This is a genomic window from Bacteroides stercorirosoris (genome assembly GCF_900142015.1).
GTDB lineage: Bacteria > Bacteroidota > Bacteroidia > Bacteroidales > Bacteroidaceae > Bacteroides > Bacteroides stercorirosoris.
On record NZ_FQZN01000012.1, the window covers coordinates 1 to 115,343 of the forward strand.

118 protein-coding genes and 1 tRNA gene (1 of these 119 running past the window's edge) are annotated in these 115,343 nt (G+C 42.2%); 77 read left to right on the top strand and 42 right to left on the bottom strand.

From position 1 onward, the window contains the following. Window positions 1-117: 117 nt before the first annotated feature. On the bottom strand, window positions 118-480 hold the full coding sequence (locus BUC01_RS10245; RefSeq protein WP_073313661.1) for an ISAon1 family transposase N-terminal region protein: 363 nt from the start codon (window positions 478-480) through the stop codon (window positions 118-120). 154 nt (window positions 481-634) lie between these two features. Between BUC01_RS10245 and BUC01_RS10250 the strand changes: the two genes are divergently transcribed. Next, window positions 635-1,843, top strand: a complete 1,209-nt coding sequence (locus BUC01_RS10250) for an MFS transporter (RefSeq protein WP_025831378.1) — start codon at window positions 635-637, stop codon at window positions 1,841-1,843. Here BUC01_RS10250 and BUC01_RS10255 read toward each other — a convergent pair. Then, window positions 1,791-3,542, bottom strand: a complete 1,752-nt coding sequence (locus BUC01_RS10255) for a phosphoethanolamine transferase family protein (protein WP_025831377.1) — start codon at window positions 3,540-3,542, stop codon at window positions 1,791-1,793. The two genes, BUC01_RS10250 and BUC01_RS10255, sit on opposite strands and share 53 nt — an antisense overlap. Further along, window positions 3,529-4,719 (bottom strand): BamA/TamA family outer membrane protein, encoded by a 1,191-nt coding sequence (locus BUC01_RS10260; RefSeq protein ID WP_025831376.1) that lies wholly within the window; start codon window positions 4,717-4,719, stop codon window positions 3,529-3,531. Before BUC01_RS10260 ends, BUC01_RS10255 begins: the two co-directional genes overlap by 14 nt. A gap of 221 nt (window positions 4,720-4,940) precedes the next feature. On the opposite strand from BUC01_RS10260, the gene BUC01_RS10265 reads away from it, so the two are divergent. From BUC01_RS10265 to BUC01_RS10275, 3 genes are all read left to right on the top strand, one after another. Continuing rightward, complete coding sequence (locus BUC01_RS10265) at window positions 4,941-6,233, top strand: NAD(P)/FAD-dependent oxidoreductase (RefSeq protein ID WP_073313664.1); 1,293 nt, start codon at window positions 4,941-4,943, stop codon at window positions 6,231-6,233. Between the two features lie 48 nt (window positions 6,234-6,281). Then, entirely contained in the window at window positions 6,282-6,716 is a 435-nt protein-coding gene (locus BUC01_RS10270; protein ID WP_025831375.1) for a DoxX family protein, read from the top strand. Between the two features lie 133 nt (window positions 6,717-6,849). Further along, the gene (locus tag BUC01_RS10275; protein ID WP_025831374.1) at window positions 6,850-7,404 is read left to right on the top strand and encodes a DUF3332 domain-containing protein; all 555 of its coding nucleotides are present in this window, start codon (window positions 6,850-6,852) and stop codon (window positions 7,402-7,404) included. A gap of 57 nt (window positions 7,405-7,461) precedes the next feature. Here BUC01_RS10275 and tamL read toward each other — a convergent pair whose 3' ends face one another. Next, window positions 7,462-9,762, bottom strand: a complete 2,301-nt coding sequence (gene tamL, locus BUC01_RS10280; RefSeq protein ID WP_025831373.1) for a translocation and assembly module lipoprotein TamL — start codon at window positions 9,760-9,762, stop codon at window positions 7,462-7,464. 145 nt (window positions 9,763-9,907) lie between these two features. Here tamL and BUC01_RS10285 point away from each other — a divergent pair, with 145 nt between their 5' ends. Next, on the top strand, window positions 9,908-10,669 hold the full coding sequence (locus tag BUC01_RS10285) for a TrmH family RNA methyltransferase (protein ID WP_073313667.1): 762 nt from the start codon (window positions 9,908-9,910) through the stop codon (window positions 10,667-10,669). Here the strand turns inward: BUC01_RS10285 and BUC01_RS10290 are convergent. The 6 genes from BUC01_RS10290 to BUC01_RS10315 all read right to left on the bottom strand — a co-directional run bounded on the left by BUC01_RS10290 (window position 10,620) and on the right by BUC01_RS10315 (window position 17,323). Beyond that, window positions 10,620-10,964: a hypothetical protein gene (locus BUC01_RS10290; RefSeq protein WP_034524233.1), complete on the bottom strand. Its 345-nt coding sequence runs from the start codon at window positions 10,962-10,964 to the stop codon at window positions 10,620-10,622. The two genes, BUC01_RS10285 and BUC01_RS10290, sit on opposite strands and share 50 nt — an antisense overlap. Before the next feature lie 2 nt (window positions 10,965-10,966). Further along, a complete protein-coding gene (locus tag BUC01_RS10295) occupies window positions 10,967-11,953 on the bottom strand; it encodes a DUF4296 domain-containing protein (protein ID WP_025831371.1) in 987 nt (328 codons plus the stop codon). After that, window positions 11,950-12,579 carry a lipoprotein signal peptidase gene (locus tag BUC01_RS10300; protein ID WP_025831370.1) on the bottom strand — a complete coding sequence of 210 codons (630 nt, stop codon included), beginning with the start codon at window positions 12,577-12,579 and terminating at the stop codon, window positions 11,950-11,952. Before BUC01_RS10300 ends, BUC01_RS10295 begins: the two co-directional genes overlap by 4 nt. 2 nt (window positions 12,580-12,581) lie before the next feature. Then, window positions 12,582-12,962, bottom strand: coding sequence for a TraR/DksA family transcriptional regulator (locus tag BUC01_RS10305; protein ID WP_025831369.1), 381 nt, complete (start codon window positions 12,960-12,962; stop codon window positions 12,582-12,584). A 131-nt stretch (window positions 12,963-13,093) separates the two neighbouring features. Then, window positions 13,094-16,519 (bottom strand): isoleucine--tRNA ligase, encoded by a 3,426-nt coding sequence (ileS, locus tag BUC01_RS10310; RefSeq protein ID WP_073313728.1) that lies wholly within the window; start codon window positions 16,517-16,519, stop codon window positions 13,094-13,096. Window positions 16,520-16,768: 249 nt separating this feature from the next. Further along, window positions 16,769-17,323, bottom strand: a complete 555-nt coding sequence (locus tag BUC01_RS10315) for a GNAT family N-acetyltransferase (RefSeq protein WP_025831368.1) — start codon at window positions 17,321-17,323, stop codon at window positions 16,769-16,771. Window positions 17,324-17,632: 309 nt separating this feature from the next. Here BUC01_RS10315 and BUC01_RS10320 point away from each other — a divergent pair, with 309 nt between their 5' ends. Further along, window positions 17,633-18,190: an NAD(P)H-dependent oxidoreductase gene (locus BUC01_RS10320; RefSeq protein ID WP_073313670.1), complete on the top strand. Its 558-nt coding sequence runs from the start codon at window positions 17,633-17,635 to the stop codon at window positions 18,188-18,190. A gap of 345 nt (window positions 18,191-18,535) precedes the next feature. On the opposite strand, the gene BUC01_RS10325 is transcribed toward BUC01_RS10320, so the two are convergent. Beyond that, window positions 18,536-20,068: a carbon-nitrogen hydrolase family protein gene (locus BUC01_RS10325; protein ID WP_025831367.1), complete on the bottom strand. Its 1,533-nt coding sequence runs from the start codon at window positions 20,066-20,068 to the stop codon at window positions 18,536-18,538. 218 nt (window positions 20,069-20,286) lie between these two features. Here BUC01_RS10325 and BUC01_RS10330 point away from each other — a divergent pair, with 218 nt between their 5' ends. Further along, a complete protein-coding gene (locus BUC01_RS10330; protein ID WP_073313673.1) occupies window positions 20,287-23,559 on the top strand; it encodes a TonB-dependent receptor in 3,273 nt (1,090 codons plus the stop codon). Between the two features lie 87 nt (window positions 23,560-23,646). Here BUC01_RS10330 and xylE read toward each other — a convergent pair whose 3' ends face one another. The 4 genes from xylE to BUC01_RS10350 form a co-directional block, all read right to left on the bottom strand. After that, window positions 23,647-25,098 carry a D-xylose transporter XylE gene (gene xylE, locus BUC01_RS10335; protein WP_073313675.1) on the bottom strand — a complete coding sequence of 484 codons (1,452 nt, stop codon included), beginning with the start codon at window positions 25,096-25,098 and terminating at the stop codon, window positions 23,647-23,649. A gap of 112 nt (window positions 25,099-25,210) precedes the next feature. Then, a complete protein-coding gene (gene xylA, locus BUC01_RS10340) occupies window positions 25,211-26,527 on the bottom strand; it encodes a xylose isomerase (RefSeq protein ID WP_073313678.1) in 1,317 nt (438 codons plus the stop codon). A 42-nt stretch (window positions 26,528-26,569) separates the two neighbouring features. Next, window positions 26,570-28,060 carry a xylulokinase gene (locus BUC01_RS10345; protein WP_025831366.1) on the bottom strand — a complete coding sequence of 497 codons (1,491 nt, stop codon included), beginning with the start codon at window positions 28,058-28,060 and terminating at the stop codon, window positions 26,570-26,572. Window positions 28,061-28,166: 106 nt separating this feature from the next. Continuing rightward, window positions 28,167-28,898, bottom strand: a complete 732-nt coding sequence (locus tag BUC01_RS10350) for an NUDIX hydrolase (RefSeq protein WP_025831365.1) — start codon at window positions 28,896-28,898, stop codon at window positions 28,167-28,169. 431 nt (window positions 28,899-29,329) lie between these two features. Here BUC01_RS10350 and fabD point away from each other — a divergent pair, with 431 nt between their 5' ends. Together fabD and BUC01_RS10360 are read left to right on the top strand one after the other, a co-directional pair. Next, window positions 29,330-30,217: an ACP S-malonyltransferase gene (gene fabD, locus BUC01_RS10355; protein WP_025831364.1), complete on the top strand. Its 888-nt coding sequence runs from the start codon at window positions 29,330-29,332 to the stop codon at window positions 30,215-30,217. A gap of 123 nt (window positions 30,218-30,340) precedes the next feature. Further along, window positions 30,341-30,868 (top strand): hypothetical protein, encoded by a 528-nt coding sequence (locus tag BUC01_RS10360; protein ID WP_025831363.1) that lies wholly within the window; start codon window positions 30,341-30,343, stop codon window positions 30,866-30,868. A gap of 10 nt (window positions 30,869-30,878) precedes the next feature. On the opposite strand, the gene BUC01_RS10365 is transcribed toward BUC01_RS10360, so the two are convergent. Beyond that, complete coding sequence (locus BUC01_RS10365) at window positions 30,879-31,409, bottom strand: GNAT family N-acetyltransferase (protein ID WP_025831362.1); 531 nt, start codon at window positions 31,407-31,409, stop codon at window positions 30,879-30,881. Window positions 31,410-31,440: 31 nt separating this feature from the next. Then, a complete protein-coding gene (locus BUC01_RS10370) occupies window positions 31,441-31,836 on the bottom strand; it encodes a WG repeat-containing protein (protein ID WP_025831361.1) in 396 nt (131 codons plus the stop codon). A gap of 239 nt (window positions 31,837-32,075) precedes the next feature. On the opposite strand from BUC01_RS10370, the gene BUC01_RS10375 reads away from it, so the two are divergent. Continuing rightward, window positions 32,076-32,300, top strand: a complete 225-nt coding sequence (locus BUC01_RS10375) for a DUF4248 domain-containing protein (RefSeq protein ID WP_009127456.1) — start codon at window positions 32,076-32,078, stop codon at window positions 32,298-32,300. Between the two features lie 205 nt (window positions 32,301-32,505). Here BUC01_RS10375 and BUC01_RS10380 read toward each other — a convergent pair whose 3' ends face one another. Then, window positions 32,506-33,162 carry a DUF4476 domain-containing protein gene (locus BUC01_RS10380; RefSeq protein ID WP_025831360.1) on the bottom strand — a complete coding sequence of 219 codons (657 nt, stop codon included), beginning with the start codon at window positions 33,160-33,162 and terminating at the stop codon, window positions 32,506-32,508. A 169-nt stretch (window positions 33,163-33,331) separates the two neighbouring features. Between BUC01_RS10380 and BUC01_RS10385 the strand changes: the two genes are divergently transcribed. Both BUC01_RS10385 and BUC01_RS10390 read left to right on the top strand, forming a co-directional pair. Further along, on the top strand, window positions 33,332-33,595 hold the full coding sequence (locus tag BUC01_RS10385) for a hypothetical protein (RefSeq protein ID WP_025831359.1): 264 nt from the start codon (window positions 33,332-33,334) through the stop codon (window positions 33,593-33,595). A 35-nt stretch (window positions 33,596-33,630) separates the two neighbouring features. Next, window positions 33,631-34,392, top strand: coding sequence for a class I SAM-dependent methyltransferase (locus BUC01_RS10390; protein WP_025831358.1), 762 nt, complete (start codon window positions 33,631-33,633; stop codon window positions 34,390-34,392). A gap of 12 nt (window positions 34,393-34,404) precedes the next feature. On the opposite strand, the gene BUC01_RS10395 is transcribed toward BUC01_RS10390, so the two are convergent. Next, window positions 34,405-35,295 (bottom strand): MBL fold metallo-hydrolase, encoded by an 891-nt coding sequence (locus tag BUC01_RS10395; protein ID WP_025831357.1) that lies wholly within the window; start codon window positions 35,293-35,295, stop codon window positions 34,405-34,407. A 14-nt stretch (window positions 35,296-35,309) separates the two neighbouring features. Beyond that, window positions 35,310-36,416 carry a 6-bladed beta-propeller gene (locus BUC01_RS10400; protein WP_025831356.1) on the bottom strand — a complete coding sequence of 369 codons (1,107 nt, stop codon included), beginning with the start codon at window positions 36,414-36,416 and terminating at the stop codon, window positions 35,310-35,312. 294 nt (window positions 36,417-36,710) lie between these two features. Here BUC01_RS10400 and BUC01_RS10405 point away from each other — a divergent pair, with 294 nt between their 5' ends. The 8 genes from BUC01_RS10405 to BUC01_RS10440 all read left to right on the top strand — a co-directional run bounded on the left by BUC01_RS10405 (window position 36,711) and on the right by BUC01_RS10440 (window position 44,762). Then, entirely contained in the window at window positions 36,711-37,205 is a 495-nt protein-coding gene (locus BUC01_RS10405; protein WP_025831355.1) for an HU family DNA-binding protein, read from the top strand. Between the two features lie 125 nt (window positions 37,206-37,330). Next, window positions 37,331-38,452, top strand: a complete 1,122-nt coding sequence (locus BUC01_RS10410; protein ID WP_025831354.1) for a DUF362 domain-containing protein — start codon at window positions 37,331-37,333, stop codon at window positions 38,450-38,452. 153 nt (window positions 38,453-38,605) lie between these two features. After that, on the top strand, window positions 38,606-39,115 hold the full coding sequence (locus BUC01_RS10415; protein WP_025831353.1) for a hypothetical protein: 510 nt from the start codon (window positions 38,606-38,608) through the stop codon (window positions 39,113-39,115). 27 nt (window positions 39,116-39,142) lie between these two features. After that, the gene (locus BUC01_RS10420; RefSeq protein WP_025831352.1) at window positions 39,143-39,538 is read left to right on the top strand and encodes a phosphoribosyltransferase; all 396 of its coding nucleotides are present in this window, start codon (window positions 39,143-39,145) and stop codon (window positions 39,536-39,538) included. Window positions 39,539-39,578: 40 nt separating this feature from the next. Continuing rightward, window positions 39,579-40,514, top strand: a complete 936-nt coding sequence (locus BUC01_RS10425) for a DUF362 domain-containing protein (protein WP_073313681.1) — start codon at window positions 39,579-39,581, stop codon at window positions 40,512-40,514. 27 nt (window positions 40,515-40,541) lie between these two features. Then, window positions 40,542-42,062 (top strand): 4Fe-4S binding protein, encoded by a 1,521-nt coding sequence (locus tag BUC01_RS10430; RefSeq protein ID WP_025831351.1) that lies wholly within the window; start codon window positions 40,542-40,544, stop codon window positions 42,060-42,062. A gap of 161 nt (window positions 42,063-42,223) precedes the next feature. Then, entirely contained in the window at window positions 42,224-43,051 is an 828-nt protein-coding gene (locus BUC01_RS10435; protein ID WP_025831350.1) for a patatin-like phospholipase family protein, read from the top strand. A gap of 13 nt (window positions 43,052-43,064) precedes the next feature. Then, complete coding sequence (locus tag BUC01_RS10440) at window positions 43,065-44,762, top strand: alpha-amylase family protein (RefSeq protein ID WP_073313684.1); 1,698 nt, start codon at window positions 43,065-43,067, stop codon at window positions 44,760-44,762. 86 nt (window positions 44,763-44,848) lie between these two features. Here BUC01_RS10440 and BUC01_RS10445 read toward each other — a convergent pair whose 3' ends face one another. Next, window positions 44,849-45,076, bottom strand: a complete 228-nt coding sequence (locus tag BUC01_RS10445) for a DUF6965 family protein (RefSeq protein ID WP_073313689.1) — start codon at window positions 45,074-45,076, stop codon at window positions 44,849-44,851. Between the two features lie 299 nt (window positions 45,077-45,375). On the opposite strand from BUC01_RS10445, the gene BUC01_RS10450 reads away from it, so the two are divergent. The 3 genes from BUC01_RS10450 to BUC01_RS10460 are packed head-to-tail and all read left to right on the top strand — an operon-like array spanning window position 45,376 to window position 48,562. Beyond that, window positions 45,376-46,041: a DUF2461 domain-containing protein gene (locus BUC01_RS10450; RefSeq protein ID WP_025831349.1), complete on the top strand. Its 666-nt coding sequence runs from the start codon at window positions 45,376-45,378 to the stop codon at window positions 46,039-46,041. Between the two features lie 38 nt (window positions 46,042-46,079). Beyond that, a complete protein-coding gene (locus tag BUC01_RS10455; protein WP_025831348.1) occupies window positions 46,080-46,526 on the top strand; it encodes a NanQ anomerase/TabA/YiaL family protein in 447 nt (148 codons plus the stop codon). A gap of 26 nt (window positions 46,527-46,552) precedes the next feature. Beyond that, entirely contained in the window at window positions 46,553-48,562 is a 2,010-nt protein-coding gene (locus tag BUC01_RS10460; RefSeq protein WP_025831347.1) for an alpha amylase C-terminal domain-containing protein, read from the top strand. A gap of 78 nt (window positions 48,563-48,640) precedes the next feature. Here BUC01_RS10460 and BUC01_RS10465 read toward each other — a convergent pair whose 3' ends face one another. Further along, window positions 48,641-49,396, bottom strand: a complete 756-nt coding sequence (locus tag BUC01_RS10465; protein ID WP_025831346.1) for a hypothetical protein — start codon at window positions 49,394-49,396, stop codon at window positions 48,641-48,643. A 582-nt stretch (window positions 49,397-49,978) separates the two neighbouring features. On the opposite strand from BUC01_RS10465, the gene BUC01_RS26080 reads away from it, so the two are divergent. Further along, entirely contained in the window at window positions 49,979-50,110 is a 132-nt protein-coding gene (locus BUC01_RS26080) for a hypothetical protein (protein WP_262483994.1), read from the top strand. Between the two features lie 54 nt (window positions 50,111-50,164). Here BUC01_RS26080 and BUC01_RS25125 read toward each other — a convergent pair whose 3' ends face one another. The 5 genes from BUC01_RS25125 to BUC01_RS10490 form a co-directional block, all read right to left on the bottom strand. Next, complete coding sequence (locus BUC01_RS25125) at window positions 50,165-50,323, bottom strand: hypothetical protein (RefSeq protein ID WP_175560877.1); 159 nt, start codon at window positions 50,321-50,323, stop codon at window positions 50,165-50,167. Beyond that, on the bottom strand, window positions 50,301-50,816 hold the full coding sequence (locus tag BUC01_RS10475; protein ID WP_025831343.1) for a hypothetical protein: 516 nt from the start codon (window positions 50,814-50,816) through the stop codon (window positions 50,301-50,303). Before BUC01_RS10475 ends, BUC01_RS25125 begins: the two co-directional genes overlap by 23 nt. Window positions 50,817-50,851: 35 nt before the next feature. Further along, the gene (locus BUC01_RS10480) at window positions 50,852-51,424 is read right to left on the bottom strand and encodes a hypothetical protein (protein WP_025831342.1); all 573 of its coding nucleotides are present in this window, start codon (window positions 51,422-51,424) and stop codon (window positions 50,852-50,854) included. Window positions 51,425-51,630: 206 nt separating this feature from the next. After that, window positions 51,631-52,278, bottom strand: a complete 648-nt coding sequence (locus BUC01_RS10485) for a hypothetical protein (protein WP_034524208.1) — start codon at window positions 52,276-52,278, stop codon at window positions 51,631-51,633. After that, window positions 52,256-52,699, bottom strand: a complete 444-nt coding sequence (locus BUC01_RS10490) for a helix-turn-helix domain-containing protein (RefSeq protein ID WP_025831340.1) — start codon at window positions 52,697-52,699, stop codon at window positions 52,256-52,258. Before BUC01_RS10490 ends, BUC01_RS10485 begins: the two co-directional genes overlap by 23 nt. 176 nt (window positions 52,700-52,875) lie before the next feature. Between BUC01_RS10490 and BUC01_RS10495 the strand changes: the two genes are divergently transcribed. The 3 genes from BUC01_RS10495 (at window position 52,876) to BUC01_RS25130 (ending at window position 54,192) form a co-directional block, all read left to right on the top strand. Beyond that, window positions 52,876-53,121 (top strand): hypothetical protein, encoded by a 246-nt coding sequence (locus BUC01_RS10495; protein WP_025831339.1) that lies wholly within the window; start codon window positions 52,876-52,878, stop codon window positions 53,119-53,121. Between the two features lie 3 nt (window positions 53,122-53,124). Continuing rightward, window positions 53,125-53,490 (top strand): hypothetical protein, encoded by a 366-nt coding sequence (locus tag BUC01_RS10500; protein ID WP_025831338.1) that lies wholly within the window; start codon window positions 53,125-53,127, stop codon window positions 53,488-53,490. Between the two features lie 477 nt (window positions 53,491-53,967). Further along, window positions 53,968-54,192, top strand: a complete 225-nt coding sequence (locus BUC01_RS25130; protein ID WP_139261850.1) for a hypothetical protein — start codon at window positions 53,968-53,970, stop codon at window positions 54,190-54,192. Here the strand turns inward: BUC01_RS25130 and BUC01_RS10505 are convergent. Further along, complete coding sequence (locus BUC01_RS10505; protein WP_025831337.1) at window positions 54,161-54,478, bottom strand: hypothetical protein; 318 nt, start codon at window positions 54,476-54,478, stop codon at window positions 54,161-54,163. The genes BUC01_RS25130 and BUC01_RS10505 overlap by 32 nt on opposite strands. A gap of 119 nt (window positions 54,479-54,597) precedes the next feature. Between BUC01_RS10505 and BUC01_RS10510 the strand changes: the two genes are divergently transcribed. The 37 genes from BUC01_RS10510 to BUC01_RS10695 all read left to right on the top strand — a co-directional run bounded on the left by BUC01_RS10510 (window position 54,598) and on the right by BUC01_RS10695 (window position 87,326). After that, window positions 54,598-54,810: a hypothetical protein gene (locus tag BUC01_RS10510; protein ID WP_025831336.1), complete on the top strand. Its 213-nt coding sequence runs from the start codon at window positions 54,598-54,600 to the stop codon at window positions 54,808-54,810. A 61-nt stretch (window positions 54,811-54,871) separates the two neighbouring features. Beyond that, window positions 54,872-55,024 carry a hypothetical protein gene (locus tag BUC01_RS10515; RefSeq protein WP_159106499.1) on the top strand — a complete coding sequence of 51 codons (153 nt, stop codon included), beginning with the start codon at window positions 54,872-54,874 and terminating at the stop codon, window positions 55,022-55,024. Window positions 55,025-55,026: 2 nt separating this feature from the next. After that, window positions 55,027-55,392: a helix-turn-helix transcriptional regulator gene (locus tag BUC01_RS10520; protein ID WP_025831334.1), complete on the top strand. Its 366-nt coding sequence runs from the start codon at window positions 55,027-55,029 to the stop codon at window positions 55,390-55,392. 1 nt (window position 55,393) lies between these two features. Continuing rightward, on the top strand, window positions 55,394-55,609 hold the full coding sequence (locus BUC01_RS10525; protein WP_139261851.1) for a hypothetical protein: 216 nt from the start codon (window positions 55,394-55,396) through the stop codon (window positions 55,607-55,609). Between the two features lie 154 nt (window positions 55,610-55,763). Then, window positions 55,764-56,108: a hypothetical protein gene (locus BUC01_RS10530; protein WP_139261852.1), complete on the top strand. Its 345-nt coding sequence runs from the start codon at window positions 55,764-55,766 to the stop codon at window positions 56,106-56,108. Between the two features lie 146 nt (window positions 56,109-56,254). Further along, the gene (locus BUC01_RS10535) at window positions 56,255-56,815 is read left to right on the top strand and encodes an ERF family protein (protein ID WP_025831331.1); all 561 of its coding nucleotides are present in this window, start codon (window positions 56,255-56,257) and stop codon (window positions 56,813-56,815) included. After that, the gene (locus BUC01_RS10540) at window positions 56,812-57,729 is read left to right on the top strand and encodes a PD-(D/E)XK nuclease family protein (RefSeq protein ID WP_073313692.1); all 918 of its coding nucleotides are present in this window, start codon (window positions 56,812-56,814) and stop codon (window positions 57,727-57,729) included. Before BUC01_RS10535 ends, BUC01_RS10540 begins: the two co-directional genes overlap by 4 nt. After that, on the top strand, window positions 57,729-58,151 hold the full coding sequence (locus BUC01_RS10545; RefSeq protein WP_025831330.1) for a NinB/YbcN family protein: 423 nt from the start codon (window positions 57,729-57,731) through the stop codon (window positions 58,149-58,151). Before BUC01_RS10540 ends, BUC01_RS10545 begins: the two co-directional genes overlap by 1 nt. Before the next feature lie 48 nt (window positions 58,152-58,199). Beyond that, window positions 58,200-58,823 (top strand): hypothetical protein, encoded by a 624-nt coding sequence (locus BUC01_RS10550; RefSeq protein ID WP_025831329.1) that lies wholly within the window; start codon window positions 58,200-58,202, stop codon window positions 58,821-58,823. A 1-nt stretch (window position 58,824) separates the two neighbouring features. Beyond that, window positions 58,825-60,534, top strand: a complete 1,710-nt coding sequence (locus tag BUC01_RS10555) for a DEAD/DEAH box helicase (RefSeq protein WP_025831328.1) — start codon at window positions 58,825-58,827, stop codon at window positions 60,532-60,534. A 164-nt stretch (window positions 60,535-60,698) separates the two neighbouring features. Further along, entirely contained in the window at window positions 60,699-61,139 is a 441-nt protein-coding gene (locus BUC01_RS10560) for a PcfK-like family protein (protein ID WP_025831327.1), read from the top strand. Continuing rightward, window positions 61,139-62,473 carry a PcfJ domain-containing protein gene (locus BUC01_RS10565; protein WP_025831326.1) on the top strand — a complete coding sequence of 445 codons (1,335 nt, stop codon included), beginning with the start codon at window positions 61,139-61,141 and terminating at the stop codon, window positions 62,471-62,473. Before BUC01_RS10560 ends, BUC01_RS10565 begins: the two co-directional genes overlap by 1 nt. After that, on the top strand, window positions 62,470-62,706 hold the full coding sequence (locus BUC01_RS10570) for a hypothetical protein (RefSeq protein WP_025831325.1): 237 nt from the start codon (window positions 62,470-62,472) through the stop codon (window positions 62,704-62,706). The genes BUC01_RS10565 and BUC01_RS10570 overlap by 4 nt, the downstream gene beginning before the upstream one ends. 50 nt (window positions 62,707-62,756) lie before the next feature. Continuing rightward, the gene (locus BUC01_RS10575; RefSeq protein ID WP_025831324.1) at window positions 62,757-62,984 is read left to right on the top strand and encodes a hypothetical protein; all 228 of its coding nucleotides are present in this window, start codon (window positions 62,757-62,759) and stop codon (window positions 62,982-62,984) included. Between the two features lie 2 nt (window positions 62,985-62,986). Further along, window positions 62,987-63,286: a hypothetical protein gene (locus BUC01_RS10580; protein ID WP_025831323.1), complete on the top strand. Its 300-nt coding sequence runs from the start codon at window positions 62,987-62,989 to the stop codon at window positions 63,284-63,286. A gap of 475 nt (window positions 63,287-63,761) precedes the next feature. Then, window positions 63,762-64,112: a VRR-NUC domain-containing protein gene (locus BUC01_RS10590; protein ID WP_025831321.1), complete on the top strand. Its 351-nt coding sequence runs from the start codon at window positions 63,762-63,764 to the stop codon at window positions 64,110-64,112. Window positions 64,113-64,405: 293 nt separating this feature from the next. After that, window positions 64,406-64,915 carry a hypothetical protein gene (locus BUC01_RS10595; RefSeq protein WP_217653891.1) on the top strand — a complete coding sequence of 170 codons (510 nt, stop codon included), beginning with the start codon at window positions 64,406-64,408 and terminating at the stop codon, window positions 64,913-64,915. After that, window positions 64,797-65,477 (top strand): DUF6633 family protein, encoded by a 681-nt coding sequence (locus BUC01_RS10600; RefSeq protein WP_217653892.1) that lies wholly within the window; start codon window positions 64,797-64,799, stop codon window positions 65,475-65,477. The genes BUC01_RS10595 and BUC01_RS10600 overlap by 119 nt, the downstream gene beginning before the upstream one ends. Before the next feature lie 105 nt (window positions 65,478-65,582). Next, window positions 65,583-65,990: a DUF488 family protein, N3 subclade gene (locus BUC01_RS25675; RefSeq protein WP_034524223.1), complete on the top strand. Its 408-nt coding sequence runs from the start codon at window positions 65,583-65,585 to the stop codon at window positions 65,988-65,990. Between the two features lie 6 nt (window positions 65,991-65,996). Next, window positions 65,997-66,731: a ParB/RepB/Spo0J family partition protein gene (locus BUC01_RS10610; RefSeq protein ID WP_159106498.1), complete on the top strand. Its 735-nt coding sequence runs from the start codon at window positions 65,997-65,999 to the stop codon at window positions 66,729-66,731. Further along, entirely contained in the window at window positions 66,688-67,476 is a 789-nt protein-coding gene (locus BUC01_RS10615; RefSeq protein ID WP_073313699.1) for a GREB1-related protein, read from the top strand. Before BUC01_RS10610 ends, BUC01_RS10615 begins: the two co-directional genes overlap by 44 nt. 59 nt (window positions 67,477-67,535) lie before the next feature. Beyond that, complete coding sequence (locus tag BUC01_RS10620; protein WP_139261854.1) at window positions 67,536-67,967, top strand: hypothetical protein; 432 nt, start codon at window positions 67,536-67,538, stop codon at window positions 67,965-67,967. Further along, window positions 67,951-69,147 carry a PBSX family phage terminase large subunit gene (locus tag BUC01_RS10625; RefSeq protein ID WP_083595459.1) on the top strand — a complete coding sequence of 399 codons (1,197 nt, stop codon included), beginning with the start codon at window positions 67,951-67,953 and terminating at the stop codon, window positions 69,145-69,147. Before BUC01_RS10620 ends, BUC01_RS10625 begins: the two co-directional genes overlap by 17 nt. 44 nt (window positions 69,148-69,191) lie before the next feature. Beyond that, complete coding sequence (locus BUC01_RS10630) at window positions 69,192-69,761, top strand: hypothetical protein (protein WP_025831313.1); 570 nt, start codon at window positions 69,192-69,194, stop codon at window positions 69,759-69,761. Beyond that, window positions 69,736-70,170 carry a hypothetical protein gene (locus tag BUC01_RS10635; protein WP_139261855.1) on the top strand — a complete coding sequence of 145 codons (435 nt, stop codon included), beginning with the start codon at window positions 69,736-69,738 and terminating at the stop codon, window positions 70,168-70,170. The genes BUC01_RS10630 and BUC01_RS10635 overlap by 26 nt, the downstream gene beginning before the upstream one ends. 47 nt (window positions 70,171-70,217) lie before the next feature. Next, window positions 70,218-70,700: a hypothetical protein gene (locus tag BUC01_RS10640; protein ID WP_139261856.1), complete on the top strand. Its 483-nt coding sequence runs from the start codon at window positions 70,218-70,220 to the stop codon at window positions 70,698-70,700. Beyond that, the gene (locus tag BUC01_RS10645) at window positions 70,681-71,775 is read left to right on the top strand and encodes a hypothetical protein (RefSeq protein ID WP_025831310.1); all 1,095 of its coding nucleotides are present in this window, start codon (window positions 70,681-70,683) and stop codon (window positions 71,773-71,775) included. The genes BUC01_RS10640 and BUC01_RS10645 overlap by 20 nt, the downstream gene beginning before the upstream one ends. Beyond that, complete coding sequence (locus tag BUC01_RS10650) at window positions 71,772-73,565, top strand: hypothetical protein (RefSeq protein WP_025831309.1); 1,794 nt, start codon at window positions 71,772-71,774, stop codon at window positions 73,563-73,565. Before BUC01_RS10645 ends, BUC01_RS10650 begins: the two co-directional genes overlap by 4 nt. Before the next feature lie 3 nt (window positions 73,566-73,568). Then, on the top strand, window positions 73,569-76,388 hold the full coding sequence (locus BUC01_RS10655) for a coiled-coil domain-containing protein (RefSeq protein WP_073313703.1): 2,820 nt from the start codon (window positions 73,569-73,571) through the stop codon (window positions 76,386-76,388). Then, complete coding sequence (locus tag BUC01_RS10660) at window positions 76,385-76,618, top strand: hypothetical protein (RefSeq protein WP_025831306.1); 234 nt, start codon at window positions 76,385-76,387, stop codon at window positions 76,616-76,618. Before BUC01_RS10655 ends, BUC01_RS10660 begins: the two co-directional genes overlap by 4 nt. Window positions 76,619-76,759: 141 nt before the next feature. After that, the gene (locus BUC01_RS10665) at window positions 76,760-77,956 is read left to right on the top strand and encodes an ATP-dependent Clp protease proteolytic subunit (protein ID WP_025831305.1); all 1,197 of its coding nucleotides are present in this window, start codon (window positions 76,760-76,762) and stop codon (window positions 77,954-77,956) included. Between the two features lie 8 nt (window positions 77,957-77,964). Then, entirely contained in the window at window positions 77,965-79,026 is a 1,062-nt protein-coding gene (locus BUC01_RS10670; RefSeq protein WP_025831304.1) for a hypothetical protein, read from the top strand. Between the two features lie 7 nt (window positions 79,027-79,033). Beyond that, window positions 79,034-79,627: a hypothetical protein gene (locus BUC01_RS10675; protein ID WP_025831303.1), complete on the top strand. Its 594-nt coding sequence runs from the start codon at window positions 79,034-79,036 to the stop codon at window positions 79,625-79,627. Beyond that, window positions 79,624-80,214: a hypothetical protein gene (locus tag BUC01_RS10680; RefSeq protein WP_025831302.1), complete on the top strand. Its 591-nt coding sequence runs from the start codon at window positions 79,624-79,626 to the stop codon at window positions 80,212-80,214. The genes BUC01_RS10675 and BUC01_RS10680 overlap by 4 nt, the downstream gene beginning before the upstream one ends. 3 nt (window positions 80,215-80,217) lie before the next feature. Further along, window positions 80,218-81,387, top strand: coding sequence for a hypothetical protein (locus tag BUC01_RS10685; RefSeq protein ID WP_025831301.1), 1,170 nt, complete (start codon window positions 80,218-80,220; stop codon window positions 81,385-81,387). Further along, entirely contained in the window at window positions 81,365-81,868 is a 504-nt protein-coding gene (locus BUC01_RS10690) for a DUF6712 family protein (protein ID WP_073313704.1), read from the top strand. The genes BUC01_RS10685 and BUC01_RS10690 overlap by 23 nt, the downstream gene beginning before the upstream one ends. A 1-nt stretch (window position 81,869) precedes the next feature. Beyond that, window positions 81,870-87,326, top strand: coding sequence for a leucine-rich repeat domain-containing protein (locus tag BUC01_RS10695; protein WP_073313705.1), 5,457 nt, complete (start codon window positions 81,870-81,872; stop codon window positions 87,324-87,326). A 56-nt stretch (window positions 87,327-87,382) separates the two neighbouring features. Here the strand turns inward: BUC01_RS10695 and BUC01_RS10700 are convergent, their stop codons facing one another. Further along, window positions 87,383-88,132, bottom strand: a complete 750-nt coding sequence (locus BUC01_RS10700) for a leucine-rich repeat domain-containing protein (RefSeq protein ID WP_073313706.1) — start codon at window positions 88,130-88,132, stop codon at window positions 87,383-87,385. Between the two features lie 361 nt (window positions 88,133-88,493). Here BUC01_RS10700 and BUC01_RS10710 point away from each other — a divergent pair, with 361 nt between their 5' ends. From BUC01_RS10710 to BUC01_RS10730, 5 genes are all read left to right on the top strand, one after another. After that, window positions 88,494-90,389 (top strand): hypothetical protein, encoded by a 1,896-nt coding sequence (locus tag BUC01_RS10710; protein ID WP_025832671.1) that lies wholly within the window; start codon window positions 88,494-88,496, stop codon window positions 90,387-90,389. 119 nt (window positions 90,390-90,508) lie between these two features. Beyond that, window positions 90,509-90,961, top strand: a complete 453-nt coding sequence (locus tag BUC01_RS10715; protein WP_025832670.1) for a phage holin family protein — start codon at window positions 90,509-90,511, stop codon at window positions 90,959-90,961. Beyond that, window positions 90,958-91,398 carry a hypothetical protein gene (locus BUC01_RS10720; RefSeq protein WP_025832668.1) on the top strand — a complete coding sequence of 147 codons (441 nt, stop codon included), beginning with the start codon at window positions 90,958-90,960 and terminating at the stop codon, window positions 91,396-91,398. Before BUC01_RS10715 ends, BUC01_RS10720 begins: the two co-directional genes overlap by 4 nt. A 4-nt stretch (window positions 91,399-91,402) precedes the next feature. Continuing rightward, entirely contained in the window at window positions 91,403-91,855 is a 453-nt protein-coding gene (locus tag BUC01_RS10725; RefSeq protein ID WP_025832667.1) for a DUF6808 domain-containing protein, read from the top strand. Window positions 91,856-92,229: 374 nt separating this feature from the next. Beyond that, window positions 92,230-92,460, top strand: a complete 231-nt coding sequence (locus BUC01_RS10730; protein ID WP_025832665.1) for a DUF6965 family protein — start codon at window positions 92,230-92,232, stop codon at window positions 92,458-92,460. A gap of 197 nt (window positions 92,461-92,657) precedes the next feature. Here BUC01_RS10730 and BUC01_RS10735 read toward each other — a convergent pair whose 3' ends face one another. From BUC01_RS10735 to BUC01_RS10765, 7 genes are all read right to left on the bottom strand, one after another. Beyond that, window positions 92,658-93,062 (bottom strand): DUF5053 domain-containing protein, encoded by a 405-nt coding sequence (locus BUC01_RS10735; protein WP_025832664.1) that lies wholly within the window; start codon window positions 93,060-93,062, stop codon window positions 92,658-92,660. A gap of 42 nt (window positions 93,063-93,104) precedes the next feature. Continuing rightward, window positions 93,105-93,287, bottom strand: a complete 183-nt coding sequence (locus BUC01_RS10740; RefSeq protein WP_025832662.1) for a hypothetical protein — start codon at window positions 93,285-93,287, stop codon at window positions 93,105-93,107. A gap of 104 nt (window positions 93,288-93,391) precedes the next feature. Then, window positions 93,392-94,630, bottom strand: a complete 1,239-nt coding sequence (locus BUC01_RS10745; RefSeq protein ID WP_025832660.1) for a phage integrase SAM-like domain-containing protein — start codon at window positions 94,628-94,630, stop codon at window positions 93,392-93,394. Between the two features lie 142 nt (window positions 94,631-94,772). Further along, window positions 94,773-94,846: transfer RNA gene (locus tag BUC01_RS10750), tRNA-Arg, on the bottom strand. A 100-nt stretch (window positions 94,847-94,946) separates the two neighbouring features. After that, complete coding sequence (locus BUC01_RS10755; RefSeq protein ID WP_025832658.1) at window positions 94,947-96,401, bottom strand: AbgT family transporter; 1,455 nt, start codon at window positions 96,399-96,401, stop codon at window positions 94,947-94,949. Next, on the bottom strand, window positions 96,394-97,122 hold the full coding sequence (locus BUC01_RS10760) for a DUF5932 domain-containing protein (RefSeq protein WP_025832656.1): 729 nt from the start codon (window positions 97,120-97,122) through the stop codon (window positions 96,394-96,396). Before BUC01_RS10760 ends, BUC01_RS10755 begins: the two co-directional genes overlap by 8 nt. Before the next feature lie 12 nt (window positions 97,123-97,134). Next, window positions 97,135-101,487 carry an ATP-binding protein gene (locus BUC01_RS10765; RefSeq protein WP_081795812.1) on the bottom strand — a complete coding sequence of 1,451 codons (4,353 nt, stop codon included), beginning with the start codon at window positions 101,485-101,487 and terminating at the stop codon, window positions 97,135-97,137. Between the two features lie 172 nt (window positions 101,488-101,659). Between BUC01_RS10765 and BUC01_RS10770 the strand changes: the two genes are divergently transcribed. Then, the gene (locus BUC01_RS10770; protein ID WP_073313708.1) at window positions 101,660-102,598 is read left to right on the top strand and encodes a ribose-phosphate pyrophosphokinase; all 939 of its coding nucleotides are present in this window, start codon (window positions 101,660-101,662) and stop codon (window positions 102,596-102,598) included. 99 nt (window positions 102,599-102,697) lie between these two features. On the opposite strand, the gene BUC01_RS10775 is transcribed toward BUC01_RS10770, so the two are convergent. From BUC01_RS10775 to BUC01_RS10795, 5 genes are all read right to left on the bottom strand, one after another. Continuing rightward, window positions 102,698-103,864 carry an MORN repeat-containing protein gene (locus tag BUC01_RS10775; RefSeq protein WP_025832651.1) on the bottom strand — a complete coding sequence of 389 codons (1,167 nt, stop codon included), beginning with the start codon at window positions 103,862-103,864 and terminating at the stop codon, window positions 102,698-102,700. 187 nt (window positions 103,865-104,051) lie between these two features. Beyond that, complete coding sequence (locus BUC01_RS10780; protein WP_073313709.1) at window positions 104,052-105,341, bottom strand: M16 family metallopeptidase; 1,290 nt, start codon at window positions 105,339-105,341, stop codon at window positions 104,052-104,054. Further along, window positions 105,335-106,084 (bottom strand): 3-deoxy-manno-octulosonate cytidylyltransferase, encoded by a 750-nt coding sequence (gene kdsB, locus BUC01_RS10785; protein WP_025832649.1) that lies wholly within the window; start codon window positions 106,082-106,084, stop codon window positions 105,335-105,337. Before kdsB ends, BUC01_RS10780 begins: the two co-directional genes overlap by 7 nt. A 54-nt stretch (window positions 106,085-106,138) precedes the next feature. Next, window positions 106,139-106,510 (bottom strand): 2-amino-4-hydroxy-6-hydroxymethyldihydropteridine diphosphokinase, encoded by a 372-nt coding sequence (locus BUC01_RS10790; protein ID WP_073313710.1) that lies wholly within the window; start codon window positions 106,508-106,510, stop codon window positions 106,139-106,141. 36 nt (window positions 106,511-106,546) lie between these two features. Further along, complete coding sequence (locus tag BUC01_RS10795; protein ID WP_073313711.1) at window positions 106,547-108,868, bottom strand: transglycosylase domain-containing protein; 2,322 nt, start codon at window positions 108,866-108,868, stop codon at window positions 106,547-106,549. Window positions 108,869-109,474: 606 nt separating this feature from the next. Here BUC01_RS10795 and pyrB point away from each other — a divergent pair. The 7 genes from pyrB (at window position 109,475) to BUC01_RS10830 (ending at window position 115,123) form a co-directional block, all read left to right on the top strand. Then, the gene (gene pyrB, locus BUC01_RS10800) at window positions 109,475-110,404 is read left to right on the top strand and encodes an aspartate carbamoyltransferase (protein WP_025832647.1); all 930 of its coding nucleotides are present in this window, start codon (window positions 109,475-109,477) and stop codon (window positions 110,402-110,404) included. 36 nt (window positions 110,405-110,440) lie between these two features. Further along, window positions 110,441-110,902 (top strand): aspartate carbamoyltransferase regulatory subunit, encoded by a 462-nt coding sequence (gene pyrI, locus BUC01_RS10805; protein WP_025832645.1) that lies wholly within the window; start codon window positions 110,441-110,443, stop codon window positions 110,900-110,902. Next, window positions 110,899-111,465 (top strand): flavin reductase family protein, encoded by a 567-nt coding sequence (locus BUC01_RS10810; RefSeq protein ID WP_025832643.1) that lies wholly within the window; start codon window positions 110,899-110,901, stop codon window positions 111,463-111,465. Before pyrI ends, BUC01_RS10810 begins: the two co-directional genes overlap by 4 nt. Window positions 111,466-111,494: 29 nt before the next feature. After that, window positions 111,495-112,247, top strand: coding sequence for a porin family protein (locus BUC01_RS10815; RefSeq protein ID WP_025832642.1), 753 nt, complete (start codon window positions 111,495-111,497; stop codon window positions 112,245-112,247). 109 nt (window positions 112,248-112,356) lie between these two features. Beyond that, entirely contained in the window at window positions 112,357-113,634 is a 1,278-nt protein-coding gene (gene glyA / locus BUC01_RS10820; RefSeq protein ID WP_025832640.1) for a serine hydroxymethyltransferase, read from the top strand. A 258-nt stretch (window positions 113,635-113,892) separates the two neighbouring features. Then, window positions 113,893-114,081: a hypothetical protein gene (locus tag BUC01_RS10825; RefSeq protein WP_025832638.1), complete on the top strand. Its 189-nt coding sequence runs from the start codon at window positions 113,893-113,895 to the stop codon at window positions 114,079-114,081. A gap of 13 nt (window positions 114,082-114,094) precedes the next feature. Then, window positions 114,095-115,123, top strand: a complete 1,029-nt coding sequence (locus tag BUC01_RS10830; protein WP_025832636.1) for a hypothetical protein — start codon at window positions 114,095-114,097, stop codon at window positions 115,121-115,123. A 126-nt stretch (window positions 115,124-115,249) separates the two neighbouring features. On the opposite strand, the gene BUC01_RS10835 is transcribed toward BUC01_RS10830, so the two are convergent. After that, on the bottom strand, window positions 115,250-115,343 hold the final stretch of the coding sequence (locus BUC01_RS10835; RefSeq protein ID WP_073313712.1) for a formate--tetrahydrofolate ligase. The gene runs 1,577 nt beyond the window's last position; only the last 94 of its 1,671 coding nucleotides appear in the window; its start codon lies beyond the right edge, outside the window — the gene reads right to left on this strand; it ends in the stop codon at window positions 115,250-115,252.

The following is a 115,343-nucleotide window of genomic DNA, read 5'->3' on the forward strand; positions in this document are numbered from 1 at the left end:
TGATCTAACTGGTCCCACTGTCTGTATGCGCTGATAAACTCCTTGTACTGTGAAGTTAACTGTTTACCCTTTACCCCATAAGCATCTGCAATGGAGCTTATGCTGGCCGCGGTAGTTTCAATCTTCTTCTTTTAAAAAAGCAACGAACTCAGGAGTGAGTTTCGTCCCTTCGGTCGTAAGATCATCGTAGGTATAGGAAAACGTTTCCCCGGTAGCTTTGTCATACCAGCGACGACGTCTTACGTGGAGATAAACAGGTTTGCCACGCAGAGGAAAGTCCTGAATCACTTTCTCATCAGTAAAACCATGTGAGATCACAGTTCCACTCTTGTAATCTGAACGTTCCATGTAGTGTTTTTCATCAAGCCAAACTTCGATTTTGACAGAGTCGTCATGCCAACCGGAGATCTCGAAATACTCCATTAAAACTTCGGGAAAGATGACTCGTAGTAACTTATGTAGGTTGCGATTGGAAGGCATTGGGCAGATAATTTTAATTTGAACGCAAAGATAGTTCACTTGCGCGTATTAACATAACATATCCACAGGGTTTTCGGACTGACCCAAATCTTCTGTGTAAGATGCAACAACAGGAGGCATTTATCTGTTTTTATTATATAGTTTCACTCTCATCATGAACAATTGGAAGAAAAAGTTTATCATCATATGGAGCGGGCAACTATTTTCTATATTAAGTAGCTCCATTGCCCAGTTCTCTATCGTCTTATGGATTAGTCTCAAAACGGGTTCAGCGGAAGTTTTGTCCTTTGCCATGATTGCCGCACTATTGCCACAAGCCCTTCTGGGGGCATTTGCAGGAGTATACGTTGACCGTTGGAACCGGAAATGGACAATGATTGGTGCGGATAGTTTCGTTGCGCTATGTTCCGGCATTATTGCTTTGTTGTTTTATCTGGATATAGTGGAATTGTGGCACATATATTTGCTGTTGGCGCTCCGCTCCATCGGGGGAGCATTCCATTCACCTGCGATGAAATCGTCGGTTCCGCTGCTGGCACCGGAAAAGGAATTGACGCGTATTGCGGGCATTAATCAGGCCATTCAGTCCATTTGTAATATTGGCGGTCCGGCGCTGGGAGCGGTTCTGTTGCTGGCGTTTGACATGAGTGTTGTCATGTTGCTGGATGTGGCGGGAGCAATCATAGCTTGTACTGCCCTTCTGTTTGTTTATATTCCGAATCCGAAGAAAGAAAATATTTCAGCTAAAAGTGTTGTGAACGATATGCGTGACGGATTCCGGGTTATCATGCAGAACAGAGGAGTCAGTTGGGTGATGGTTACGGAGATACTGATTACTTTCTTTGTGATGCCGGTGGTTGCCCTGATGCCATTGATGACATTGCACACTTTCTCGGGAACAGCTTATCAGATTAGTCTGATAGAAACGCTTTTCGGTGCAGGCATGTTGGGTGGCGGAGCATTACTGGGGATTTGGAATCCCAAAATCAGGAAGATACTGATGATCGCATTCTCTTATGCCATACTGGGGCTGGCACTGGCTTTGTGCGGGATGCTTCCGAGTACGGGGTATGTGTTCTTTGCCATACTGACGGTGATGCAAGGACTGATTGTCCCGTTTCTTTCCGGGCCGTTTACTTCTTTATTGCAGACGCAGTTCAAGCCGATTTATCTGGGACGTGTGTTTTCATTGTTCGATAGCATAAGTTTGTTCCCTTCTATTTTCGGGTTATTCGTAACGAGTTTCGTTGCGGATGCTTTGGGAATAGGGAATATATTTATCTATTGCGGGGTTGCTATTGCACTGACGGCTATTCTGATGATGTGTATTCCTTCTGTGAGGAATCTGGAGAAGGATACTTGAAGTCTATTTCTTTCTTCCGCAACATTTCGAAGTCCTCTTCTCTCATTCCGATGTCATCCAAAGGACGCGGCTCGTTGTGGTCGTTCAAGTAAACTCTGGGTTTCTCTGTGTAAAGAGGGCTTGCAACAGACAGACTGTCATTCCGGTATGGAGTTTCTATTCCGGCCAGTTCCATCATAGTCTGGAAAAAGGAAACACTGGAAGATATATTTTTCTGCCGGTTCATCGAGGCTGCTTCCTGTATTTCGGGATATGCAGCCTGATAGCTGCCGGACGTCCATAGCAGGAATGGAACGTGCAACTGATAATAAGAGGGAACCGGCGACGCATGAAGGAACAGGTGCCGGTTGTCATCGAAGATATCTTCTCCGTGGTCGGACGTATAAAGCATGGCAGCATCCACTTTTTGCTCTTTCAGCAAATGGATGACACGTGCCAGAAAATCATCCGTATAACGAATGGAGTTATTGTATGCATTTACCAGATTATCCTTGTATTTCACTTCTGCATCCACCGGAAAATCCGGTAAGAAAAAGGCGTGATTTTCAGGATACCGTTCCCGGTAATTGAAGTGTGAGCCATACGTGTGTAATACGATAAACTGTTTCCGGTTCTCTTTTGCAAGTTCCTTCTCTACCAGCTTCAGAAGTTCGTCATCAGATGGATTGTATTTGAAACCTTGGGAGTCTTCTTTGATGAAATCATAAGTATCAGCTTCCATTCCGAAGAAATCAATAAAAGAATGATTATAGCGCTGGTTTGAGAAAAAAGCAGTCTGAAAACCTGCTTCCTTAAAAGCGGTAATGATGCTTTTCTGATAATAAATTGAGTCGAAGTTACAGGCAGAAACCTGAGAAAGCAACATGGGGACACTCTTGTGCGTAGTGTTTGATTCCGTCAGGACATGACAAAAAGAGGTGATGCCATCCATATTGGAAAGCTGGGGATTGGTCTCCCGGTCGTAACCGTAAAGACTCCAGTTCATGGCACGGGAGGTTTCACCAACCACCATGATGTAAATTTCCCGTTTGTCTTCAGGATGAGTAGCCCGTGCCTTGAAAGTGAAATTTTCTGAGGTTTGATGATAGGTTCGCGTCTGCGCATTGCGTTGGAATGCAAGGAAGACGTTGTAACAGACATTGGCCGGATACAAATCTGATTTCAATTCATAACGTGCATCCAGCCCATAAGCGGCGCCCAATGATATGAAGCCGATGACTAAAGCTGCCAATGCTCTTTTTCGTTCACGGCGGATGAATACCGGAGAGAGTTTCCGCTTCTTTATGATAGAAATTGCCGCCAGAATCAAGGCAGGGATATAGAGGATAATAACGCTTACCAATGCTGGAATAAGATTGTCCAGCAATTCCATCGCTTCGCTTGAATTGGTAGTGACCAGATTCAGGAACATATCCACGGCAATTATGGATTGTCCGAAGAGATATAGAAGTACTATCTGGAAAGCACCGAAAAAGATAAAGAGGAAAAGTATCCAGAACATCTTTCCGCAATTTTTCGATAAGGTCATCAACAGATAATAGAAAGCGAACGGCAACAGTACATTACATACTTTTGCCACCACCGGCATCGGCTCTGTAAAACAGAGGATGATATTGGGTACTATCAAGATAATCAAGAACAAATAGAATAAGTGTTCCTGATTGTCCAACCATTGTTTTATGTTTCTAAAAAGCTTCATTGATATTAAATATAAATCCGGTCTGGCCTTTTCCAAACCCTAAGTCTAATCTTACATTCACTCTCTTCTTGAATTCCCATCTATAACCAAAACCATAGTTAGGAAGAATATGTTTTGTTTCAAACTCGGAAAATTTAGGAAATACAGTACCCGCTCCCACCCATACGGCCACACCATTCCGTTTCCATACGTGCTGGCGAAGCTCCAATTGGGCATCCATGGAGCATTTGTCGCGGTAACGTCCTTCATAATAACCGCGCATTGCATAGGAACTGCCTAATGTTGCCATCAATCCCCAAGGAGGATTACCGTAGTTCAGCAATGCATGAAATTGTCCTGCCAGTACTCCCCCTTTCCATACGGGATGATAATAACTGGTAGTCAGTTCTGTGCTGCTAAAGGCATATTTGTTTCCCAGAAATGCGGGGCTGAAACGCTGGTCGATCCTCAGATAATAGCCGCTATAGGCATTGGTGAGGAAGTCTCGTGAATCATAGAGCAGCGAAAAACCGAGGCTTATATTCGTAGTCCGTGCTTTCATGCCTTCCCACAATTCGGGTTTCTCAAAGTCATGGCCATAAATATAGTCGAAGACTGCCATCGGGCCGATATAGAAGTTTTTGGCTATCCGCGTCATGAAGTCTACCTTGACTTGTGCCTGAAAACGGTCGTATTCACTCTCGTTGTCATCATTGGAACCGTTATCGTATCCTTTTCCCCAATACAAACTGGGAAATGAGTAAAAATATAAGTTGTAATTCAGGCGATACTTATCTTGCGGGAAAAGATGGTTTCCGCGTATGCCTAATAGATAGAATCCCACTGTAGAGACATCTCCATATAAGGATACGTTAGACGGCGGAAGGATAGAGTCGTTATGGTCTGTCCGATATAGTCCGGCGGCTACCAGACCGATACCAAACTTGGTATCACTGGAATAATGAGGCCCGCCAATGACGCTGAAATCAAACTTCTTGTTCTTTTTCTCTTTATTGGCATCGTTGAAATAATCCAGGAATTTTTTGAAAAAACTTCTTTTTTGTGGCAGTGAATCAGTCAGGGAGACAGAAGATGCGACCGGAACGTCTGTTCCTGTGGAGCCCGTTTGCGCCCATATATCGGCCCTTGTCATCAACAACAGTACCGGTAATACCCATTTCATTAGTTTAGTGTCCATAATCTTACCTCTGGAAAACTCCTTCGGCAAATTTAGTTTTATTTTTAATTCTATTAAAACAATATTGAAGAGTATTTTGTTCAAACTTATTCCTTTTTAACACTAATAAGAAAATGTGATGAAGGAAAAGGAAAAAATGACTATAAATGATATAGTCGGGAAAAATCCGAACTTTCTTCTTTCTGTAATGTTATTCTTTCATAACGAATAACTGACTCATTATGAAAACAAAAATGGATATTCCCGATAAAGAAGGACGGAAACGGCTTGTTATTGTCGGTGGTGGCTTCGGTGGATTGAAGTTAGCACGAAAATTGAAAAGCAATAAGTTCCAGATAGTACTGCTGGACAAAAACAATCACCATATTTTCCAACCTTTACTCTACCAAGTGGCAACGGCCGGTATTGAGCCCAGTGCCATCTCATTCCCCTTCCGCAAGATCTTTAAAAGAAGAAAACATTTCCATATACGCATTTGTGAGGCACAACGGGTCATTCCCGAAGATAATATTCTGGAGACTTCTATCGGGAGTCTTTCTTATGATTATCTGGTGGTTTCTACCGGATGCCGTACCAATTATTTCGGTAACGACGGACTTTCCCAACGTACAATGGCACTGAAAAACACAGCGGAAGCCTTGTTTAATCGTAACCAGATATTGGAAAGTTTTGAGAAAGCCCAGAATACAAGTAACCGGGAAACAAGGAAACGCCTGATGACATTTGTCATTGTAGGTGGCGGTGCTACCGGTATCGAACTTTCCGGTGCATTGGCGGAAATGAAGAAGTTTGTTCTTCCGCAAGATTATCCCGATCTTGACATGAATCTTATGCGTATCATCCTGGTGGATGGCGCTCCCCGCCTTCTTTCTGCTTTTTCTGAAAAATCATCGGAAGAAGTTGCAGATTATCTGCTGAAACGGGACGTAGAAATCAGAACAAGTGTACAGGTTACAAACTATGAAAATGGTGTAATGACACTCAATGATGGTAATACGCTAGAAACAATGAATGTCTTTTGGGTTGCAGGCGTAAGAGCCAACAGTATAGAAGGATTGGCAAAAGAGGCTTATGGCCCCGGCAATCGTCTGCAAGTGGATGTTTATAACCGCGTTCAAGGTTATTCTAATATCTTTGCCATCGGTGACACGGCGCTTATGATTACTCCGGAATACCCGAAAGGTCATCCGCAGGTGGTGCAACCTGCCATTCAACAGGCGCATAACCTGATTGCTAACCTGGACAGAAGAGAACGCGGACTTGAAATGCAACCGTTCGCTTATCACAATAAAGGTTCTATGGCTACCATTGGCCGCAATCATGCTGTTGTGGAATTGAAGAAGTTGCGCTTTGGCGGTTTTCTGGCATGGGCAGCTTGGCTATTTATCCACTTGATGAGTATAGTCGGAGTTAAAAACCGATTATTTATTTTCGTGGATTGGATGTGGAGTTACTTCACATACGATCCTTCCTTGCGTGTAATTATAAAACCTTTGCGCAGAGATAAACCATAATCCCTTATACATTGTTATATAAAATATAACTATTAAAAACGAACGACTATGTTTTATAGATTTTTATTTCCGTCGAAACCGGATGGTGCAGCTGCATCTACTATATTATTGATTGTGAGAATTGTATTTGGTGTCTTATTGATGAACCATGGTATTGAAAAATGGGCAAACTATCAGGAACTATCCGCCGTATTTCCTGATCCGTTGGGTATAGGCAGTCCTCTTTCATTAGGTCTGGCAATATTTGGTGAAATGGCTTGCTCGATGGCGTTTATCATCGGTTTTCTTTATCGCCTGGCAATGTTGCCGATGATTTTTACAATGGGAGTGGCCTTTTTCGTGGTTCACGGAAGCGACCCGTTTGCTGTCAAAGAATTGGCTTTTGTATATTTGGTAGTGTTTGTGCTGATGTACATTGCTGGCCCCGGAAAGTTCGCTGTAGACCATTGGTTGAGCAAGACTTTTGCTCCTAAAAAGGCTTAAAATTGCTTGTCCTGTTTTACTGGAAAATTGTTTTTATCCCAAAAACTGGCGAATTTTCACAAAAACAACTTATATTTGCCAAACAGAAAAAAGAGTTAAACTCAAAACTCAGTATAACAAAAGAAAGTAATTTATGAAAAAGAGTAATTTGAAACTGGCCGCAACAGTGATGATTTGTGGCGCTTTTCTTTTCAGTTCTTGTATCGGTTCTTTCGGACTGCACAGCAAGTTGGTTAATTGGAACCAAAGCATTGGTACAAAGTTTGTAAATGAACTTGTTTATCTGGCTTGCAACATTATTCCCGTATACCCTGTCTGCTATTTGGCAGATGCATTAGTAATCAACTCCATTGAGTTTTGGAGTGGTTCCAATCCGATGGCTAACGTGGGAGACGTGAAGAAAGTGAAAGGTGAAAATGGAAACTATCTCGTAAAAACATTGGAGAATGGTTACTCTATCACTAAGGAAGGTGAAACTACTGCTATGGAGTTGGTTTACGACAAGGAACTGAATACCTGGAATGTTGTAGCAGAAGGTGTGAGCACAGAATTGCTGCAAATGAATGGTGACGGTACTGCACAGATGTATCTGCCGAATGGTGAAGCAATGAATGTAACATTGGATGCACAAGGCGTAGCTGCTGCTCGTCAGGCAACAATGGTTGACACTTATTACGCTGCAAGATAGTTGGAGAAGTTGAGAGTTGTCATGCGGCATATATTGCGCAGCACAACTCTCAACTCCTTAAAAAGGATATCCCACTGCAAAGTGAAAAGCGAAATCACGTCCGAAATCGGGATGTGTAATTGGAAAACGTTTTTTCCCTTTTTCGGGATTAACCGCTTTCATACCTCCATCAAAACGAAGTACAAAGAAATCCAGGTCGAGACGTAATCCCAATCCATAAGCCACTGCTATCTGCTTATAAAATGTATCAAATCTGAACTTACCGCCCGGTTGGTCTTCATATTCACGAAGCGTCCAGATATTTCCCGCATCTACAAATAGTGCACCTCTGAATTTCCAGAACAGACGTGTACGATATTCAATACTGGCATCCAGCTTGATATCTCCCGATTGATTAAGAAAGTTACCGTCACCTGCGAAAGAGCCGGGCCCCAGACTGCGTACCGACCAGCCGCGCACGCTGTTTGCACCACCTGAAAAGTAACGTTTTTCAAAAGGAATCACCCGCGCATTTCCGTAAGGAATGGCAATACCGCCTCCGATGCGGAATGCTATGGAGTTACGGTTGTCAATGACAATATTCTTGGCAAAGTCCAAATCACCTTTTATATATTGCGCATACGGAATATTCAATATGGTATATTCATCTTTATCATTCTTTTTTAGATTGCTCATCTTGGAAATGGCATATAACAGATTACCTGCCGACTCGAAGTTGAAGCGTATGCTGTAAGAATTTCCAATAACCGCATTGTTCATCAATGCCTGTCCGGCACTGTTATATGTATAGCTGTAACCAGTACGGACAATCAGGCGGTCTTCATAATTGTACTTCAGAATATAGTTTTGTTCTTTATCTAAAAATTGTTCTCTAAATTCCGGTTCTATCCAAGGCATATACAAGTAGTTGATATCCAACAGATCGATGCGGTGCTGGGAGCGTTGTCGTTGTAATCCCCATTTATAGCTCCATGAAGCTGAAGCGACAATACGGGTAAATTCCGGACGCATCTGATAATTGTACTGTACACCGAACTCGGTAGTTGCCCGTATTTTCCGCTTGAAGTCATTGGATAAGAACGGGAACATGAAGCGGGGAAAATTAATACTGCTCTCCACTCCGAGTTCCGTATAATTATTATGCCCGTAACCCAACCCTGAAACAGCTTCATAAGCTCCGCGAAGCTTGACCAGGAATGTCTCGGATCCTCTGAACACATTACGGTTCTGGAAAGAAACAGAGGCTGCAGCTCCTAAGTCTCCGGCAGAATTGGTGCCTTCCAGTTCGAAAGAAACAGCCTGATGCTTATTCTTCGTCAGCATTACGTAAGTATTCAGCTTTGTACTATCCCCTACCTGTGTTTCAAAGAAGCGGATATTCGTATATTTCAGCACTGGCAGACGTCCGAAATTAGAGTAAGTGCGCTGTACTTCCGATTCATTGTAAAGTTCTCCCGGAGTTATGCGCAGATTGTCACTCAGCACTTTGGGACGCAAATATAGTCTGTCTTTATAATAGATAGGGATTCCTTTGTAGTGTATCGAGTCATTGACTTCGACACTGCTCAAAGCAGATGTTTGCAAAACGTTGTAGTCCGTAATGAAATTCACCTTATTAATGGAGTACTGAGGATGATTCCGAAGCTCATCGTCGGAATGCTGCCTATAGCGTGCAAGGTGCAGAGTGAGGTCTACTTGATGGGTACCACGCACCGTATCCGCTGTATAAGAGATATAATCCTTGTTGAATTTATAATATCCATTCCGGAGCAGATTGTTGGTGATACGCTGGCGCTCGCTATCCAGAATATTGACATTAAAGTACATACCTTCGGAGAGGTAAGTAGACGAAGAGTCTTTCTGCATATATTCCCATACTTTTTCGTCCGGAACATCATATTTCAGGCTGCGAATGATATACGGTTCACCGGTAGTCACCTTGTACGCCAGTTTCAGCTTTTTCTTTTTTATTTTCGGAATGTACTCCACGGTGGCACTCATATATCCCATATTCTGAACCGCTTTCATCATTTCTTCACGCGAACGTTCAGTCTTTTCCTTACTGTAAAGCACCGGTGCATCTCCCAGCCTGCGCAACGCACGGTTTACCCAACGAGTAGAATCCCGCCCTGACCAGTTGTAAACATACAACTGGGTCTTGATTAAACTAAACCATTTGGAATTAGGATTTTGCCGCACATATATGGACAAACTGGACGGCTTGACATTTTTACTATCGGTATGTATGCGCACTTCATCCAGCAAGTATGAGCCATCAGGCACATATTTGGTAGTCGAGCAGGAAGCCAATGTGAGTATGACAGCAGTAAGTATTACGTAATGGAAACCTTTCTTCATACCAGATTTTGTAAATTGCGCATAATTGACTACAAATATAAATCTATTTTTTCTTTTCCGAAATAAAAAACCGGATGAAGTGTGTTCCGTTTTTTGATTATATAGAAATAATCACGTACTTTTGCCAAACGATAACATTTAAATTATGGCATTAAGCAAGAACCGCATCAAATATATTCATTCGCTGGAATTGAAGAAGAACCGTAAAACGGAGAAAGTTTTTTTGGCCGAAGGGCCTAAACTGGTAGGTGATTTATTGGGACATTTTCCTTGCCGTTTTCTGGCGGCTACACCGGAATGGTTATCGCAATATTCCCAGCTTCCGGTGGAGGAGATTTCGGAAGTTTCCGCTGAAGACCTTTCCCGTGCCAGCTTGCTGAAAACACCGCAACAGGTGCTTGCCATATTCGAACAGCCGGAATATGAAACGGATGCTTCTGTTATCAATCACTCTCTTTGTCTGGCTTTGGACGATGTGCAGGATCCCGGAAATCTCGGCACTATCATCCGTCTGGCCGACTGGTTCGGCATAGAGCATATTTTTTGTTCTCCCAATACCGTAGATGTGTACAATCCTAAGACCATTCAAGCCACTATGGGCGGTATTGCCCGTGTGAAACTGCACTATACTCCCCTGCCCGACTTAATCCGCAGCTTGACTGACATTCCGGTTTATGGCACCTTTCTCGATGGAAAGAATATGTATGCGCAGCAATTATCCTCCAATGGACTGATAGTGATGGGGAATGAGGGTAATGGAATAGGAAAAGAAGTGGAACAACTTATTAATCGCAAACTCTATATCCCCAATTATCCGGCAGAACGGGAGACTTCCGAATCTCTGAATGTTGCAATTGCTACAGCAGTTGTCTGCGCCGAGTTCCGTCGGCAGGCTGCATCGTTGTAAAATCGAAAGGATAAAATAAATAGGGTATCAGCCCCGAAAGGAGCTTTTCTTTGCAGAAACTTTCCGGAACTTCCGTCAATATATCCTTCTGTTTCTGAAAGATGCCATGAGATTCTGCGGAAGAACTATCTCTTTCATCAAGCAAAGCAATCACTCCGGGAAACCACTCTACTCCTTCTATCTCTTCTGTCAGAGGAAAGGCAGATACAGCACTTCCTTGCTTCACTTCTACCACATATTGTTTGAGATAGCCATATCCGGGAATGAATATGAAATGTGATGCGTATCGTTTCATTCTCAAAGTTTATCTTTGCGGAATTGAAGGGTCTCAGGTTTTTCTACTTTTTTCAATGTAGGTTCCGAAACCGGACGAGGGCGTCCGACATCACGCCTACGTAAATTTCCGTCTAATTTTTCTTCTTTCTGCTCTATAGGCTTGACTTCCTCTTTCTTGAGTTCGGCACCGTCTTCTTTCTTTTCTATTTGGACAGAATCATTCTTGGCGAAAGATAAAGTATCCGTAGCATGATAGCGCATCAATGAAATGCGGTCGGTCAGCAGTGTATGAGTGACTTGCGTGGACGGGTAATAAATCGAACCACGTATTTCTTTGATTTCTCCCAAAGTATCAGCGTGGAGGGATATCGTCTCCATACCTGATTTATAGACTTTCTGAATATCACTGATGATACTGTCGTTCTTATAGACAACCTGCATAGCCATGACAGGAGCATACATGGAATCCACTGTGCCATTATGGAAACGGAAACGTACGTTCCACCGCAGGGTGTCGCGATCTTTGAAATTAGTATCTGAAGGTAATACGAAAGTAATCTTATTATCCATCGGCATACCTGTCAACTGATAGATGCATTGCCATGCCCATACATCAATACTGTCACCCGGAAGGCTTTCCTTCGGCTTGTTGTCACGTATGGAGATTAAATGGTCGATGCTGCTTCGCTCGGCTTTCAGCCTTGTGTTTACTTTCTCATAAATTTTGGTGAGAACATCCGGATTACGCGTAAACCAAACCATGGAGGAATCAAAAACAGCTTGTGTGATGCCATGTTTTTTGAACACCGATTCAATGTACAATACCCTTTTATAACTATCGGTATAAGGGACTTCCTCTCCCATAGCTTTCGCTATATGATAGTCATAAAGTACATTTTCCATTTTAGCATCTGAAATAACCACCTTAGGTCTTTTCACCTGGCAGGCGGTAAAACAGAATGCTAACAGGAATATATTAAGCCATTGAATTCGATGCAAACCTCTCATGATTTCTTTATTGCATGATAAGAATCATTCAAATATTTGCTGTAAAACAGCAACAGAGCAATGATACCGCAACTGATAGCAGCATCGGCAAGATTGAATATCGGGCTGAAGAATATGAAATGTTCCCCGCCTACAAACGGCATCCATTGAGGCCAGTTTGTGTCGATAATAGGGAAATAAAACATATCCACCACTTTTCCGTAGAATAACGGAGCATATCCCCCACCTTCGGGCATGAATGAAGCTATCTGCGAATGCGTACTTTCGTTGAACAACACACCGTAGAATACACTATCGATGATATTCCCCAACGCTCCCGTAAGAATGAGAGACACACATATGATATACCCCATCTTCAAGCCTTGTTTTATGATCCTTACCAGATACCAACCTATCGCTGCTACCGCAACGATACGGAACAAGGTGAGAAAAAGTTTGCCGAATATTTCCATACCGAACGCCATACCGTTATTCTCGGTAAAATAGATATAGAACCAATCTGTAACGCGAATACTTTCATGCCAGTACATATGCGTTTTGATGTATATCTTGATTATCTGGTCGATAATCAGTACCGAGAATATAACGAGCAGTGCAATACGGCCCTTCGTAAGATATTTGTTCATCCTTACTTTTTACCGTTATTTTTGGCTTCAATGCTCAGCGTAGCATGAGGCACAGCACGCAAACGTTCGGCAGGTATCAACTTGCCGGTTTCACGACAGATGCCATACGTTTTGTTCTCAATGCGTACCAATGCGGCTTGCAACCCCTGGATAAACTTCAACTGACGTTGAGCCAGGCGCGTAGTTTCTTCTTTGGACAAGGTATTGGCACCTTCTTCCAAAACTTTGTACGTAGGAGACGTATCATCGGTATCGTTACCGTCGGCTCCAGTCAAACTGGCTTTCAACAATTCATAATCGCGTTGTGCCAATTCCAACTTCTCGTTAATAATGGAGCGGAATTCTTCCAATTCAGCATCCGAGTATCTAGTCTTTTCTGCCATAATAAAACGTGTTTTTTAGTAGTTAGTAGTAAGTAGTTGGTAGTAAGCAGAAAATGCTCCTATTTATAGTGCTTTCATTAGCAGTACATTTCTACTTACTACCAACTACTTACTACTAACTACTTTAAAAATTATTCTTTTACAACACTTACATACAGGGAGAAATCGTCAAAGTTAAGTTCTGTGCCGTTTTCCACCTCGTCTGTCAGCATCAGTGAGGTTCCTAAAACCTGGTTACAAATATACTCTTTATATTCGTTTACCGCATCATCTGTTTGCGGATTTTTTGATAATGTAATCTTTATTTTGTCCGTTATCTCCAAACCGCTTGATTTGCGGATATTTTGAATACGGTTCACCAGTTCACGTGCGATACCTTCGCGGCGTAATTCTTCGGTTACGGTAACATCCAGGGCAACAGTCAGTTTACCTTCGTTGGCCACCAGCCACCCCGGTATGTCTTCACTGAAGATTTCTACATCTGCAGCTTCTACCATCACGTCAGCACCATCCAGTTGCAAAGTATAAGAACCATTCTTTTCCAGTTCTGCGATAGCTTCCTGTGACAGTTCTGCGACAGCGGCAGCTACGGCTTTCATCTGTTTGCCGAACTTCGGCCCCATTTTCTTGAAATCACACTTAACTTTCTTCACCAGCACACCGGCAGCACCATCCACGAACTTAATATCCTTCACATTCACTTCGCTCATGATAAGCGCTTTTACTGCTTCAATGTGGGCACGTTGCTCTTCATCCATTACGGGTATCATGATACATTGCAGCGGTTGGCGCACTTTTATGTTCACCTTGCGGCGCAAAGCCAATACCATGGAAGTTACATCTTGTGCCATCTGCATACGGGCTTCCAATTCCTTGTCTATCATTTCCTCATTGTATTCGGGGAACTTGGCCAAGTGTACGGATACCGTATTGTCACGTCCTGTTGCAGTTACCAAATCTATGTAAAGCTTGTCAGCATAGAAAGGAGCGATAGGTGACATCAGTTTAGCAACGGTTTCCAGGCAAGTATACAGTGTCTGGTAAGCAGACAATTTATCCTGTGTAAATTCACCACCCCAGAAACGTTTACGGTTCAAGCGAACGTACCAGTTAGAAAGGTTGTCGTTTACGAAGTCGGATATCAAGCGACCGGCTTTGGTCGGCTCATATTCACTGTAACAAGTATCCACTTCCTTTACCAGCGTATTTAGTACGGAGAGTATCCAACGGTCGATTTCAGGACGTTGAGCCATCGGTACGTCAGCTTCCTTGTACTCAAATCCATCTACATTAGCGTATAGTGAGAAGAATGAGTATGTGTTATACAAGGTTCCGAAGAATTTGCGACGAACTTCCTCGATACCATCTACGTCGAACTTCAGGTTATCCCACGGAGAGGAATTGGTTATCATGTACCAACGCAAAGGGTCGGAGCCATATTTCTCGATGGCTGAGAACGGATCGACACCGTTACCTAAACGTTTGGACATCTTGTTGCCATTCTTGTCAAGTACCAGTCCGTTAGAGATGACAGCCTTGTAAGAGATGGTATCGAACACCATTGAAGCTATCGCGTGAAGCGTAAAGAACCAACCGCGTGTCTGGTCCACACCTTCCGCAATAAAGTCAGCCGGGAACACTTGGCGGCTATCCAGCAACTCTTTGTTCTCGAACGGGTAGTGGATTTGAGCATACGGCATAGCACCGGAATCAAACCATACGTCTATCAGGTCTGCCTCACGTTTCATAGGCTTACCGTCTTTAGATACGAGGATTACATCATCCACGTACGGGCGATGCAAGTCTATCTTATCATAGTTCTCTCCTGTATACTTACCGGGTACGAAACCTTTGTCCTTGTAAGGATTGGACTCCATCAATCCGGCAGCTACGGATTTCTCTATTTCGTTATAAAGTTCTTCAACTGAACCGATACAGATTTCTTCACTGTTGTCTTCCGTACGCCAGATGGGCAACGGAGTACCCCAGTAGCGTGAACGGCTCAGATTCCAGTCATTCAGGTTTTCCAGCCATTTGCCGAAACGTCCCGTACCGGTACTTTCCGGTTTCCAGTTGATGGTCTTGTTCAGTTCTATCATGCGGTCCTTGCAAGCGGTGGAACGGATGAACCAACTATCCAACGGATAATATAATACAGGTTTGTCCGTACGCCAGCAATGCGGATAGTTGTGCACATGCTTCTCTATCTTGAATGCCTGATTATTGGCTTTCATCATCATGCAGAGACTTACGTCAAGACTTTCATCCTGATCGGTCAGATTGGGGTCATAATCGTTTTTCACGAAACGGCCTGCATATTCTTTATATAAGTCTACGTTCACACGTTCTTTCACGAAATTCTCGTCCAGTTCATCCAGCAAGTAGAATTTACCTGTCAGGTCGACCATCGGGCGAAGTTCACCCTTCTTATTGATGAGCTGCAACGGCGGAACACCGGCGGCTTTTGCCACTTGGGCATCGTCTGCACCAAATGTAGGAGCGATATGTACGATACCTGTACCGTCTTCCGTAGTTACATAGTCACCCGGTATGACACGGAATGCACCTTCACCCGGGTTTACCCAGGGGATCAGTTGTTCATATTCCATGCCCACAAGCTCCGGACCTTTATATTCTGCTATTACTTTGAATGGAACCAGTTTATCACCCGGTTTGTAATCTTCCAGAGCGATGCCTTCCGCCTTTTTATTGAAGTGCGTATAAAGCAATGCTTTGGCAAGAACAACGGTGATTTTCTCTCCGGTATATCCGTTGTAGCTTTGTACGGCTACGTAGTCTATCTTTGGACCCACACACAAGGCAGTATTTGAAGGTAATGTCCACGGTGTAGTGGTCCATGCCAGGAAGTAAGGAGTCCCCCACTCCGCCATTTCCGGCTTCGGGTTCTTCATCTTGAACTGTGCCACGCAAGTCACATCCTTCACATCACGGTAACATCCGGGCTGGTTCAACTCGTGTGAGCTCAGTCCTGTACCGGCAGCGGGAGAATATGGTTGTATAGTATATCCTTTATAAAGATAGCCTTTCGTATACAGTTGCTTCAACAGCCACCACAATGTTTCAATGTAACGGTTATCGTAGGTGATGTAAGGGTCGGTCATATCCACCCAATAGCCCATCTTGTGAGTAAGCTCTTCCCATTCTTTGGTGAACTTCATCACGTCTTTTCGGCAGGCAGCGTTATAATCGGCTACAGAAATTGTCTTGCCAATATCTTCCTTGGTGATACCAAGCGCTTTTTCTACTCCTAACTCCACAGGGAGTCCGTGTGTATCCCAACCGGCTTTACGTTTCACCAGAAAACCTTTCATGGTTTTGTAGCGGCAGAAAATATCTTTGATGGAGCGAGCCATTACGTGGTGAATGCCCGGCATACCGTTGGCAGAGGGCGGTCCTTCATAAAATACGAAAGAAGGACAGCCTTCACGTTCTGTCATACTCTTGGCGAAAACCTGGTTCTCGTCCCATTTCTTCAACACTTCCGCGTTTACCTTTGAGAGGTCGAACTGCGAATATTCGGCAAACTTCTTACCCATCTTTATTTGCAATTTAACGATGTTACAATTTAACGATTCGAAGGTACTTTTCGATATGAAATAGTAACCCTCTTTATTTTAAGGGTGCAAAGTTACAAAAAAGTTAGAGAAAAGATATTATTGAATAGAAAAAAACAAAAAAACGCGCTGATTGAAGGCTTTAGGGAACCGTTGTTATCATTATAATGAAAATCTCAAATGATATGTATCAAACTGGATTTTCATTATAATGTTATTCCTTTTCATTTATCATTCTCTCCAATACTCCGGTCTACGCAAGGCGTCAGCACATTTTATCTTTCCTTTTCCTATGCTGAAACCACTTTCGCCAATTGGCTGAACCATCCAGTATTCACCCAGTTCGTCAGGAATATGATAAGGAGCCGGATAACCCAGACGTGTAGCATGTGGTAAAAATCCATATCGGGGATAATAATCCTTGTGCCCTAATACAAAGACAAGATTCGTTCCTTTTTCCTGCAACAACCTGATGCCTGCTTTTATCAATGCACCTCCTATGCCCCGGCATTGAAATTCGGGTTTTACAGCTAATGGAGCCAGAATGTACATTACCGGTTGCCTGGATTGCCCGTCAAAATATGCTCGGGTGAAAAGTATATGCCCGGCAGGCTGGCCGTTGTGCAGGGCAAGCAAGGATATCAGTGGTTTTCCACTCTCATCATCCAGTAAATTAGCTACTAATTCAGGTTCCTTTTTATTGCAGAATGCTTGTTCATGGATTTCCGTAATAGCATAAAAGTCTTCTATTTGGGTTTTTCTGATTTGAATATTATTTAAGCTCATGGTTTTAAATGTTTTATGATATAGACGGCACATAAGAATATACTTAGTTCCTATCTGCTATTTATAATATTATATTGGACATAGAAAAAAACTCGGACAGGAATGTGCCCAAGTAAAAAACGAATGGATAATCTGTAAGCAAGACTACAGATTATTTACCTCACGGAAATCTTCTTAGATTTAAACATAAAACATTTCTTATTGTTGCAAATATAAGCAATTGTTTTTGAATAAACAGACATTTATATATCAAATATTTCATTACTTTTGCCTGACACATTGATTATTCACCAAAACCTCAAAAATAATATGGATAAAGATTTAAAGAAAGTTGTAGTTCTTTTGGCGCATCCCAATATGGAAAATTCACAAGCCAACAAGACCTTGTTTGATGTTATAAAGGATATGGAAGAAGTGGCTGTATTCAATTTATACGAAATGCCAAGTGAAGACCTCCTTAACATGGATGCATGGAGCCGGATTATCTCTCATGCAACGGTACTGATCTATCAGTTCCCATTCTATTGGATGTCAGCCCCGTCTTTGCTGAAACAGTGGCAGGATAGAATTTTTACCTATTTGGCAAAAACTCCGGCGGTAGCTGGTAAACCTTTGTTAGTGGCCACTACTACGGGTTCCGAATTTGATGCATACCGGAGCGGGGGAAGAAATCGCTTCACGGTAGATGAATTATTGCGTCCCTATCAGGCAGGTGCTGTACATGCGGGAATGGTGTGGCAAACTCCTTTTGTGGTGTATGGTATGGGAACACCGGAAGCAGAAAAGAATATAGCCCAGGCAGCAGATTTATACAAGAAACGAGTATCAGCATTTATTAGTAAAGAGGCATCAGAGGACAACTGGTGATTATCAACGCGACAGCCTACGCCGGATAAATCCCGGCACAGACTGTCTGCGCTTGAACATATTCCATCTTATTTATAGGCATATAAGCTATTCCGCTGCAGCAACGAATTAAAGACTGCTGGTGATTCTTGTTAGTTTGCTAATAATCAATGGATAGCATTTACCGACAGCTTACTGCAAGATGTAAAAGCATTTACCGCCGTATGTAACGGTCTTTACCCTTTATTGTAACGCTCTTTACCTCGGTATGTAACGACCTTTACCTCGGTGTGTAAATGGAGTTACTATGTGGGGTAAACACAGTTATCATTTGGAGTAAACAGACTTTCCATACTATAGGATGATTTATTTTTTCATCTTCACCTCATACAAATCACTTCTCCTGTCTTTCAGATTGCGCACACTGCCATATGTATGCAATTCGTTCAATAAATCCAGGTCTACGTCAGAAACAAGAATCATTTCTGTATTTGGCGTAGCTTCCGCTCTCTTGCCGTCCGTAGGGAAAGCAAAGTCGCAAGGTGTAAATACTCCGGACTGGGCATATTGGATATCCATATTGTGCACACGCGGAAGGTTACCCACACTGCCGGCAATGACCACGAAACATTCATTCTCAATGGCACGCGCATGGGCACATACCTTCACCCGCGAATAAGCATTCTGTGTATCCGTCAGGAAAGGAACAAACAATATCTGCATTCCCTGGTCCGCCATGATCCGGGATAATTCGGGGAATTCCACATCATAACAGATCAGTACACCGATTTTGGCACAGTCCGTATCGAATGTCTGCAAAGCTTTTCCACCGCTCAATCCCCAACTTTTTATTTCATCAGGTGTCACGTGCAGCTTTTCGTACATCTCGTAGCTACCGTCGCGGCGGCACAGGAAACCGACATTATACAGTAATCCGTCTTCCTTGATAAGAGGCATACTACCCGTAATGATATTGATATTATAACTGATAGCCAGCTTAATAAACCGTTCCTTGATTTCTTCCGTATATGCCGCCAATCCCCGGATGGCCTGCGATTCACCTTCATTGTTGAATTTCGCCATCAACGGAGCATTGAAGTATTCGGGAAAAAGCACGAAATCACTCTTATAGTCCGACACAGCATCTACAAAGAATTCTACCTGCTCGAACAAGTCATCCAGAGTTTTATAGCTACGCATCTGCCATTGCACCAGACCGACGCGCACCGTCGTCTTAGGCGTCACATAATCCTGCGTCGGCTCCTGATAATAGATATTATCCCACTGCAACAGGCAAGCATAATGCTTGGACTCCTCATCATTGGGCAGATAATTACGCATCACCTTACGTACATGAAAGTCATTGGAGAGTTGGAAAGTCAGTACTGGGTCGAAGATTTCTTTTTGCTTCACCTTATCTATATACTCTTTCGGACGTATCTGGTCAGCATACTTGTGATAGTTGGGAATGCGCCCACCGAACATGATGGCTTTCAGATTCAGAGTTTCGCAAAGCTCTTTCCGATACTCGTACATACGGCGTGCCAGGCGCAGACCACGGTATTGGGGATGAATAAACACCTCAATGCCATACAGGATATTGCCTTTGGGGTTATGTGTATTGAAGCTTTCTTTCCCGGTCACCTGTGCATAGGTATGGTCATTCTTCACATCATCGTAATTCACAATGATGGAGAGTGCGCAGCCGACAATCTTCTCGTCCACTACTGTCACAATCTGTCCTTCGGGGAAAATCTTAATCAGTTTTTCAATTTGTTTGTGTGTCCAAAACACATCGCTGCCATCCGTATATACACGGGTGAATGATTGTGCCAATTGCTCATAGTCTTCTATCTGTAAATTACGCAATTGGACCTTGTTTATTTTCAATGAATCCATAGTGTTTCTCTGTTATTCCAGAATGTTAAATCCACTGCAAAGTTACAGTTAAAAATCACATATTGTCTTCGGAAGCATATATTTTTATGGTACAACCATTTTGTTGCAAAAATGCAGTAAGATTTTAACGCTTCCTTTAAAGATTTCTTTTTGCTTTTTATACTTTTGTGGCGTTTTCACCAAAGAACCCTTTTCTTATTTACTAAAAATTAAAAATCATGGCTAAAAAGATGTTATTTCTGTTAGTGCTTTTGCTTTCTTTTGAGGGAATGGTAAAAGCACAGGTAACTACTGCCGGAATGAGTGGTAAGGTCATGGCAGACGAAGAATCTGTCATTGGCGCTACAGTAGTAGCAGTACACGAACCCTCCGGAACCAGCTACGGTACTGTTACCAATGTAGACGGACGTTTTAGCTTCCAAGGTATGCGCACCGGTGGTCCGTACAAGGTGACAGTTTCTTATGTAGGTTACCAGACAGCAATATATACTGGCATCCAACTGCAACTGGGTGAAACTTATTCCTTGAATGTAACCTTGCACGAAGCTTCCGAGCTGCTGGGTGAAGTCACCGTGACAGCCAGCAAGTCAAAGTTCAGTGCCGAAAAGACCGGTGCTACCACCAACATCTCCACTGAACAACTGACTACGCTGCCAAGCATCAATCGTAGTCTGAGTGATTTCACACGTATTTCCCCCTATGCTTCCGGCAATACTTTCGGTGGTCGTGACGGGCGTTCCAACACCTTCACCGTGGATGGCGCTAACCTGAACAATAACTTCGGGCTTTCTTCTGAACTTCCGGGAGGAGGCAATCCTATTTCATTGGATGCCATTGATGAAGTGCAGGTGGTCATTGCTCCTTTTGATGTGCGTCAGGCTAACTTTATCGGTGCAGGAATCAATGCGATTACCAAATCGGGAACCAACACATATAAAGGAAGCGCTTATATGTACTTCAACAATGAAGTGATGCGTGGTAATAAAATCGGTGATACGGATTTCGGTGCACGTGCCGAAGAATCCAAGACCGTATATGGCGCCACTTTCGGCGGACCGATTATCAAAGATAAACTGTTCTTCTTTGCTAATGTAGAGTATGAAAAGAGTCCGCAACAGGTTGTAAAATGGCGTGCCGCCCAAGAAGGCGAAACTCCTAACAACTCCACTATCTCCCGTACCACAGCAGCGGATATGGCGGAATTCTCCCAAATACTGAAAGATAAATATGGTTATGACACCGGTTCTTTCACCAGCTTTCCTGCCGATATAACCAATCTGAAACTACTGGGGCGCATCGACTGGAACATAAACAAGGGAAACAAACTGAGCGTACGCTATAACTTCACCAACAACAAGACCTGGAATGCTCCCAATGGAAGTTCCGGTAACTTCGGATACCGTCTGGCATACAATCGTGTTTCTCAATATTCTATGTCATACGCAAATTCCTGCTATTCTCAGCAGAATATTGTAAACTCTGTTACCGCCGAATTAAACAGCCGTTTCACCTCCGCCATATCCAATCAGCTGTTGTTCACCTATAGCGATATGGCAGATGAACGCGGTACAAATTCCAGCTTATTCCCTTTCATCGACATCATGTACGGATATGACAAGGAGGGCGATCAGATTCTGGAACCATATATGACGGCCGGCTATGAATTGTTTACCTATAATAATAAGGTGAAGAATACAGTGATGACCGTTGTCGACAACTTCACCTACTACTTGGGTGCCCATAAACTAACAGCTGGAATCAGTTACGAGCGCCAAAAGGCGAGCAACTCCTATATGCGTAACGGAACAGGATATTACCGCTACTCCAGCTTCGAAGATTTCAAAAATGGAGCAGCCCCCGAATCTTTTGCTTTGGCTTATGGTTACAATGGAAATACAAAACCTTCTGCCGATGTGAATTTCGGCCAGTTGGGTGTCTATCTGCAAGATGAATGGAACATTCGCGATAACTTCAAGCTGACAGCGGGTATACGTATGGACAACTTGAGTTTCCTGAACGACCTGATGCGCAACCAGGCTATCTACGATTTGGATTTCAACGGTATGCATATTGATACAGGTGCATGGCCCGACAATAAACTGCAATTCTCACCGCGTCTGGGCTTCACCTGGGATGTATTCAATAATAAATCCTTGAAAGTACGCGGTGGCTCGGGATTCTTCACAGGGCGTATTCCTTTGGTATTCTTTACTAATATGCCTACCAATTCCGGTATGATTCAGAACTTGGTAAGCATTACCACCCGATATAAGGATGGCAAAGTTACAAGCCGTGATCCACGTTTAGATTTGCTAAAAGGAGGTATGATAACAGACGTAAACCAAATGATTTCCACATTAGGACTTCCAACCACCATCACCCCTGAAGAAGGTGTGTTGCCAAGTGGTATCGTAGGTATCGATCCGGATTTCAAGATGCCGCAAGTGTGGAAGACTTCCCTGGCTCTGGATTATCAGATACCTGTCTCCTTCCCTCTTAGCATTACATTAGAAGGTATGTTTTCCAAAGACATCAATGCCGTGCGCCAATACAACTACAATATAAAAAGCCCGGAAGATACATGGCAGCGTTTCAACGGTCCGGATGATCGCTATATCTACCCTGAAACGTATCTGGAACACACCAATATCAACAGTGCAAACGTATTGACCAATACCTCCAAAGGATGGGGCTGGACAGGCAATATCACCGTATTTGCCGAACCCGCAAAGAATCTGAATATCATGGCTGCCTACACGCATACCGAATCCAAGGAAATCAGTGGAATGCCCGGTTCCGATGCCAACTCTGCGTGGACAAATATGCCATCCATCAACGGCCCGAACAATTCTGGACTGATGCGCTCACGTTATGTTACTCCCGACCGCGTAATCGCTTCCATCAACTGGCGTGTACACGTGAACAAGAGAAACACTTCTAACTTCAGCCTCTTTTATAGCGGGTATTCTGCCGGAGGTTACAGCTTCATGTACACCAATGATATGAACGGTGACGGAGTGACGAACGACCTGATGTATATCCCCAAGACTAAAGATGAGATTAGATTCACAAGCCCTGAAGACGCGGATGCTTTCTGGAAATTCGTAAATCAGGATCCCTATCTCAAGAAACATAAAGGCGAATATGCCGAAGCCTATGCAGCACGCGCTCCGTGGGTACATCGCTTTGATTTCCGTTGGAGCCGCGACTTTTCTGTGAAAATAGGCAGAACACAGAACACGCTGCAACTCAGCCTGGACATTCTGAATGTGGGCAATCTGCTGAACAGCAAGTGGGGAGTGAACAAAAATATGTCCGTAGCCAATGGAGGACGAATTCTTACTTATGCGGGCAGGGATGAAAACAACACTCCTGTCTTCTCCATGTATAAGAACAGTGACAAAGAATATCCTACTGAGAGTTTCACCCGTAATCTGAATTACAGTGAATGCTGGAAGCTCCAGATAGGTTTGCGTTACATATTCAATTAGCACAAGCCTGTCACAAAAAAGAAAAGGTGCAACCGACTTATCCGGCTGCACCTTTTTTCATCTATAAGATATTAAAGGAGGGAGAACTTATTTATTTTTCTTCCAGAGTTTACTCATGTCTTCTAGAGTCTTACCCTTTGTTTCGGGCACCCAACGCCAAACAAAGATTGCAGCAGCGACACAGATAATGCCATATAAGCTATATGCGAACATCGGGCTGAAATCGTACAGAGCCGGGAATGTAGACGATACGATATAATTGAAAATCCACTGGAAAGCCACAGCGATAGCCACAGCCTTGCCGCGAATCGTATTCGGGAAGATTTCTGAAATCAACACCCAGCAAATCGGTCCCCATGACATCATGAAGAAAGCGGCATACACGATTACGGAGAACACCGGAAGGACACCTTTGATGCCCATGCTGTCGCACATTGCCACGGCAAATGCACCTATTGCCATACCGACAGAGCCTATAATCAGCAGCGGTTTCCGGCCAAAGCGGTCTACAGTGAAGATAGCCACAAGGGTAAATACGATATTTACAATACCCATGATAACGGTCTGCATCATACCACCGCCTTCAGCACCTGCGTTCTCAAAAATACGCGGAGCATAATACAGTACGGCATTGATACCGATAGCCTGTTGGAACACAGAAAGCAAAATACCGATAACAATAACTGCCACACCGTATGAGAATAACTTTTCTGTCTTTTCTTTTGAAGTAGCTTTGATTTCCTCCAAAATCTCTTTCGCTTTGCTTGCACCATTTACTTTCTCCAGGATAGAGTATGCCTTTTCGTCTTGGTGTACCAGCACCAGATAACGCGGAGTCTTCGGTACGAAGAATAGCAGGAACCCGAACAATGCAGCGGGGAAAGCCTCTGAACCGAACATATAACGCCAGCCTGTTTGTACACTCCACATATCCGAAGCGGAATTGACGGACAGAATACCGTCTACGCTCTTGTCGATAATAGGATTTGTATGATCGCCCATAATCAGGTAGTTAACGAAATAAACTACCAACATACCGAAGATAATGGCGAACTGGTTGCAAGATACCAGTGTGCCACGAATATTAGAAGGGGCGATTTCTGCAATATACATCGGACATACCGCAGATGCAAGACCTACACCGATACCGCCCAATACACGATACAGATTGAATGCGATGAGCAAGTTCATATTCGGCTCACCGTAGTTGAAGAATAAAACTTCAGGATAGTAAGAACCCAATGCCGACAAGAAGAACAGCACAGACGCCAGTCTCAGAGAATTGCGTCGTCCCAGGCGGGAAGCAAAGAAACCGGAAAGGGCACCACCAATCACGCAGCCGATAAGTGCGCTGGAAGAAGTGATACCGTGCATCACCTTGTCATACTGAAAATCCGTAGCCATCAGGAAGAAAGCTTCAAGGCCCTTTTCTGCGCCGGAGATTACCGCTGTATCGTACCCGAACAACAGACCGCCCAGAATGGCAACGGTTGTAATAGAATAAAGGTAGAGTTTACTACCATTGTTTGCATCATTCATGATAAAAAAGATTAGGTTGATAAATGAGTGAAAAAGGATAAGTGGTAAAGTGATAAGCAGTAAGGTGATATCACTCTATCACCTTATCGCTCTATCACCCTACCACCTTATATTAACAATACATATTCACGATTGCTTCATACAATTCTTGCTTACCGCTGGTTTGCTTCGGTTCGCCGTTAGCTTTCGCATAAGCCACAACGTCTTCCAGAGTCAGCTTGCCATCTTCAAATTCCTTACCCTTGCCACCGTCGAATGATGCATAACGGTCAGCCAACATCTTCTTGTAAGGAGATTCTTCCAGCAACTTAGCAGCGCTTTCCAAAGCACGTGCCATAGCATCCATACCTGCGATATGAGCGATGAAGATATCTTCCAGGTCAGTAGAGTTACGACGAGTCTTAGCATCGAAATTCGTACCGCCATTGCCCAAACCACCGTTACGGATAATCTGCATCATAGCCTGAGTCAGTTCATAATTGTCGATAGGGAATTGGTCAGTATCCCAACCGTTCTGGTAGTCACCGCGGTTAGCGTCGATAGAACCCAGCATACCGTTGTCAACAGCTACTGCCAGTTCGTGTTCGAAAGTGTGGCCGGCCAGAGTAGCGTGGTTAACTTCGATGTTCACCTTGAAGTCCTTGTCCAGACCGTGAGCTTTCAGGAAGCCGATAACAGTTTCAGTATCTACATCATATTGATGTTTGGTCGGTTCCATCGGTTTCGGTTCAATCAGGAAAGTGCCTTTGAAGCCACGTGCACGTGCATAGTCACGAGCAATGGTCAGCATCTTGGCAAGATGTTCTTTTTCACGTTTCTGGTCAGTGTTCAGCAATGACATGTAACCTTCACGACCGCCCCAGAACACATAGTTTGAACCACCCAGTTCGATAGTAGCGTCGATAGCATTCTTGATTTGAACAGCAGCGCGTGCCACAACGTCGAAATCAGGGTTGGTAGCAGCACCGTTCATATAACGTGCATGACCGAATACGTTAGCAGTACCCCACAACAGTTTGATACCTGTTTCAGCCTGTCTCTGTTTTGCGTAAGCTACGATAGCTTTCAGGTTAGCTTCATATTCTTCGATGCTTGAACCTTCGGAAATAAGGTCTACATCGTGGAAGCAATAGTATTCGATACCCATCTTCTGCATGAATTCGAAACCTGCATCCAACTTATTTTTTGCAGCCTGCACGGCATCAGCATCACCATTCCAGGGGAATTGTTTGGTTCCGCCACCGAACTGGTCGCCACCTTCTGCGCAAAGAGTGTGCCACCAAGCCATCGCAAACTTCAACCAATCTTTCATCTTCTTACCCATGATTACCTTTTCAGCATCGTAGTAACGATATGCCATCGGGTTCATACTTTCTTTACCTTCGAACTTAATCTTTCCTATTCCGGGAAAATACTCTTTTGTTGCCATAATTTTAATTCAATTTTTAAAGGGTTAATTATTATCAGTTTATTATTTAGCCATTGATTTTTCCAAGCGATGTTTCCAGCGTGCATAAGCGTCCGCATACTCCTGACGTTTAGCCTGGTTAGGCTCGATAACATCCAGCTTTTCCAACGTTGCAAATGCCTCGTTATTATCCTTATAGATGCCTGCGCCGATACCTGCACCTTTGGCTGCACCTACCGAGCCGTCCGTATCGTACAGCTCGATCACCGCACCCGTCACACCTGCCAGCGTATCGCGGAAGATGGAGCTAAGGAACATATTCGCATGTCCTGCATGGATTTTCTGCACAGGGATGCCCATACCTTCCATGATGTCTATACCATATTTGAAGGAGAACACAATACCCTCCTGAGCCGCACGCACAATGTGCTGTTTGCCATGCAAATTGAAGTTCAGACCACGGATGGAGCAGTTGATTTCCTTGTTTTCAAGCATGCGTTCCGCACCGTTGCCGAAAGGCAGAATACTGATGCCCGCGCTGCCGATAGGAGCTTGTGATGCCAGCACATTCATTTCATTGTAAGAGATGCCTTCGGGAGCAATCGTACGTTTCACCCAAGAGTTGAGAATACCCGTACCATTGATGCAGAGCAGAACGCCCAGACGAGTCTGCTCGTCCGTATGGTTCACATGGGCGAATGTATTCACACGTGATTTCGGATCGTAGTTTACTTCACCGTTCACACCATATACCACGCCCGAAGTGCCTGCCGTAGAGGCAATCTCACCCGGATTGAATACGTTCAGTGAAAGTGCGTTGTTCGGCTGGTCGCCTGCACGGTAAGTAATCGGTGTACCCTCCTTCAATCCCAGTTCCTTTGCGGCGGCGGCATTCACACGGCCTTGTTCGGAGAACGTAGGTTTGATGTCTGCAATCAGGGATTTATCGAAACCGTAGTAATCCATCAGGAAGTCAGCCACGCGGTTGTTCTTGAAATCCCAGAACATGCCTTCCGAAAGGCCGGAAACGGTAGTACAGATTTCGCCGCTCAGCTTCATGGCGATGTAATCACCCGGAAGCATAATCTTATAAATTCTTTCGTAGATTGCCGGTTCGTTCTCCTTTATCCATGCCAGTTTAGAGGCGGTAAAGTTGCCCGGGGAGTTCAATAGATGCGAAAGGCAGTTCTCCTCTCCCAGCGTTTCAAATGCCTTTTGTCCATAAGGAACAGCGCGCGAGTCACACCAGATGATGGAAGGACGCAGCACATTCTGATCCTTATCCACACACACCAATCCATGCATCTGATAAGAGATACCGATTGCCTTGATTTCACCTGCGTTTGCCCCCGACTCTGTCATAACCGCTTGTGTGGCGAGTTTCAGATTCTCCCACCAGCTTTCGGGATTTTGTTCCGCCCAACCCGGTTTCACGGCAATGATGGCCGCCTCTGTCTTCGGGAAAAAAGCAGAAGATACACATTTGCCGGTTTCGGCGTTTACCAGGCTCGCTTTTACGGACGAGCTACCAATGTCATAGCCTAATAAATACATTATTTCAAAATTAAAGAATTAAGGAATGAAAGAGTGAAAAAACAGACAAAATGGAAAAACATAATTCTTTTTTGCTCACCTTTCATTATTCATTATTAATTGTTAATTACCTTCTTACCTTATTATATATCTTCTTGTCGAAGCGATAATAACGTGCCGCGCGGTGGGCAACTCCCTGTTGTTTCTCTTCCATAGGAACCACATATTCCATCATGGCAATCTTTTTGTGGAAGTTTCGCACGTCAATCGGTTTGCTGTATATCAATTCATATAAAGTACGCAGTTGCGATGCGGTAAACTTGCGGGGCAGCAAATCGAACAGAGCCGACGGGTTGATCTCAACATACTGGCGGATATAAACCAATGCTTCTTTTATAATCAGATTATGGTCGAAAGCCAAAGCCTTGATGTCTTGCAGCGCCACCCAGTATGCCTCGAAATCGTCCAGATTGCGGCTCAATGCACGGTCTATCTTCACCAGTGACAGGTAGGCTATGGTAACGATACGCTCAACTTTTGATTGCATGGCACGTTCCAGCCAATGAATGTCCTTCGGGTCTTTAGTCCGGTTCTTGGAGCCGAATGCCTTGAACTGCATCAGATTGACGTTTTTCAATCCTGTCAGTTCGTTCAGCACACGTTTGGCAGCTTCATCCAAGTCCTCATCCATATAAATAAGACTTCCGGGAAGCTTCATATCGTGGAAGATTTCACCTTTTTCCTCACCTACACGCTTTATCAAAAGAACCTTTAATTGTTCTCCGTCAAAACCAATCACCACACAGTCTACTGAGATGTGATTGTTGGCTAATGGGGTTTTCTGTTCAATGTCTTGCATAATATCCATGTTTAAGCGCTGCAAATATAAACAGGTTTTTTGAATATGCAAGCGGAAGAAATATAAAATTTATCATGTTATAAAGCACTATTTTTCAATAGAATACATATCGTACATTTTACAATATCAAAACATGGACTTATCGTTGAAAAGACAATATGTATTGTTGATAGAGAACGAAGGCCTCTAATTGTAGGAAGTACAATAAGAGTAAAGTACTTTATTCTTAAGGATTTTAGCATCTGGGGAAGAAGAAAGATCAGTCGGCTCTTATTGTATTTTATTCGAGGGGACAAAATAGGGATTTGAATTTGAAGAAGCATACCATCTTCGGGGAGTATTGCACAAAAATCATACATTTGTGCGGTGGTTATCGGAAAAAGCTATACCTTTGCACCACTTTTTTAATTAACACCTAAAATAAGAACAAAATGAAAGCATTTGTATTTCCGGGTCAGGGTGCCCAATTCGTAGGAATGGGTAAAGACCTGTATGAAAATTCCGCTTTAGCAAAAGAATTGTTTGAAAAAGCTAATGATATCCTGGGATATCGCATTACGGATATTATGTTCAGCGGCACGGACGAAGATCTGCGCCAGACAAAGGTGACTCAGCCTGCTGTATTCCTTCATTCTGTTATCTCCGCCCTTTGTATGGGCGATGACTTCAAGCCCGAAATGACCGCCGGTCACTCACTGGGTGAATTTTCTGCGCTGGTAGCTGCCGGTGCATTGAGTTTCGAGGACGGTTTGAAGCTGGTTTACGCACGCGCCATGGCTATGCAGAAAGCATGTGAAGCGCAACCTTCTACTATGGCTGCCATCATAGCCTTGTCTGACGAGAAAGTAGAAGAGATCTGTGCACAGGTAACAGCTGAAGGCGAAGTTTGCGTTGCAGCCAACTATAACTGCCCGGGACAAATCGTGATTTCAGGTTCTATCGAAGGCATCAACAAGGCTTGCGAACTGATGAAAGCTGCCGGAGCAAAGCGCGCTCTGCCCTTGAAGGTGGGCGGTGCATTCCATTCTCCGCTGATGAACCCTGCAAAGGTTGAACTGGAAGCTGCTATCAACGCTACTGAAATTCATGCTCCGAAGTGTCCGGTTTACCAGAATGTAGATGCCCTGCCCCACACCGATCCGGCAGAAATCAAGAAAAATCTTGTTGCCCAACTGACAGCTTCCGTACGCTGGACACAGACAGTGAAGAATATGGTTGCCGATGGCGCTACCGATTTCACAGAATGTGGCCCGGGTGCAGTTCTGCAAGGTCTTATCAAGAAGATTGCGCCGGAAGTGTCTGCTCACGGCATAGCATAATCCTTTGAAAATTATATTTATCAGGGCTGTCCTCCAATTTTGGAAGGCAGCCCTTCTTTTTTACGGCTTCGGTTGTGGCAACAGACCGGGAGAATCCTTATATTTGCACAAATATGCGTGATTATGGAAAAGATAGATGAGTTCAGAAACACTCTTGCAATGCCTCTTAGCAAGTTATCAATAGATAAGCTGGTACGGGAAATATGTCTGCATCCTGAATACCTGAAAGATATGTATCAACTGATTTCCGATGATAAAATCGTTGTTTCGTGGCGGGCTATATGGGCATGCGAGAAAGTGAGTGAGCAACACCCCGGTTGGTTTGTCCCATTGCAGGACGACATTATCCAGCGGTTATTGACTTGCCGGCACGATGGTTCTAAACGCCTGTTTCTATCCATACTGTATAATGTACCCGTGTCCACTCCCATTTCCATAGATTTACTGAACTACTGTCTGGACCACATGCTGGCTCCACAGGAAAGTATAGGCGTACAAGCATTAGCCATCAGAATGGCTTATCGGCTTTGTAAGTGCGAACCGGAACTTTTGAAGGAGCTACAGCTCATATTAGAGAATGCAGATACGGAATATTACTCCACAGGAGTTAAGACTACCATCCGGAATATTTTGAAGAAGATAAATAAATAAGTCTTCGTTTCTACATTCCCCCTATCGCTTTCCTGTAATCCCCATCACTTTTCTTCTTAAAACCATTGCTCAGCAACACCTTTATTGAAACAGTATTCTCTTCGGAAGGGTCTGCCGAAATTTCGTGTCCTCCCAGTCCAATGATTTTCTCTTCTAACTTCCGGATTATTATTTTACCGATACCTCTATTCAGATACTCTTCTTCGCCAATCAAATAGCCAATTTCGTAAGTGTGATTCTTTTCGGGTACATCGCCATACAAACTCTCAAAGTCGTGTCCCTCCTCCTCAAAATCTTTCAAGAAGAAACAATCGGCATAAAGGCAATACCCTATTTTCCTGTCCTTGTAGTAAACAATGAAGTGTTTCATGAAATCGTACTTATCATTTCTATTGTTTACTTCATCCAGCCAGGCATCTCTTTGCCCTTCTCCGTCCGGACACAGCCATTTATAGATATAATCCTTGTTCAACCATTCATTAAACAACGGTATGTCTTCGTCAAGCAAGGGCTTTAATATAATCTCGTCTTTATGAATCATTGGCGCATTTAAGTTATTTCATTTCTTATATTTATTTAACCCGGTCCCCTTCCATATCTATAAAAAAAGTTTCACCGTTTAGCTTTACCTTTGCTTTGCCATCTTTATTAAAATAGCGGGCATCGTCATATATAAATGGAATCACTTCTTTGCCTGTTTGATCTATAAAACCGCATTTACCCTCTATGCATACTGCCGCCAACCCTGTTTTGGTAAACGACCATGCAGGGTTGTATATACATGGAATCACTTCCTTCCCCGTTTTGTCCACATAGCCCCACCAACCATTCAGCCGGACTAATGCCAACCCTACGGAAAAGGCGTGAACATAGTCATATATAAACGGTACAATCTTTTCGCCTGTTGCTGCATCCAGAAAGCCCCATTTGCCATTCTCTTCCGTTGGCACTAATTTTTGTATTTTCATCTTCTGAGTATCCTCCCTACAATAGTTCGTTAAACATTGAGTTATCAGTATGCTGAGTAAGTCAGCGGTCAAAGATAAGAAATGTCGTGAGAAGTTTATGCCTGTAACAGAAAAGATTAGCACCATGAATTGAAAAACAGTTGAAAATAAGGGGTGAAACACTTGACTTCGCCTTTCTGATGTAGTATATTTGTAGAAGTTTAAGAAAAAACTTTAATATAAAACTAAAACCTTAGCAAATGGCAAAACTTATCCTTTCTTTTTCGGAACTTGCCGGAATGTATTTCCCGGGTTGTTCTACTCCGAAGAACGCAGTGCGCTCTTTACAACGAAGCATCAAACGGTGCACTAATTTGACAATTGCTTTATCAGAAACAGGCTATTTGCCGTATAATCACCGATGGCTTACCCCTAAGCAATTCGGGCTGATTTTGGAAAATCTGGGCGACCCGTATCCAGAATAACGACGGGTGTAAAAGATGAAAAGGCGGTACTTCCTTACGAGGATTTACCGCCTTTTTTGTTGATATATATTTAGTTTAGGTCTTGTGACTGATTTCTGCGCTGTTAATAAACGTCGGGAACATTCTTAAAAAACGTTCCTGTTATTCTTTAAAAACGCTGTTTACGGTTATTAATGGGGTACTCGTAATTGTATCGATTTATCATTTACTTCTTTATCCCCAAAATATGTCTTGCTTTCTCTTCACTGGAGATGAAATCGAGTGCATTGATTATCTCGTCATAGTTCTCCCGGTCGGCAATGTTTGGAGCCAGGATTTTCAACACTTTCAGCTTGTCATCATCAAACGTATATATTGACATCATCCGCACGCATTGCTTGCAACTCAGCTTTCTATTGCCAATGCCATTTTCCAATAATTCCAGTTGGTCGTCCTTGAAAGGCTTGCTTTTCACCTTATTATAAAGTGACTGGAAGTCTCTTTCATTCATCCCCCCCCAAACGGTGGCGTGCGGACGGGGAGGAATGTTTCCACCTACTTCTACGGAGGGATAAACTGCCACAGGAGGAGGAGGAACATCTGTCCGGAAAGAGTCCATACTTATCACACGCCCGTCAATGAAGCTGACTATAATCGTAGTCCATCCGGCATTGTCAGCGATGTTCTTTATGAACTCCCATTCCTCCACGTCATGGTCGAAACGGCGATAGTCCGGCTTTCCAAGTATAGACGACACTTCTTTCTGGCTCATTCCCTTCTCAACGCTCATCATGACGTCCTTGTTGATTCCTAAAATACTGGCGCAGCCACTTATGCCAATTATAAGTGCCAGCAGTGCTAATGTCTGTTTTATTGCTTTCATACTCTATATTGTTTTTAGTTTTTAGTGTTGGCACAAATATAGGCGGGGAAAAGCATATAATATTATCTTTTTCCCTATTCTTTTTGGAAATTTCCCTATATGAAATTGTTTTCCCCTACAAATTACCTAACTTTGCATTCATAAAAATAACTATTTAACTATAACTAGTATGATACTAAACAAACACAAATCTATCTGTATCTCTGTCAGTTTGCTATTGGCATTATTTTGCTCTTGCAGTAAAGAAAAACTCCCTGAGCCTACCACAGGAAGATTTGAAAATGCCCCATTCAAATGGGATTTTATCCACCTCGCAACAACTGACGATGCCATGTTTATCGGAGATAGAAATATATGTCAAGTGGATATATTCTGCAAAGACGGAACGGACAAAAGTGAACAGGATAGCGGAAACGCTTGTCGGACTTTCTAATAGTAGAAAATATGCAGATAGAGAATAAAAATAAAATGAGTACAAATTACAATGTTGGTGATTTGATTTATGACGCAAATATTTATGATGGATTGAACACCTTCCTCTCTGATTTACCATTTTACAAAAAGTGGTTGCCGAAAGACAAGGACGCCAAGATACTTGAACTATGCTGTGGTACAGGCAGACTAACACTTCCCATTGCAAAAGATGGATACAATATTTGTGGAGTAGATTACACTTCATCAATGCTTGAACAAGCAAAGGCAAAAGCCTTCGAAGCGGGTTTAGAGATTAACTTCATTGAGGCAGATATCAGAACATTGAACCTACAAGAGAAATTCGATTTTATTTTTATTCCATTTAATTCAATCCATCATTTATATAAAAATGAAGATTTATTTAAAGCATTACAGGCTATCAAAGGTCATCTCAAAGAAAAAGGAATATTGCTGTTGGATTGTTTCAACCCTAATATTCAATACATTGTTGAAAACGAAAAAGAGCAGAAAGTAATAGCCGAATATGTCACCAGTGACGGAAGGAAAGTATTGATAAAACAAACAATGCGTTATGAAAACGCAACCCAAATTAATCGTATAAAATGGCATTATTTTATAAATGGTAAGTTTCATTCAGTTCAAGATTTGGATATGAGATTGTTTTTCCCTCAAGAACTGGATTCATATCTGGAATGGGCAGGATTTAATATTATGTACAAGTTTGGAGGTTTTAAAGAAGAAACCTTTAGTGATAGCTCTGAAAAACAAATATATGTTTTGGCATTAAATAAATGATGTTTCTCATCTTCAATGTTTATTCACAAGACTTTTCCAAAGCAGTTTATTTTCCTGTATAGTGAATGTTATTTTCTCATTATCCTTGAGCCAGGAAAGATAAGAACGTATGGTGCTGCCGACTAATACATACTGCTCTATAGTCATAGTCAGATTATACCTGTCAAATATTTGTTGTAGAATATCTTCAATAGTAACTTGCTTTTCACAAATATCCAACAGTGTCTCTACTATTTCATATATTTTGTTACGGTTGCTCTGTACTAATTCTTTTATATTTTCGGTAACTTCTGCATGAGCAGGTACAAATATTTTTCCTTGCATACTTTCTACTCTGTCCAATGTATCTAAATATTGCGCAACATCATAAACAAATGAAACTTGATATTTCTCTAATGTACTTTTACTGGAGATGCAATCTGCTAAAAAGATTGTGTCGTCAGGAGTCCGCAGCCCGATCATATCAAAAAAATGTCCTGGTAACGGGAAAACTTCCAACTCTTTTGGAAAATCATCATGAGAGATGTCCTTTACCTGACTTGCTTTTGCAAGCAGAAACTTTCCTCTAAGTTCTCTGCATGGATATCCGCCATATAAGAAAGATGATTCTAAAATAGGGTGATTAGTAAAAGCAACTTCAATTCCTTTTGCAAATATCGGACAACCTGTCTGCTCTTGTATATAGTGATTTCCGCCTATATGGTCGGCATTGGAATGCGTATTGATAATAGCTTTTATCCGCCAGTTATTTTGATTGGCTATTTTAAGCACTTTTTTACCAGCTTCCTTATCATTGCCACTATCAATCAGATATATATCAGTATCATTCTGTTTATAGATACCTATTTTCGCCGGGCTTTCAATATAATAACTCTGAGACCCGAGTTGTTTTAGTTCATACATTATTTATCAGGCATTTAATTAATATGAAAATTTTCAAAATCTACACGCAGCAGCAACGGATTGGAATCGTCTTCCTCATCCCTCAGCCCATGTTTAGCTAACTCATTAGTAGAAATCAATGCATAGCCTTTATCGTTTTTAATTAAAGAGAACTGCGCATTTACAGTCGTTTCTTCATTTAAAGGCATAAAGTAGCCGCTTTTAGAATGAGCCAGCAGCTTTCCGCTTTTTATATCCCAAACGGTGTAATGCCGGCCGCGCTCCAAAAAGAAATTGTAGAACATTAAGTTACCCACATTTAATGCAGCATCCATCTGGATGTACTTTTGCCCTTCCGAAACAAGACGATCTAAAGCACTGATAATTTCATTCGGCATCTTCAATTTCCCCTTATGAATGACCAAAGCAGGAGAAAGTTTTTCCTCTTTATTAGTGTAAAGCGTATCGTCTACCATAGTATATATATGATTATTAGCTTCTCTGAATCGGGGTGCAATATAAAGGTCTCCATTCACAAAAGCAGCCTCACGGTCAGGAAGAAAAGATTGCTTTACCTTCCAGTCCTTGTCCAGTAAAGCAATTAAATGCTGTTTCCAATATTCCCTCTCGTAAATCCCCCAATAACCATCAGTGGTATGCGCAAGGTTGGTAAAACTACCTTTGGGATACTCCTTGACAAAAGTTCCGTCCGGCTTATAGGATTTAATCTTTTTGAGCGTTGCGATATAAACGAGTTCATTTTCTTCATCAAAATAACTGAAATATATATCATTATATTCTTCGGGGCCATCTCCTTGTCTGTCTATCTTCGAAAGGAATGTCCCGCTATGCGCATCAAAGAAATAGATTTTCTTATCACCTCCCACAACGATGTATTTAGGAGTGACATCGCAAATAGAGGCAAAACCACCCAACAAGCAGTCGTCTTTCGTTTCCAGTTGGACAATCTTAGGATTTTTGAGCAGTGTTTTGTACGCTTCCGAAGTGTAATCATTCTCAAAATACCCAGTACTCTCATCTATATTTATGATAGGAAGTTTGGCATCAGCTGTTTTTTCTCCCGAACAAGCAGTAAGAAGTAAAATAGAACAAGCGAAAGAATAGAAATAAGAGTGTTTCATAATGCTTTCTTTTTTATGTGTTTATAAATTAGGATACTAAGATATTGAATAATAATAGAATGTGCAAAACATTAAAGTAAAAACAGAGGGTAAAAGCATAATAATCTTCTACGTAAGCCTTATACCTTTTTCAATGCCTTGAAATTTAGCTTCTTATTACTTTTCTCAGAAAAACACCTCTAAAGGTACCAAAAGGGGACAATACATCAAACGCTTCATTGTACCTTTGCAAAGTCATTAAAACAAATGACAACAGTAAACCTTATTTTTTTAACCATTTAAACTTTAACAATTATGGCTTTAGAGTATGTAGTGACAAAAAGAGTGTTTGGCTTTGACGATTCAAAAACCGAGAAGTATGTAGCTAAGTCCGTTCGTTCGGGAGAGATGAGTTTCAGTAAGACGTGTGCAAAGGTCAGTCGCCTTTGCGGAGTGCATCGCAAGATTGTGGACTTAGTAGTCAGTGGCTTAGTAGATATAATGGCCGAGGACATTGACGACGGAAAAAGCGTTCAGTTGGGTGAGTTTGGTATCTTCCGTCCCACCATTAAGGCAAAGAGTGAAGACTCGGCTGATAAGGTTACGGCAAGTAACATCATCCGCAAACGTATCGTATTTACTCCGGGGAAGATTTTCCAACGCACACTGGGCGAAATGAGTGTGACACGTTCAGTTCCGGTAGACACAGACTATACGGACGGCAGTAGCTCCGGTAATGGTGGAAACAGCGGCAACCAGGGCGGTGGTAGCCAAGGCGGTGGAGGCGTAGATGAGAATCCGTTAGGATAATCTCTGTCCGGAATGAGAAAGTTAAAGTAGCGGAATTTTTTCCGCTACTTTTTTTGTTTTATACCTATTTATATGGATAATATCTGTTATTTTTGCACGTAACTATAACAACAAACAGGTATTATATGGAAACATCAAAAGTATACTACACAGATCTGCGTACCTCTCCTACTTCTAATCTTCTCGATAAGATGGAACGCCTGGTGAAGCGAGCCGGTATTGAAAAACTGCCTTTAAAGGATAGTTTTGTCGCTATCAAAATTCATTTCGGAGAACCCGGAAATCTTGCTTATCTTCGTCCGAACTATGCGGCACGCATGGCAAACCTATTGCGTACGAACGGCGCAAGACCTTTCCTCACAGATTGCAACACGCTTTATTCAGGTCGTCGTGCCAATGCCGTAGACCATCTGCAAAGCGCAATGGAAAATGGTTATAATCCTATATCCGCTCAATGCCAGGTTATCATAGGCGACGGGCTGAAAGGTACGGATTGCCGGGAAATTCCTTTGAATGGCGAATATTGTGCCGCTCCCAAAATCGGTACAGCTATTGCCGATGCCGATATCATTATCAGCATGAACCACTTCAAAGGGCATGAGCAGGCCGGTTTTGGCGGCGCTTTAAAAAATCTGGGCATGGGCTGTGCCAGTGTAGCCGGAAAACTGGAACTGCATTCGGCTTCCCAGCCTAAGATTGACACGGAAAGTTGTATCGGCTGCAATATCTGCGTTAAGCACTGTGCACACAATGCCGTACATCTGAATGCCGGACGTAAAGCTGAAATCGACTATGCAAAGTGTGTGGGTTGCGGACAATGTGTTGCCCTGTGCCAATACGACGGTGCCGTGATGGGTGATGAAGATACATCCGAAAGGTTGAATTACAAGATTGCCGAATATTCTCTGGCAGTAGTGAAAGATAAACCGAACTTTCATATCAGCTTCATCATGAACGTTTCTCCGGAATGTGACTGCTGGAACCATAATGACGCTGCCATTATCCCCGACCTCGGCATTTTGGCTTCCACTGATCCCGTAGCTCTGGATAAAGCGTGCGCGGATATGGTAATCCAGGCTCCTATCCTGCATACGGAAAACCGTCTCTCTTCTGAGCATGAACATGATGACTTGTGCGGTCATGACAAGTTCCACCTGATGCATCCGAATACGGATTGGCTGGCGGGCTTGCGCCATGCGGAAAAGATCGGTCTGGGCACTATGCAATATGAATTGGTGAAGATTTAAACCTTTTCCGCTCAAAAGAGTCTTACTATAAACGTACCGATACAAAACTTATAAGGATTGATACAAATCTTTAAATGTGACGAGCATTCATCCCCTACTTTTGTATCTTGAAGAAACAAAATTAATAATCAATTAAATCTAATCAATTGAATAATGGAAACATCTGCTAAACTCTACTCTTTGTCGTTCAGTAACGTAAAGACCTATTTGTTTGCATTCTTATTTGTCGCAGGAAATATCGCATTGCCGCAACTTTGCCATCTGGCACCTATGGGTGGACCAACATTGCTGTCTATCTACTTCTTTACATTGATTGCCGCTTATAAATTCGGCTTCCGTGTGGGATTGCTTACGGCCTTGCTTTCTCCGGTGGTTAATCATTTACTGTTTGGTATGCCTGCCGTAGCCGCATTGCCTGTGCTATTGGTTAAATCTGGTTTACTTGCAGGAGCTGCCGCACTTGCTGCACGATATACAAAGAAGGTGTCATTAATCGCATTGCTTGGCGTAATTCTTACTTACCAAGCGCTGGGCACAGCTTTTGAATGGGCTTTGTGCGGTAACTTCTTCGTGGCTGTACAGGATTTCCGTATAGGTGTTCCGGGTATGCTGATTCAGTGGTTCGGTGGTTACGCTTTGCTGAAAGCCATCTCTAAACTTTAATAACAGACAGCTAATCTCCCATAGAATATGGCAAAAACAATGGAAGAAGTGCTGGAACGTTTCCGCACTATTGAGTTCCACGATGATTTTGATATGATCGTGGCAATTGCTAATGGCGGTATCGTTCCGGCTGGCATCATCAATCAACGTTTACAAAAGGAAGTGCATCTGCTGCGCATCAACTTGCGGGATGAATATCAACATCCCAAGTACGATGCACCTCAGTTGCTGGCTCCGGTTGATTTTGATTTCAAAGATAAAAGCATTTTATTGGTAGATGACCGGATTAAGACCGGCTCTACCATTCGTTTAGCGTGCGAATTACTCAAAGAAGCACGCCTGATAAAAACATTCGCAGTCAACGGAACGGCAGATTATGCCCTGTTTGATGAGACATGTTTCAAATTCCCCTGGATAGTGTAGGAAATTAATAATTAATAATTGAAAATTAAACAAAGGGCCTATGGACAGAAGGGATTTCTTAAAGACTCTGGCGGTGACGGGTGCAGTGATGACCGTGCAACGCTCGGAAGCAATGGATATACTGGCGCAGAAGCTGACAAATGCAGGCGGCGGTAAAGTGGATTTGGTAGCAGTGATGGGTGGAGAACCCGAAGCGATGTTCCAGCGTGCCATTGCGGAAATGGGTGGCATGAAGCAGTTTATCAAACCGGGACAGAAAGTAGTGGTCAAGCCCAATATCGGCTGGGACAAAGTGCCCGAACTGGCAGGTAACACCAATCCGAAACTTGTTGCCGAGATTGTGAAGCAATGCCTTGCCGCAGGCGCGAAAGAAGTGACGGTTTTCGACCATACTTGCGACGACTGGCAGAAGTGCTATAAAAACAGTGGTATAGAAGCTGCTGCCAAAGCTGCCGGTGCAAAGGTAATGCCCGCCCATCTGGAAAGTTACTACAAACCGGTTTCCTTACCGAAAGGTAAGCGTATGAAAAGTGCCAAAGTGCATGAAGCAATCTTAAATAGTGATGTTTGGATTAACGTTCCCATTCTGAAAAATCATGGAGGTGCCAATCTGACCATTTCAATGAAAAATCATATGGGGATTGTCTGGGACCGTGGTTTCTTCCATTCCAATGATTTGCAACAGTGCATTGCAGATATCTGCACAATGGATAAGAAAGCAGTGCTGAATGTAGTAGACGCCTACCGTGTCTTGAAGACAAATGGTCCGCGCGGACGTTCCGCCTCCGATGTAGTCCTGACAAAGGGATTGTTCATCTCGCAGGATATCGTAGCTGTGGATACAGCCGCCACCAAGTTCTTCAACCAGGTTCGTGAAATGCCGCTTGAAAGCGTTGCCCACCTTGCTAACGGACAAGCGCTGAAAATTGGAACGATGGATTTGGACAAATTGAATGTAAAGCGAATCAGACTTTAGTTCGAGAGTATAAAAGTACACACATTTATGTTGAGAAAAGCACGTATTCTACTGTCCGTCGTCTTCTTCGGACTGATAACTTTTTATTTTCTGGATTTTGCGGAAATATTGCCGAATAGTTTCCACAGACTGGCTCATGTGCAGTTTGTACCGGCATTGGTATCATTGAGTTTTATAACGCTGGTGGTATTGATACTGATAACACTGTTCTTAGGCCGCATTTACTGTTCCACCGTTTGTCCGATGGGTGTTTTTCAGGATATAGTGACCTGGATTTCCAAGAAGACAGCGAAGAAAAAGAAACGTTTCCGTTACTCTCCCGCCAGGAAAATATTACGCTGGGGGGTATTGGGTGTGACAACCGTGGCTTTTCTCCTTAATTTCACTGTGATTTTGGGTCTCCTGGACCCGTACAGTGCTTTCGGACGTATGGTGACCAATGTATTCAAGCCTGTGTATATGTTAGGAAACAATCTGTTGGAGAGTGTATTCTCCAGGTTCAACAACTATACATTTTATCAGGTGGACGCCTCTTTGTTGAGTATCTCTTCATTTATTATAGGTTTGGTAACATTCCTGCTGATTGGTTTCCTGGCATGGAGATACGGCCGTACATGGTGCAATACAATGTGTCCGGTGGGTACGTTGCTCGGATTCGTCAGTCGCTTTTCATTATTCAAAGTCCGCATTGATACGGAAAAATGCAATCATTGCGGACTCTGTGCCACCAAATGCAAAGCATCGTGCATCAATAGCAAGGAGCAAGCCATTGATTACAGTCGTTGCGTAGATTGTTTTGATTGCCTGGGTGAATGCCGACAAAACGCACTTCGCTATACCATGCCTTTCGGAAGTAAAAAACAGACTGTTGCTGATGCTTCCAAACGCCGTTTTCTGGTTGCAGGTTTGACAACTGCCGCTACCGCCCCTAAAGTAATGGCGCAGGCACAGAATGTAGTGGCCGTTGCCGCCGGAATGAAAAGCGACAAACGGGAAACACCGATAACGCCACCGGGTTCTATCAGCCAGGACCACTTTCAGGCACATTGCACCTCCTGCCATTTATGTGTCAGCAAATGTCCCTCTCATGTGTTGAAACCTGCTTTTATGGAATATGGCATCGGAGGAATGATGCAGCCGACCGTCTATTTTGAAAAAGGATTCTGTAACTTTGACTGTACTGTGTGCAGTGATGTTTGTCCGAACGGAGCTATCCTGCCTCTGACGAAGGAACAGAAACATCTGACACAGATAGGCAAGGTTGTGTTTATCGAAGAAAACTGTATTGTTTATCGGGACGGCACCAGTTGCGGGGCTTGTTCCGAGCATTGCCCCACGCAGGCTCTTTCGATGATACCATATAAGGACGGATTGACGATCCCCCATGTAAATACGGATATTTGCGTAGGTTGTGGTGGCTGTGAATATATCTGTCCTGCACGCCCCTTCCGCGCTGTGTACATTGAAGGAAACGTTGTGCAACAAGAAGCTAAACCCTTCACCGACAATCATCAGGAAGAAATTCAGGTAGATGATTTCGGTTTCTGATTGAATATTTCCCGATCCCCACTAACGCCTGTCTTCCGCAAAATAAATTGGAGGCAGGCGTTACTTTTTCTCTATCTCGGCACATTTTTCTCCCTTTTTCCTTTCAACCTACAATAAAATCACTAATTTCGTGCCGAACAAATATATGGTAGATTTTTGACATGGAGGTAACAACAAATAATTGGTTTACGAAGAAATATCCTGTCGGTTATGCTTTGAGTGGCGGTTTCATCAAGGGTTTTGCACATCTGGGAGTGATGCAGGCATTGCTGGAACATGACATCAAACCCAATATCCTTTCGGGTGTAAGTGCTGGTGCCTTAGCCGGCGTGTTCTATGCCGACGGCAATGAGCCACACAAAGTTCTGGACTTTTTCGCCGGACATAAGTTTCAGGATTTGACTAAATTGGTCATTCCCAAAGTGGGATTATTCGAGTTAGGTGAATTCATCGACTTCCTGAAAACCAACCTGAAAGCCAAGACGATGGAAGAATTGCAGATTCCTCTCATCATTACCGCTACCGACCTCGACCACGGACGCTCGGTTCATTTCCATAAAGGGGAAATCGCGGAACGTGTGGCGGCCTCTTGTTGTATGCCTATACTCTTTTCTCCGGTAAAGATAGAGGGTACGCACTATGTAGACGGAGGATTGTTCATGAATCTACCGGTTTCCACCATCCGGCGCGTGTGCGATAAAGTGGTGGCAGTCAATGTCAGTCCGCTGATGGCGAATAAATACAAGATGAATATCGTAAGTATCGCCATGCGTTCTTACCATTTCATGTTTCGTGCAAATACTTTTCCGGAGCGTGAAAAAGCGGACTTATTGATAGAACCGTATAACCTGGACGGGTACAGCAACACTGAACTGGAGAAGGCAGAAGAGATATTTATGCAAGGATATAATGCAGCCAACACCCTTCTGGATCAATTGAAAGTGGACAAAGGTTCCGTTTGGAAAGAAGAAGCAATTATCAAACCGTAAAATAAAAAAGAAAATGGGGAAAGAAGAAAAAATAATTATTTATCAAGTGTTTACGCGCCTGTTCGGCAACAATCATAATCACTGCATCAATAACGGTAGCATAACAGAAAATGGATGTGGCAAGATGGCGGACTTTACCGCCAAAGCACTGGCTGAAATAAAAAAACTCGGAACAACCCATATCTGGTATACCGGTATCATCGAACATGCCACACAAACGGATTACCGACGCTATAACATATGTCCCGATCATCCGGCCATTGTGAAAGGTAAAGCGGGTTCCCCGTATGCCATCAAGGACTATTATGATGTAGATCCTGACCTTGCCAATGATGTGTCGGAACGTATGAAAGAATTTGAGAATCTGGTGCAACGCACGCATCGCAGTGGCTTAAAGGTAATTATCGATTTTGTACCCAACCACGTAGCCCGCCAGTATCATTCGGACGCACAACCGGATGGAACATCACAGTTAGGAGCAAACGATGATCCTGCTTATGCATTCAGTCCATACAATAATTTCTATTACATACCTCAATCTGAATTACACGGTCAGTTTGACATGAAGGGGGCTGCTGCCGAACCATATAAAGAATGTCCTGCAAAAGCTACGGGAAATAACCGCTTTGACGCATACCCCAACATAAACGACTGGTACGAAACCGTAAAACTGAATTATGGTGTGGATTATCAGAATGGTGGAACCCGTCATTTCAGCCCTATTCCCGATACATGGACAAAGATGCTGGACATCCTCCTTTTTTGGGCGGATAAGAATATTGATGGCTTCCGCTGCGATATGGCGGAAATGGTTCCGGTAGAGTTCTGGGAATGGGTGGTACCACAGGTTAAGGAGCAACATCCCAATCTGTTATTCATTGCCGAAGTCTATAATCCGGCAGAATATCATAACTATCTGTTCCGTGGCAAGTTCGATTATCTGTATGACAAAGTAGGGCTTTATGATACCCTCCGCAATGTGATTTGCGGATATGATTCCGCCACAGCCATCACCCGCTCATGGCAAAAACTGAATGGAATCGAGAAACGGATGTTGAACTTCCTGGAAAACCACGATGAACAACGCATTGCTTCTGATTTCTTTGTCGGAAATCCACGTAAAGCAATTCCGGGACTGATTGTCTCCGCCTGTATGAACACCAATCCTATGATGATTTATTTCGGGCAGGAATTCGGAGAACTGGGCATGGATAGCGAAGGCTTCAGCGGCAGGGACGGACGAACTACTATTTTTGACTATTGGAGTGTCGATAGCATCCGTCGCTGGCGAAATGGCGGAAAGTTTGATGGCAAGATGTTGACAGAAGATCAAAAACATATATATGGCGTCTACCAGCGCATCCTGACTCTTTGCAATGAAGAAAAAGCAATAACTGAAGGTGAATTCTTCGATTTGATGTATGCTAACGTAAATGGCTGGCGCTTCAATGAACATAAACAATATACATTCTTGCGCAAAGCGGGTAATGAATTATTGTTCATAATCGTGAATTTCGATCATATTTCAGTGGATGTGGCAATAAATGTCCCCTCGCATGCCTTTGATTTCTTGCAAATACCACAAATGGATGTTTATCCGGCAGTCGATTTGCTGACGGATAAAACAGAAAATATCAGCCTGTTGCCTTATAAAGCTACGGAAGTATCGCTGGAAGGTTGTAGTGGTAAGATTTTAAAGATTAAATTATAAGCCAAATCAGAATAAAGCGAAGAGTCTCTTTTCTTTCACACAATAAAGATAACAGATTCTTCGCTTCATATTAAATGATATCTGTCTTATTCCCCTTCTTCCGCTTTACTCTTTAACCTATATAGACGTTGAATGGCGGGATTATAAAATTCATCCGGATAATGTGCTCTGATATCACTCAGATTTGCCTGCACATATTGCTTCGTATCCATTATTTTTTCAGCTTCACTCAGTTGTACCTCCTTAGGTAACTGTGCGTTCTCAGCCCACTTCATCAAGGCATTCACGCTCTCTTCATCATATTTATATTCCATATGTTCGTATAATTTTTCTACAAAGATACAAACAAATGATAAAATACCTCCTACCCCCTCGAACTTTTTCTGTGGGGCTGTGTTATATAATTGTGTTTTTCATAGTATTAGATATAAGATTAATTAAAGGAGACGTACCCGCTTGTGATAAGTAAGTACATCAAAAACAGAAGCGTCTGTTTGATTGATAAATGTGTAAGGAGCATCGGTTTACCAGAGCCGATGCTTTTTTTGTCCCTCTTTGTAGTATGTTAGAAAAATTATGCGTAAATTTGTCAGATAATAAGGAAAATACGAATATGAACATCCCTGTTATTTTTCACTTCCTGAAAGAAGTGTCCGCTAACAACAACCGTGAATGGTTCAACGCTCATAAGGACTTATATGAAGAAGCCCGCTATGAATTTGAGAACTTATTATCGGTTATCATTAACCGTATCGCGCTCTTCGACGAAAGCATCCGCGGAGTACAGGCCAAAGATTGCACTTACCGCATCTATCGTGATACGCGCTTTTCGCAAGACAAGACCCCGTATAAAACTCATTTGGGTGGATATATCAACGCCCACGGTAAGAAATCGGACCACTGCGGTTACTACGTTCACATCGAACCGGGTAATTGTCTGTTGGCGGGCGGCAGCTATTGCCTGCCTCCAAAGACGTTGAAAGCTCTGCGGCAGGCCATCTATGATAATATAGATGAATATCGCAGCATTGTTGAAGCTCCCGCTTTCAAACAGTATTTCCCAGTAATCGGCGAAACATTTCTGAAGACTGTCCCCAAAGGCTTCCCGAAGGATTTCGAGTATGCGCAATACCTAAAATGCAAGGATTATACTTGTTATTGCGGCCAACCGGACGACTTCTTCCTGCAACCTGATTTTCTGGATCGGACAGCAGATATTTTCAAGCAAATGAAACCTTTTGCCGATTTTCTGAATTATACAATAGATGAATTCGAATAAAATCTGATAATAAATAACTAACTTAAAACATTAAAGCTATGGTAGTAGATAGATTAGAAAATTTAGAAAAATATGCATCGTTGAACCCTTTATTTGCCCAGGCTATTGAGTTTTTGCAGTCACATGATTTAAACGCAATGGAAGTTGGCAAAACCGAATTAAAAGGTAAAGACTTGGTTGTAAACGTAGCTCAGACTACCCCTAAAGCTAAAGAACAGGCCAAACTGGAAACGCACAATGAATTTATCGACATCCAGATACCACTTTCCGGACCGGAAGTAATGGGCTATACAGCAGGAAAAGATTGTGTACCGGCTGATGCTCCTTACAATGCAGAAAAAGATATCACTTTCTTTGAAGGACTGGCTGAAACCTACATCACCGTGAAACCCGGTATGTTTGCCATCTTCTTTCCCCAAGACGGTCATGCTCCCGGCATCTCTCCCGACGGAGTGAAGAAAGTCATCGTGAAAGTGAAAGCATAATAACTCCAATCAAAAACTCATCCTTTATGGAAACATTGAACTTGATTAAGAACGACCCATGGCTGGAACCTTACGAAGATGCCATCAACGGCCGTCATCAGCATGCATTAGACAAAGAAGCTGAACTGACGAACAAAGGGAAACAGACCTTGTCTGATTTTGCCTCGGGATATTTATATTTCGGACTACACCGCACAGCAGATGGCTGGATTTTTCGTGAGTGGGCGCCCAATGCCACACAGATATTCATAGTCGGTACATTCAACGACTGGAAAGAACAAAAGAAGTACAGTCTGAAACGCAAGAATAATGGTAACTGGGAAGTCAAACTTCCTGCAGACGCTATAAAGCATGGTGACTTGTACAAGCTCATTGTACATTGGGAAGGTGGCTGTGGAGAACGTATCCCAGCCTGGGCTACCCGTGTAGTGCAAGACGAGCAAACCAAGATTTTCAGTGCGCAAGTCTGGAATCCGGAAAAACCGTATAAAGCAAAGAAACGAGCTTTCAAGCCTTCTACCGATCCTCTACTGATTTATGAATGCCATATCGGCATGGCTCAAAAAGAGGAAAAAGTAGGTACTTACAACGAATTCCGTGAAAAAACACTTCCACGCATAGCCAAGGCCGGATATAACTGTATCCAAATTATGGCTATTCAGGAACATCCCTACTATGGCAGTTTCGGTTATCATGTATCCAGTTTCTTTGCTGCTTCTTCGCGCTTCGGTACACCGGATGAATTGAAGCAACTGATCGATACGGCACATGGATTAGGTATTGCAGTTATCATGGATATTGTCCATTCCCATGCTGTAAAAAATGAAGTGGAAGGTCTGGGTAATTTTGCCGGTGATCCGAATCAATACTTCTACCCCGGTGGTCGTCGCGAGCATCCGGCTTGGGATTCGCTTTGTTTTGATTATGGAAAGAATGAAGTAATACATTTCCTTCTCTCCAACTGTAAATATTGGCTTGAAGAATATGGTTTTGATGGTTTCCGCTTCGATGGCGTGACTTCCATGCTTTATTATAGCCACGGATTGGGCGAAGCATTCTGTAACTACGGGGATTATTTCAATGGACACCAGGATGATAACGCTATTTGCTATCTGACCCTTGCCAACAAGCTGATTCACGAAGTTAACCCAAAGGCTTTGACCATTGCCGAAGAAGTATCAGGTATGCCCGGACTGGCTGCTAAAGTTGAAGATGGTGGCTATGGCTTTGATTATCGTATGGCAATGAACATTCCCGATTACTGGATTAAGACTATCAAGGAAAAGATTGATGAAGACTGGAAACCGTCCAGTATGTTTTGGGAAGTTACCAACCGCCGCAAGGATGAAAAGACCATTTCTTATGCAGAAAGTCATGACCAGGCATTGGTAGGTGATAAAACCATCATCTTCCGCCTGATAGATGCCGATATGTACTGGCATATGCAAAAAGGTGATGAGAACTACACCGTAAACCGTGGTATCGCTCTTCATAAAATGATACGTATGTTGACGGCAACCACTATCAACGGAGGTTATCTCAACTTTATGGGGAATGAGTTCGGTCATCCCGAGTGGATTGACTTCCCACGCGAAGGTAACGACTGGTCGTGCAAATACGCCCGACGCCAATGGGACTTGGTTGATAACAAAAACCTCACCTACCACTACATGGCAGATTTTGATGCCGATATGCTAAAAATCATCAAGAGCGTGAAAGCTTTCCAGGCAACACCCGTTCAGGAAATCTGGCATAACGATAACGATCAGGTATTGGCATATATGCGTAAAGACTATGTCTTTGTATTCAACTTCAATCCGAAACAATCCTTCACTGATTACGGCTTCTTGGTATCTCCCGGAACATATGAAGTCGTATTGAATACGGATAATCCCGCTTATGGTGGTAACGGTTTTGCAGACGATACAGTGAAACACTTCACCGTCGCTGATCCGCTGTATGAAAAGGAGAAGAAAGAATGGCTGAAGCTTTATATTCCTGCACGTACTGCGGTGATATTGAAGAAAACAAAATAGAGCAATATGCTTGAAGAAAAAGCCGTACCAGATTAAAATTCCGATACGGCTTTCTTTTTTTACTATATTTCTGATGGATTATTTCAGTTGTGCCTCAATCTGCGGCAATAATTTCTTGATATTATCTATCATGCTCTTTTCACGAGGTTTGTCAGCTGACAATAAGGGAAGTGCCTGTTCCAGATATTTTTTAGAATCCTGGAAGTTCTTGTCAGCGATTTCTTTCTGTGCATCATACTTCGCTTTATCCGAATTAGCCAATGGAGCAGCATTTTTCAGAACTAAGGCAGCCTTATTATAAGAAAGAGTACCTAAGCTGTACAAAGCATTTGTATTTTTATCATCATCAGCCAATACTTGTTTGAATGCTTCCTCAGCATCATCCAGTTTATTAGCCTTTTGAGCCTTAATACCAGCATTCAGGTAATAATTAGCATGAAGTCTTCTCAAAGTTTTGTTTTCGGGGGCTGCTTCTATGCCCTCTTTCAAGGTTGCAAGATATTCAGCATCTTTTTTCAAATCTTTCAATGCACCAGCTTTACCTACATATGCATTTCCCAGATTATATTTCTTTTGAACGGCAATATCAAAATATTTAAGTGCTTCTGTCGGCTTTTTGATTTTGTCGGCACAAACACCACAGTTATAAGCAATTACAGAATCCTGATTGTTTGTCTGTGTCAGGTAAGTACTGAATTTAACATATGCTTCCTGATAGTTTTTAGCTTCAAGCGCTGCTTTTCCTTGGTTAATCAGATCTCCTGGGTCTGTAGTTTGTGCAAAAAAGTTAGTTGCTGCACAACATAGTGCAATGGATAACAATAATTTTTTCATGTGCTTTAATTTTTTAAAAGTTGATATTCCAAAATTAGTGTTCATTGTTATAGGAGCAAAACCTTTTTAACTTTTTTGTAGTTTTTAGAAATGCTGTAACAAGTGTTATTTTACGTAAATCTTGTTTTGCAGGCTGAAGCGTTAGAAGAAATTTATCAAAGCAAATTATATGCTTATAATGTACTTCATACTTTTTAATTTTTAAATTGGTGTTAATGAAACCAAACATCGGTATCACGTTTTTGGTATCATTTGATACTCTTGGTATATTTTTGGTATCAAAAGTAGTGCATTAGTGTGCATAATTGTGCATGATTTTGTACCAATAAATATTAATCATTATATAACATAAATGGCTATATTTTAATCGGACTGACCCTATTTTACCACGCAATAAACTGATATACAACAAAAAAGGCAGTTACCGAAGTAACCACCTTTAGTGATTCCGTTGCGATTCGAACGCAAGACCCACGCCTTAGAAGAACTTCTCCAAAAAGAGACTTATTGAGTTCGTGTTCAGTTAGTTATGATGACGCTAATTTTCAAAAAAAACAAGTCTATTAAAAAAATGAGTCTAAAATGGTATCTATTTTTCCGGGGTTAAATGAAGGACAGGACAGGATTCCTTTCTTCTTCGCCTCCCGGTACACAGACACAAAAGTCGGTTCTTTGTCTTCTGGTCTGATCGGTGGTGGAGTTGTCAGGAAGTGACAGCGCCAGATGCCAGTGCAAGGTTGGTCAGATTGAAAACAGTTACAGATAGTATTATTCATCATTGCTTTCTTCATCTGTATCTTCTTTTTTCGCCTTTTCTTCTATAGCCTCTTTGATCAAGCCCTTAACGGTCGTTAGTTCTTCATCTTCTGTGTCTTCTTTATAAATAATATTTTTTATCTTCTTATCAAATATATATGTACGTGCCAAGAGTTGAGTTGCCACCTTTAGTTTTACATCTAAATTTATGTGTAACTTTCCATCCATAGAAGTCAGGATTAATATTTTGAGCAAGTTGTCGTATGGTGTCATAATGAGCATTTATAGCCTCAAAGTATATATCTAATTTTTCAAGCCCTTTTTCAGCTTTTTCTCTTGCCTCATTGTATTGTTCCCTACCATATGATGAATATGAATCACTCCAGATTTTGGCTGTTCTATTGCCATCTTTTACTTCTTCTAATGTTGTATTAACTTCATCAAGAATTGCACTGGACACATATCCATGACTAAGAATAGTAGAATCTGTGTAAATTGATAGAAATGCGCTATCTATCTTTGTTTCGACAGGTTGATAGCTCTCAAAGTCGTATAATGTTTTAAACATCTCGTTTTTGATTGCTTCCAGAGCTTTTTCTTCTTTTGATTTACATCCTGATAGGATAAAAATAGCCGCTAAGGCCATGATAATAATTTGTTTCATGATAGTATTATTTAAAGTTTATTATTCATATTGGATCATTTAGGTTGAATCGCAAGCGTTTCCTTTAATTGAACTTGCGCATTTTTAAGATTGATAATGACAACTGGTAGTGAAGTTATATCAAGGTATTGCGTAGAACGATTAGTATAACTTTTAGTCTGGATCATGAAAGCCCATTTTCTCTTGGAGCTCCAGAACACATTCATTCTAATTCCATCTCTGGAACTATATTCACATTCTGTATAAGTCTCTGGAATTTTTCTAATTATATTATCATTCATGTATTCCAATGACTTAATACAAGCATCAAGTTCATCGTAATCTAATGTACCGATGAAAGTCTCTGAGTTCTTTAATGCTGATGAATAATAGGAAGTTGAAATTCTCAATGCTCCTACTTTTTCTTTTGTTTTTTCGTCAGTGATAATTATATTCTGAAACCCTACACCGTTAACCTTCCCCCCTTCTATATCATAGAATTCTTTCTTTAGCAAAGAGCCGTCTTTTGAGAGAAAGGCAATCGTTTTACTTTTTGATGCTGGTTCCTGTTCCTGAGCAGATACACCAAGGCTAAATGTTATAGCCAATAATAATAGTAGTTTTTTCATTGTGATAATGTATTTAGTTTATAAATTCTTTGTATGTCATATTACAGGTAAAACCTGTTTTTGTATGTCATTTTACGTACAAAAGTTTTGTATGTCATTTTACGGGTAAAACCCTATTTTTTGTATGTCATTTTACGGTCCTATATATAGAGTAATAGAGAGATATACATATACACGCGTGCGTGCGCGTGAGGGATTATAAAGTTTCAATTCATTTTATGATTAAATAAAAATTCTAAGATAGAATTTCCTATTTCAGAATTGAGCCTTTTAGCTATCTCAACATATCTGTCATAAGTATATCTGTCGGTAAATGAAATATCATGTTCATTATCTAGCTTCTTTATAACATAAAGCATCTTGTTTTCTACAATGGCAATTTCTTCATCACTTGACAGTCCACCTTTATTTAGTTCATCTAAAGATAGAAGTAAATTATGAAATGATTGTTGATATTGTCCTGAAAGTATATTAGATTCAGAGGAACTGAAATATATCTGTCCCTTAGCATCGCTTATGTTATTAACAATCTCATTTTTCATATTGTGGCTCACATCATGTATCTCTTTGGATATTTGCCCTTTTATACCTAAAATATTATAGCCAAACATTATAGCTAAAATGGCAACTAAAAACGATAAAGCTCCTACGGAAGCACCGAATAAATCTATCGTGATAGGAGATGTCCTGTATAATGCAATAATAGATAAAGTCAATGCCAATAGAGAAAAAGTTATTGGTATATATTTTATTAAGCTATTATTCTTTTTTAAACCAACTATGGAACTTTCATTATTGGTGTTGACATTTGATAAATTACTATTCTCAATATTACCTATCTTTTGTGATTTCATATTTAGATTCAATTATGGATATTAACCTATCTATTTGTTCTTGAAATTTTTCAGTAGTTTTTTGATTGGTTTCGACGATCTTTAATAGTGTATGGTATGCTTCCGGAGAAGCTATATGTATTTCTCTCCCACTAACATTAACTCCAGAGACGTTACTGTTTGAAATATCCCCTACTGATTGAGATGGATATAGCATTTCTCCTTCTTCGTTTAACAACCAGTCCATATTGAAGATATTACCGAATGTAAAATTGAACTTATTGAGAAATTTATCCGTAAGATAGTTTTCATTTCCACTAAAGGCACGTGAGACACTCTCTTTTTTCATACCCATTGAATCAGCAATATCTTGTTGAGTATGAACTTTGCCAATATTTCTTAAATATTCATAGGCAGCTTTTATTCTTTCATGTTTTTCCATCTTCAAATATCAACTTAAATATTAATATATGTTATAATATCAACATAGAATTGATATAAGCTTTGATTATATCAACAAATGTTGTTTCTTTGACGTATCAATCAAACAAAGGAACAAATAATCAATCAATTACACAATACCTCAAACGAGGTATCGGAATAAAAAAAGGAGGAAATATGAAAATGGTATTGAGAGTTTCATTGAGAGAGGCAGGAAGAGCTTCGGAAGCGATAAATGATAATTGGCATTTGAAAAAAGGGTTCAATCAGGTTGAAACCAATGTTTGGGAGGCTGATAGTGAGTTCTGGGGAGACCTGGAGGATGAGGATAATGTTGATGAGTTGAAGTTCTTGGTTGAAAACCAGTTTGGCTTTTTGGGAATATCGGAAGATGAATATGAATTTAATGAAGAGGAGGAATAAGTAATGACACAGAAAGAATTTGAAGAGAGAACAGGAAGGTCGGTAACGGCAGAAGTGTATGCAAACATCGAAAAGGTGTATATGAATACCAATCTCGACAAGGATGCATTTTGCAATGCATACAAGAAAGCTCCGCAAGTACTTTCTGACCTTGAAAGACAAACGGTGTTGGTGAGAGAATTATTTGAGGAGCGCAGAATGATGGCGAATTTCCTGATCGAACAGGCTGAGAAGTGGAGTGCATCAGATTTGAGAGATAAGGCAATTAGCATGATTGGTGAGAAAGAGTATCTCCGCAGGAAGATTGAGAGAGGTTTTAACCTTTGGGAAGTGGATAAAGAGATGCTTATGGAGTTGTTGAAAGTTTGATTCAGGATGACAGGCTGGAGCGGTCATAGAGCCTACCCTTTGATGGGACTCCAGCCACGCATGCAGGCTTAGTTTTTCGTTGCAGTCCTTTTGAGAATGTGCCATCCTTCGGGAGAATCTGAAAAGAGACGCAGGTTGAATATCCTTAATATTTCGCACGGCAGCGTTAAGCCGGTCCCCATCTGGTCTTTGAGCCTACCCTTTGATGTGGAGATGTGGGAACCATTGGAGTGATTGCCCTAAGTGATCTATTCGGAATAATCCGCGACCAGTCGTTAAAAGCGGCATCATAAGAAGGTCGAGCACACAACGTTCGAAGCAAGCAGCCGAAAGGTCGAGGCAAGCAGACGGGTTAAGTAAATCAGCCGAACATGCCCCGAACGGTTATGCAGTGAAGTATAGTAGCTGATAACTCCGGTGGGAAGAGCAGAGAGAGCTTATCGGGGCACAATTATTAACCAATAAATAACTGAGTGTATGAAAGTACAGATAGAATTTCAAGAATCTAACAACAGACTTATTGGGGATGCAACATTCTCATTAAGCATTACAGATGTCCCCGTTTTGAATATGAATGTTTTAAATGGATTGTATGAAATGGTCGAACGGGCATATCTTGATTATCACAAAATGAGGAATAAACGAGATATGCCTGCTGAAGGAATAGAATTTATTCGTAATAATCCTCAAGGTATTGGATGAAGAAATTCATGTAGTATCTGATTTCTTTGAATTTCTCTTCATTAAAAGAAGCCCTACCAAGAATTGCAGAACCGAATTTCAAACTTGGTAAATCAGATATTAATTTATTCAATGGCAACCCATGATCGAATGCGTACACAAGATGTACAAATTCAATTAGTAATTCCTGTAAGCCGGGGAAAGGATTCATGTAGTCTTTCAGAGAACATTTTTCTCCTTCTGCTTGGATGGAATCTAATTGTTTAATCAGTTCTTCTGCTCTGATTTTAAAGTCTTGAGGTTTCATAATTACTTAATTTTTTTGATTAGACACCACAAAGTTAAGTAAATCCCCTGACAAAAGCGTGATGCTGCCGACCGAATCGGTTCAGGGGAACAAATTATTAATCATTAATTTTCAAAGATATGGAAAAGTACACAAAAGAAAGTCTGGCTAAAATGATGCCGGAAGAGTTGGAGAATGTAGTTCTAGAATTGCAGACTCAGTTAGAAGCAGAGAAGTTAACGAGTAAGCAATATTCTACTTGGTGGAATCAGGAATCAGAGAAATGCAGAAGAGAAGGTGAAAAGCTGAATGTATTGCATAACCTGATTCATTCTTGGGAAGATAAATTTTAAGATGAGGAGGTAAAAAATGAAAGAGGATGAAAGAAAGCCTATTGCGCCCACGTTGCGCAATATGGAAGTTAATGATGTGGAAGAATGGCCGTTAGAAAGAATTGATACTGTTACAATGACTGTCGGTCGGTTCTCCCGTAAGTTTCGGGCGAAAGGCATTAAGTTCAGGACATGGACGGATAAGCTGGAGGTGAAGGTTCAAAGAATAGCGTAAGTATGGAAAGTCTGTCATGTGCTGAAAGAGAGATTGCGAATGAGTATTGCAAAGGCTACTCGGATAAGGAAGTGGCGGACAATCTGGATAAATCATATTGGACCGTCAAGACTCAGAAAAAAGCTATATACAAGAAGCTCGGAATATCGAAAGATACCGAGCTTATTTTGTATATGGTATGTGAGAGGGTGCAGCGTAGATTCGATTTGAAAGAGATACGCAGGCATGGTTTAGAATTATTGTTCTCTGCCCTATTTCTGATTATGCAGGTGACTTGTAATAATCTGGATAATATGAGAGCGATGAGAGTGAGAAGAGGTCGAAAGATAGAGTATGTATGTGATTATGGAGGTGATGAAGATGGATGAGATGGATAGAAAACAAATAGACCATCTGGTAAATATCTATCGGGTGATGAATCAGAAAACATTCGGATTCCGGTTCTCAGCGACAATAGTCGGGGGACGTACCCGGTTGCAGAGGTTGATTGAGAAAGGCGAGATCAGGACTGAGAAAAAAAGTGTGTCACAGAATGGAAAATTGTATTGCAATGCCAGTGATGTGTTGCGTTACGCAGTAGCATAGGATATGAAAGCAAAAGATTGGTTCTATTATTCACTGATGGTGGTGTTATCGCTGCCAATCGGTTTGATTTGTTGTGAGGGAGCGATAGTATTACAGATTATTGGTCTGGGATATGCATATCTATTTTTTAGGAATCTATTAAAGCCAGCGTTCGATGGGAAGAAGGAACAGGATAATTCAGGTGAGGAATGAGATAGCAAGGAGCATAGATCGGTTGGCTTATCGTGCCAGGATCAATTCATGCGATGAGGAGGTATTAGAGAGGTTCGGGGTATCTATTCAGGTGGAGTATGATGTAATGGATGATTTCTATCGTAGAGTTGAGATCATTGATTTATCGGTATCAGATGGAGAAAGGAAGGACTATCCGAATATTGCGAAGATGATTGGTGATAGATTAGGCTGGAGGCTTAAAGAGATGAATGAAGAGAATGAAAATGATTTTCTGGATAGTCTTTCTCTGTCAGAGAAGAAGGAAATTTTTGATTGGATATCATAGCCCGTGAGGGTGATTCTCCTTTTGGAGATGTGTTTTGTTTGCTTTAGTTTTTTGATTGGAGGGCGAGGAAAGAACATAGGTTCTGGCCACATGGGAGTTCGATTCTCTCTCGCCCTACGACGTTTTATTCTAAAATTTAGTGAGATATGGTACAAGAATTAGTAACGATTCAGCAGAAGCTGAAAGCCCCCAAAGGGCAGTACAACAATTTTGGGAAATATAAGTACCGGAGTTGTGAGGACATTTTAGAGAGTGTGAAACCCATTCTAACAGAATGTAAGTGTTCATTAGTGATTACGGATGATGTGGTACAGGTTGGAACTCGTATCTACATTAAGGCAACGGCAACTCTTACCAATAGTCAAGGGGAACAAGTTCAGACATCGGCAATGGCCCGTGAAGATGAGATATTGAAAGGTATGGCGTCTTCACAAGTCACAGGAGCGTGTAGCTCTTATGCAAGAAAGTATGCTTTGAATGGTCTGTTTTGTATTGATGACACAAAAGACCCGGATGCTACCAACAAGCATGGGAAGGATGAGCCGCAGGTAGATGAGGATAGTTTGAGCCTTGCATTGGAATTGATTAGAAATGCGAAAGCCACGGCAGACCTCACGCAGATATATAATGAGTGTGAAGGATTCAGAGGTAACAGCAAGTTTATGAATGCGTTGAGTATGCGAAGAAAGGAGATTGAGAAGAGATGAAGTTGAAGGAAAGTCCGGTAGTGTTTGACCAAGAGAGGCATACCTACCGTCTGGAGGATATTTTGTTGGAGGGTGTAACTACCCTCCTACGGAATCAGCTTTTCCAGAATAAATATGATGGTGTACCAGATTTCGTGCTGGAACGAGCAAAGGATAAAGGAACCTTGGTACATGAACAGTGTGAATTGGTGGATGCCTTAGGTATTGAGCCGGTGGTTCTGGAAGCGAAGAATTATAAGATCCTGAAAGAAGAGCATGGATTGAAGCCAATAGCTAATGAATATCTCATTTCTGATGAGGTCGCTTTTGCAAGCAGTGTGGATGTTATATTCGATGGAGAATCAGAGAATGATGATGAGGTATACCTTGCGGATATAAAGACTACGGCAAAGCTTGATGTTGATTGGTTGAGTTGGCAGTTGAGTATCTATGCCTATATGTTTGAGATGCAAAACCCTCATCTAAGGGTTAAGAAGTTATATGCTATCTGGTTGAGGAATGAAGTGAAAGAGTTGAAGGAAGTTCAGAGGATCGACAATGATACAATACAAAAGTTGTTTGATTGTGAGATGAAAGGTGAACCATTTACATCTTCTGAAATACCCTTGCCGGAGAACGGGCAAATAGTCCCCGTAGAGGTATTCGAAAGAGCTCAGACTATTATCTCCTTAGATGGAAAGATAAAACAGCTCACAGAGGAAAAGAAACGTATCTCCGAAGAATTGTATCAGTATATGGAAGAAACCGGAGAATCAAAGTGTGAGCATGAGTTATTTATCGTATCAAGGGTGATGCCTACCACAAAGAAGTCTCTCGATGCGAAGGGGCTGGAGAAATGTGAGCCGGCAATTTATAAGCAGTTCCTGAAAGAGACGGCAGTAAAAGGTAGTATAAGAGTAACACCGAGGAAATAATGGCAGAGGAAGCGATACTAACAAAGCATGATGGTGAGGTGAAGATGTCAAAGGACTTTGATTATCTATGTTCTAAGCTCAGAAATGGCAGGTATAAGTTAAGTATCGTTCGCTGTTCGGAGAAAAGAACAATCAGCCAAAATGATTTGATGTGGATGTGGTTCGGATGTATTGAAGATGAGACCGGTACACCGAAGAATGATATTTACCTGTATTATTGCAAGAAGTTCCTGAGCCGTTTGGCCCTCGTTAATGGTGAAGAGGTGATGATATATGATACTTCTTCCAAGTTGAACACCAAACAGATGTCGGACTTCATGACGAAGATTCAGGTGGATGCAGTGATGGAACTCGGTATTAATCTACCTCAACCGATTGATCGGTTCTATGAGAGTTTCGTGGGAGAATATGGAAGAAGATGAGCGGGCCGTTTGGTTCGCTCTTTTTATTAATACATAAATAGTTTTAGTATGGAAATTCAAAAAGTGAAGATCACGAAGGATAACACCTGTATGGTAGTGTATTCTAATGCTGACGGTGATGTGATAACGCATCAGGGAGGTAATATCATTCACAAGGATTTGAGAGAGGCCATGAATGCCCTAATCCCTCACCTTGCAGTATTAACAGAACAGAGAGAAGCGTATAACAGTACGTTATCAGAGGTAAGGGCGAAGGATGATCTTCCGGTGAAGTTATCTGTTCAGGGTGTCAGCATCTCCGGAGATGCGATAAATAATGGTATTCAGATCACCGGTTGCCGGATGTTGTTAACAGGTAAGGTTCTTAACCTGAACAGTCCTACTGCGATGCTTGATGGGGAGACAGATAGGTATGAATATGCTGATGATTTGTATCAGTTGATAGAGAATATCAAGTTTGAGGTCCGGCAGTACATTGAGCAAAAGAAGTGGGCAATCAAGCAAGGAGAATTATTTGAAGATGGAGACGGTACGCCGTTTGATGGTTCAGTTGAAGATTTGACCTCCGGCATTGATATTCCTCAAGCGGATATCGCAGTAGTGGAAGCCCCCCAGCCGGAGAAGGAAGTGAAGAAGATGAAGAAAACCAAGAAAACTAAGAGCGCAGCGTAAGATGTTAGGTCCTTTAAAGATTGTACTCACCCCGAATTGCTATAAGGTTTCATTCGATTTTCACCCAATGATGTTGAAGTGTGTGAAGAGGATACCAAGTGCCGAGTGGAACATGGATGGTAAGTTCTGGAAGGTAAGCACTGCCGATTACAATTACCTGAAAGTGATGGCTGATTGGGCGATACAGAACAGGTATTGTGGAGGTGTTAAGGCTTATAAAGAGGAACAACCGGTTCAGGACTACACGTTGCCGCCTATGCCGACATTGAAGGTTGAGCATGGGTTAAAGATTGATCCCTATGATTATCAGAAGGAAGGAATTGCGTATGCTCTCATTCATAAGCGTTGCTTCTTTGGTGATGAGCCGGGATTAGGAAAAACGATGCAAGCAATAGGCACGGTCTCGATAGCACAAGCATGGCCGTGCCTAATTGTTTGTCCGTCCGGATTGAAAATGAATTGGCAGCGTGAGTTTATGAAGTTTGCCGGTATTCAGGCAGTGATTTTGGATGATAAGAACCGGCAGACATGGCAGTCATTTTGGGAGATGAAGAATCAGCAAGGGCAACCAATGTGTAAGGTCTTCATCACGAATTATGAGAGCTTAAAGAAATTCTTTGTATCTGGTATCAAGGAATCAAACCGATTCACTCTAAAAAGTATCCGCTTTGATTCTCGCGTAGATTTGTTCCGGTCTGTGATAGTTGATGAAAGTCAGAAATGTAAGTCCAGCAAAACACAGCAGAGTAAGTTTGTCGAGGGGATATGTAAAGGGAAAGAATGGATATTTCTACTTACGGGTACTCCAGTAGTGAACAATAATACCGATCTCATCCAACAGTTGAAGATATTGGATCGCCTGGATGATTTCGGAGGCTATAAGTATTTCACCGAAAGATATTGTTCCGGGATTAGTAAATCAAGTAATTCGAAGGAACTAAATTGGAAACTGAGAAAGGTCTGTTTCTTCCGTCGGCTAAAGAAGGATGTGCTTACCCAGTTGCCTGATAAGACCCGAATGTATATCACTGTAGACATTACTAATAGAACTGAGTATGAAGTCGCTGAGCGCAATATAATAGAGTATCTGCGCAAGTACAAGAAGGCCGATGATGAGAAGATTCAGAAAGCAATGAGAGGACAAGTAATGGTGCAGATGGGAATACTGAAACAGGTGTCTGCCCGTGGAAAGATTAAGGCGGCTACGGAATTAATAAGTGATACGGTGGAAGGTGGTAATAAGTTGATTGTGTTTGGGTTCTTGAAAGATGTGATTGCTCAGTTGAAAGATGAGTTCCCTGATGCGGTTACTGTCACCGGGAAAGATAATGATGCGCAAAAGCAAAGATCGGTAGATGCATTTCAGACGGATGAGAAAACGAAAATCATTCTGCTCAACTACAAGTCAGGTGGTACAGGTCTAACACTGACAGCCAGTTCAGATGTGTTGTTTATCGAGTTCCCATGGACGTATGCGGATTGTTGCCAGGCGGAAGACCGGGCACATCGTAATGGTCAAAAGAATGCGGTTCTCTGTCGGTATTTGCTGGGAAAGGGTACGATTGATGAGTACATGTATCAGGTTATTCAGACCAAGAAGGAAATCAGCAATGACGTGACGGGAACGGATGATGTTGTGGAGGAATCAACTGTAAGTAAGGAAGAACAGATGTTAAACCTCGCTATGGATATGTTCAAGGATAAGATTTAGATAGTAATTATGAAATTAAGAATGAATAGAGACAAGGCCCTGTTAACTCCATCAGTTGGGGTATTCTGGGGGAATGAAAGTCGGAATGGTGGATATAAGATTAGTATATCTGTCATATTCTTGTGTTTTGAGATTGAATTATTAATGTTCTAAAACAAAGTACTATGAGTAAACAAAACCCATTGAAGGAAGCCATCCAGTCTTATTTGGATGAGCGGGCAAAGGTTGATGAACTGTTTGCTGTTGCTTATAAAAAGAAGAATAAGAGTATAGATGAGTGTTGCACATATATCATGGGAGAAGCCAAGAAAAGAGGCAATGCCGTATGCATGTCCGATGATGAAGTATTCGGATTAGCTGTCCACTACTATGATGAAGACAACATTAAGCTAAATAAACTTCCTGCCAACGTTAAGGCCTCCGCTTCCGTCACCAGCAACAACGCATCCGCATCCAAACCAGTAAAGCTTACTGAGGAAGATGAGAAAAGAGCGCGTGAAGCAGCAATTAAGCGTCTGGCGGAAGAGCAATATGTTTTGCTCAAGAAAAAGCCATCACGGTCAAAGAAAGAAGTTACAGAAGTCCAACAAATGAGTTTATTCTAATGAAACCAAAGACTAAATTACAGAAACAGGTGGTGGAACTATCTAATCAGCTTCCACCGCTGACAGAGGCTCAACGGGAATATCCGTATAAGCATCTGTTCAAGAACACCGGCTATTATTGGAAGAAGGGTGAAGTATGGTGCCAGTGCTGCGGTCATGTTGATGAAGTACTAAAACCGTCGCTTGCTGTATCTATTGGCGTGGGAACACATATTTGCCCGCAGTGTGGCGAAAGCCTGGTGCTGGAACACTGGAACCAATCAAATAGGCGTTATTCCAACGAGAAAAGGATATATTCTATAATACAGCCTTACAAAGGATGGATGGTTATTCGTTCCTTCGATGTACAGCGTAATAACACGAAGGGGACTGCTGTAAAATTCTTTATGTCTGAAATATATCAGAATTGGATATCAGAAGATGGCAAAGAGGTTATTCTGGGCAAACAATATACGCGTAGTCCATTTCATTTTACTTGGAATTATGATAGTGAGATGGATGTGAAGTTTCATAATCATAAGGCTTCAGGTTATTATGAGATGCAGGATGTTTTCGATGTGTCCGACAATTATTTCTATCCGGTAGTCAGGGTGACGCCCATATTAAAACGTAATGGCTGGACGAATAAACTTTTGAAATTGAGGGTATCAGTAATAGATGTGATCCGGCAGTTATTATCTAATCCCGTCGCCGAGACTATGGTAAAAACCGGACAATTGTCTGTATTCAGGCACATGCTATTGAAAGGTCAGTATACTATTCCCTACGCCCATGCCCTGAATATATGCAACCGCAATGGGTATATAATAGATGATGCGTCTATATGGTTTGATTATATGGACATGCTGGCTTATTTTAATATGGATACTCATAACGCCCGCTATGTCTGCCCCCGGGACCTGAAAGCAGAACACGACAAGCTGATGAAGCGGAAGAGACGCATAGAGAATAAGCGGAAACTTGAAGAACGTCTTAAGGAAGCTGCGCAGTGGGAAGAAGAGTATAAGAAAGAAAAAGGCCGGTTCTTTGGCTTGTGCATCAACGCCGAAGACATCATAATAACGGTTTTGCAAAGCGTTTCTGAGTTTGTTGAAGAAGCGGAAATTATGCATCATTGTGTGTATAGTAATCAATATTTCAAAAATAAGAATTCTCTTATTCTGTCTGCAAAGGATAAGGAAGGAAAGCACTTGGAAACTGTAGAACTAAATTTGGCTACTATGCAGGTGGTTCAGTCTCGCGGAGTATGTAATAAGAATACCGAATATCATAACCGCATTATTGGGCTTGTGAAACAGAACATCGGTTTAATCCGCAAAAAGGTAGCATCATGATAACACTCGGAAATGATGGTCTGCCTGTTGGCAGAAGGAAGAGTAACTACATGAATATCGACGGGGCATTACACAAACGTTGCACCCATTGCGGGAAATACTTCCGTCTGAAATATTTTTATCCCTTGAAGTATCGACGTAATGGAGAAATACATGAGTCTCTGCAATCATGGTGTAAGTTCTGCATGGTGGAAGGATGTTGTAAGAGGGCGAAAGAAAAGAGGGAAATATAAAGAATCAGATGGCCTCGTAAATCGCGAGTCATCTTCAAAACAATACAGTAATGAATAAGATATTAAAGCAAGGTGATATATATAAATACCCCAAAGGTACAAACGTGAGAATTAAAGATAGCGTACAATGCCATCAACAATACCATGACGGAGGTACTCTTATCTTTCAAGATAGGAAAGATGTAGATAAGGGTGAATATCGTGTAGGCATTCAAGTAGAATTAGGAGTTTGTTTTGATTTCCATCCAGATGATTACGAATTGATTAAAACAATTTAGAAATGAATATATCAAAGATAAAAAAGCTGAAAAATCAAGCTATTAGAGAGGCTCAAATTGAAGTTGATAGGATATTCAAGAAGTATTCTTCAATGATTAATGAAGAAATCGCCTTGCAAATTCCTAAAGGTCAAACCCTTTTATCATGCAATGGATTATGCATTATTACAGATAGTGAAGGGAATGAAATCAGAAACGGTTCGGCTTGGTCGAGAGTTAAAGGATATGATAAGGAAATGGATTTTTTGCGGAATTGCAATACTCTACCGATAGCTCTGAACTATCGGGTACTATTAATGTAAGGCAATCTATCGCAGGAAAGAGAGTCATTTAATTAAAAACTAATTAGAAATGAAGTTAAAAGACATAGTAAGCCAATTGGCTAATCGAATAAACCAACCTCATGTAATAGAGTGCTATTTGCGGAAAGTATATGCGAAAGGTTACGAAAATGGGAGAAAAGAATCCCCTTGGCATGAAGTCAGTGAGGAGCCGAAGAAAGGTGAGCATATATGTGTGCAATTTAGTAGCGGGAACTTAACATCATGGTATGCTACATCTAATATCAGAAAGGATTTTGAAGACTATAATGCTATCAGATGGGCGTATGTTTCTGATTTAATCAAATAGTATGAATAATATTATAGTGTTTGTGATGTGGGTTCTCTGGTTGGTAGCCTCGGTAATTCTTGCAATTAGCATATTTGGTTGGCCGTTAGTATTTGGGGATGATTGGTCGGAGCTCGGTAGTAATTTGATTGGAAAAATGAAATAGTAATGAAACCTCAGACAGAAAGTCAGATTCAAAAGGATTGCGTAAGATGGTTCAGGCAGGTATATCCTGCTATTGAGCCACTCTTCTTTGCTGTGCCTAATGGTGGAGCAAGAAATGCGTGGACGGCTAAGATCATGAAGGATGAAGGTGTGCGGGCAGGTGTAGCGGATTTGCTTCTGTTATTACCCAGGTCTGGTTATGCGTTCCTGTGTATCGAGATGAAGAAGCCGGGAGGTATGCAGAGTGAGAGCCAGCAGGTATTCCAGAGATTAGTTGAGAGAGTGAAGGGAAAGTATGTCCTCTGCCATTCGTTGGAGGAGTTTGTGAAAGAGATAAGAGGATACATAGGATGAGTTATATTGACTTGATAAACCAGTTCTGGCGGATGAATAGGATTGATCCGTTCACTCCTACAGAGGTGTGTTTGTATTTCTATTTATTAAGTCAATGGAATAATTATAATAGAGAAGAAAAATTTGAGATTGGTACGAGAAGTTTGCTAAATGAATTAAGGATGACAGATAGGACTTTTTTCAGTGTTAGAGATTCATTAAGAGATAAAGGACTTATAAACTTTACAAAAGGTGAAAGAAGGTCTTCCTCTCCTGTTTACCAGATATTAGAGAATGTCGATATAGGCAGACCGATGAGAACAGCAGAGCCGGAGGCAGAAACGGAGATGCCGGAGGAAATCGAAGTAGATGAGATACCTTCCCCTACCCCAACACCCAGCCCAGTGCCCGAAGATCAGAAGCCGGTACAGAGGCCCCCTAAGCGGAAGAAGATTGAAAAGCCATTAGATGAGTTGTTTAAAGCTCCAGAACCAGAGAAGAGAAAGAAAAAGGAGTTCGTACCCCCTACATTGCAGGAGGTTGAAGATTTCTTTTCTGGTCTTGGAGTAGTAGATGCACTTGATAAGGCGCAACAATTCTATTTCCATTATGATAGTCTGGGATGGCATACTTCATCGGGAGCCGCCATCTGGCGTTGGGATTCGTTAGCAAACAAATGGTTATTGAACGATAAACAAAAAGAGTATGAAAACAATCGGAGCAGTAGCAAAAAGAGCGGTGAAGGAGATGGTTACAAGGAATCGCTCTATGAACGCTTTGCAGAGAGTGAACGTAAGTTCTGGGAGAAGAACGGAGATCATTAAATCTTTCGGTGGTCCGGCAGAATTCGCCACTCGGTTTAACCCTACCATTCAATGGAGGTTACGCGAGCGGGCGGCTGATTATGTCTCATGTAGTCAAATGAATTATCCTACGATGTGGGAAATTCGTGAAGTATATAGCATCGAAGTGTTGAGAGATTGGGTAGCGGCAATGATTGAGGATTTGAATGATTTTTGTAATGTGAGGGATAAAATGAAGTCAACGCAGAAGGATGAAGCTGCACATATTATCAGTTGTGAGTATGGCCATCTGAATATCGCGGAGGTTGCATTGTTCTTCCTGAAAGTTAAGTCCGGGACCTTCGGCGAATTCTACGGAATCCTTGATACTGTCCGCTTGATGTCGATTATGAAGAAGTTCATGGCAGAGAGGCGCCAGATGTTGGCGTCCTATTATGATAAGAAAGAGAAGGAAGATAGAGAGATGGAGCGATTGAAAATGGAATCAGAGGCGATCCCACCTGAGACAGTCCAGCAGTGGATTAAGGAAGGGAAATTTTCTGAGACATTAGGTTTATTCCTGGGAGAAAGATTTAGGGTTTAACTAATTAGTTGGTTGATTAATGGAGAGCAAACGGATAGATGTGTATTAGCATCATTCTGTTTGCTCTTTATTGTTGTTTGCGTGCATTTACAAAAAGATAAGAGAATGGAGATTTATACAAGTTATTTCGGAAAGCTTAAGCGATTACAGGAAAGTAATATTCTTCCGGTATCGATTACTGTTATCCCCCCACGTTGGTTTGGCGGGCGTACCTATGTAGAGTTAGCCCCCAGAAGAGGTATGTTAGGGCTTAGTTCAGATGAATACCGTAAGGAATTCAGCAAGATACTGAGAATGAATTCCCCGATGAAGGTGTACAAGGATTTGGAGATCATGGTGCGTAATGACAAGAAGGTGGCTATTGCATTATTGTGTTATGAGAGTCCGGAGAAATTCTGTCACCGTCACCTGGTCGCGGAGTGGTTCATGGAGAAGTTAGGAATTGAGGTGAGAGAGTTTGATTATGTGCCGAAGATCGAGGCGCCAGTACCAGAACAATTAAATTTATTCTAAATGAGTATGAAGAAGATTGATGAAGATTTCAATGTGGAGATCAAAGAATTGCCAATTGATTTATTGGTGGAGAATAAAGGTCAGATTCCCGGAGTACCGAAGAATCCGAGGAAGATTTCTAAACGCCGGTTTGAGGAGTTGAAGATGAGCATTGAGCGCTCTCCAGAGATGAGAAAGCTCAGCGAGGTAAAGGTATACCCTTTCAATGGAAAGTATGTAATCCTGGGCGGGAATCAGCGCAAGAAAGCATATAAGGAGCTGGGATATAAAACCGTGTTGTGCAAGGTTCTTCCGGAAGATACTCCCCCGGAGAAACTCAGGGAGTATATCATTCAGGATAATAATGCTTTTGGCGAGAATGACCTGGATATTCTTGCAGAGAACTGGAAAGCTGATGAGTTGACAGAATGGTGTATCGGTCTGGAAATATATGAGAAGAAGCCGGAGCCGGATGAGGTAAAGGGAGATGTACCATTCACGGAGGTATTGAATGAAGAGCATAATTACCTGGTTCTCTACTTCGACAATGAAGTAGATTGGTTACAGGCAAAGACTCTCTTTGGTTTGAAGTCTGTGAGGTGTCTTTCTACCCGATCAGATGGAACCATATCCAAAGGACGGGAGAAGTATGCAGTTGGCCGAGTATTGTATGGGCCTAATGCGATCAATAATTTATTAATTCATAAGGAGGGAGAGAATGAGAATATCAGTCAACACACCGAGTTACAAAAGAGCGAGTGAGGTTCTAACCCTGTCTTATCTTCCATTCTGTAAGGTCTGGGTAGATGAAAGTGAAGCGGATGAGTACAGGAAGAATTATCCGGATGCAGAGATAATATCATGTCCGAAAGGTATTCAGGGCAACGTAGCGAGGATAAGAAATTATATCCTTCACCAAGAGCTGGCAGCCGGTTATGATGTGGTTTGTATCGTAGATGATGATTTGTACCGTCTGGAGCGATATGTGAAGCAAGATGATAGTTTATTCGGGTACATCAAAGAGAAAGTTGAGACAGATGATTTCTTGATGTTCGTGGAGAAGTATTCGATCATCGCGGAAGAGATCGGAGCAAAATTCTGGGGAGTGAATATTATCACTGATGCAATGGGATACCGTCATGCATCCCCGTTCTCTACAGTCTCCCCTGTGTTAGGTCCCTTCCAGTGCTTCATGAAGGGGAACAGGTGTTTCTATGATGAAGCCCTGCCATTGAAGGAAGATTATGATATGACACTTCAGCAGTTGAATCTGGAGAGAGTGATATTGAGAGTGAACGCTTACCATTATGTATGCAAGCAGTCGGTGAATGAGGGAGGATGTGCATCATATCGAAACAGGGAGCGGGAGAAACAACAGATAGAAGCTCTACGCCAGAAGTGGGGTTCTGATATTGTGAAATTAGATACAACAAACAAGGGACGTTCAAAGAAAAAGAAATTGGATGATTACAATCCTATTATCCATATCCCTATAAAGGGTATCTGAAAGGCTCTGTGAGATTTTCTTTTGTTGGATGAGTAAGTATAAGGATGGAGAGAAAGAACATGAAAAAGGAGAAAAGAATCGAAAATTTAAAGCCATTTGAGAAAGGTAAAGTAAGCCGAGATCAAGCGGTGGAGGCTGGAAGGAAAGGAGGACTTGCATCAGTAGAAGCTAAGAAGAAGAAAAAGAAGTTGCGTGAGTTATGTGAGATATTCGGTGAGTTACCGATATATTCTGATAAGGCGAAGAAACTGATGGAAGAGATGGGCATCAGTCCGGAAGATATGACAAACAAGATGGCGGCAGTCGTCGGTGTCTTCAAGAAAGCGGCTGCCGGAGATGTTCAGGCATTCAATGCTATCCGAGATATTTTAGGTGAGAAGCCGAAAGATGAAGTGGAATCAAAGGTTGCAACGAGTGTGACGGTGAATTATGTGAAGTCTGGGGCGAAGTTTGCGAATTCAGAGGATGAGGTGAATGATGAACGAAAATGAGGTATTTGAGGTGTCTGATCTCTTTATGGCTAATAAGGAAGCCAAAGAACGTACGGTAGTCAATCAGGGAGGAACATCCTCAGGTAAGACCTATTCAATCATGCAGCTTCTTTTCGAGATGGCTATGAATGAGCCTGACCTTGTGGTTACAATCGTAGGTCAAGACATTCCCAACTTAAAGAAGGGTGCATACCGTGATGCGAAGACTATTCTTAACCGCTCTCCTATCTTACAGGCTTGGTTCCCGTATCTCAATGAGAGTGATAGAGTGATAAGGTGCATCAATGGTTCTGTATTGGAATTTACTTCATTCAAGGATGAACAGGATGCGAAGTCCGGTAAGCGTGATGTATTGTTCATTAATGAGTGCGATGGTATTGTTTACGGGATATATTGGCAGCTTGATATGCGTACCCGGCGAAAGGTTTTTCTGGATTATAATCCCTCTGCCCGATTCTGGGTTCATGATAGCGTAATAGGACGGGATAATGTGAAGCTAATCATATCTGATCATCGGTGTAACCCTTTCCTTTCCAAAGAAGAGCATGAGAAGATAGAGAATATCGAGGATTATGAGCTTTGGAAAGTATATGCCCGTGGAAAGACAGGTAAGCTGAAAGGTTTGATCTTCCCAGAATTCCGTATAGTGGACCGGGTGCCAGAGGTCTTGGATTGCAAAGGGAACTGGTATGGTCTGGATTTCGGTTTCAGTAATGACCCATCAGCCTTGGAGAATCTAAGACTTGCACATGGTGAGTTATGGATTGATGAACTGTTATTTGAGGCAGGATATGATAACCCTATGATCGCGAAGATAATGAAGTCTAACGGGATAACTAAGCGTGATGTGGTGATAGCTGATTGCGCAGAACCTAAGAGTATTGCAGAGATCAATAGTTTTGGTTTCAGAGTTGAGCCGTCGTCGAAAGGTGCGGATAGTGTGAATAATGGTCTCCAGATATTACAGAGATACAAGATCAATGTAACCCGACGGAGTACAGGTATTATCCAGGAGATGAAGAGATATAAATGGAAAGTAGACAAAAATGGAGTTATGTTGAATGTCCCCATTGATGTCTGGAACCACGGAATAGATGCTATCCGGTATGTAGCTTTGAAGAAGTTGAGTGCCCGCAGGGTTTCAAGTGGAGCGAAAGCTACCTATATGGAGGTCGATTGAGTTTACATAATGTCAGTTTTAATATCGAAAAATGAGAGTTGGTCATGAGTGAAGTATTGACAAAAAGAAAGAAGATGATGTTTTCGGAGTGGTTCAGGATTCTGCATCATGGGTATTTTGAAAAGCCGTTTCAGTTTGAGACGTTGAGTAAACCGAAGTTTGTTAGCGGAAAGGTAGTGCCGAATGATCTGAATGATCTAACCTTCGGTCAGGTGATAGAGCTTCAAGGTATTCAGGAGGTAGGCAGCATGTTCATAGTGCCTCTACGGGTGGTTATGGGAATGAGCGATGAGGAAGTGATGGAAGCCAGTGCGACGGAGGTAGTCAGATTTGCGGCATGGGCTGCCAGGGAGATGGAGAGGATAAATAAACTCTTTGCTTCGACGAATCGGAAGCCTACCGATAAAGAAAGAAAGGCAGGTATTGAATTACTCAGATTCGGGGTATTTGGAACGGTGGATTATTATGCCCAACGCATGGGAATAAGAGATCATGAGGAAGTTATGGCTGTCCCTTGGATGAGAGTGTATAAGTGTTTGCAGATTGATTCAGAGAAAGCAAAGTATGAACTAAGATTAAGGAAGGTGTATGAGGATGAAAACAGTAGAAAGTAAATTAAAAGAGATCGTGGGAGAACAGTTCCCCGGGATGTCGTATGTGTTCGATGATTGGAAAGCGATTGATCGTAAATTATCTAAGGTATCATTACCTGCGATTATTTGCGTGATGCCAGTGTCTGGTGTGTTCACGTTCAGCCGTGGACGGGTGAAGGATAAACCAAATTGTTATGTGGTGTTCATGGATAAGGTACCTAAAGATGCAGATGGAGATGAGAACGAGGAAGTTTATTCACGAATGAAGGACATGGCGAAGAAGTTTGTTTCAGAGGTGAATAAATCAGGGTATTTTGAACCTGTCGAGGGAGACGTCCCCTATGATGTAATCACGGAAAAGATGTCTGATATATTATCTGGTATAGGTGTTCCATTGTCGTTGAGGGAGTCGGCTTATAGTTGCGTATGAGTAAAGAGAAACAGTTAGAGATAATCGGTGATGAATTGGATTCGCTCATGCAGAGAGTTATTGCCAATCATTTGCGAGCTGGGCAAAAGGCATCAGGACGGACAATGCAGAGCATCAGGAAGCAAATTTCTGATGCTGGCGGGGTATTATTCGGCCGGGCTTATTTCGGTAGCTTGGAGACGGGTAGAAAGCCCGGGCCGGTGCCGAGAGGATTCCGGTTCGTGATATTGAAATGGATGAAGGATAAGGGAATCAGTGCATCCCCTGTTCCGTATATTCGGAAGCCCAGTACCAGATGGAAGCCAAAGTATACTCCACAGGAAAGAGGTGATCTAAGCCTGGCCGGAGCGATTGCGTATCGTATCAGGAATGGAGGTACAAGACTGTTCAGGAATGGAGGACGTGATGATATTTATTCAAACGAGATACCGAAGACGGTTGAGAATATCCTTGATCGTATAATGACGGTATTCGCTAAGGACGTAGAATCAATAAACATTAATAGTATCAATGAGGAAGGAAGTGATTAGCGGTATAACCGTAGAGTATCCGGATGAAATATCATTTTGTTTCAATCCGGTAGTTATAAATGTATCTGGATATACTGGAGCAAGTGTAGTAATGACAGTGATAGATATCCAGTCAGAGGGTAAACATGAAGAGAAACGCGCAATGTTCGGTGCAACTTGTTTCTTTGATGTCTCATTCTATATGCAGTCAGCTTTTGATATGATAAATTTCAATGAAGTCGATTATTCTATATCTGGAGCACAAGATAGCAAATTAGGACGGTTATTCTCTGTGGAACTTGATTTCTATGATACGCCTGGGACATTAGCTGATAGTTTCCAATTTAATGTCTTTGTGATTTGGGGAGCGATGAAAATTGGAGAAAGATATAATGGTGATCGTGTATTTACCTGGTTCAAGAATTTCCCTTTTTCTGTAGGAATGTATACAGCTGGTTCAAGTAGTATAAATGTCATTGCTGATGGAATTTCTTTAGCTCCAATTGTAGTGAATGAGCGTAAAGTCCATAATCTGATGTTGAAAGAGATAAATGCGGAGAATGAACTTGTTTTCAATTTACCCGGATCAAGTACGGGAGCCAATGTTTTTGATAATACTTTTGACTTCACTTTTATGGCGTTGATGAATGTTGCGTCTAATGTTCGTCTGTTAGTGGATAATTCGGATGAGGGGGTTTATCTCCGTTGGATTAATAGACATGGTTTTTATTGCTATTGGCTTTTTAAGAGAGGTGATGAAAGCAGGCAGGTTACTAATGATGGAGAGTTTATCCGTAATAACATGCAAGATTATAGTTACGTAAATGGATATCATGGAGGTACGGGACGAAAGCAGAAAAAGACGGAAGAGAATACACTACTCGTATGTGCCCCCTTGGTTGATAGTGATATGTATGATTTCTTATTCCAACTTGCATTGTCTCCTGTGGTTGATATGTATATGGGGTTTGGATCAGATATAGATTGTTGGATGGGGGTAAATGTATCTGTTGGCACGTATAATAAGACACGTGCTGTTCTGCAGGATTTTGTGGCAACGATTGTATTACCTGAAACAAGAGTGCAAAGCTTATGAGAAATGACTTATTGTTTATTGATGGAGAATTGGTAGATTTAGATGATAGTACCAAAATTACTCTGAACATTAAAAGTAATCTCTTTACTGATCTCAGTAAGATCGTAAGCAATAATAGCTATACGATTAAGTTACCTAAGACGGTCAGGAATCAGAGGGTTATTAAACATGCAGATTTGCCGGCATGCAGTACGGACTATCCGAGAAAGTATCATTCGGCAAGGTATATCCGGAATGGAGTTGAGATTATACCCAATGGTAAGGCTGTAGTATTATCTATTTCAGAAGTAATAGAAGTAGCGTTAACATGGGGGAATTTCGTATCATTGAGTAATCTCATAGGGGAAGGAAAAACCTTGAATGAACTTTTTTCTGAGGATTATGTGCAATGGGATTCGAACATTGCAATAAGTGATTATGAAAAGAATTCGGGAGTAATTGTTTCAAAGATAAATTTCGGTTTTAAAGAAGAAGAAACGGCAGTGACCTACCATCCTTCCGTACGTGCATCCCATATTGTAGAACGTATTCAAGCAGGTTATGGATTAACATTTAGGTGGCCAGAGGAAAAAAGACAGGTAATATCTAAGTTGATTATTCCTTGTTTGTATCGAAATGGAGGATATGCAAATCAGCAGGAACGTTATTGTAAAGTTGATATCGCTGGATCGCAAGATTCCCTATTGTTTTGGAATAAAAAAGAGGAAGGGTCTAAATTTGGAGAAGCATTCCAATATAATTTCGCAACGGGAAGTAGTATTATAGTTCGATCTATTAAAGTACTTGCTGACGGAACGATGGTTATAACCCCCAATTTCAAGAGTAAAAATGATAATCTGGTCCTTTTATATGGGGAATCGTGGATAGATGAGAATTATCAATATCTCCCCTATACAATTATTGATGATGAATATCCCTATCATTACAATATACCCTATGAAATTGACATTCAGAAAGGGTATTTCTTCACGATAGGGATTCGACAAGGGTGGGCAAATGTGAATAGAATAGAAAGCAATTCGGTTGTTTTTTCTATGAAGCCCAAAGAAATCCAAATAGGAGATAAATTCTCTATAGCTGAAAATCTTCCTAAGATCAAGATGATAGATTTCATCAAGTCTCTTTGTTATATCTGTGGCTTGTTTGCCATAGCCTCAGAGGAAGAAAATCAACTGTCATTCGTATCTATTGATATAATTAAAAACAATAAATCGAGGGCGAAAAATTGGACGAAAAAAGTAGTTGCATCATATCAGGATAATAAGCCTAATAAAATGTCATATATACTCGATAATTTCGCTCAGAACAACCGGCTAAAATGGAAGGAAGATGAGACCGTAGTAGGATTGTTCAATGGGGTTATTGTTGTCGAAAACAATACCCTCGATTTAGAGAAGGATACGATTATGATGCCTTTTGCTGCAAGTGATACTCGTGGTGGAATTGCCAGCGTTCCGATTTATACTTATGATGTATCTGGGGAATTGGAGTACGAAACAGTAGAACCACGTATTTTACTTGAACAAGATGATAATGGAAAATCTAAAGGAGTGTTTATTGGGCTTGATTGGATGACTCTGATAAATCAGAATTATCAAACATACCAAGAAATGGTCCGAAATCCGGTTATCATCACGGAAAAAATTGAGATCAGTGATATTGATTTGAAAGAGTTGGATGTAACGGTTCCGGTATATCTGGGACAATATGGAAGATATTACGCCCTAATCTCTGTGAAAGCGGAAGATACGGGAGTTTGTGAGTGCAAATTATTACAGTTGGAGGTGTAGGTTATGGCGAATAATGAAGATGAAAGGATATTGAGTATCAAGGTGAAATATGGAGATGCTATTGTTGGTATATTGGAGTATCAAAAGAAAGTTGATGAATTAACGGCTACACAAAAAAGGCTTCGAGAAGAGATGAAGAAAGACACGGAGCATGAATTGGAGTATCGGGCAGCCTTAGCTCAGAATAAAGCAGAGATGAAAGAGGCTCAGGATTCGATACGCGCATTGGAGAAAGAGACTCGGAATAACCTTAAAACTCAGCAAGAGAAAGAGGGCTCCTTGAAATCATTGAGGGCCGAACTTTCTAACTCAACAAAAGCTTATGATGAATTGTCTAAGGCGGAAAGAGAGGGTGCAGAAGGACAAAAGATAAGAGAGCATATTAATGATATTACTCTGCAATTAAAGGAAGCGGAAGCGGAAACACAAAGGTTCTATCGGAATGTCGGTAATTATGAGAAGTCAGTAGGTGATGCACTTTCAGGGTTGAGAAAGCAGGTTGAGGAAGCCAATAAAAAGTATCAAGAATTAGTCAAAACAGAAGGTGAACATGCAGAATCCACGGAGAAGGCAAAAAAGAAATTAGATGAATTACAGCTTTCACTTAACTTCGCAGAGGAAGAATCTGGCAATTTGAATAGCTCTGTATTGGGATTCGTTACAGCTGGGAATCCGTGGGCTATGACTGCAGCGAATATGGTTAAGCAGTTAGGAAGTGTTCGGAATGGTTTTGTATTAGCAAAAACAGGAGCTCAGATGTTGGGTAAACAGTTTCTTGCCCTGATGGCTAATCCTATCATTGCGTTTCTCGCTTCGATTGCGGTAGCCATTTCTATATTGGTGAAAGGTATCAAGGGCAGTGAGGATAACATGAATCGTTGGAAAGTAGCAATGGCTCCTCTGGGTGTAGCATTGGATTTCATCTCAAATCTCATCACGGGATTGGCTTCCGGTATACTCACCGTTATAGAGACTGGCGGAAAGTTGCTTGGATGGATTGGGAAGATGTGCGAGAGTATTCCTATCCTGGGTGATGCGTTCCAGGAACAAAATCAGAAGATTCAGGAAAGAGTTGAGTTACAGAAATCTCAGATTGAGTTTGAAAAGAGAACACGCGCTGAAATAGTGAAGAGTGCTGAAAGAGAGAAAGCTATATCTGAATTGCGTGCCAAAGTTACAGATAAAGCGAATTATACAGCCAAGCAGCGAAAGGATGCTCTTGAAGAAGCTATCAGGTTGGAAAGAGAACAGGCAGATGAGAAGAAGAATATTGCTGAGCTTAATTTGAAGAACCTGGAGTTAGAGGCTTCCCTTGCAGAGAATGACGCGGAGATGAACAATAAGCTGGCCGAAGCAAAAGCCGCTGTGATTCGTGCCGATATTGATTATAACAATAAGATTCGTGAGATGAATGCCCAGAGATCAGAGTTGAATAATCAGATTATCACAGAGGAAAAGACAAAAGCGGACGCTGCCAAGAAAGCTGCAGAAGAGGCAGTGACTATTCGTAAGGAAAGAGCTCAGAAAGAAACAGAAGCTATCCGGCAGGCAGAAGATGCAATGCTATCTCTCATTAAAGACGGCATAGAGAAGCAAAGGCGACAGATCACCTTGTCTTATGACAGAGAGATTGAGGATTTAAAAAAGAAGCTTGTAGAGGAAAAGAATCTCACGCAGAAAGCGAAGGATGCCATCCGTCAGGTAATTAAGGCAAAGGAACAGGAAAAGGTCAATGAATTACAGAAATTATCGGATGAAGAGGTACAGAAGAGCATCGAAAAGGAAGAGAAGCGAATAGCTCTCTTATTGCAGACTGTGGAGAAAGGTTCCGAAGCTGAATATCAGTTGAAGATACAGCAATTGATGAAACAAGAAGAGGCGGAACTTGCAGCGGCTGATTCTGAAATTGCATCAGTTGAAGAAAGGGAAGCTACCAAGTTGGCTATTCGTCAGAAGTATAACCTACTCAATGACGAGCTGATGGAATCGCATAATAATTCCGTGATCAAGAAACAGCAAGATGCTTTGAAGTTGGAATTTGAGACGAAGATTGCGGCCGCTGGAAATGATGAGGTGAAAGTTCTCCAGTTGAAGATGGAACAGAAACAAGCTGAGTTGGATTCCATGCAGCAATTGGAGGGTGAGTCCGTTGAAGAATTCAACCTCCGAAAATTGGAGAAACAGAATGAGTTCAATGATGCCAAACAATCCCTCACTGATAAAGAGGTAGAGATTGAACAGACGAAGTATCAGTCAATAGAAAGTATTACAGGAGGATTAGGATCATTAATTGAAACGTTAGGTGAACAGAATACGACTTTCGCCAAGCTGTCAAAGGTTCTTGCTTTGGGAGAGATTGCTGTAAATACGGGAAAGGCTATTGCTGCAGGTGTTGCACAAGCTCAAAGTGTTCCGTTCCCTGGTAATATGGCAGCTATTGCAACCACTATTGCAACGGTTCTGGCAAATATTGCCACAGCTACCAAGACAGTGAAGAGTGCAAAGTTCGCTCAGGGTGGTTCGGTAGTTGGTCCAGGTTCTGGAACGAGTGATTCAATTCCTGCAATGCTTTCCGATGGCGAATCAGTTCTGACAGCAGCCGCAACTTCTATGTTCTCCCCTATGTTATCAGCCTTTAATCAGATGGGAGGCGGAATACCAATCAATGTGACTGCAACGACCAATCAGGCATTGGGTGAGGATATGCTTGCTAAAGCTGTGGCAAAAGGAATGGGTATGGCGCCGCCTCCTGTTCTATCTGTGGAAGAGTACACAACTGTATCTAATAGAGTGAAGTATCTTGAAAATCTTGGAAGTGTATGACAGTATTTGATTTGATAAAGGTGTATGAAGGTCCAATGAATGTTCTGAATGATGCGAATGTGAACCTTTCTGATGTCAGGCATATCGAGTTATTCCGTGAGTATCTGCGGATGAAGAAGGAAGGTCATAAATTGACATACATCGTAGCGTTTCTTGTTGATGAGTATTCGGTTGGACAGGCTACAGTATACAGGATAATTGATAAGTTCAGCAAGCCTGTGAAGGTGTAATATGTTTCTGTAATTTGTGATTATGAGGGGTGTCGATGGGCATCCCTCTTTTTTTTGCTATCAGCGCATGATAGTTGTATAATGGTGAGAAATTCGTTTACGCTTCTGGTTGTATCTAACTTTGTCCTAAAAGGTTAAGATATGGCAGTTCTAAAGATTTATAATGAGATTACTACAGAGGAAGATAAACAGTTCCTGAAGTGGTGCATGGGTATGGATGGAGTCTGTTTCAAGGATATTGATGAGTTTCTTTCCGGGATGGATGAGAAAGACAACGCTGTAGATATCCGCTTACACTGTGATGGTGGATCGGTTTCCGAGGGTTGGGCTATCTATGATAAGTTGCGGGCATCAGGGAAAGAGATTTCAGCTATAGTCGAGGGAAAGGTTGCATCAATGGCTACTATCATAATGATGGCAGCACCCAAAGAGCGGAGAAAGGCATATAAGAGCGCAAACATCTGTGTGCATAACCCGTGGGTTCCCAGTTATGCTTTGGGTGACTCATTGACAGCAGAAGATTTGAGGAAGAGCGCAGAAGGATTACAGAAAGAACAAGATAAGATGCTCGACCTCTATGTGGAAAGATGTGAATGTGATCGGGATGAGATGCAAGCTTTGATGAATGAAGATAAGTTCATAGATACAGATCGAGCTAAAGCATTAGGTATTATTTCGGAAATAATAGCCCCAGCGTCAGCTAAGAAGGGCTCTAATAACAATAATTTTAATAATATGGCTAAAACAGGAAATGTTGAGGTGAAACAGAACTTATTGGATAAGCTTCTGGGAAAGCTGGGTTACTCAAAGATTGAGGACGTGGCTTTAGGTATGGATTTGAGCACAGCCGATGGTGGAACGCTGACGGTTGAGAGAGATGAAGGTGAACCGCAGGTTGGAGATGCGGCCAGTCCTGATGGTGAGCATGTGATGCCCGATGGTGCTACTATCGTGGTAGTTGATGGAGCAATCACAGAGATCAAACCGGCGGCTTCTGGAGATGATGATGGTGGTGGAGATGGCGATGAAAAAGATCAGAAAATTGCCGAATTGGAAAAGAAAGTATCTGATCTGGAAGCTGAGAATGCTGAATTGAAAGAGAAATTAGGTGATTCGAATGCCAAAGCGAAGAGTGATTCTGAACTTGCAATTCTGAATGCTGTAAAGATGGCTGGAGGCGAGAAATGGCTTGCTAAGAATTGCAGTACATTCAAAGTGAAAGGACGTTCAGTGTCGGGAACTAATGCCAGCAGAAGCGCTGAAAGAGGTTCGGAAGAGACTCCGATGCAGAGAGAGATTCGTGAGAGAAAAGAAGGAGTGTATAACAAGAAAAAGTAAATTGACCTATGGCTAATTTTTTTGAGAACATCTCGGTGAACCCGAAAGATGTGCAGGATTTGAAAGAGTTGATTCCTCTTACCATTAATCAGGATGAGGATTTCAACAAGTATACCACCTTGAAAAAGGTGAAGAATGGTGATCCGGTAGCTTTTATCGGTGATATGGATGATGTCGGTGTTGAAGGTGGAGGATGTGACCCCGTATATCAGGAGGTTGGTATTGTGAACTCCCAGAAACGTTGGGAGTTGGGTAGCTGGAATATCCCTATCAAGATTTGTTATGAAGCGTTGAATGGGACTATTGCTGAATATACGTTGAAGACAGGTACAGAGATAGGTGATCTGACCTCTACGGAGTTTATGACCTACATCATCCGCCCGGCATTGGAAAGACAGATGATGAGAATGATCTGGCGATTTGGCTGGTTCGGTAACAAGGATGCAAAACACATTACAGATGGTGGTGTATTGACTGATGATGTGAAGAAGGAACTCTTTACTACTTGTGATGGTCTGTTTAAGAGAATCTTTACCCAATGTGCTGCAAATGCAAAACAGCTTACGGCTATTGCCGCCAATGCTAAAGCCACGTTTGCTGAACAGAAAGCTGCAATGCTGGTTCAGGGAGTTGCTACTGGAATAGTAGACACGATGTTAATGGATACAGATAGCCGTGTCACCGCTGATTCTGGTTCTATGATTATGATGACCAAGTACATGGCTGATGCCTTGCACTGGGATGTGAAGAAGACCTATCATGAACAAATGGAGTGGACCACGATCTTTGATGGATTCGACGTCGCAAAGTATGATGGAGTGAATATTGCCCGTATCTCCATTTGGGACAGATTTATCAGTGCCTATGAAAATAGCGGTACAAAATTAAATCTGCCTTATCGTATGGTATTCGGCAATGTCAAACAGTTCATGGTAGGTACAGATCAAGATGCCCTGATCTCAGACCTCGATGTTTGGTTTGAAAGGAAAGAGAGACGTAATTACATCTATGCACAAGGTAAGATGGGCACTTCCTTGCTTGAAGATGATATGTTCCACGCAGCTTATTAATAGAGATATGGCAGGAATTTGTGAGAGCTTATTGAAAGCTGATATTATCGTAGATTGTGATAATATCGTAACGAAGGGTTTTGAGGAGGATGGCATTATCATCAACCGCAAACATGTTGATTTTGCGAAGACAGTATTCGGTGATACGAAGAATGTGATTAAAACACTCGTTCTGAAAAAGGGAATGAAAGGATATTCAGTTGCATGTCCTGGATCAACTCCTTTCACTGGTACAAAAACGTCTTTGTCGAAAGGTACTTACAAGAATAAATGGGATAGTGAGCTTCCTATTGTAGTTCTTGATAATGGCCCAGAGGTCTGTGAGAATGTGATTGAAGGGTTAGCAAATGGTTCTTTTGTCGTGATTTTGAAGAATAAGCACAAGGGAGTAGACGGAAAGTCAGAATATCAGGTCTATGGTTATTATCAGGGCTTATCTGTGGAGACAGGCGAAAATGATAAGTATTCAGAAGATACGGATGGCGGTTGGTTGATTACCCTGAAAGAGACTGGTTCCCCGAAAGCTGCGATGTTCTATTTCAATACTGATGCAGAAACTACAGGAACACAGTTTGAGACTTTGAAAACTGCGGCAGCATGATGTATCAGGAGGCTTTACAGTTGGCCGATGAATTGAAAGCCCGGTTTGATACCGGGTTTTCTGCATCGGATAAAGAGAGCATTATGAAGGTCTATGTTGAAGTGCTGAGAAAGGATTTCAAGCGAACCAATTGCAATGATTGCTATCGTGATGCTTTGATAGAAGTATGTAATTATTTAAAACGAGAAAAGAAGATGAAAGAGAAATGTGCATATAGCCTATTGGCTGGAGTTATCATACAGGATTTTGAGAGTGGGAAAATATATACCAATGCTAACCTGACGGATGAAGCTGCGGAGAATTATTTGAAGAAGTTCCCGAAACAGATTCAGATGTTTGGTCAAAAGCCAGATAATTGGGAGGAACGAATAGGTAAGATTGTTCCGGAAGATTTGAATGAAGAACTTGTGTCCGAAATCGCTGAAAAGCTGAAAGAAGGTGTTACCAAAAAGCAGATCAGGGAAGATTACAAGGGGTATCTATTGGGAGAAAAGAAGCTCACCAATAAGCTGTTAGAGTCGTATTTGAAAGCAGCTTCAGAGAAAGCGGATAAGGTTGAAGATGATGATGAAAAATCAGAGGAGTAATGTATGAACGTAAAAACAGCAAAAAAGCCAGAGAGCCGTGTAGGCGTTAGTTACTCCCAACAGTTTAAGATGCAGACCTATGGTGAGGATAATTTATATCCGCAGAACCTTCTTGCCATAACGTCTGCATCCGGTACTGCAAAGCTTTGTCTTAACAGATATGCGAAGTTCATAGAGGGTTTTGGATTCAAAGATACAAATTTCTCTGAGTATGTCTTGAATAAAAAGGGGGACACAGCAGATACTATTCTGCATAATGTCTGTGAAGATATAGCGAGATTTAAAGGGTTCGCTCTTCATGTGAATTATAATGTATTCTGTCAGATCGTAGAAGTACAACATATCCCTTTTGAAAATTGCAGGTTAGAGGAAGAAGATGAGAATGGATATATAGGGCATATTCTAATACATCCAGATTGGAAGGGTAAAAAAACACGTAATGGAAAGGCGATCATGGTAACGAAAGATTCCGTTAAAAAAATATGTGTTTTCAATCCTAATCCGGATGTCGTACTGTCACAAGTAGAAGCTGCCGGAGGAATAGATCGATATGAAGGACAAGTTCTTTGGGTGTCATTGGATGGGCCGGGTGTCTACCCTACTCCAATTTATGATCCAGTGGTTACGGAGATGAGTACAGATGAGGGGTTGTCGAATGTCAAAAACAGGAATGTCCGCAATAATTTCCTCGTCTCATGTATGATTATCGCTAAGAAGGGAGTTCCATCGTTTGATAAAGATGGAAATGAAATCGACAGAAAGATGATCGCACCGGAAGATTTGAAAAAGTTCCAGGGAGATACCAACGGAAATAAGATTCTTCTGGTGGAGTTGGAAGATGATGAAGATGAACCCAAAGTTGTTGCTTTCCCGACAAAGAATTATGATAAAGACTTCACTGTAACAGATGAAAGTACAGTAGAACGGATATATGCCCAGTTTCATCAAGAGTTATTCTATTCGATTCGTATGGGTAAGCTTGGATTCTCTGGAGATGTTATGAGGGATGCTTATGAATATTATGCCGGTGAGGTGACAATTGAACAGCGATTCGTTGAAAGAGCTTTTGATACCATCTTTAAGCATTGGTATGAGGTTGCAAATCTATCATCTGATTTCGGATTACGTTCACTTAAATATATTGATTCAAATGAAACATCTATTAACAGCTGATAATTGGTCAGGGTATACAAGAATAGCCTCCAAGCATGTGGATGAGGAAGAGGTAGACACATTCATTGAAGAGTGTGAACAATTGTTTATTATTCCGGCGGTAGGTTCGGATATGTTTCTAAGGCTTGTAGGCGAAGATTTGGATGAGAACCTGTCGCTCTTATTGGAGGGCGGTGAATATGTCGATAAAGCCCAGAAAAAGCACGTTTTTAAGGGTATTCGTTACGCTTTAGCGTATTTCGTATATGCTAAGATGGCAAAGAATGATGGTGCTATGATTTCTCGCTCTGGATTCATGCAACACAATGATGAGTATGCGGCACGTATGGATGATAAAAACCGCGTGAATAAGTATAATGATTTGATGAATGTTGCTGAAAGTTATTTATCTGGTTCATTGGAGTTCTTGAAGACATGGGATAATGTGGAAGTGAAGCCGGTAAGAGGTTCAAGAGTTAGAATTATCGGCATAGGAGATTAACATGGACAATTTAGATGTATTAAAAAAGTTAGCTCTACAGGTACGTAATGCGTCTGTGGCTGGTGAAAATACGGCTGAGAGAGTTGGACGAATTCTCTCAGGGATTATTGAATTATTAACACAGGATGATCTTGAAGAGCTTAAAAAAATATTTCTTCGTAAAGATGAAATAGATAGTACTAACTATTTATTAGGCTTATTGGGTGGTGCCGTAGTGGAAAATGGCCTTATAGTTCGTCTGCCTAAGCAAAACGCCCCGGCCGCACTGATGAGCTGTTTGCTTGAAGAGGATGAAGACACGCTTATCGAAGAGGATGAGGATGCTTTGATGGAGATTGCTCCGGAGGAAGCGACCGGAGACATGACTCTTGGAGGGTTGATGAATGTTACCCCTGCCGCTGATGAAGTGGATGACAACGAGGATTATGTTATCGTAAAGCTCAAAGGTGAGTCCGAATGGACACTGTTACCTGCAAGCAGCATCGGTGGCGGTGGATCAGGCGTACAGCGGAATGTACTCATACAAAATGACCTTGACAGCCGTAATATATCAGCCAGTAAGGGTGAGCCTTGTCTCTTGAAGTTCACATTTGTCAGCCAGGAACGTTACGGAATAGGCGGAGACTACGAGAATACCGGTGAACGTGGCTTGTGCGAGATTTCCATCAAGAATACTGTCAATGCCGAGTTTACCGTTGTCAAACAGATGTACATCCAATCCGGATACAGTAATACGGTGGATGTGGCAGAGTTCCTGTCTTCAGGTTCCAATCAGATCATGATAAAAGTAACCGGTGAAATTACGGAAATGACCACCTCCGCTTTTGTCTATACCGTACAGTTGACTTCGCTCTCCATCGCTGCCGATAACTTCCGCTGGTGGACGGCATTTACAGGGGAGAACATCACAATCCCGTTAAATATCGGCGGCAATATATCTAAGACACTATACGTTACCATCACAGGGCCGGGTTATAATAAAAGCTATGACGTCGCATTGGGTACGGCTGTATATACCGAGACAGCCTATAACTATCAGCTTGCGCATCCGGACAAGTCAGGTATATTCAATGTGTCCATGTATGTGGCCAATAGTGACGGTAGCATCCGGACACGCACCATCTCTTATAATATCATTTGTGCTGTTACCGGAGATGCTGTCAAGTTGATCGCTATCAATAATGTGCTGGAGAAAGCAACGAACTGGTCAGAGAATGCTTTGTTTGATTACGCGATGTATGACGGGAGTAATGCCATTACTTCGGCTCAGTTTACCGTTAAGAAGGACGGATCGCATGTTTATTCGTCTCTTGATGACCGTATATCTACTTCCGCGAAGCATACGTTTTCCCTGCCGCTGGAAATTGAGACGATTGATAATGCCGACTTTGATATCGCTGTGAGCGTGACGGATGGAGGCACGGAATTGACGTCTTCCATGACTATTCCCGTCAATAATTCATTGGGCTTTTCTTCTGTTGCCGGAGCGGTCTTCTATATGAATCCCCGTACCCGTTCTAATAACCAAAGTAACTACCAATCCGTAGTTAATGAGATGACCGGAGAAGCTATTCCGGCAACTTGGCAGGGAATGAACTGGGGCAATGACGGCTGGACGTCTGATGCGGATATGAATAATGTTCTCCGGGTGATGGCATCAGCGAGGGTTGATATCGGGTATAAGGTGTTTGCCAAAGAGTCAGCCCGTGCAGGTAAGACGGTAGAGATAGACTATAAGACGGATAATGTGACGGACTTTAACCATCCTGTTATCCGTATGTCTTCCGATGGTGATTCTTTCGTGGGTCTGCGTGTATTTCCGGATAATGTCATTATGTACACGAATGCGCTGAAGACTACCGATAACCAGAGTATCAACCTTTTTGAAGGCAAGCGCCTGCGGCTGACACTGGTTATCATGCCTGATGCGTATGGCAATCCGGATTTCAATCTTTGTATCATCTATGTGAATGGTGTGAAGAACCGTGAATTCACCTACAAGAACAATGACTACTTCGCCCAAAACAGTGATATCGTTATCGGCTCCGACTATGCGGATGTTGATATCTATGGGATTCGTGTCTACGATTCCGCATTGACTTCTGAAGCCGTACTCCGTAACTATATCAATTGGCAGGTGGACAATACGGAGAAAACCCGTATTCAGGAGGATAATGACGTGATGGATGCCAACGGTTCCGAGATTGATTTCGAGAATGTGAAGGATCAGTTTAACGTAATGGTGTTCGACAATACATTTCCATCACTGTTCAACCCTAACAAGATGAAGGGCGTTTTAGAGGTCTTTTTCTCTGACCATCCTGAATGGAATGTCTCCATATCGAATGTCGAGGCCAAAGGACAGGGTACTTCTTCCATGCGTTATTGGCGTTGGAATGTCCGGTACACGCTGGACAAGAAGCTGTCTATCGTCACGGCAGCCGACGGCTCCACGAGCACGGGCGGTTGGTCGATGGTTCCGGCATTGGCGAAGGCTACGAAGATCACGGCCAAGAAGAACTTTGCTTCATCCATGCACTCGCACAAGGTCGGTTCTGTCAATTCTGTGGATGACCTGTATCGGGCTATGGGATATCTCAATGAGGCGATGCAGACTGAAAAGTACGCCAACGCCCGTGTAGCGGTGTATCAGCTTCCGTTCGTGGCGTTCGAGAAAAGCATCAATGACGAGGGCAAGGAAGTCTATACTTTCAGGGGGCTGTACACGATGGGACCGGATAAGGGGGATAAGAATACCTTCGGTCATGACTCTGACTTGTTTCCCGGCTTGCTTTCTATCGAGGGTTCGGATAACTCTCCGTTGTGTACCCTTTTCCGTGTGCCCTGGAGTAGCCGGATGCAATATAATGAGGAAGAAGAGGCATTCCAGTATAATGGTGCCAATTCATGGGATTATGGTGCCGGTGAGTTGGCCAATATCAGTAAGTGGATTCCGGCATACAATATCGCCTATCAGTGTAGTAACCGGCTGAAGCCTTTTAACGGCACACTGGCGGAGCTGAATGCACAGGTGGCGACCTATCGTAATGAACCTTATGAATTCTGGATAGCGAAGGCCGGTGACGCTAACTTATATAATGTCTACTATTACGAGGCGTCTGATGGCCGGTTCATAGCCTCCGATATCGGAGATGGTACCATCAATCTGAAGACGCAACTCAGTGCGTACCTGGCTGATGACCTGAGTCCGTTCACTTCCGACCAGTTGAATGAACTGTTCATCAATGCCCGCATCCAGAAGTTCCGTGCTGAAGCTCCGCAATATTGGGATATTGATGACGCTATCCTGCACCGGAACTGGGTTGAATTCCATGCCGGTACGGATAACCGGGCAAAGAATACCTACCCGTATTGCTTCGGCAATGCCGGAAGCAAATGGAAATGGCGGTATGATGACCTTGATACCATCTTTGACACTGACAACCAGGGACAGGCGAAGAAAGGCTACTATGTAGAGTTCCATGATGCCTATGACAATGGCGGTTCGGTCTGGAACGGTGAGACATCCAATTTCTGGAATCTTCTTGACCTAGCTTTCCCGGATGAGGTTTGGGCGGGTATGCGTAAGATGATGGCGGCGATGGAAGAGCTTTCCGGGGTGAAATCGGGTACCGATTTTGATAAACTGTATGCGTATTTTCAGAAATATTATTTTGCGCAGGCTCAGGAATATTTCCCGCAGAATCTTTATAATGCTGATGCCAAGTTTACGTATGAGGAATCAAAGTTGGCATACGACAAAGACCAATATACCAATGATACTGACCCTATTACGCAGTCATTGGGCGACCACTATACTGCCGAACAGCGATGGATAACCAAGCGCATCCTGTACATGATGAGTAAGTATTCGTTCGGATTATTCTCCGCTGACGGTACCGACAATATCACGGTACGCGCTGCGGGCAATACAATTCAATATGAATTGACACCGGCAATGGATTTGTACCCTGCCATCGCGAATGGTACAAGTATCATTCGCGGCACTCGTACCAAGGCCGGTGAGGTTTGCCGGATGTTGATCGAGTTGTCCGGCTCCGGTGACCAGCAGAATACGATCCAGGGTGCCTCGTACTTGCAGGATATTGGCGACTGGCATGATAAGAATGTGACCGGTTCCATGATTATACAAGGTAGGATGCTTCGTGATATCCGTCTGGGGCACGCTACTGAGCCTATTGTCATCTCTATTACGGCATTGACGCTTTCCAACTGTGTGAGCCTTCAACGACTTATCCTGTCCCGTATTTCGACATTGACAGGTACGCTCAGCCTGCTTTCCTGTACACATCTGAAGGAAATATATGCCGGTGGCACTTCCCTGACGCAGATTGTATTGCCGAAGGGCGGTGGATTGGAAACCATTGAATACAGTGAATACAATCAATACATCACCTTGCAGAATTATCCATTGCTGAAGAGCGAAGGCGTATTGATGGACTATTGCAAGGAGAAGGTGACGGACTTTCTGGTAGAGAATTGCCCGCTTCTGAAGCCGATGGAACTGCTGTCTGCCATTATTGAGGCGCAGCAATCACAAGGCACTAACCATGTGTTGAAGCACATTCGTGCGGTAGGCTTTGAAGAGGAGTATTACACTGCTGATGCACTTGATATGCTTGCAAATTTGGCAGACGGTACCTATGAAGGTTTGTCTGCTGAAGGGCTTGCCGGAGAGGAGCCAATTCCGGTGTTGGATGGTAAGATTACAGTACACTCAAAGTACTATCAGGACTCTGTGGATGAACTGAGAGAAATCTTTAACAGATTGGATTTAGTGATGGACGGTACACCAGCAATTAGGTTTGAAGACCCGGAGGTATTGCGGTTATTACTCACAGAGAAAGTCGGTAATTATCAGGAGATAGCAATTGATAGTGATGAAGATGGGATGTTGACTTATGAAGAGGTTGCAATACTCCCAACATTAACACAACGACGTGATGGCAACCAAAGTCTTTTTACTGGCAATACTGTGATAGAGACTTTCAATGAATTTCGTTTTTTTACAGGATTGGAGATGATAAACAGTGGTACATTTAGTGATTGTACATCTTTAAGAAAAGTTACATTACCAATTAATACAGCATTAGGAGATTCTGTTTTTGCGAATTCCGGAATAGAGAGAATCATAATTCCGGAGGGTTATCAGACCATAGGAAACAATTTGTGCGAAAAGGCATATCAATGTCGTTTGCTCGATATCCCAAGTACAGTTACCTCCATCGGAGCATCACTAATTTGGGGGCTGAACACTAATAATAGTAGCATGACAATAATTTGCCGTGCAAGTACACCTCCTAAGTTCGGTGGATTTTCAGGAACTCCCCAGGCTATATATGTGCCAGATACCAGTGTAGACGCTTATAAGTTAGTTTCTGGATGGAGCTCGCAGGCTGCGAAAATATATCCTCTATCAACTTATGTGGAACCTTGATAAATAGGCTTTCCGGAGCACTATGAAAAGATAGATGCTCCGGAAATACCTCAGCCTTAATAATCCTTCGTATAAGACGACAGCGGCTTAATTCTTGACGCCATGTTTGACCATCCGGAAGCCGACTTATAAGTATCTACTACGGAATCTGGCACGTAGAAGATACAATTATCCGTCTTGTAGAATGAATTATATCCCAATGTTGGTGGCGTTTCCTGAAGAATAATCATTTCTGTTAAATTGGGGCAATTTGCAAAAGCCCCATTTCCAGTATATACAGGTACAATGTTTGCACGATTAATAATTCTTTTCAATGAGATACAACCATCAGTTAAGCCATATCCAATAGTGGTCACAGTTGCCGGTATATCCAATTCCTCCAGCGAGATGCAATCATGGAACATATTACCTTCCATTTTTGTCATATCGGATGGCAAAGTAATATTACGCAAAGAAGAACATCCGTCAAACATATAGCCTGTCTTATATTGTGACAAGCCGGATATTGATGTTGGAAGTTCAACTTCCTCCAGTGCGGAACACCCGGCAAACATATAGGATGTAAAAGAACCATTATCTCCGATTGATACTTTTCGAAGAGAAGTGCAACCTCTAAATATCGCTGAATCTCCATTCAAGGCTTTCCAATTTAATAATTTTAGAGCAGAAGCATCAACAAGGTCGGTATTCCAGCGAAACTGAGCATCAACAGTTCTGTTAACTGATGCTTCTTCCTCTGTTATAAATCCATCTTCGTCAGTATCCCAAAGAGAATTTACAATCGCCTTAAATACTGGATCAGCCATATATATTGCCGGTTCCCCATTCATTACCAACTCCAATCTGGCAAAAGTATTCCTCAGAGAATCGACGAAGTCCTGATAGAACGCAAAAAGCTATTCCAAAAGGTTCTATATGCCAGCATTTATTTATCTGATAGATAATTAGTATCTCATAGTTGTGTGTTATTTTATTATTTCCTATCTTTGTATCAACCAAGAGCTTAGTGGCAACTTCTGTTGTCGCCAAGCTCTTTTTTTATGCTATCATTTGGTGATATTGGAAAGTTGTAAATCAACAACTTATTTGATTTCGTCTGATGTACATTTGTGCAATGTCCGACAAAGGAATGGTTCATAGTATATTTTAAATTAAATACAGATTGAAATGGCAATATTAAGTACAGCTAAGATTGTAGGCATGCTTGCTTCGGCAAAGAAGACAGGCAGGCAGGTGATGAATGCGGCCGGTGAATGGGTGGCAGAAGTGGTGGAAGACTTCACGTCCGGATTTGCAGGTTATGGGTGGAAGATATGGGAATATGTGAAAGGAAAATGGATGCTTGAGATTGATTCCATCCGCGTGCGTGAACAGTTTATCGTGTTCGAGATGCTGGTAAGCAAGATGCGTGCGATAATCGGGTCTTTAGGTATCAGCCAGGCATGTGGTAAGATAGCTACTGTTACTCTCTCCGAAGACGGCACTGAATACCTCATCACGTTGGAGGATGAGACTATGAGCTTTGTCGCTCATGACTTTATGCGGTGTCAGACTTACTCTGGAACTAAACAAACTTTCTATCACGTCGAGATATCCTCTGTAGTGGACGATGTGATCCATGTGCCGGTATCGGAGTTCGATAAAGACGGAGAGGGTAATGTCATCAATCCTCCTGAACCGGGAAACGATATTGTTCAGTTCGGCAACTCTGTGAATAAGAATCGCCAATCGGCTATCTATATTCATGCTGACGAAAGCGGACAGCCTGCCATCGACATCATGTTCGATATTGACAGTAAGGACTGGACCGGTAAGATTAAGACGCGTCTTGGCGGCGATATTCCCGGTGGAGATGGTGCCCGTGGATTTTACTGCGAAAACGGCATGATTAAGGGTACGGATTCCAGCGGACATACGGTCTATTGTATTCATCCTGACGGATCAGCTGAATTTGGTGACGGTTCCGCTCAATTCAACCGTGACAAGTCGGGTTATCTTGCAGGGGGTGCTATATCGTGGCGATGGGATGCAGACAAGAAAAAGTATGTGTGCACGATGGGAGATGTGATCCTTAGCTGGGACAATCTTTCTGATGAAGTAAAAGAGAACCTGAAAGGTGCTGATGGAAAGGATGCCGTTCTATTGCAGATTGAATTCTATATGAACGGAATTCAAGTTCAAAATATTCCGTGTGATATTCATTCTAATGCGATTGGAGGTAATACGCTTACAGCCAATCTATACCGCATTAGTGGAGATGCCAAGGAAGGCTATTCCTGTGGTAAATGGATTGTTCACTATGTGAAAGATGGCGTCACCGTATCTACAAAGCTATATACAGGATTTATGGGTCCCAAACCTACTTCTATAGATATTCCACTTGATGAGTCATCGGTATACGATAGCGTCGTAGTGCAGGCGTATAAAGATACTGGCATCGAAACAATAACCATTGGCTCAATCTCTAAGGTAATGGCTAATGTTCCGGATTGGCTTGTAGGGTGGGACACGAACAAAGTGCAGATAGGTAGTAATTATATGATTAGCCCGAAGCTGTTCACTGGGAAGAATACCGGAACGGCTGAGAAACCAGTTTTGACAGGCATCGTGCAAGGTGATAAGTGCATCACTATAGATGGTGTAGAACGCTCCGGTATCTTTGCTTTGGTTGAAAATGAAGTAGTATTTGAGCTTGATCCTGAAAATGGAAAATATGAATTTAACGGCAAGGTGTCAACGTCTAAAAACGGAAAACGTATAGAACTTGATGCCGAGAATGCATCAGTACTAATGTATGATGCGAGTAATAATCTGGTCGGGGAAATATATTTTGGCGATGGAACGGATGCTGGATTCGAGAGTTTATACAATATCCCGTATATGAGACTAAAGTGTATAGAAGACCAAATAGAAAAGGCCAGTTTAGTAGTTTCTCCTATATCATTTGTAATGAGTATGGATAAAAGTGTGCTTGGAGATACACATGGTTGCGGTCTGATATTGATGCCACATATCGGTCTTGTCGTTAACAGAAGGGATGGAACGACATCTACTTATGGATAGTGCCTAAAAAATCCCGTCCAGCTTTCACAAGCCGGACGGGATAACGACAAAATACTAAGACCTTAACGGTCTTATGCGATAGCAAAGGTAGTATTAATAATTAAAATAGTGAAAGGAAAATGAAAGATGTATTAGATTTCTTACATGCGTTGGATTTGACTAACCTATATCGTCATATCGGGGTGACATTGATGTGCTGGTTGGTAATGTTTGTATCTGTACTGATTGATATGTGGGATGGCGTGCAGACTGCGAGAGTGATGAAAGAGAAGGTTGACAGTAAGGGGTTGCGTAGAACCTTTGCCAAGGCTGGTGACTATTGGCGTATGATGCTGTTTGGATTGATGTTCGACACGTTGGGATTACTCTTTACTTGGTATGTATTACCATACATGACGATGATTATCACAGTTGGCGTATTGATTATCGAGTTTCGGAGCGTATGGGAACATAATAAGAGGAAGCGTAGCCATGCGGCAGAGTTACCCGGTGTGATAGCCAATATAGTTAAATGTGCATCGGAGAAAGACGCTTTGGAATTAATCAAGAAAATAAAGGAGGTGCAGAAATGAGTATTAGAGATTATTTCGACGTTCAGGAACTTGTATGCAAACATGTGTATAATAAGTTCGGTGATAATGCTTGGCAGTTCTTCGATGATCGATTGCTGGAGACATTACTTGTTATTCGGGAAAGACTGGGTAAGCCTATTCATGTCAATAATTGGCAGATTGGAGGTAATCTCACCCAGCGGGGACTTCGTTGCAATGTATGTAGTCTCGTGGCCGAGAAGACGAGACTTGAAAAGGTCTATATGTCAGCCCATGGACAGGGCACGGCGATTGACTTTGACGTTAAGGGTATGATTGCGTTAGAGGTCAGGAACTGGATAAAGGCTAATCAGATTCTTTTGCCTTATCCTATCCGACTTGAACAGGATGTCACTTGGGTGCATCTGGATATGAGGAATGACGGGAAGAAAGGTAAAGTGGTTTACTTTAAAGGATGAAACTATGAAAAAGCTGCCTTGGATATTAGTTGTATTGCTGGTGATAGCTTGTGTGGTTACTTGGTTCAGTTCGCACGAGCCTCTCCCGGCAGAAATACGTACCGAAACGAAAGTAAATACAGTAGTCAAGGTTGATACTTTGCTTATCTCTGCGCCTATGGCTCCTCTGTTAGTTTTCCAGCTAACAGACACTATTCGCATTGGTGATACGGTCGTTTATCGTGAGCAAGCGTATTATGAGGATAGTCTTTATCGGGCATGGGTGAGTGGATATCGTCCGAGGTTGGACAGTCTGATGGTATTTCCCAGGATGGTGTATCAGACAGTGACTAATGATATTTATCATACTATTGTGCCGAAGAAGAAGCGTCGGGGATTGGGGGTACAGGTTGGGTATGGAATACCGGGTGGTTGGTATGTCGGTATCGGAGTGAGTTGGAACATTTTTATGTGGTAATTTGGAAATTTATTTGTAGTTGATTATATTTGCATCACAAATAGAGTTCTTTGTATCTTTATGTGGTTGGGTAATGTTGGTTTATTGCCTTCCTTTTTGTTAGCAGTATCAGTAATGATAACTGCATTTCAAGTTATTGAATCATTAAACAAATTAATTATGGAGGAAAGGCTTATGAAAAATATAATCTCAATTTTATTCAATAAAAGAGTGTGGAATCTGGGGTGGTAGTAAAATCTGCATTATCTGTACATAAAGAGAACTATTTATATAATAGAGGGACTAGATTCCACCTCACCAGAAAATAATCTTTCTACATATGAAGGCAGCTTATTCGGCTGCCTTTTTCTTACCTTTGCTAAAAAAATAGGAATATGGCATACAATTATGATGAAGAAAGCGTGAAAGCCCTAATTAATTGGGCTGAAACTACGCAATTACCCCAAGAGGTTACATTGAGTGCTGCGGAACATATTACTGACACTAGTATTTATGTTCGTGCGAATATCAATGATATTAAGCAGCACTATCCTGATACTTTCTACAATGCAGCGATTGACAGGTTGTATCGGTTAAAGGAATTTGTAGAAGGGACGGCAGAATAAGCTGTCCTTTATTTCTTTGTGCAAAGAAGGCAGCCTAATGACTGCCTTCCGGAATACCAAAGTTCATCAGCACATTTCAACAATCCCGTTTGGTATTCTGCTGTAGTTACTGACGAGCTTTGAAAAAGTTTAGTCCGGGCACAAAAAATCCCCGTAGCGGCTCAACTACGGGGATAGAGTGTCAAATAACAAAAATATCAATACGAGATATTAAGTGAGCCTATTTTTTTAGAAATGTCTTGCAAAGCATTATTGAATGTTTGCAATTCTTCGTTTGTAAAACGGGCAGGTTTCCCGTTTACTATATTCCCATTTAATCTTTGATAAAGCCATGCCCGGCTCTTATTAAAATACTTCTTTGCCAAATAGCTAAGGGAAACAATCTCTGCAACTTCTTGCAATTGCAGTTTTATTGCATTTTCTTCAATAACATTCAACTCCTTATCAATGTTCTGTAGGCGTTCAGACACAAAGTCTGCAATAACTTTTTTGTCTTCTTCTGAGTTGTACCGTGATGCTATATCTCTCACTTTATCGTAGAACTCCGGTGAATCTGTGCCTAATAATGGCTTTAGAGTTAGTAATTCTTCTTTTAGTGTCATAAGTTTATAGTTTTATGCCATCCCCGTAGGGATGGCTTGTTTTTACTTCTTTTTTTCTAACTCTGCTAAGATTTTGTCTATTGTAAGTATCCGGTCTAATCTTTTATCTATTTCCTTTTCTTGGTTCGTCCCGGTCACTTCTGAAATAAATCTTAGCTGGTCTAGCTCTTTTTTAAGGAATGCCCTCTGTATTAGCAGGTCCTTTTTAATTTGTTCATTACTCATATTGTTACTTTTGTTATTTGACATGACAAAGATAATAATCGTTTGGTTATTACGCAAGCTTTTTAGTGATTATTTTTTCTTTTATACCTTATTATATGTGCGACTTACATCATCATCATCTGCATCTGATTCCGCATTTCAATGAATGGCTTGAATACTTCCGGGTCATTTACATAGTCAATAACCCGGCGTATAGCTGCATCTGCCTGGTACTGTTTTACTCGTACGTATGAATTGATGGTAATTCCGGTTTTGATGGAATGCCCGAGACAGTACTCTATAATAGGATAGGGAATGCCTATCTCTGCTGCAAATTGCGCAAAGGTTTTGCGGGCAGAGTAATAAGTGAGGCTACCTTTGATATTTAATTCCTTAGCTAGAAGCTTGAGGCATTTATTGATATATCGCTGTAGATTTCCTACTGTATATTTATAGTCGAATTTGATATAGCCATTCTTTACATATTTGTTTAGAATGGTTGCAGCCTCCGGACAAATACTAATAGTTATCTGACGATTCTTTTTCTTATGCTCACTACTCTTCTGACGTACATAGCTGATTTCTTTTTCTGAAAAGTCAATCTGTATAAGGTCAGCGAAGTTCATTCCACCGAGATAAAAAGAAAGAAGAAACATGTCTTTAGCCAAATCTAATTGTCGACTGTATGATACATCTGTACTTATTATCTTTCTAACAGCTTCCACAGGGATATCCAATTCTCTTGGTTCCGGAGTAGGTATTTTGGTATAAGCAAATGGGTGCTTATCGCACCGGATCAAGCCAAGTTTAATAGCTTCATTAACACGTGCCTTGATTTGACTTAATCGTATTTGTCTTCCACCATCCGTATGACCATGTATTTTCATCCATCGGTCAAAATGTTCTATCGTTATATGATTCATCAGTACCATTGGAACATCCCCTTCGGCCGCCTCAAATACTTTCATTGTATCTTCCAGCATCTTTGCATGGCTTTCTTTACCTTCTTCTTTTTTCTCCTTTATTCGCTGGCGCATGAACTCATTAAAGGTGCGAACATCTGGTGCTGCTTTATCCTGCTGAGTAAGAATAGCTTTTAGCTGTTTAGCCGAATAATACTCATAATTGTCTATGTATTGGAGTCGGTCTTTGTACTTTTTCAGTTCAAAGAGCAGGCGTTTGTTTATCATCGTTGCATCATTACGAGCAACGACTTTACCCTCGTACCATTGACAAGCATCGTCAAGCTGATACTCTGTTTTAATATACTCTTTGTCATTTTTGACTGAGATACGGATAAAGACAGGGTATTTCCCTGCCTTAGTAGGCTTGGCTGATAAAATGGTTAATGCTAATGTTGCCATAAACTATAAGTTTTAAAAGACACTGTTTTTCCACTGTTGGTGGCTTTCGGGTGGGAAATAGTATCTTTTTTTTATAGCCATTTGGCTGAGGAAAGGTAAAATAAAAGGCTGATTATCAATTAATTATAATCAGCCTTTTCTGTGATTCCGTTGCGATTCGAACGCAAGACCCACGCCTTAGAAGGGCGTTGCTCTATCCAGCTGAGCTACGGAACCATCCTTAATTGCGGTGCAAAGGTACGTTTTTTTGTGAAAACAGCAAAGATTTTACGCATAAAATATTCACAAAACAATCAATTTTATATCCGAACTAATGCTATAACCCTAACGGTAAACCAGTTACATACCACAAAACAAATAGCATTGTCCATGCCAATAATATGTAAAGAGAATACCTCCACGTATATTTCAATAGAGAACCATAAGTGGCTCGCTTGTCATACTGTTGCATATAAGTAAGGATAAGGGGCATATAGAACATGAAAGGGGTAATTGCATTTGTGGCACTGTCACCAATACGGTAAGCGCATTGCACCATATCAGGAGAAATGCCCATTCCGGCGAAAACCGGAACAAAGATAAAAGACATAAAAGTCCACTTGGCAGTGGCAGATACCATAATGAGATTGACAAGAGCTGTGAAGAGGATAAACAAAATCAATATCCACAAGCTTCCGAGGCGAATGGACGAAAGCATATCTGCACCCATAATGGCAATACATTTGTCCAAATGAGAATATTCAAAACAAGCAAACATCTGGGCAGCAAAAAAAGCAATCACAAAGTATACGCCCAATAGCTTCATAGGCTGGGTAAGTCCTTCAATTACATCTCCATCCGTACGGTAACGACCGGAAGCAAAGCCATAAACCATTCCCATAAGTCCGATGCCAAAAGAAAGCAAGAATAAAATTCCTTCTATAAATGGAGAACGGATTAGACCTCCGTTGACGCTACGCAGAATACCCCACGACGAGAAAGTGGCAAAAAGGATTACCACTGTATAAATCACCCCGACCGATATCGCACCTACCATAGCACGACGCTCTTTACGGGAAAGCTGTTTATAACCATTAAAACGAATACTGCCCACATATTCGCCTAAAGCCGGAAGTAAGTTACGACGAGTTATCTGATAAATAATGAAAGCTAATAAAAATGTAGAAACAATCAGAAAATAATAATTGCATAAAGGACCTACATTTCCTAATGTCACATTCGCTATATCCGCAGCTTTCTGGGTGCTGGCAGCAAGCATAGGATCCAGTGTACTTAACAGTACATTGGCGCTATATCCGCACGAAACGGAAACATATGCTGTAATAATACCTCCAACTGGGTGTAATCCCACCGAATGGAATAAAGTAGCCGCAATCGGCAGCAAAATTATGTACCCTGCATCTCCTACTACATTGGAGAGGAGTCCTAAGAAGATGACTAATATCACCATGCGCCACGGATTATGTTTGCGCCGTGCTCCATTCCGGATACAGGCATCAATAAAACCAGAATGCTGTGCCACACCGATGCCAAACATTGCTACAATTACCAATCCCAGCGGAGCAAATCCTGTGAAATTAGTGACGACATGCCGTAATAGCCAACGAATACCTTCCGGACTAAGCAAACTCTGTACTCGTATCTCCTCCCCTGTTTGCGGTTGAAATACGCTTAAGCCATATATGTCAAATATCCATGACAAGACAATGACAGTCAGCGTCAACAGGAAAAACATGGTTGCCGGATGCGGCAGACGCCATTTGCTATTCATCATCCGCTTCCAAATTATCAATGTCAAGAATACGGAGTTCCAGAGCACGCACCACTAAGCGGGTTGCATTTACTCCTACCCGCTCTCCTTGTGGAAACAAACGGTTTACCAAATCATTCTGGCGCTTCTCCAAAGACTTAACGCCGAAAGGCATACCCTTCAGATTAGCAATCATATCTTTCGTATACCCCAAAGCCAGATGACGCAGAAAGCGTTCGTCATATTCATCAATATCATAACTGATAACAGCTTCCTGACGTTTTGCATCATTCGCTACGGATTGCTTGAAACGGTCTACTATCTTTTCCAGAATAGGATAATTGAACACCAGTTTCTTTCCGTCCATCACAGCCTGTACATCTGTTTTTGTGAGCAATTCCCCGGTTTTTAGGATGATGCCGTCAGCACCTGCATTCAGCACATCCACCCAAAGCTTTTCATTCAGAATCTCTCCGGTGAATATCAGCACGTGTACACCCGGATAACGTTTGAAAATATTCCGGCAGATATCCACACCAATCGTAGTGGAACCACCTAAACCTAAATCCAGCAAAACAAGATCCGGTATTCCGGTTTCCATCAGTGCCCAGAATTCATTTTCGGTCATGGCCGTACCGATTACTTCTGCATTCGGGATTTCATGACGGAAGATTTCTTCCGTCCCTTTCAGTTCCAGCTTGACATCTTCTACAATAATGACTTTGAATTTTTTGTCTTCCATATTATATCTCTTTTATTTTCTTCTTGGTATCGTGAAATAAACTGTAAACCCACTTTTTTCAGCCAGTTCGGCATTGATACGACATCCCCGTTTCCCTGCAAACTCGTCGTGGTCGCGAATAATCTGCTTGCAAACAAGATATTCTGTTCCGCGTAGTTCTCCTTTCTCTCCTGTTGAGGTCATACGTTCCAGATTCGGATAGAAGAGCCGGTTGAGTTCTTCACGGGTTTTCTCTCTTCGCGTATCCGTGAAAAGGAAACGGATATATTCTCCATCGGTTACTGTTTTCAGATATATTTCTCCATTCAGTGACACAGACAAGGCTTCATCTATAAGATTCTCTAATAGAAAACGTAGTTGAATGAAGTCCCCTACTACCCGCTCGTCAATAGCTTCCGTATGGAAAGATACAGTGAAAGTCTTTCCTTTGCTCGCCTTGCGGAAATACTTTTCAGCCAACATACACAATTCCGTCACGGCAACTGTCCCACGACGGAATGTAACTTCTTCCAACTGACGGGACGCACACGAACTCAGAATCGTAAATATACCTTTATAATATTCTATCAATTCACCGATAGCTGATACAATTTCCTTTTCTCCTGTTTCCGACAACGTTCCTGAACGGAGTTTGCCGATGAGTTGCTTAATCTTATTGGGATAATAAATTGTTTCGTGCTTGATGGTGGACAGGCAATTATCCAGTACCATATTCTGCACATGCAACAGGCTGTCTTCCCACGACGCACGATGCGCTTCTTCATGAGCTGCCTCGATATCCCGGTATTTGGTTGCCAACTTTACCACAGCATTGAACACTACAATCGCTATGTAGCGGGCTATCAACTCCAACAATAAATGGGCTGCTTCTTGTTCAACACTTTCCTGACGTTCAATGTACAGCACACCGATACAACGTGAATCTCCCGCAGCGTCCACCACCAAAGGCAAAGCTTCAAATCCCGGTGCAGACAGTTGTCGGTTCTGATCAAAACAGCGCTGAACAACTTCTTTCCAGCCTTCATCTTCTGTCGGAGATCCATTTTCCAAAGTTTCGGACAACATATTCTCTACTATGGAATTCGACGCATACTCCAGCTGATGTGTCGCCTCATTATAAACGGCAACGCCCAGCCTGTCAATGGCCAGCAACTCATTTACCGCATCAAATGCTTCGTCTACAATACGTTGGGGGATAGCTTTCAAAGTCTCTTCCTCACGCTGCAACGCCTCTTCCGTTTCGGTTACCTGTGTCAGGGAAGCAGTAAATATCTGCCTGTTAATTTCCAAAACCTGCTCCAGATTCCAACGGTTCACAAGACGCTTACGTATATATAAGATGTAATAGCCCAACAATAACAAGCCTATCAGTCCGACAAACAAGATAACACCTACCATCTTATTATTAGTAGAACGTTCCAACTGATTACAATATTCTTCCAGAGACTGGTCTTCACCCAGCAACTTGTACAAAGTTGTATAAGCAGCATTGTTATAACTGTATGCATCCCATTGTTTCAATGCAAGAAACGCGACCGCAGCTTCATTCCGGATATCCAATATAACATGAAAATCCGAATTGAAAAGATTATTCCACCACGACAATTCTCCCGGTTCTCCTTCTCCTCTCAACGTCATATAACGCTGTGGATAATGAGCATATTTCTTGTAATGCGCATTCAGGCAAGCTATGGCGGAGTCTGCATATTCCAGCGTCAGCTCGAAATCTCCCGCCACATTACTGTAATAGGCTTCATTGGCATATTCGGAAGCCTCGTTTAATAAAATCTCATATTCATTTTCCGCAGCCTGGGACAGGGAATCCTGTGCAGTTTGTGCATACACTTCATCAGGCTGTATGATTACTTCTTCCACAGGTTTATGGCACGAACTCATACCAAAAGGAAGAAATATACATAAAAGAAATATCAAAGTTTTACGCACCCCGACCGGCAAACGGAAATAGAAGCGACTACCTTTTCCCAATGTGCTTTCCACATTGAACAGGCAGACTTTGAACACTTCATTCGTCTTTCGGTACTTCTCAATAATACCCTTACAGTTCATCAAGCCGAACCCACTGCCCTTATTTTTCCGCAGTTCTTCCCGGTCGGCAGCATCCAGCATACCTATTTCCTGTGAGTTATACAGCTTTTCCCCTATAATACGTGTCACATCCTCTTCCGAAAGTCCATAACCGCTATCTTCCACTGAGATTTCCACATACTCTTCCGTCGGGCGGGCATATACCTTTACGTTCCCTCCTTTTGGAGTATATTTACGGGCATTTTCCGCAAGCGTATTTATCATGAACAGTGTCAACGCCTTATCCGCTTTTACATAGGCATCGGTTGGGGTTACTTCCAACTGTTGCTGCTTCATCTCAAAAGCACGGCTTCCTTTCCTTATCAGGTCGAAAAGCTCATTCAGTCCGAAGGTTTCAATATTCAGACTCAGACTACCCTGTTTCATTTTAATCCACAGAGCCAGAATATCATTATATTCATTGATCGTTGTCACCAGTTCATCCATGTACTGATACTTTTCCGCTTTGATACGCTCGTCATGGATAAAACCTTTCTCTGTCAGTTTATGTACCTCGTTGATGATGCGGTCAATGTACGGATGGATGCCGTTCACGATGGCCATACAAGCTTTCTTTATCAAATTCTGGCGTTTGTTTCCTGCTATATGCTGTTCATAAACATAACGCTCCTTCTCTAAACGGCGACGCTCATCACCCAGCGAAATGGAAGTCATACCATTATCAAGCGCCCACGTGATATATGGAGTAATCACATGCACTATGGCCCGGTCATCCTTCGTCAGCCGTTTAGGCAATACCAGTTGCCCATCCTCTATCCGGATATCCTTTATTCCGAACAGGTCTCCCATATCCGTCTGTACAGCAGAAAGAATAGCATCTACAATTTCCTCTTCCGTTTGTGCGTCCGCAGGGATGGAAGCGGTTATTTTCTGGCAGATATCCAGCATTTGCCTCAAACGGTGCAAATGGACACGGTTACGTTCCTTCGATCTTCTATTGAATATCCAAAACAACAAGACCACCAAAATAAAACCGACAATCACAAAGAACAGCAAAATATTCAACTGCCTCGCTTCACTTTCCAAAGCCAGGTAACGGCTTTCCAGCTCCTTGTCCTGACGGGTATCTTCCAGGATATCCAAATAAATATTACGGTTGTAGTCTGAATACTGCTTCATCTCCAATCCGGCATACGTCACACTCAATTGTTCGCGGATGCGTGAAATCCATTCCGGTACGGTTCGTAGTTTGCGCTGTATCCATGCTTTTTCAGAAGAGATGGTATCCCGGATATCAAAGGTCTTCAGCCAGTCCAGGCTATCGTGGCAATCATAAAAACGGCGGTGATGGTTATTTACACATTCCAAAGCAAGTGTCAGTGTATCCAACGCCTCAGTATAACTGCCGTGAGCATTCAGATATTTACCGATTGAAACATACGCTCCTGCTATCTGATACAAGTCATTGTACTGCTTGAATTTCTTCAAAGCCAGCTGCCCTAAACGCATAGGCAGCAAAGAATCTACCGGTGCTTCAAACTGTTTCAATGCATGGGAACGCCGGGTCTGAAAGAATTCATAATTATCCGGTGACGCCATCAGGTTAGCAAGCCCTTGGACTCCATTTCCCTCAAAATACAAGTACCCGCCACGGGAAGCCAACTTCCAGGTCGTATACAGTTCGTCAAACTCGCGCAAGCGGCGTTCGTCCGCAGTTTCTCCTTCACACAACGCTGCCGAGCCTTTTATATAATGATAATATAATAGCTGATTGGTATCTGCAACCAATTCTTCCTGAGGATATATCTCATTGATCGAGGCCACAGCTTCCGGACGCTGCTGCAAATAGTAATAATAGACTGCGGAAACGATATAAAACTCAGTACGTGCATAGTTCAGCCGCAGTCGTTCGTGCTGATCTACGAAAAGGTTATTGTCTTCGTCAATTCGTTTCATACGGCGGAGAGCACTGTTCCGGTAGTCATAAAACTCCTTATTCATAGCAGTCCGCTGATAAATTTTCATCAATCCGATGTCAGCAATCAGTAATTCCAGCTCATTTTTAGTCAGACTGTACACTTCGTTATGAAACTTCTCTGCCTTCTCGAAATCCATACGCATGAAGGCACAAAATCCTAAATTGTTGGAAGCTTCCGCTTTCCCCTGACGATAAAGGTTCACGTTTTCATAGGCTCGTGTAGCAGCATGACAGGAAGAATCCAAATCCTTATAACGGTAAGAATAAGCCACTTGATTGAGTGAATCAATAAGGCGCACTTCCTTGGTGGGGGCGGTGCCCACACAAGAAACCATTGCCATGCAGGAGAACAGCAAGCTTGCCGACAGTATAAGGGAAAACCGTTTCACTTAGCAAAGCTACAAATAAATCCGGGAAAGAAAAAAGATTTTTCTACAATAAGTCTTGTAGAATGTAGCGGGAAATTCATAACTTTGCAGGCAAATTAAACAAATAGGTAACATCTATTACAAAATGAGCGAAAAAGCACCCGTAATGGTATTCTCCGGAACTAATTCGAGATACCTTGCAGAAAAAATCTGCGCAAGCCTTGATTGCCCTCTGGGAAAGATGAACATCACACACTTTGCTGATGGTGAGTTTGCAGTTTCCTATGAAGAGTCAATTCGTGGCGCACATGTATTCTTGGTTCAATCCACCTTCCCTAATTCCGACAATTTGATGGAGCTTCTGCTGATGATTGACGCGGCCAAAAGAGCGTCTGCCAAAAGCGTAGTTGCAGTTATTCCTTATTTCGGATGGGCACGACAGGACAGAAAAGACAAACCCCGTGTTTCTATTGGCGCTAAATTGGTAGCCGATTTACTTTCAGTAGCAGGTATCGACCGTCTGATTACGATGGACCTCCATGCTGATCAAATCCAAGGCTTCTTCAATATTCCGGTAGATCACTTGTATGCTTCTGCAGTGTTCCTCCCCTATATTGAATCGCTGAAACTGAAAGACCTTGTAATTGCTACGCCTGACGTTGGTGGTTCCAAGCGTGCCAGTACGTTCTCCAAATATCTGGGAGTTCCTCTGGTATTGTGTAACAAATCACGTGAGAAAGCAAACGAAGTTGCTTCCATGCAAATTATCGGTGATGTAACAGACAAGAATGTTGTGTTGGTGGATGATATCGTAGACACCGCCGGAACTATCACGAAAGCTGCTAACATCATGTTGGAAGCCGGAGCAAAATCGGTACGTGCCATTGCCAGTCACTGTGTAATGTCTGACCCCGCTTCTTTCCGCGTTCAGGAATCTGCTCTGACTGAAATCGTATTCACTGACAGTATCCCCTACTCTAAAAAATGTGCGAAAGTAAAACAACTCAGCATTGCTGATATGTTTGCTGAAACAATCAAAAGAGTGGTGAATAATGAGTCTATCAGTTCGCAATACATTATCTGATTTGCTTCAGCAAATCAGAAATTGAAATTATATAAATAAAAAATAAAGGCTGCGCAATTCAAACGAATAGCGCAGCCTTTTATTATTAATTCTTACTTTTTAATTATTCAAGTCCAATCTTCCCATTTTATAGGTTCCTTTTCTTATCACTTTTCCATTTTTATCTGTTTCCACAAAGGGACCGTGCTTCTTGCCTTGTTTGAAAAAGCCTTCGTAACGGTTGCCGTCTTTGTCCTCCTGCACACCGTTGCCTTCTTCCATACCGTTCACAAAACCACCTTTATATTTGGTCCCGTCTGTCATAATCAAAGTGCCCTGGCCATTGAACTGATTATTTTTCCAGTCACCTTCGTATGAGTCGCCAACATTCCATTTATACAACCCATGACCATCACGCTGGTTGTCTTTCCATTCACCGTCATACACTGCACCGCTGGCCCAGGTGAATACACCCTTGCCGTGTTGCATACCATCTTTGAAGTTACCTACGTACTTATTTCCGTTGGCGTAGTAATAAATGCCGGCTCCTGTACGTTCGCCTTGCACATACGAACCTTCGTATCGGTCACCCGTATGGAAAAAGTAAATGCCTTTGCCATGTTGCATATCATCTTTCCAGTCGCCTACATATTTATCTCCGTTCGCATATTCAAAAGTTCCTTTTCCGTCACGGACATCATTTTTCCAGTCGCCTTCATACTTGCAACCATCATTCCAGACAAACGTACCTTCACCATCTTTTTTATCATTCTTCCAGGAGCCTTCATATTTGGAACCGTTTTTCCATGTATATGTACCCTGACCTTCACGCTTGTCATTCACCCAGTCACCTTCGTAAACATCACCGGTATAATAGTACATCGTCCCTTTTCCCTGTTGATAATCCTGGAACCACATACCATCATAGCGATTGTTGTTCATAAAGTAATAAATGCCTTTACCATGTTGCTGATCCTGGAACCATTGTCCTTCATATTTTTCACCGTCGGGGAAAGTATACGTACCATAACCCTCACGCTTACCTTTCACATATTCGCCTTCGTAGACGTTACCATTCTTAAAAACAGTCTTTCCCTTACCATTGGGTTTACGTCCTTTCATTTCACCCGTATACACGGAACCGTCCTTGAATGTATGCGTTCCTATCTTTATTTCAGAAGATAATGAGCTTTTAACCTTATCGAAGAAACCTTGTTTCTTTTCCTGAGCCGTCGCCCCGTTTTGGGACAAGAATACCAGAATGAGTGCAGTATATAGATATTTCATTGAAAATTATTAATTAGCAATTTAATAATAAAGGCGATGTTTACGAAAAACATCGGATTCCCTTGAGCATGTAAATAAAGAAACCTGTTTTAAAGACGTATAAAGACAGTAATTTGTTACATACTCTATACGGGATTTGCACAAAGATACGATTAATCTCCCAAAAGGAAGAGGTATCACACGTTTTTTATGACATTTTTTTGCCGGACACTACTTCTTTTAATGTCTCTTTGCACAAATGGCGTGAGGCAAGTTCCCGTATTTCTTCCGGAGTAATAGTCTTCACCGCATCTACGGCATCCGTTACGTACGAGTGCGAAAGACCGGAAGTATGAATGAAAATCCAGGCATCAGCAAGTGAAAAGGCAGACTCATAGTTACGGCACATATCTCCCAACATATAGTTCCTTACCATGGCAAGTTCTTCGTCCGGAACAAGGTCGTTTTGCAGGCGGTCTATTTCATGATAAACTTCTTTGATCAGAGGTTCTACAAACTCATTGGCAGTCTCCGTGTTGATCACAAACAACCCACTGTCAGGATAAGGCATGATACCTGCAGAAATGCCATACGTATACCCCTTTTCTTCGCGGATATTAGACATCAATCGACTACCAAAATATCCGCCCAGTAACGTAACCAGCACACGCATTTTCAGATAGTCGGGATGACGGCGGTCCAAAGAAAGCATTCCCATGCGGACGGCACTCTGCATTGCGTCAGCCCGTTCGGCAAAGAAACGCTTTTCAGGCGAAGCCTCAGGTAGATAGAACGTTTTTTCCGGCTTCCGGAAACCTTTGCCGAAAGGTTCATTCCCAAAGAGGGTCTCTATACGGCGGACGGTGTCTTCACCGACTTTTCCCGAAAGATAAATGCTGCAATTCCCGGAATGGTAGTAACAATCGTAAAAAGATTGAAGCACGGAAGGGTTGATTAGATGATAATCCTTTTCCTGCACCAATTGTCCGCAAGGATGTTTATCACCATACACCGCATTTATTAAAGTACGATGGGCAAGAAAATCAACCTTCGAACTATTTACAAGAAACTGCTGGATGTTATTATCGACAATCACTCCCAACTCCTTCTCCGGAAAGACAGGTTCTTTTACAATCGATTCAAAAACATCTAAAGTCTGGGGAAGATACTTATTTAAAGAATAAAGTGTGACGTAAGCATATTCCGATGCACTGGAAAGTTCCAGCCAGGCACCGTAATAATCCAGTTTCTCAGCAATGGCAGCCGCGGAATAGCGACGGGTTCCTTCACGCAACATCCGGTTGGTGAACAAAGCCTGCAAACGTTGAGTCTGTTGCCACCGTCCGCCTTCCATCAACAGGTCAATACGCACTACTTCATTGTCTCCGGCATTGAGAATATATAAAGGTATACCGTTCGGCATCACCCGACGTTCGGGCGATGGCACTTCCAATTGTTCAGGTTCACGGATGAAAGGTTGGATGCTTCTGTCTAACATGTCTTCAAAAATTCTTCTGCTTTCTCCAGATCCTGAGGAGTATCTATACCTATTGTTTCTACTTCAGTGACACCTGCCTTGATGGTATAACCACTTTCGAGCCAACGAAGCTGTTCCAATGATTCTGCCAGTTCAAGGGAAGATTGCGGCAGAGAGGTTATCTCTTTCAGCACTTCGGCACGGTAGGCATATAGTCCGATATGTTTATAATAGGTGTGATTTTTCAGCCAATCCTGTTTTTCGGCGTTACGCTGATAAGGAATAATGGAACGGCTGAAATACAATGCATTCATATTTTTGTTCAGTACCACTTTAGGTGAATTGATATTCTCTAAAGCCTCAAATCCGTTATCAGGAGTAAAGGGCTTCACCAGTGTGGCTATCTGAGTTGTGGTATCGTCAAAACAGGCTTTCACCGTTTCCAGCTGGGAAGGTTGTATGAAGGGCTCATCTCCCTGAATGTTGACCACAACATCAAAATTCCCTTCTATTTTGGTATATGCTTCATAGCAACGGTCCGTACCACTTTTATGATTTACGGAAGTCATCACCACTTTTCCGCCGAATGCTTTTACTGCCGCTTCTATCCGTTCATCGTCGGTGGCCACATAAGCATCGTCCAAAATGCCTGCCACTTGCTCGTATACCCTCTGTATTACAGTTTTTCCGCCCAGCATAGCCAGCGGTTTTGCAGGAAAACGCGTGGATGCATAACGGGCAGGGATAATTCCTAAAAACTTCAACATATCTTAATTTGCTATTTTACAATTTACTAATTTGCTTGTGCGACACATACTTCATCGCATTTCCAACTCTTTCAGCCCCCGGCAGATGTAGTCACGGCACAAATCTTCAGGTTTGTAAACCGTGCCGTCGCATGACAATAAATCTATATCCAGCCGGACTATCTCTTGCTTTTTCTCTTCCGGCATTCGTCCGGCTTCCCGTTCGATGGCTTTCAAGTGCGAAGTGATTTCCATTGCATCTCTCTCGGAAATGAAACGTGCCACCTGATTAGAAAACAAAGAGGAACGACGGAAATAAAGCGGTTTCGTTTCTTCTTCCGTAGAGAAACAAATGCCGGGAAACAGTTCTTTCAAACGCTTCCGCGCCAATGAAAGGTTTTCCTTCCGGCGCTCATTACTGCCGATGCTGATTGTATAAACCACGACTAATTAAAAAATTGAGAGTTGAGAATTGGAAAATTATTCAAACCAATCATCCAAACCGTTCTCTGATGCCGGTTCCAGGTTTATGTCCCCATTATCTTTACAGGGATCGAAACCATCCGGTAATTGGAACTGCTCATTTTCATCATAGCCCAATGTCTTGTCGGCAAAGACTTTCACCATATATTTTGCCCAGATAGGCAATGCCATTGAAGCACCCTGTCCATGAAGCATCGTATCAAAATGAATATCGCGTTCTTCACCGCCTACCCAACATCCGGACACCAGCGAAGGAGTAAAGCCCATAAACCAACCGTCGGCATTATAATTTGTCGTTCCGGTTTTACCGCCCATGTCGGCTTTTACGCCAAGACGACGGACACGTCCGCCTGTTCCTTCGTTGATTACGGCACGAAGCATAATCAACATTTTATAAGCACTGGAAACACCGATAACCTCTTCCATTTCCGGAGAGAAAGTAGCCAGTACATTACCCTCATTGTCTTCAATGCGTGTTACGAATAGAGGAGCAACCCGAATACCTTTATTGGGAAATGCCGTATAAGCACTGACCATTTCTCCTACCGAAATCTCACAAGGACCAAGACAGAGAGAAACAGACGGTACGATTTCACGGTTACGCACACCGAAACTTTCTATCAAGCGTTTTAAGGAATACGGATTGAGTTTACTCATCAAATAAGCTGTAATCCAGTTGTCAGAATTAGCAAGCCCCCATTTCACGGTCACCATCTCTCCATAACGTTTAGTATTGGCATTACGGGGTGTCCACGGTTTGCCATTCTCGTCAATCAAAGTATATTCCACATGGCGCGCTTCGTCACAAGGAGAGAAGCCGTTTTCCATTGCCAGCGTATAAACATAAGGTTTAATGGTAGAACCTACCTGACGGCGGCCTACCATAGCCATGTCATACTGGAAATAGTTATAGTTTGGTCCGCCAACATACGCTTTTACATGTCCGTTATGCGGATCCATTGACATAAAACCAGCACGGAGGAAGTGTTTGTAATAGCGGATAGAATCCATCGGAGTCATAATCGTATCCTTTTCACCCTCCCATGTGAATACCGACATTTCTTCGGGAGTATTGAAAGCTTTTTCTATTTCAGCATCCGACGCTCCGGACTTTTTCATGATACGATAGCGGTCAGATTGCTTCATGGTACGGGTAAGAATTTCATCTACCTGCTCCTGAGTAATTCTGTTGCTGTAAGGCGCCTTCTTGCGTCCTTTCTTCTCCTTAAAGAAGTAACCTTGCAATTCTTTCAGATGTTCTACTACCGCTTCTTCCGCATATTGTTGCATACGCGAATCGATAGTAGTATAAATTTTCAAACCATCAGTGTAAAGATTATATTTAGAACCGTCTTTCTTAGTGTTCTTTTCGCACCAGCCAAACAATGGATTGTTTTCCCAGTCAAGAGAATCCTCATAAAATTTCTGCATCTGCCAGCCGCGATACTCACTACGCACAGGTTTCTTGGCATTCAGCACACTGCGCAGATATTCACGAAAATATGTAGCTAACCCTTCTTTGTGGTCTACACGGGTATACTTCAGTGTCAGAGGAAGAGCTTGCAGAGAGTCGCACTCTTCGGCCGTGATATATCCTGCTTTGCGCATTTGGTCGAGCACCACATTACGCCGTCCGCGCGAACGCTCCTTAAAACGGACCGGATTGAAATAAGACGGATTTTTACACATACCAACCAGTGTGGCAGCTTCTTCTATTTTCAGTTCTTTAGGATCACATCCGAAATAGGTATTAGATGCAGTCTTGATGCCTACCGCATTATTCAGGAAGTCAAATTTATTGAGATACATAGTCAGTATCTCTTCTTTGGTGTAATAACGCTCCAGTTTTACAGCGATCACCCATTCTATAGGTTTCTGAAACAAACGTTCCATCACATTATCCGCACTGGGCGAGTAAAGCTGTTTAGACAATTGTTGCGTAATGGTACTACCGCCACCCGCATTTTTCTGGAACAGCAAACCACGCTTCACAATGGCGCGGAACAGAGCGATAGCATCAATTCCGGAATGCTCGGCAAAGCGTACATCTTCCGTTGCGATCAGCGCATTGATAATATTGGGAGACAAGTCATTGTAACCTACATAAACGCGATTTTCCTTACTAAACGAATAGGTACCGAGCACCTTCCCGTCTTCCGAGAAAATCTGTGTGGCAAACTTATAATTAGGATTTTCCAAGTCTTCAACAGGAGGCATATAACCTATCCAACCTTTGGCTATGGAGAAAAAAACAGTGGCACAAGCCAGTACTACGACGGCTAAAAATATCCAGAGGATTTTTATGATGTTCTTTATCATGCTTATTACTGTAAATTCACAAATTCAATAATATAGACAACCTGTAATAATAATAAGGCAAAGGTAAGGAATTATATTGGAACACTTGTATATTTTCTATAGAAAAACTCTTAAAATGCCACATCTTAGCAAACCAAATGCCACAGTTAGACAAGCCGAATGCCACACTTGATGTGTGTTCGAGTGTGGCATTTGGTTCACTGAGATGTGGCATTTGGCTTGCTTAAGTGTGGCATTTGAAAGGGCAAAATACGGCATTTCGACTGCGGAAAAGTGCGCATTTTCATGCTTTTTTTGGCGAAAAGTACACGAGCAAAGGTCTTTCCTCATGCACTTTTTGCCTAAAAAACGTCATTTTTCGCTTAGGATAAAAAGAGACAACAAGCTCATCTTTCGAATTTTAACCAAAATAAAATGCATTTTTTCTTTCTTATATATTCTTTATAACAACAACAGCAATAAAAGAAAAAGAAAGAACTGCTGCTGATGACGATGGCGATAATTTGTATTTCGAAAAAACTTCTAAATTTTCTCCTGCCTTTTTTCTGTACTCCGCATATTTTGTCTACCTTTACACTCTCGAAAAGAAACAAAATAACGAACGATATGGAAAACAGAAGTTTAGTCACCATCGCCGAGCATAGCAAGGAAAAAATCCTCTACATGATTGAGATGGCAAAACAGTTTGAAGCCCATCCCAACCGCACTTTGCTGGAAGGGAAAGTAGTTGCCACCCTTTTTTTCGAGCCATCCACCCGCACAAGACTCAGTTTTGAGACTGCAGCCAATCGCTTAGGAGCCCGTGTAATTGGTTTCAGCGACCCCAAAGCAACAAGTTCATCAAAGGGAGAGACCCTGAAAGACACCATCAAGATGGTGAGTAACTATGCCGATATCATCGTGATGCGGCACTACCTGGAAGGAGCCGCCCGCTATGCCAGTGAAGTAACCACCGTGCCTATCGTCAACGCCGGAGACGGAGCCAACCAGCACCCTTCGCAAACGATGCTCGACCTCTACTCCATCTACAAAACGCAAGGTACGCTGGAGAATCTGAACATTTTCCTTGTTGGCGACCTCAAATACGGCCGCACCGTGCATTCGTTGCTGATGGCAATGCGCCACTTCAATCCCACTTTCCATTTCATCGCCCCCGATGAGCTGAAAATGCCTGAAGAATATAAAATTTACTGCCGTAGCCATGGCATTAAATACGTGGAGCACACTGACTTCAGCGAGGAAATAATAGCCGATGCCGATATCCTCTACATGACCCGTGTACAGCGCGAACGCTTTACCGACCTCATGGAGTACGAACGGGTGAAAAACGTATATATACTGCGCAACAAAATGCTGGAACACACCCGCCCCAATCTGCGCATCCTGCATCCCCTGCCCCGCGTCAACGAAATTGCATACGATGTGGACGACAATCCGAAAGCCTATTACTTCCAACAGGCACAAAACGGTTTGTATGCCCGCGAGGCCATTCTCTGCGATGTATTAGGCATCACTCTGGATGATGTGAAAGAATGATATAGCAAGTTACAATTGAAGTTACATCAGAAAACTATGAGCGAAAAGAAACAAGAATTGCAGGTAGCCGCTTTAGAAAACGGCACTGTCATCGACCATATCCCCTCTGAAAATCTGTTCACCGTAGTCTCTTTACTGGGACTGGAACACATGAGCAACAATATCACCATCGGCTTCAATCTCAAAAGCAAAAAGCTGGGCACAAAAGGCATCATCAAAATTGCCGACAAGTTCTTCTGCGACGACGAGATTAACCGTATAGCCGTAGTGGCACCTAACGTGAAACTCAATATCATCCGCGATTACGAAGTAGTGGAGAAACGTGAAGTGAACTTGCCCGAAGAACTCCGCGGTATAGTGAAATGCGCCAATCCCAAGTGCATAACCAACAACGAACCCATGCCGACGTTATTCCACGTAGTGGATAAAGAGAACTGCGTAATCAGATGCCACTATTGCGAGAAGGAACAAAACAGAGAGGAAATAGAAATAATATGAAAGAAGACTGGAAAGCCGGAACAATGATTTATCCGCTTCCTGCCGTACTGGTGAGTTGCGGAAACACACCGGAAGAATATAACATACTGACAGTTGCATGGACGGGGACGATTTGTACGAACCCGCCCATGTGCTATATATCTGTACGCCCGGAACGGCATTCCTATGATATCCTGAAACGGAATATGGAGTTTGTCATCAACCTCACGACAAAGGACATGGCACGCGCCACGGATTGGTGCGGAGTACGTTCGGGCAAGGATTATAATAAATTTGAAGAGATGCGCCTGACACCGGGAAAAAGTACCGTAGTCAGTGCTCCGCTCATCGAAGAGTCTCCTTTGTGTATAGAATGCCGCGTGAAGGAAATTATGTCGCTCGGTTCGCACGATATGTTTATTGCCGATGTGGTAAATGTGCGTGCCGATAGGCGCAATCTGAATCCGGAAACCGGAAAGCTGGAACTGGCAGAAGCCAATCCGTTGGTTTATGTGCATGGAGGGTACTACGAACTGGGTGAAAAGATCGGTAAATTCGGCTGGTCTGTCGAGAAGAAGAAATAAAATGAACAATTAACGGTTAGCGGTAAGTGATGAACAAAGTTTTTAAATTCTTTATCCTGTGCCTTTTATTCTTTCCTGCCACCTTGCGGGGACAATCCCCTCTTGTGCCCGGCACGGCGGTCGAAGAACCTTTGAACAAACACCATCATGACCGTCCGGTAAACTTCGGTATAAAAGGCGGATTCACCTCTTCCCTATTCCTGGTATCCAATCTCACGTTGAACGGCAGCACTATAAGCGAGGTGCAGAACAACTACAAGATAGGTTATTTCGGCTCCGTCTTTATGCGGATTAATTTCGAACGTCATTTCCTGCAACCGGAAATATCCTACAACATCAACCGTTGCAACATTACCTTCGAAAAACCCACCGCAGATGACGCTCCTTTGGAAATGGCATCCATAACCTCGTCCATCCATAGCGTGGATATTCCCGTAATCTACGGGTATAATGTCATCAAGGAAGGGCCTTACAGCCTGGCTGTGTTCGGTGGCCCTAAATTCCGCTATATCTGGAATAAAAAGAGTGAAGTGACTTTTGAAAATTTCGACCAGCAGGAAATCAATGAAAAACTGCGGCCGCTGAATCTTAGTTTCACTCTTGGAGTAGCCGTCACCATCTCCCGTATTTTCTTTGATTTCCGTTATGATATAGGCTTGCACAACATTTCCCGCAAGGTGACCTATAATGACAGTGCAAACGGAGAAGATTCTCCAACCGACGGAATACGTTTCCACCGCCGGGACAATGTGCTCAGCTTTTCTTTTGGCGTCTTTTTTTAAGAGATAAAGGGAAAAAACTCTTTTTCTGTCAGTTTATTCATTTTTTTACTGTAAATTTGTGCGCTTAATAAGAGAACACAGATTTATCAAATTTATCTAAGTAAGCAAAATGAAAAGAGACGATTTAATTTTCGATATCATCGAAAAAGAACATCAACGTCAGCTCAAAGGCATTGAACTGATTGCATCAGAGAATTTTGTAAGTGACCAGGTTATGCAGGCAATGGGCTCCTGTCTTACTAACAAGTATGCAGAAGGCTATCCCGGCAAACGTTACTACGGAGGCTGTGAGGTGGTAGACCAGAGCGAACAGATTGCTATCGACCGCATAAAGGAAATTTTCGGTGCAGAATGGGCAAATGTCCAGCCCCACTCAGGTGCGCAGGCAAATGCGGCTGTATTTCTCGCCGTACTGAATCCGGGTGACAAATTCATGGGACTGAATCTGGCTCATGGCGGTCATCTTTCACATGGTTCTTTGGTAAACACTTCGGGTATCATATACACTCCTTGTGAGTATAATCTGAATAAAGAAACCGGTCGCGTAGATTATGACCAGATGGAAGAGGTAGCCTTGCGCGAAAAACCCAAAATGATTATCGGTGGCGGTTCGGCATATTCCCGCGAATGGGACTACAAGCGTATGCGCGAAATCGCAGACAAAGTAGGCGCCATCCTGATGATCGACATGGCTCATCCTGCCGGACTGATTGCAGCCGGATTACTGGAAAATCCTGTAAAATACGCTCACATCGTGACTTCTACCACACATAAGACTTTGCGTGGTCCCCGCGGTGGTATTATCCTGATAGGTAAAGACTTCCCCAACCCGTGGGGCAAGACAACTCCGAAAGGTGAGATCAAGATGATGTCACAACTGTTAGACTCAGCCGTATTCCCCGGTATTCAGGGTGGTCCGTTGGAACACGTCATTGCAGCAAAAGCTGTCGCTTTCGGCGAAATCCTGCAACCGGAATGGAAAGAATATGCAGCTCAGGTACAGAAAAATGCAGCTGTACTGGCACAAGCATTAATCGACCGTGGCTTTACTATCGTTTCGGGCGGTACGGACAATCACTCCATGCTGGTTGACCTCCGTAGCAAATATCCCGATCTCACCGGTAAAGTGGCCGAGAAAGCATTGGTATCTGCCGATATCACGGTAAACAAGAATATGGTTCCGTTCGACAGCCGTTCAGCATTCCAGACTTCCGGTATTCGTCTGGGTACTCCTGCCATCACCACTCGTGGTGCTAAGGAAGATTTGATGCTTGAAATCGCAGAGATGATCGAAACCGTTCTTTCGAATGTAGAAAATGAAGCGGTCATTGCCGAAGTTCGCGCACGCGTGAATAAGACAATGGAGAAATATCCGCTCTTCGCATAAAAATAGTAATTTGTAAATAGTAGTTTATTAATGCCGGTTTGTTTTTTCCGGCTGAAGTTATATATGTTTTCGTGAGAATACATATATAGTAGTTAATAATTAAATATGCTTAATCCGTAGTCTTTGTGATAAAGATTACGGATTGCTTTTTTTACGTATTGACTCTAAATTTGTTTTATTGAAAGGGTACTCCTGCAGGCATTTCCGTACTTTTGGCAACAAACAAAATTTATTACTCACTTTAAAAACTTTAATACTATGTCGGAAAATGCTGGAGTTGCCACAGGCAAGATTATGCTGAAAATTGTCGTTGCCCTTTTTAAAGGTGTATGGAATGTTCTTACTTTCGGATTCAGGACATACAAGAATCACCGGGATAAAAAAGATGCTGAAATGCGCGAGCAATTGAGGCAAGTGCAGGCAAATCAAAGTTCTACCAACCCTTAAAATCAAAGATGCTATGAGTGCTACGAACAAAAAACACATGCAGGGAGGAATGGACACCTCCTACAATAATGTAAATACAGACGACGAGAAAAACAAAAAAGCGGAAGAATTATTGTTTGACGCATGGGAAACCGCAGGTTATCATGGACAACCGGGAGAAGACTTCTATCCACGTACAGCCAGGGAAACCAAAAATATGGACGACCTGCTGACACAAGCGGAAGCTGCCGTGGAAGACACATCGGATACGGAACTGATGGACGCCATTGCCGAAACACGGGATGTAGTGGAATGGTCCAAACAACGGCACTGGACATTTGCGTGGTGGATTATTATCTGTGTGGCTATCATGGGATGCTATTATTTCTACCAGGCCGGCAGCGAAGGAGACTATGTGAAAAAGCAACAGGCTCTGACCGAAGACCAAGTGCAAACCCAACTCAACGAGGCCATGGCCCGTCAGGAGAAATATATGGATGATTACAAGAAGACGCTGGCGGTCGATACCATTTCGGAAGAAACGCGTACGTTATATAATAAGTATCTGGAAAGTGCAGCTCAGGAATTGGAAGAACTTCAGAAATATGACGTTAAAAGTTATAAGGAATATCTGGTAGGACGTGCCGATTCCGGAGTATGGCGTGAAAGATGGGAGGCTATCTGGTGTTTTATCTGGATTGCACTTTACATCTTCGCTTGTCGCCCGCGCGGATATATGATTACCAAACGTCGGCGTGAAGACAAGATGGCTACGGGGCTCAAGAAGATATTGTTTGGCATTGCCGGTGCTTTAGTTGGTGCGGCAGGTGCATTGTATGTCACGACGACCATTACGAAATGGAGTGATGGCAGTAAGACAAAAGATGATGACGGACTGATGATCTATGCCATGAAATTCGGTCTCATCGCATTGGCAGTCATCATCGTACTTTGGGCGGCACGTATCGTGATTGTGATTGCGACACTTTTGGGATTGCTACGTAACTACGACTGGAAACAGTTGGCCAAAGACCCGAAAGCAATGTTGAATGATCTGAAATAAGTCCATTCTCTCTCTAACATAAAGTAACTGGTTGAATTTTTGTTTTCAGAAGCGCTATGTATGGGCGAATCATTATTCGCCCATACAAGCGCCGTTACAATACGTGTAGGGAAGAATCATTAATAATCAGCTCAATCCTTCTATATTTCCATCCACAATATCAATATGCATCGCCTGTGGCTCTTTAGGAAGTCCGGGCATACGGAGGATCTCTCCGGCA

Coding starts and splice junctions, on each gene's coding strand:
- BUC01_RS10245 (WP_073313661.1), bottom strand. CDS start 480: ATGCCTTCCAATCGCAACCTACATAAGTTACTACGAGTCATCTTTCCC.
- BUC01_RS10250 (WP_025831378.1), top strand. CDS start 635: ATGAACAATTGGAAGAAAAAGTTTATCATCATATGGAGCGGGCAACTA.
- BUC01_RS10255 (WP_025831377.1), bottom strand. CDS start 3,542: ATGAAGCTTTTTAGAAACATAAAACAATGGTTGGACAATCAGGAACAC.
- BUC01_RS10260 (WP_025831376.1), bottom strand. CDS start 4,719: ATGGACACTAAACTAATGAAATGGGTATTACCGGTACTGTTGTTGATG.
- BUC01_RS10265 (WP_073313664.1), top strand. CDS start 4,941: ATGAAAACAAAAATGGATATTCCCGATAAAGAAGGACGGAAACGGCTT.
- BUC01_RS10270 (WP_025831375.1), top strand. CDS start 6,282: ATGTTTTATAGATTTTTATTTCCGTCGAAACCGGATGGTGCAGCTGCA.
- BUC01_RS10275 (WP_025831374.1), top strand. CDS start 6,850: ATGAAAAAGAGTAATTTGAAACTGGCCGCAACAGTGATGATTTGTGGC.
- tamL (WP_025831373.1), bottom strand. CDS start 9,762: ATGAAGAAAGGTTTCCATTACGTAATACTTACTGCTGTCATACTCACA.
- BUC01_RS10285 (WP_073313667.1), top strand. CDS start 9,908: ATGGCATTAAGCAAGAACCGCATCAAATATATTCATTCGCTGGAATTG.
- BUC01_RS10290 (WP_034524233.1), bottom strand. CDS start 10,964: ATGAAACGATACGCATCACATTTCATATTCATTCCCGGATATGGCTAT.
- BUC01_RS10295 (WP_025831371.1), bottom strand. CDS start 11,953: ATGAGAGGTTTGCATCGAATTCAATGGCTTAATATATTCCTGTTAGCA.
- BUC01_RS10300 (WP_025831370.1), bottom strand. CDS start 12,579: ATGAACAAATATCTTACGAAGGGCCGTATTGCACTGCTCGTTATATTC.
- BUC01_RS10305 (WP_025831369.1), bottom strand. CDS start 12,962: ATGGCAGAAAAGACTAGATACTCGGATGCTGAATTGGAAGAATTCCGC.
- ileS (WP_073313728.1), bottom strand. CDS start 16,519: ATGGGTAAGAAGTTTGCCGAATATTCGCAGTTCGACCTCTCAAAGGTA.
- BUC01_RS10315 (WP_025831368.1), bottom strand. CDS start 17,323: ATGAGCTTAAATAATATTCAAATCAGAAAAACCCAAATAGAAGACTTT.
- BUC01_RS10320 (WP_073313670.1), top strand. CDS start 17,633: ATGGATAAAGATTTAAAGAAAGTTGTAGTTCTTTTGGCGCATCCCAAT.
- BUC01_RS10325 (WP_025831367.1), bottom strand. CDS start 20,068: ATGGATTCATTGAAAATAAACAAGGTCCAATTGCGTAATTTACAGATA.
- BUC01_RS10330 (WP_073313673.1), top strand. CDS start 20,287: ATGGCTAAAAAGATGTTATTTCTGTTAGTGCTTTTGCTTTCTTTTGAG.
- xylE (WP_073313675.1), bottom strand. CDS start 25,098: ATGAATGATGCAAACAATGGTAGTAAACTCTACCTTTATTCTATTACA.
- xylA (WP_073313678.1), bottom strand. CDS start 26,527: ATGGCAACAAAAGAGTATTTTCCCGGAATAGGAAAGATTAAGTTCGAA.
- BUC01_RS10345 (WP_025831366.1), bottom strand. CDS start 28,060: ATGTATTTATTAGGCTATGACATTGGTAGCTCGTCCGTAAAAGCGAGC.
- BUC01_RS10350 (WP_025831365.1), bottom strand. CDS start 28,898: ATGCAAGACATTGAACAGAAAACCCCATTAGCCAACAATCACATCTCA.
- fabD (WP_025831364.1), top strand. CDS start 29,330: ATGAAAGCATTTGTATTTCCGGGTCAGGGTGCCCAATTCGTAGGAATG.
- BUC01_RS10360 (WP_025831363.1), top strand. CDS start 30,341: ATGGAAAAGATAGATGAGTTCAGAAACACTCTTGCAATGCCTCTTAGC.
- BUC01_RS10365 (WP_025831362.1), bottom strand. CDS start 31,409: ATGATTCATAAAGACGAGATTATATTAAAGCCCTTGCTTGACGAAGAC.
- BUC01_RS10370 (WP_025831361.1), bottom strand. CDS start 31,836: ATGAAAATACAAAAATTAGTGCCAACGGAAGAGAATGGCAAATGGGGC.
- BUC01_RS10375 (WP_009127456.1), top strand. CDS start 32,076: ATGGCAAAACTTATCCTTTCTTTTTCGGAACTTGCCGGAATGTATTTC.
- BUC01_RS10380 (WP_025831360.1), bottom strand. CDS start 33,162: ATGAAAGCAATAAAACAGACATTAGCACTGCTGGCACTTATAATTGGC.
- BUC01_RS10385 (WP_025831359.1), top strand. CDS start 33,332: ATGATACTAAACAAACACAAATCTATCTGTATCTCTGTCAGTTTGCTA.
- BUC01_RS10390 (WP_025831358.1), top strand. CDS start 33,631: ATGAGTACAAATTACAATGTTGGTGATTTGATTTATGACGCAAATATT.
- BUC01_RS10395 (WP_025831357.1), bottom strand. CDS start 35,295: ATGTATGAACTAAAACAACTCGGGTCTCAGAGTTATTATATTGAAAGC.
- BUC01_RS10400 (WP_025831356.1), bottom strand. CDS start 36,416: ATGAAACACTCTTATTTCTATTCTTTCGCTTGTTCTATTTTACTTCTT.
- BUC01_RS10405 (WP_025831355.1), top strand. CDS start 36,711: ATGGCTTTAGAGTATGTAGTGACAAAAAGAGTGTTTGGCTTTGACGAT.
- BUC01_RS10410 (WP_025831354.1), top strand. CDS start 37,331: ATGGAAACATCAAAAGTATACTACACAGATCTGCGTACCTCTCCTACT.
- BUC01_RS10415 (WP_025831353.1), top strand. CDS start 38,606: ATGGAAACATCTGCTAAACTCTACTCTTTGTCGTTCAGTAACGTAAAG.
- BUC01_RS10420 (WP_025831352.1), top strand. CDS start 39,143: ATGGCAAAAACAATGGAAGAAGTGCTGGAACGTTTCCGCACTATTGAG.
- BUC01_RS10425 (WP_073313681.1), top strand. CDS start 39,579: ATGGACAGAAGGGATTTCTTAAAGACTCTGGCGGTGACGGGTGCAGTG.
- BUC01_RS10430 (WP_025831351.1), top strand. CDS start 40,542: ATGTTGAGAAAAGCACGTATTCTACTGTCCGTCGTCTTCTTCGGACTG.
- BUC01_RS10435 (WP_025831350.1), top strand. CDS start 42,224: ATGGAGGTAACAACAAATAATTGGTTTACGAAGAAATATCCTGTCGGT.
- BUC01_RS10440 (WP_073313684.1), top strand. CDS start 43,065: ATGGGGAAAGAAGAAAAAATAATTATTTATCAAGTGTTTACGCGCCTG.
- BUC01_RS10445 (WP_073313689.1), bottom strand. CDS start 45,076: ATGGAATATAAATATGATGAAGAGAGCGTGAATGCCTTGATGAAGTGG.
- BUC01_RS10450 (WP_025831349.1), top strand. CDS start 45,376: ATGAACATCCCTGTTATTTTTCACTTCCTGAAAGAAGTGTCCGCTAAC.
- BUC01_RS10455 (WP_025831348.1), top strand. CDS start 46,080: ATGGTAGTAGATAGATTAGAAAATTTAGAAAAATATGCATCGTTGAAC.
- BUC01_RS10460 (WP_025831347.1), top strand. CDS start 46,553: ATGGAAACATTGAACTTGATTAAGAACGACCCATGGCTGGAACCTTAC.
- BUC01_RS10465 (WP_025831346.1), bottom strand. CDS start 49,396: ATGAAAAAATTATTGTTATCCATTGCACTATGTTGTGCAGCAACTAAC.
- BUC01_RS26080 (WP_262483994.1), top strand. CDS start 49,979: ATGGTATCTATTTTTCCGGGGTTAAATGAAGGACAGGACAGGATTCCT.
- BUC01_RS10475 (WP_025831343.1), bottom strand. CDS start 50,816: ATGAAACAAATTATTATCATGGCCTTAGCGGCTATTTTTATCCTATCA.
- BUC01_RS10480 (WP_025831342.1), bottom strand. CDS start 51,424: ATGAAAAAACTACTATTATTATTGGCTATAACATTTAGCCTTGGTGTA.
- BUC01_RS10485 (WP_034524208.1), bottom strand. CDS start 52,278: ATGAAATCACAAAAGATAGGTAATATTGAGAATAGTAATTTATCAAAT.
- BUC01_RS10490 (WP_025831340.1), bottom strand. CDS start 52,699: ATGGAAAAACATGAAAGAATAAAAGCTGCCTATGAATATTTAAGAAAT.
- BUC01_RS10495 (WP_025831339.1), top strand. CDS start 52,876: ATGAAAATGGTATTGAGAGTTTCATTGAGAGAGGCAGGAAGAGCTTCG.
- BUC01_RS10500 (WP_025831338.1), top strand. CDS start 53,125: ATGACACAGAAAGAATTTGAAGAGAGAACAGGAAGGTCGGTAACGGCA.
- BUC01_RS25130 (WP_139261850.1), top strand. CDS start 53,968: ATGAAAGTACAGATAGAATTTCAAGAATCTAACAACAGACTTATTGGG.
- BUC01_RS10505 (WP_025831337.1), bottom strand. CDS start 54,478: ATGAAACCTCAAGACTTTAAAATCAGAGCAGAAGAACTGATTAAACAA.
- BUC01_RS10510 (WP_025831336.1), top strand. CDS start 54,598: ATGGAAAAGTACACAAAAGAAAGTCTGGCTAAAATGATGCCGGAAGAG.
- BUC01_RS10515 (WP_159106499.1), top strand. CDS start 54,872: ATGGAAGTTAATGATGTGGAAGAATGGCCGTTAGAAAGAATTGATACT.
- BUC01_RS10520 (WP_025831334.1), top strand. CDS start 55,027: ATGGAAAGTCTGTCATGTGCTGAAAGAGAGATTGCGAATGAGTATTGC.
- BUC01_RS10525 (WP_139261851.1), top strand. CDS start 55,394: ATGGATAGAAAACAAATAGACCATCTGGTAAATATCTATCGGGTGATG.
- BUC01_RS10530 (WP_139261852.1), top strand. CDS start 55,764: ATGGGAAGAAGGAACAGGATAATTCAGGTGAGGAATGAGATAGCAAGG.
- BUC01_RS10535 (WP_025831331.1), top strand. CDS start 56,255: ATGGTACAAGAATTAGTAACGATTCAGCAGAAGCTGAAAGCCCCCAAA.
- BUC01_RS10540 (WP_073313692.1), top strand. CDS start 56,812: ATGAAGTTGAAGGAAAGTCCGGTAGTGTTTGACCAAGAGAGGCATACC.
- BUC01_RS10545 (WP_025831330.1), top strand. CDS start 57,729: ATGGCAGAGGAAGCGATACTAACAAAGCATGATGGTGAGGTGAAGATG.
- BUC01_RS10550 (WP_025831329.1), top strand. CDS start 58,200: ATGGAAATTCAAAAAGTGAAGATCACGAAGGATAACACCTGTATGGTA.
- BUC01_RS10555 (WP_025831328.1), top strand. CDS start 58,825: ATGTTAGGTCCTTTAAAGATTGTACTCACCCCGAATTGCTATAAGGTT.
- BUC01_RS10560 (WP_025831327.1), top strand. CDS start 60,699: ATGAGTAAACAAAACCCATTGAAGGAAGCCATCCAGTCTTATTTGGAT.
- BUC01_RS10565 (WP_025831326.1), top strand. CDS start 61,139: ATGAAACCAAAGACTAAATTACAGAAACAGGTGGTGGAACTATCTAAT.
- BUC01_RS10570 (WP_025831325.1), top strand. CDS start 62,470: ATGATAACACTCGGAAATGATGGTCTGCCTGTTGGCAGAAGGAAGAGT.
- BUC01_RS10575 (WP_025831324.1), top strand. CDS start 62,757: ATGAATAAGATATTAAAGCAAGGTGATATATATAAATACCCCAAAGGT.
- BUC01_RS10580 (WP_025831323.1), top strand. CDS start 62,987: ATGAATATATCAAAGATAAAAAAGCTGAAAAATCAAGCTATTAGAGAG.
- BUC01_RS10590 (WP_025831321.1), top strand. CDS start 63,762: ATGAAACCTCAGACAGAAAGTCAGATTCAAAAGGATTGCGTAAGATGG.
- BUC01_RS10595 (WP_217653891.1), top strand. CDS start 64,406: ATGAGAACAGCAGAGCCGGAGGCAGAAACGGAGATGCCGGAGGAAATC.
- BUC01_RS10600 (WP_217653892.1), top strand. CDS start 64,797: ATGAAAACAATCGGAGCAGTAGCAAAAAGAGCGGTGAAGGAGATGGTT.
- BUC01_RS25675 (WP_034524223.1), top strand. CDS start 65,583: ATGGAGATTTATACAAGTTATTTCGGAAAGCTTAAGCGATTACAGGAA.
- BUC01_RS10610 (WP_159106498.1), top strand. CDS start 65,997: ATGAAGAAGATTGATGAAGATTTCAATGTGGAGATCAAAGAATTGCCA.
- BUC01_RS10615 (WP_073313699.1), top strand. CDS start 66,688: ATGAGAATATCAGTCAACACACCGAGTTACAAAAGAGCGAGTGAGGTT.
- BUC01_RS10620 (WP_139261854.1), top strand. CDS start 67,536: ATGAAAAAGGAGAAAAGAATCGAAAATTTAAAGCCATTTGAGAAAGGT.
- BUC01_RS10625 (WP_083595459.1), top strand. CDS start 67,951: ATGATGAACGAAAATGAGGTATTTGAGGTGTCTGATCTCTTTATGGCT.
- BUC01_RS10630 (WP_025831313.1), top strand. CDS start 69,192: ATGAGTGAAGTATTGACAAAAAGAAAGAAGATGATGTTTTCGGAGTGG.
- BUC01_RS10635 (WP_139261855.1), top strand. CDS start 69,736: ATGAGGATGAAAACAGTAGAAAGTAAATTAAAAGAGATCGTGGGAGAA.
- BUC01_RS10640 (WP_139261856.1), top strand. CDS start 70,218: ATGCAGAGAGTTATTGCCAATCATTTGCGAGCTGGGCAAAAGGCATCA.
- BUC01_RS10645 (WP_025831310.1), top strand. CDS start 70,681: ATGAGGAAGGAAGTGATTAGCGGTATAACCGTAGAGTATCCGGATGAA.
- BUC01_RS10650 (WP_025831309.1), top strand. CDS start 71,772: ATGAGAAATGACTTATTGTTTATTGATGGAGAATTGGTAGATTTAGAT.
- BUC01_RS10655 (WP_073313703.1), top strand. CDS start 73,569: ATGGCGAATAATGAAGATGAAAGGATATTGAGTATCAAGGTGAAATAT.
- BUC01_RS10660 (WP_025831306.1), top strand. CDS start 76,385: ATGACAGTATTTGATTTGATAAAGGTGTATGAAGGTCCAATGAATGTT.
- BUC01_RS10665 (WP_025831305.1), top strand. CDS start 76,760: ATGGCAGTTCTAAAGATTTATAATGAGATTACTACAGAGGAAGATAAA.
- BUC01_RS10670 (WP_025831304.1), top strand. CDS start 77,965: ATGGCTAATTTTTTTGAGAACATCTCGGTGAACCCGAAAGATGTGCAG.
- BUC01_RS10675 (WP_025831303.1), top strand. CDS start 79,034: ATGGCAGGAATTTGTGAGAGCTTATTGAAAGCTGATATTATCGTAGAT.
- BUC01_RS10680 (WP_025831302.1), top strand. CDS start 79,624: ATGATGTATCAGGAGGCTTTACAGTTGGCCGATGAATTGAAAGCCCGG.
- BUC01_RS10685 (WP_025831301.1), top strand. CDS start 80,218: ATGAACGTAAAAACAGCAAAAAAGCCAGAGAGCCGTGTAGGCGTTAGT.
- BUC01_RS10690 (WP_073313704.1), top strand. CDS start 81,365: ATGAAACATCTATTAACAGCTGATAATTGGTCAGGGTATACAAGAATA.
- BUC01_RS10695 (WP_073313705.1), top strand. CDS start 81,870: ATGGACAATTTAGATGTATTAAAAAAGTTAGCTCTACAGGTACGTAAT.
- BUC01_RS10700 (WP_073313706.1), bottom strand. CDS start 88,132: ATGGCTGATCCAGTATTTAAGGCGATTGTAAATTCTCTTTGGGATACT.
- BUC01_RS10710 (WP_025832671.1), top strand. CDS start 88,494: ATGGCAATATTAAGTACAGCTAAGATTGTAGGCATGCTTGCTTCGGCA.
- BUC01_RS10715 (WP_025832670.1), top strand. CDS start 90,509: ATGAAAGATGTATTAGATTTCTTACATGCGTTGGATTTGACTAACCTA.
- BUC01_RS10720 (WP_025832668.1), top strand. CDS start 90,958: ATGAGTATTAGAGATTATTTCGACGTTCAGGAACTTGTATGCAAACAT.
- BUC01_RS10725 (WP_025832667.1), top strand. CDS start 91,403: ATGAAAAAGCTGCCTTGGATATTAGTTGTATTGCTGGTGATAGCTTGT.
- BUC01_RS10730 (WP_025832665.1), top strand. CDS start 92,230: ATGGCATACAATTATGATGAAGAAAGCGTGAAAGCCCTAATTAATTGG.
- BUC01_RS10735 (WP_025832664.1), bottom strand. CDS start 93,062: ATGACACTAAAAGAAGAATTACTAACTCTAAAGCCATTATTAGGCACA.
- BUC01_RS10740 (WP_025832662.1), bottom strand. CDS start 93,287: ATGAGTAATGAACAAATTAAAAAGGACCTGCTAATACAGAGGGCATTC.
- BUC01_RS10745 (WP_025832660.1), bottom strand. CDS start 94,630: ATGGCAACATTAGCATTAACCATTTTATCAGCCAAGCCTACTAAGGCA.
- BUC01_RS10755 (WP_025832658.1), bottom strand. CDS start 96,401: ATGAATAGCAAATGGCGTCTGCCGCATCCGGCAACCATGTTTTTCCTG.
- BUC01_RS10760 (WP_025832656.1), bottom strand. CDS start 97,122: ATGGAAGACAAAAAATTCAAAGTCATTATTGTAGAAGATGTCAAGCTG.
- BUC01_RS10765 (WP_081795812.1), bottom strand. CDS start 101,487: ATGGCAATGGTTTCTTGTGTGGGCACCGCCCCCACCAAGGAAGTGCGC.
- BUC01_RS10770 (WP_073313708.1), top strand. CDS start 101,660: ATGAGCGAAAAAGCACCCGTAATGGTATTCTCCGGAACTAATTCGAGA.
- BUC01_RS10775 (WP_025832651.1), bottom strand. CDS start 103,864: ATGAAATATCTATATACTGCACTCATTCTGGTATTCTTGTCCCAAAAC.
- BUC01_RS10780 (WP_073313709.1), bottom strand. CDS start 105,341: ATGTTAGACAGAAGCATCCAACCTTTCATCCGTGAACCTGAACAATTG.
- BUC01_RS10795 (WP_073313711.1), bottom strand. CDS start 108,868: ATGATAAAGAACATCATAAAAATCCTCTGGATATTTTTAGCCGTCGTA.
- pyrB (WP_025832647.1), top strand. CDS start 109,475: ATGGAAAACAGAAGTTTAGTCACCATCGCCGAGCATAGCAAGGAAAAA.
- pyrI (WP_025832645.1), top strand. CDS start 110,441: ATGAGCGAAAAGAAACAAGAATTGCAGGTAGCCGCTTTAGAAAACGGC.
- BUC01_RS10810 (WP_025832643.1), top strand. CDS start 110,899: ATGAAAGAAGACTGGAAAGCCGGAACAATGATTTATCCGCTTCCTGCC.
- BUC01_RS10815 (WP_025832642.1), top strand. CDS start 111,495: ATGAACAAAGTTTTTAAATTCTTTATCCTGTGCCTTTTATTCTTTCCT.
- glyA (WP_025832640.1), top strand. CDS start 112,357: ATGAAAAGAGACGATTTAATTTTCGATATCATCGAAAAAGAACATCAA.
- BUC01_RS10825 (WP_025832638.1), top strand. CDS start 113,893: ATGTCGGAAAATGCTGGAGTTGCCACAGGCAAGATTATGCTGAAAATT.
- BUC01_RS10830 (WP_025832636.1), top strand. CDS start 114,095: ATGAGTGCTACGAACAAAAAACACATGCAGGGAGGAATGGACACCTCC.